General features: G+C 37.6%; 104 protein-coding genes and 2 pseudogenes (1 of these 106 running past the window's edge). 69 read left to right on the top strand and 37 right to left on the bottom strand.

Going from position 1 to position 115,343, the window contains the following annotated elements:
• Nucleotides 1-385: the 3' portion of a TIGR03545 family protein gene (locus tag H4J73_RS14315; protein ID WP_182177003.1), read on the top strand. 1,415 nt of this gene lie to the left of the window's left edge; 385 of the gene's 1,800 nt are visible here — the last part of the coding sequence; its start codon lies off the left edge, out of view; the stop codon is at nt 383-385.
• A 237-nt stretch (nt 386-622) separates the two neighbouring features.
• On the opposite strand, the gene flgN is transcribed toward H4J73_RS14315, so the two are convergent.
• From flgN to flgA, 3 genes are all read right to left on the bottom strand, one after another.
• Complete coding sequence (gene flgN / locus H4J73_RS14310; protein ID WP_182177002.1) at nt 623-1,051, bottom strand: flagellar export chaperone FlgN; 429 nt, start codon at nt 1,049-1,051, stop codon at nt 623-625.
• Between the two features lie 38 nt (nt 1,052-1,089).
• Nucleotides 1,090-1,404: a flagellar biosynthesis anti-sigma factor FlgM gene (flgM, locus tag H4J73_RS14305; RefSeq protein ID WP_182177001.1), complete on the bottom strand. Its 315-nt coding sequence runs from the start codon at nt 1,402-1,404 to the stop codon at nt 1,090-1,092.
• Between the two features lie 73 nt (nt 1,405-1,477).
• Nucleotides 1,478-2,170: a flagellar basal body P-ring formation chaperone FlgA gene (flgA, locus tag H4J73_RS14300; protein WP_182177000.1), complete on the bottom strand. Its 693-nt coding sequence runs from the start codon at nt 2,168-2,170 to the stop codon at nt 1,478-1,480.
• A gap of 183 nt (nt 2,171-2,353) precedes the next feature.
• Between flgA and H4J73_RS14295 the strand changes: the two genes are divergently transcribed.
• From H4J73_RS14295 to H4J73_RS14205, 21 genes and pseudogenes are all read left to right on the top strand, one after another.
• Nucleotides 2,354-3,301 (top strand): chemotaxis protein, encoded by a 948-nt coding sequence (locus H4J73_RS14295; protein ID WP_182176999.1) that lies wholly within the window; start codon nt 2,354-2,356, stop codon nt 3,299-3,301.
• Between the two features lie 71 nt (nt 3,302-3,372).
• Complete coding sequence (locus H4J73_RS14290) at nt 3,373-4,206, top strand: protein-glutamate O-methyltransferase CheR (protein ID WP_182176998.1); 834 nt, start codon at nt 3,373-3,375, stop codon at nt 4,204-4,206.
• 67 nt (nt 4,207-4,273) lie between these two features.
• The gene (flgB, locus tag H4J73_RS14285) at nt 4,274-4,675 is read left to right on the top strand and encodes a flagellar basal body rod protein FlgB (protein ID WP_182176997.1); all 402 of its coding nucleotides are present in this window, start codon (nt 4,274-4,276) and stop codon (nt 4,673-4,675) included.
• A 2-nt stretch (nt 4,676-4,677) separates the two neighbouring features.
• The gene (gene flgC, locus H4J73_RS14280; protein ID WP_182176996.1) at nt 4,678-5,097 is read left to right on the top strand and encodes a flagellar basal body rod protein FlgC; all 420 of its coding nucleotides are present in this window, start codon (nt 4,678-4,680) and stop codon (nt 5,095-5,097) included.
• A 21-nt stretch (nt 5,098-5,118) separates the two neighbouring features.
• Nucleotides 5,119-5,805 (top strand): flagellar hook assembly protein FlgD, encoded by a 687-nt coding sequence (locus H4J73_RS14275; protein ID WP_182176995.1) that lies wholly within the window; start codon nt 5,119-5,121, stop codon nt 5,803-5,805.
• A 91-nt stretch (nt 5,806-5,896) separates the two neighbouring features.
• Nucleotides 5,897-7,273 (top strand): flagellar hook protein FlgE, encoded by a 1,377-nt coding sequence (flgE, locus tag H4J73_RS14270; protein ID WP_182176994.1) that lies wholly within the window; start codon nt 5,897-5,899, stop codon nt 7,271-7,273.
• Nucleotides 7,274-7,575: 302 nt separating this feature from the next.
• Nucleotides 7,576-8,319 (top strand): flagellar basal-body rod protein FlgF, encoded by a 744-nt coding sequence (flgF, locus tag H4J73_RS14265; protein WP_182176993.1) that lies wholly within the window; start codon nt 7,576-7,578, stop codon nt 8,317-8,319.
• A gap of 28 nt (nt 8,320-8,347) precedes the next feature.
• A complete protein-coding gene (flgG, locus tag H4J73_RS14260) occupies nt 8,348-9,136 on the top strand; it encodes a flagellar basal-body rod protein FlgG (protein WP_182176992.1) in 789 nt (262 codons plus the stop codon).
• 17 nt (nt 9,137-9,153) lie between these two features.
• Nucleotides 9,154-9,837 carry a flagellar basal body L-ring protein FlgH gene (gene flgH, locus H4J73_RS14255; RefSeq protein WP_182176991.1) on the top strand — a complete coding sequence of 228 codons (684 nt, stop codon included), beginning with the start codon at nt 9,154-9,156 and terminating at the stop codon, nt 9,835-9,837.
• 35 nt (nt 9,838-9,872) lie between these two features.
• A complete protein-coding gene (locus H4J73_RS14250; protein WP_182176990.1) occupies nt 9,873-10,997 on the top strand; it encodes a flagellar basal body P-ring protein FlgI in 1,125 nt (374 codons plus the stop codon).
• A gap of 15 nt (nt 10,998-11,012) precedes the next feature.
• Nucleotides 11,013-12,125, top strand: coding sequence for a flagellar assembly peptidoglycan hydrolase FlgJ (flgJ, locus tag H4J73_RS14245; protein WP_182176989.1), 1,113 nt, complete (start codon nt 11,013-11,015; stop codon nt 12,123-12,125).
• Between the two features lie 238 nt (nt 12,126-12,363).
• Nucleotides 12,364-14,364 carry a flagellar hook-associated protein FlgK gene (gene flgK / locus H4J73_RS14240; RefSeq protein ID WP_182176988.1) on the top strand — a complete coding sequence of 667 codons (2,001 nt, stop codon included), beginning with the start codon at nt 12,364-12,366 and terminating at the stop codon, nt 14,362-14,364.
• Between the two features lie 12 nt (nt 14,365-14,376).
• A complete protein-coding gene (gene flgL / locus H4J73_RS14235) occupies nt 14,377-15,633 on the top strand; it encodes a flagellar hook-associated protein FlgL (protein WP_182176987.1) in 1,257 nt (418 codons plus the stop codon).
• A gap of 218 nt (nt 15,634-15,851) precedes the next feature.
• Nucleotides 15,852-16,262: pseudogene (locus H4J73_RS21030) on the top strand (flagellin); the annotation flags it as partial.
• Between the two features lie 219 nt (nt 16,263-16,481).
• Complete coding sequence (locus tag H4J73_RS21025; protein WP_404851830.1) at nt 16,482-17,294, top strand: flagellin; 813 nt, start codon at nt 16,482-16,484, stop codon at nt 17,292-17,294.
• Nucleotides 17,295-17,650: 356 nt separating this feature from the next.
• Nucleotides 17,651-18,013: pseudogene (locus tag H4J73_RS21020) on the top strand (flagellin); the annotation flags it as partial.
• Nucleotides 17,996-19,123 carry a flagellin gene (locus H4J73_RS14225; RefSeq protein WP_404851829.1) on the top strand — a complete coding sequence of 376 codons (1,128 nt, stop codon included), beginning with the start codon at nt 17,996-17,998 and terminating at the stop codon, nt 19,121-19,123. The pseudogene H4J73_RS21020 and the gene H4J73_RS14225, both read left to right, overlap by 18 nt.
• A 372-nt stretch (nt 19,124-19,495) precedes the next feature.
• Entirely contained in the window at nt 19,496-20,938 is a 1,443-nt protein-coding gene (locus tag H4J73_RS14220) for a flagellin (RefSeq protein ID WP_182176984.1), read from the top strand.
• Nucleotides 20,939-21,116: 178 nt separating this feature from the next.
• Complete coding sequence (locus H4J73_RS14215) at nt 21,117-21,512, top strand: flagellar protein FlaG (protein WP_182176983.1); 396 nt, start codon at nt 21,117-21,119, stop codon at nt 21,510-21,512.
• A gap of 29 nt (nt 21,513-21,541) precedes the next feature.
• Nucleotides 21,542-23,278, top strand: coding sequence for a flagellar filament capping protein FliD (fliD, locus tag H4J73_RS14210; RefSeq protein ID WP_182176982.1), 1,737 nt, complete (start codon nt 21,542-21,544; stop codon nt 23,276-23,278).
• Between the two features lie 266 nt (nt 23,279-23,544).
• Entirely contained in the window at nt 23,545-25,545 is a 2,001-nt protein-coding gene (locus H4J73_RS14205; RefSeq protein ID WP_182176981.1) for a motility associated factor glycosyltransferase family protein, read from the top strand.
• Nucleotides 25,546-25,707: 162 nt separating this feature from the next.
• On the opposite strand, the gene H4J73_RS14200 is transcribed toward H4J73_RS14205, so the two are convergent.
• The 18 genes from H4J73_RS14200 to H4J73_RS14115 form a co-directional block, all read right to left on the bottom strand.
• Nucleotides 25,708-26,241, bottom strand: a complete 534-nt coding sequence (locus tag H4J73_RS14200; protein WP_310649688.1) for a GNAT family protein — start codon at nt 26,239-26,241, stop codon at nt 25,708-25,710.
• A gap of 19 nt (nt 26,242-26,260) precedes the next feature.
• A complete protein-coding gene (locus tag H4J73_RS14195) occupies nt 26,261-26,932 on the bottom strand; it encodes a PIG-L deacetylase family protein (protein WP_182176980.1) in 672 nt (223 codons plus the stop codon).
• On the bottom strand, nt 26,929-27,642 hold the full coding sequence (locus tag H4J73_RS14190) for a WbqC family protein (RefSeq protein WP_182176979.1): 714 nt from the start codon (nt 27,640-27,642) through the stop codon (nt 26,929-26,931). Before H4J73_RS14190 ends, H4J73_RS14195 begins: the two co-directional genes overlap by 4 nt.
• Nucleotides 27,643-27,646: 4 nt before the next feature.
• Nucleotides 27,647-28,675 carry a DegT/DnrJ/EryC1/StrS family aminotransferase gene (locus H4J73_RS14185; RefSeq protein WP_182176978.1) on the bottom strand — a complete coding sequence of 343 codons (1,029 nt, stop codon included), beginning with the start codon at nt 28,673-28,675 and terminating at the stop codon, nt 27,647-27,649.
• A 3-nt stretch (nt 28,676-28,678) separates the two neighbouring features.
• The gene (locus H4J73_RS14180) at nt 28,679-29,152 is read right to left on the bottom strand and encodes a DapH/DapD/GlmU-related protein (RefSeq protein WP_182176977.1); all 474 of its coding nucleotides are present in this window, start codon (nt 29,150-29,152) and stop codon (nt 28,679-28,681) included.
• A gap of 9 nt (nt 29,153-29,161) precedes the next feature.
• Nucleotides 29,162-30,547: an NAD(P)-binding protein gene (locus tag H4J73_RS14175; RefSeq protein ID WP_182223643.1), complete on the bottom strand. Its 1,386-nt coding sequence runs from the start codon at nt 30,545-30,547 to the stop codon at nt 29,162-29,164.
• 24 nt (nt 30,548-30,571) lie between these two features.
• Nucleotides 30,572-31,630 (bottom strand): N-acetylneuraminate synthase family protein, encoded by a 1,059-nt coding sequence (locus tag H4J73_RS14170; RefSeq protein ID WP_182176975.1) that lies wholly within the window; start codon nt 31,628-31,630, stop codon nt 30,572-30,574.
• On the bottom strand, nt 31,630-32,352 hold the full coding sequence (locus H4J73_RS14165) for a bifunctional 2-polyprenyl-6-hydroxyphenol methylase/3-demethylubiquinol 3-O-methyltransferase UbiG (protein ID WP_182176974.1): 723 nt from the start codon (nt 32,350-32,352) through the stop codon (nt 31,630-31,632). Before H4J73_RS14165 ends, H4J73_RS14170 begins: the two co-directional genes overlap by 1 nt.
• Nucleotides 32,342-33,415, bottom strand: coding sequence for a UDP-2,4-diacetamido-2,4,6-trideoxy-beta-L-altropyranose hydrolase (gene pseG / locus H4J73_RS14160; protein ID WP_182176973.1), 1,074 nt, complete (start codon nt 33,413-33,415; stop codon nt 32,342-32,344). The genes H4J73_RS14165 and pseG overlap by 11 nt, the downstream gene beginning before the upstream one ends.
• Nucleotides 33,415-34,704, bottom strand: coding sequence for an aminotransferase class III-fold pyridoxal phosphate-dependent enzyme (locus H4J73_RS14155; protein WP_182223644.1), 1,290 nt, complete (start codon nt 34,702-34,704; stop codon nt 33,415-33,417). The genes pseG and H4J73_RS14155 overlap by 1 nt, the downstream gene beginning before the upstream one ends.
• Nucleotides 34,697-35,479, bottom strand: coding sequence for a cytidylyltransferase domain-containing protein (locus H4J73_RS14150; protein WP_182176971.1), 783 nt, complete (start codon nt 35,477-35,479; stop codon nt 34,697-34,699). Before H4J73_RS14150 ends, H4J73_RS14155 begins: the two co-directional genes overlap by 8 nt.
• A 2-nt stretch (nt 35,480-35,481) precedes the next feature.
• Nucleotides 35,482-36,372, bottom strand: coding sequence for an aldo/keto reductase (locus H4J73_RS14145; RefSeq protein WP_182176970.1), 891 nt, complete (start codon nt 36,370-36,372; stop codon nt 35,482-35,484).
• Nucleotides 36,369-37,520, bottom strand: a complete 1,152-nt coding sequence (gene pseC, locus H4J73_RS14140) for a UDP-4-amino-4,6-dideoxy-N-acetyl-beta-L-altrosamine transaminase (protein WP_182176969.1) — start codon at nt 37,518-37,520, stop codon at nt 36,369-36,371. Before pseC ends, H4J73_RS14145 begins: the two co-directional genes overlap by 4 nt.
• Nucleotides 37,517-38,518: a UDP-N-acetylglucosamine 4,6-dehydratase (inverting) gene (gene pseB, locus H4J73_RS14135; RefSeq protein WP_182176968.1), complete on the bottom strand. Its 1,002-nt coding sequence runs from the start codon at nt 38,516-38,518 to the stop codon at nt 37,517-37,519. The genes pseC and pseB overlap by 4 nt, the downstream gene beginning before the upstream one ends.
• A gap of 278 nt (nt 38,519-38,796) precedes the next feature.
• The gene (locus H4J73_RS14130; protein WP_182176967.1) at nt 38,797-39,135 is read right to left on the bottom strand and encodes a hypothetical protein; all 339 of its coding nucleotides are present in this window, start codon (nt 39,133-39,135) and stop codon (nt 38,797-38,799) included.
• Entirely contained in the window at nt 39,135-39,533 is a 399-nt protein-coding gene (fliS, locus tag H4J73_RS14125; RefSeq protein WP_182176966.1) for a flagellar export chaperone FliS, read from the bottom strand. The genes H4J73_RS14130 and fliS overlap by 1 nt, the downstream gene beginning before the upstream one ends.
• A gap of 41 nt (nt 39,534-39,574) precedes the next feature.
• A complete protein-coding gene (locus H4J73_RS14120; RefSeq protein ID WP_182176965.1) occupies nt 39,575-39,862 on the bottom strand; it encodes a hypothetical protein in 288 nt (95 codons plus the stop codon).
• 117 nt (nt 39,863-39,979) lie between these two features.
• Nucleotides 39,980-41,737, bottom strand: coding sequence for a flagellinolysin (locus H4J73_RS14115; RefSeq protein WP_182176964.1), 1,758 nt, complete (start codon nt 41,735-41,737; stop codon nt 39,980-39,982).
• A gap of 213 nt (nt 41,738-41,950) precedes the next feature.
• On the opposite strand from H4J73_RS14115, the gene H4J73_RS14110 reads away from it, so the two are divergent.
• The 33 genes from H4J73_RS14110 to H4J73_RS13950 all read left to right on the top strand — a co-directional run bounded on the left by H4J73_RS14110 (nt 41,951) and on the right by H4J73_RS13950 (nt 76,021).
• Nucleotides 41,951-43,423: a sigma-54 dependent transcriptional regulator gene (locus H4J73_RS14110; RefSeq protein ID WP_182223645.1), complete on the top strand. Its 1,473-nt coding sequence runs from the start codon at nt 41,951-41,953 to the stop codon at nt 43,421-43,423.
• 206 nt (nt 43,424-43,629) lie between these two features.
• Entirely contained in the window at nt 43,630-44,817 is a 1,188-nt protein-coding gene (locus H4J73_RS14105) for a PAS domain-containing sensor histidine kinase (RefSeq protein WP_182223646.1), read from the top strand.
• The gene (locus tag H4J73_RS14100) at nt 44,804-46,144 is read left to right on the top strand and encodes a sigma-54 dependent transcriptional regulator (protein WP_182176961.1); all 1,341 of its coding nucleotides are present in this window, start codon (nt 44,804-44,806) and stop codon (nt 46,142-46,144) included. The genes H4J73_RS14105 and H4J73_RS14100 overlap by 14 nt, the downstream gene beginning before the upstream one ends.
• Before the next feature lie 200 nt (nt 46,145-46,344).
• A complete protein-coding gene (fliE, locus tag H4J73_RS14095; protein ID WP_182176960.1) occupies nt 46,345-46,710 on the top strand; it encodes a flagellar hook-basal body complex protein FliE in 366 nt (121 codons plus the stop codon).
• A gap of 67 nt (nt 46,711-46,777) precedes the next feature.
• Nucleotides 46,778-48,499 carry a flagellar basal-body MS-ring/collar protein FliF gene (fliF, locus tag H4J73_RS14090; RefSeq protein WP_182176959.1) on the top strand — a complete coding sequence of 574 codons (1,722 nt, stop codon included), beginning with the start codon at nt 46,778-46,780 and terminating at the stop codon, nt 48,497-48,499.
• Nucleotides 48,492-49,541: a flagellar motor switch protein FliG gene (gene fliG / locus H4J73_RS14085; RefSeq protein WP_182176958.1), complete on the top strand. Its 1,050-nt coding sequence runs from the start codon at nt 48,492-48,494 to the stop codon at nt 49,539-49,541. Before fliF ends, fliG begins: the two co-directional genes overlap by 8 nt.
• A 140-nt stretch (nt 49,542-49,681) precedes the next feature.
• A complete protein-coding gene (fliH, locus tag H4J73_RS14080; protein ID WP_182176957.1) occupies nt 49,682-50,476 on the top strand; it encodes a flagellar assembly protein FliH in 795 nt (264 codons plus the stop codon).
• A gap of 30 nt (nt 50,477-50,506) precedes the next feature.
• Entirely contained in the window at nt 50,507-51,865 is a 1,359-nt protein-coding gene (gene fliI, locus H4J73_RS14075) for a flagellar protein export ATPase FliI (RefSeq protein ID WP_182176956.1), read from the top strand.
• A gap of 78 nt (nt 51,866-51,943) precedes the next feature.
• Nucleotides 51,944-52,390, top strand: coding sequence for a flagellar export protein FliJ (gene fliJ / locus H4J73_RS14070; RefSeq protein WP_182176955.1), 447 nt, complete (start codon nt 51,944-51,946; stop codon nt 52,388-52,390).
• Nucleotides 52,391-52,524: 134 nt separating this feature from the next.
• Nucleotides 52,525-54,528, top strand: a complete 2,004-nt coding sequence (locus H4J73_RS14065) for a flagellar hook-length control protein FliK (protein WP_182176954.1) — start codon at nt 52,525-52,527, stop codon at nt 54,526-54,528.
• 89 nt (nt 54,529-54,617) lie between these two features.
• The gene (gene fliL / locus H4J73_RS14060; RefSeq protein WP_182176953.1) at nt 54,618-55,175 is read left to right on the top strand and encodes a flagellar basal body-associated protein FliL; all 558 of its coding nucleotides are present in this window, start codon (nt 54,618-54,620) and stop codon (nt 55,173-55,175) included.
• A gap of 30 nt (nt 55,176-55,205) precedes the next feature.
• Nucleotides 55,206-56,276 (top strand): flagellar motor switch protein FliM, encoded by a 1,071-nt coding sequence (fliM, locus tag H4J73_RS14055; RefSeq protein ID WP_182176952.1) that lies wholly within the window; start codon nt 55,206-55,208, stop codon nt 56,274-56,276.
• Between the two features lie 51 nt (nt 56,277-56,327).
• Nucleotides 56,328-56,717 (top strand): flagellar motor switch protein FliN, encoded by a 390-nt coding sequence (gene fliN, locus H4J73_RS14050; RefSeq protein ID WP_182176951.1) that lies wholly within the window; start codon nt 56,328-56,330, stop codon nt 56,715-56,717.
• Nucleotides 56,718-56,722: 5 nt separating this feature from the next.
• Complete coding sequence (fliO, locus tag H4J73_RS14045; RefSeq protein WP_182176950.1) at nt 56,723-57,220, top strand: flagellar biosynthetic protein FliO; 498 nt, start codon at nt 56,723-56,725, stop codon at nt 57,218-57,220.
• 182 nt (nt 57,221-57,402) lie between these two features.
• On the top strand, nt 57,403-58,083 hold the full coding sequence (gene fliP, locus H4J73_RS14040; protein WP_259366621.1) for a flagellar type III secretion system pore protein FliP: 681 nt from the start codon (nt 57,403-57,405) through the stop codon (nt 58,081-58,083).
• Nucleotides 58,083-58,352 carry a flagellar biosynthesis protein FliQ gene (gene fliQ / locus H4J73_RS14035; RefSeq protein ID WP_182176948.1) on the top strand — a complete coding sequence of 90 codons (270 nt, stop codon included), beginning with the start codon at nt 58,083-58,085 and terminating at the stop codon, nt 58,350-58,352. Before fliP ends, fliQ begins: the two co-directional genes overlap by 1 nt.
• Nucleotides 58,352-59,134 carry a flagellar biosynthetic protein FliR gene (gene fliR, locus H4J73_RS14030; RefSeq protein ID WP_182176947.1) on the top strand — a complete coding sequence of 261 codons (783 nt, stop codon included), beginning with the start codon at nt 58,352-58,354 and terminating at the stop codon, nt 59,132-59,134. The genes fliQ and fliR overlap by 1 nt, the downstream gene beginning before the upstream one ends.
• Nucleotides 59,134-60,264, top strand: coding sequence for a flagellar biosynthesis protein FlhB (gene flhB, locus H4J73_RS14025; RefSeq protein ID WP_182176946.1), 1,131 nt, complete (start codon nt 59,134-59,136; stop codon nt 60,262-60,264). Before fliR ends, flhB begins: the two co-directional genes overlap by 1 nt.
• A gap of 128 nt (nt 60,265-60,392) precedes the next feature.
• A complete protein-coding gene (gene flhA, locus H4J73_RS14020) occupies nt 60,393-62,495 on the top strand; it encodes a flagellar biosynthesis protein FlhA (protein WP_182176945.1) in 2,103 nt (700 codons plus the stop codon).
• Nucleotides 62,496-62,582: 87 nt separating this feature from the next.
• Nucleotides 62,583-64,157, top strand: coding sequence for a flagellar biosynthesis protein FlhF (flhF, locus tag H4J73_RS14015; RefSeq protein ID WP_182177647.1), 1,575 nt, complete (start codon nt 62,583-62,585; stop codon nt 64,155-64,157).
• Between the two features lie 289 nt (nt 64,158-64,446).
• Nucleotides 64,447-65,289 carry a MinD/ParA family protein gene (locus H4J73_RS14010; protein ID WP_182176944.1) on the top strand — a complete coding sequence of 281 codons (843 nt, stop codon included), beginning with the start codon at nt 64,447-64,449 and terminating at the stop codon, nt 65,287-65,289.
• Nucleotides 65,290-65,362: 73 nt separating this feature from the next.
• On the top strand, nt 65,363-66,085 hold the full coding sequence (locus H4J73_RS14005; RefSeq protein ID WP_404851828.1) for an RNA polymerase sigma factor FliA: 723 nt from the start codon (nt 65,363-65,365) through the stop codon (nt 66,083-66,085).
• Between the two features lie 50 nt (nt 66,086-66,135).
• Nucleotides 66,136-66,519, top strand: a complete 384-nt coding sequence (gene cheY / locus H4J73_RS14000; RefSeq protein ID WP_070374617.1) for a chemotaxis response regulator CheY — start codon at nt 66,136-66,138, stop codon at nt 66,517-66,519.
• A 44-nt stretch (nt 66,520-66,563) separates the two neighbouring features.
• Nucleotides 66,564-67,307, top strand: a complete 744-nt coding sequence (locus tag H4J73_RS13995) for a protein phosphatase CheZ (RefSeq protein ID WP_182176942.1) — start codon at nt 66,564-66,566, stop codon at nt 67,305-67,307.
• 13 nt (nt 67,308-67,320) lie between these two features.
• Nucleotides 67,321-69,411 carry a chemotaxis protein CheA gene (locus H4J73_RS13990; protein ID WP_182176941.1) on the top strand — a complete coding sequence of 697 codons (2,091 nt, stop codon included), beginning with the start codon at nt 67,321-67,323 and terminating at the stop codon, nt 69,409-69,411.
• A 65-nt stretch (nt 69,412-69,476) separates the two neighbouring features.
• Nucleotides 69,477-70,637, top strand: a complete 1,161-nt coding sequence (locus H4J73_RS13985) for a chemotaxis response regulator protein-glutamate methylesterase (RefSeq protein WP_182176940.1) — start codon at nt 69,477-69,479, stop codon at nt 70,635-70,637.
• On the top strand, nt 70,630-71,376 hold the full coding sequence (locus tag H4J73_RS13980; protein WP_182176939.1) for a flagellar motor protein: 747 nt from the start codon (nt 70,630-70,632) through the stop codon (nt 71,374-71,376). The genes H4J73_RS13985 and H4J73_RS13980 overlap by 8 nt, the downstream gene beginning before the upstream one ends.
• Nucleotides 71,373-72,350 carry a flagellar motor protein MotB gene (locus tag H4J73_RS13975; protein WP_182176938.1) on the top strand — a complete coding sequence of 326 codons (978 nt, stop codon included), beginning with the start codon at nt 71,373-71,375 and terminating at the stop codon, nt 72,348-72,350. The genes H4J73_RS13980 and H4J73_RS13975 overlap by 4 nt, the downstream gene beginning before the upstream one ends.
• 26 nt (nt 72,351-72,376) lie before the next feature.
• Nucleotides 72,377-73,150 (top strand): ParA family protein, encoded by a 774-nt coding sequence (locus H4J73_RS13970; RefSeq protein WP_182176937.1) that lies wholly within the window; start codon nt 72,377-72,379, stop codon nt 73,148-73,150.
• A 7-nt stretch (nt 73,151-73,157) separates the two neighbouring features.
• A complete protein-coding gene (locus tag H4J73_RS13965; RefSeq protein ID WP_259366607.1) occupies nt 73,158-73,958 on the top strand; it encodes a chemotaxis protein CheW in 801 nt (266 codons plus the stop codon).
• A 91-nt stretch (nt 73,959-74,049) separates the two neighbouring features.
• Nucleotides 74,050-74,541, top strand: a complete 492-nt coding sequence (locus tag H4J73_RS13960; protein WP_182176936.1) for a chemotaxis protein CheW — start codon at nt 74,050-74,052, stop codon at nt 74,539-74,541.
• Nucleotides 74,542-74,628: 87 nt separating this feature from the next.
• Nucleotides 74,629-75,099 (top strand): DUF2802 domain-containing protein, encoded by a 471-nt coding sequence (locus H4J73_RS13955; RefSeq protein WP_182176935.1) that lies wholly within the window; start codon nt 74,629-74,631, stop codon nt 75,097-75,099.
• 112 nt (nt 75,100-75,211) lie between these two features.
• Nucleotides 75,212-76,021, top strand: coding sequence for a VacJ family lipoprotein (locus tag H4J73_RS13950; protein ID WP_310649653.1), 810 nt, complete (start codon nt 75,212-75,214; stop codon nt 76,019-76,021).
• A gap of 143 nt (nt 76,022-76,164) precedes the next feature.
• Here the strand turns inward: H4J73_RS13950 and H4J73_RS13945 are convergent, their stop codons facing one another.
• Nucleotides 76,165-76,470 carry a DUF6170 family protein gene (locus H4J73_RS13945; RefSeq protein WP_182176934.1) on the bottom strand — a complete coding sequence of 102 codons (306 nt, stop codon included), beginning with the start codon at nt 76,468-76,470 and terminating at the stop codon, nt 76,165-76,167.
• Between the two features lie 127 nt (nt 76,471-76,597).
• Between H4J73_RS13945 and ribE the strand changes: the two genes are divergently transcribed.
• From ribE to H4J73_RS13915, 6 genes are all read left to right on the top strand, one after another.
• On the top strand, nt 76,598-77,062 hold the full coding sequence (ribE, locus tag H4J73_RS13940; RefSeq protein WP_182176933.1) for a 6,7-dimethyl-8-ribityllumazine synthase: 465 nt from the start codon (nt 76,598-76,600) through the stop codon (nt 77,060-77,062).
• A 12-nt stretch (nt 77,063-77,074) separates the two neighbouring features.
• Nucleotides 77,075-77,491 carry a transcription antitermination factor NusB gene (nusB, locus tag H4J73_RS13935; protein ID WP_182176932.1) on the top strand — a complete coding sequence of 139 codons (417 nt, stop codon included), beginning with the start codon at nt 77,075-77,077 and terminating at the stop codon, nt 77,489-77,491.
• A gap of 39 nt (nt 77,492-77,530) precedes the next feature.
• Complete coding sequence (thiL, locus tag H4J73_RS13930; protein WP_182176931.1) at nt 77,531-78,508, top strand: thiamine-phosphate kinase; 978 nt, start codon at nt 77,531-77,533, stop codon at nt 78,506-78,508.
• A 15-nt stretch (nt 78,509-78,523) separates the two neighbouring features.
• The gene (locus H4J73_RS13925) at nt 78,524-78,991 is read left to right on the top strand and encodes a phosphatidylglycerophosphatase A (RefSeq protein WP_182176930.1); all 468 of its coding nucleotides are present in this window, start codon (nt 78,524-78,526) and stop codon (nt 78,989-78,991) included.
• A gap of 291 nt (nt 78,992-79,282) precedes the next feature.
• On the top strand, nt 79,283-80,605 hold the full coding sequence (fahA, locus tag H4J73_RS13920; protein WP_182176929.1) for a fumarylacetoacetase: 1,323 nt from the start codon (nt 79,283-79,285) through the stop codon (nt 80,603-80,605).
• Between the two features lie 659 nt (nt 80,606-81,264).
• On the top strand, nt 81,265-83,859 hold the full coding sequence (locus H4J73_RS13915) for a TonB-dependent siderophore receptor (protein ID WP_182176928.1): 2,595 nt from the start codon (nt 81,265-81,267) through the stop codon (nt 83,857-83,859).
• 46 nt (nt 83,860-83,905) lie between these two features.
• On the opposite strand, the gene H4J73_RS13910 is transcribed toward H4J73_RS13915, so the two are convergent.
• Nucleotides 83,906-85,177, bottom strand: coding sequence for a multifunctional CCA addition/repair protein (locus H4J73_RS13910; protein ID WP_182223647.1), 1,272 nt, complete (start codon nt 85,175-85,177; stop codon nt 83,906-83,908).
• Nucleotides 85,178-85,325: 148 nt separating this feature from the next.
• On the opposite strand from H4J73_RS13910, the gene H4J73_RS13905 reads away from it, so the two are divergent.
• Nucleotides 85,326-86,948, top strand: coding sequence for an AAA family ATPase (locus tag H4J73_RS13905; RefSeq protein WP_182176926.1), 1,623 nt, complete (start codon nt 85,326-85,328; stop codon nt 86,946-86,948).
• Nucleotides 86,949-87,016: 68 nt separating this feature from the next.
• Here H4J73_RS13905 and H4J73_RS13900 read toward each other — a convergent pair whose 3' ends face one another.
• The 5 genes from H4J73_RS13900 to leuA form a co-directional block, all read right to left on the bottom strand.
• A complete protein-coding gene (locus H4J73_RS13900; RefSeq protein ID WP_182223648.1) occupies nt 87,017-88,249 on the bottom strand; it encodes an HD-GYP domain-containing protein in 1,233 nt (410 codons plus the stop codon).
• A 165-nt stretch (nt 88,250-88,414) separates the two neighbouring features.
• A complete protein-coding gene (leuD, locus tag H4J73_RS13895; protein ID WP_182176924.1) occupies nt 88,415-89,011 on the bottom strand; it encodes a 3-isopropylmalate dehydratase small subunit in 597 nt (198 codons plus the stop codon).
• A complete protein-coding gene (leuC, locus tag H4J73_RS13890) occupies nt 89,011-90,447 on the bottom strand; it encodes a 3-isopropylmalate dehydratase large subunit (RefSeq protein WP_182176923.1) in 1,437 nt (478 codons plus the stop codon). The genes leuD and leuC overlap by 1 nt, the downstream gene beginning before the upstream one ends.
• 3 nt (nt 90,448-90,450) lie before the next feature.
• Nucleotides 90,451-91,584, bottom strand: coding sequence for a 3-isopropylmalate dehydrogenase (gene leuB / locus H4J73_RS13885; protein ID WP_182176922.1), 1,134 nt, complete (start codon nt 91,582-91,584; stop codon nt 90,451-90,453).
• 38 nt (nt 91,585-91,622) lie between these two features.
• A complete protein-coding gene (leuA, locus tag H4J73_RS13880; protein WP_182176921.1) occupies nt 91,623-93,188 on the bottom strand; it encodes a 2-isopropylmalate synthase in 1,566 nt (521 codons plus the stop codon).
• 961 nt (nt 93,189-94,149) lie between these two features.
• Here leuA and H4J73_RS13875 point away from each other — a divergent pair.
• Entirely contained in the window at nt 94,150-94,671 is a 522-nt protein-coding gene (locus H4J73_RS13875) for an RICIN domain-containing protein (protein WP_182176920.1), read from the top strand.
• Between the two features lie 364 nt (nt 94,672-95,035).
• Here H4J73_RS13875 and H4J73_RS13870 read toward each other — a convergent pair whose 3' ends face one another.
• Genes H4J73_RS13870 through H4J73_RS13855 form a run of 4 tightly spaced genes read right to left on the bottom strand, consistent with a single transcriptional unit; the run spans nt 95,036 to nt 98,686 of the window.
• A complete protein-coding gene (locus tag H4J73_RS13870; protein ID WP_182176919.1) occupies nt 95,036-96,067 on the bottom strand; it encodes a CDP-glycerol glycerophosphotransferase family protein in 1,032 nt (343 codons plus the stop codon).
• Nucleotides 96,068-96,084: 17 nt separating this feature from the next.
• Nucleotides 96,085-96,687, bottom strand: coding sequence for an SDR family oxidoreductase (locus H4J73_RS13865; protein WP_182176918.1), 603 nt, complete (start codon nt 96,685-96,687; stop codon nt 96,085-96,087).
• Nucleotides 96,687-97,133 carry an adenylyltransferase/cytidyltransferase family protein gene (locus H4J73_RS13860; protein WP_182176917.1) on the bottom strand — a complete coding sequence of 149 codons (447 nt, stop codon included), beginning with the start codon at nt 97,131-97,133 and terminating at the stop codon, nt 96,687-96,689. Before H4J73_RS13860 ends, H4J73_RS13865 begins: the two co-directional genes overlap by 1 nt.
• Nucleotides 97,134-97,174: 41 nt before the next feature.
• Complete coding sequence (locus tag H4J73_RS13855; protein ID WP_182223649.1) at nt 97,175-98,686, bottom strand: capsule assembly Wzi family protein; 1,512 nt, start codon at nt 98,684-98,686, stop codon at nt 97,175-97,177.
• A 165-nt stretch (nt 98,687-98,851) separates the two neighbouring features.
• On the opposite strand from H4J73_RS13855, the gene H4J73_RS13850 reads away from it, so the two are divergent.
• A complete protein-coding gene (locus H4J73_RS13850) occupies nt 98,852-99,892 on the top strand; it encodes a CDP-glycerol glycerophosphotransferase family protein (RefSeq protein WP_182176915.1) in 1,041 nt (346 codons plus the stop codon).
• Between the two features lie 150 nt (nt 99,893-100,042).
• Here the strand turns inward: H4J73_RS13850 and H4J73_RS13845 are convergent, their stop codons facing one another.
• On the bottom strand, nt 100,043-100,642 hold the full coding sequence (locus H4J73_RS13845) for a TIGR04211 family SH3 domain-containing protein (RefSeq protein ID WP_182176914.1): 600 nt from the start codon (nt 100,640-100,642) through the stop codon (nt 100,043-100,045).
• Between the two features lie 214 nt (nt 100,643-100,856).
• Between H4J73_RS13845 and H4J73_RS13840 the strand changes: the two genes are divergently transcribed.
• Complete coding sequence (locus H4J73_RS13840; RefSeq protein WP_182176913.1) at nt 100,857-102,353, top strand: CYTH domain-containing protein; 1,497 nt, start codon at nt 100,857-100,859, stop codon at nt 102,351-102,353.
• A gap of 79 nt (nt 102,354-102,432) precedes the next feature.
• A complete protein-coding gene (locus H4J73_RS13835; RefSeq protein ID WP_182223650.1) occupies nt 102,433-103,323 on the top strand; it encodes a L,D-transpeptidase family protein in 891 nt (296 codons plus the stop codon).
• A 940-nt stretch (nt 103,324-104,263) separates the two neighbouring features.
• Here H4J73_RS13835 and serA read toward each other — a convergent pair.
• The 4 genes from serA to H4J73_RS13815 form a co-directional block, all read right to left on the bottom strand.
• Nucleotides 104,264-105,493 (bottom strand): phosphoglycerate dehydrogenase, encoded by a 1,230-nt coding sequence (gene serA / locus H4J73_RS13830; RefSeq protein WP_182176911.1) that lies wholly within the window; start codon nt 105,491-105,493, stop codon nt 104,264-104,266.
• 108 nt (nt 105,494-105,601) lie between these two features.
• Nucleotides 105,602-106,258, bottom strand: a complete 657-nt coding sequence (rpiA, locus tag H4J73_RS13825) for a ribose-5-phosphate isomerase RpiA (protein ID WP_182176910.1) — start codon at nt 106,256-106,258, stop codon at nt 105,602-105,604.
• A 51-nt stretch (nt 106,259-106,309) separates the two neighbouring features.
• The gene (locus H4J73_RS13820) at nt 106,310-106,912 is read right to left on the bottom strand and encodes a 5-formyltetrahydrofolate cyclo-ligase (RefSeq protein WP_182223651.1); all 603 of its coding nucleotides are present in this window, start codon (nt 106,910-106,912) and stop codon (nt 106,310-106,312) included.
• A 124-nt stretch (nt 106,913-107,036) separates the two neighbouring features.
• A complete protein-coding gene (locus H4J73_RS13815; protein ID WP_182223652.1) occupies nt 107,037-108,608 on the bottom strand; it encodes a peptide MFS transporter in 1,572 nt (523 codons plus the stop codon).
• 462 nt (nt 108,609-109,070) lie between these two features.
• Between H4J73_RS13815 and H4J73_RS13810 the strand changes: the two genes are divergently transcribed.
• The 3 genes from H4J73_RS13810 to H4J73_RS13800 all read left to right on the top strand — a co-directional run bounded on the left by H4J73_RS13810 (nt 109,071) and on the right by H4J73_RS13800 (nt 114,230).
• Nucleotides 109,071-111,770, top strand: a complete 2,700-nt coding sequence (locus H4J73_RS13810; RefSeq protein ID WP_182223653.1) for an SLBB domain-containing protein — start codon at nt 109,071-109,073, stop codon at nt 111,768-111,770.
• A gap of 37 nt (nt 111,771-111,807) precedes the next feature.
• Nucleotides 111,808-113,088 (top strand): Vi polysaccharide biosynthesis UDP-N-acetylglucosamine C-6 dehydrogenase TviB, encoded by a 1,281-nt coding sequence (tviB, locus tag H4J73_RS13805; RefSeq protein WP_220460679.1) that lies wholly within the window; start codon nt 111,808-111,810, stop codon nt 113,086-113,088.
• Between the two features lie 116 nt (nt 113,089-113,204).
• Nucleotides 113,205-114,230, top strand: coding sequence for an NAD-dependent epimerase/dehydratase family protein (locus tag H4J73_RS13800; RefSeq protein ID WP_182223654.1), 1,026 nt, complete (start codon nt 113,205-113,207; stop codon nt 114,228-114,230).
• The last annotated feature ends 1,113 nt before the right edge of the window (nt 114,231-115,343 follow it).

Here is a 115,343-nt window from a genome sequence, read left to right as displayed (position 1 = left end):
TATTGACACAGTTCAGTCTTTAAAGACATTATCGTTAACGATTACAGCAAAAGGTAAAATGACGGCTCCTAAGCTGTCTATTTCATCGCCACTTGATAAACAGTTAAAAAATTCAATGGTGAAGCAGGTATCAAATAAACTGACGAGTTTTAAAACGGATGTTAAAGCAGGTTTGAATACTAAACTCAGTAAAGCGTTAGGAATGAGTAATGATGAAGCGCAGTCTTTAGTCGATGTTGAAGCACTGATTAGTCAGACTGATCAAGCTTTAGATAACCTGATTAATTCAGATGTTGTAAAAGCGAAAAAGAAAGAATTTGAAGACAAGCAAAAGAAAAAGCTCGAAGATAAAGTAAAGAAAAAACTAGGTAAGTTATTTGGTTAGACATTTAGTTCGCCCCTTTAAAAAGGGTCACGCGATATATGACTCGGTGTTATTGACTTGTTTTCCGTTCAAATGAACGGGACAGTAAATGAGAAAAATAGTTATAATAATGCACCTATAAAAAAGCCTCAGCTTATTGTTAAGTTGAGGCTTTTTATATTCAGAATGAATACGATGATGCAAGAGCTAGGGGGAATGGGCGATGGTATTAACGTTTACTTTATTAACCATTGTACATTAAGCTTTAATACCTAAACTGCTGAGACCACCACTTTTTTTGCCCTTACTATTGTAAGTCATTGATGAACGGTTGTGATTCTCAAGTAGGGAGTTTTTCATACGTTCAGCGGCAAGCGATGAGTGTTGTATTATCTGACCATTGATATGGTTTTTGTCTTTGCAACGGAGAAGAATAGCTTCAATTTCAGTAATTTCTTTATGATGAATACCTGATGCTATTTCATTTTTAACAAGTATGTTTTGAGCATTTTGCTCATCAAGCTTTTGTATGGCTTCAAGCAAAACTCTTTTCTGCTCAGTGACAAAAACTAAAGCTTCGGGGTCTTGTTGTTTTAATATTTCTTTTTCAACGCTGAGCAGATCTTCAAGCTGCTGTAGGTTAAGTAATTGTTGGGCAATTAATTGCTCTGCTGCTAACGCTGCCATCACTTATAAACTCCTGTGATTAGGTTAACAGCTTACTATTAACCTAGTTTAAATTCGAAATTTGCTATGCTGGCGGCAAGCTTTTCAGGATTAACTTTGTACTCACCATTGGCAATCGCTTTTTTCAGTTGATCAATTTTTTTCTGGTCTAATGCCGGTGCATCATTCGATTTCTTTTGTAATTCATTCAGTTGCTGAGCTTGTGGCGTTAAAGACACTGAATCTTTACCTGCAGATTTTCCTTGTTCACTGCTGGCTGCATTTTGTGTGGCTTGCTGTTTTACTTGTACTTGTTGATCAAGTTTTTGCTTTACCTGATTATTGTTTGACAAGTTATTGATATTTATAGCCATAATACTATCCTAATATAACGGGTTGATCTTCACTATCTTGTTATCGGCAAATAAGCTAATAACTTAACCATTATTATAAATTAATTACAACTTTGTTGATAGCGGACACCCGCCCTGTTACCGTTCGGCCACTGCTGTCGTTTTCAACCTGTATTTGTTCACCAAGCGCACCGTCTGTAAGAGCTATACCTGAAGTTTTTATCATTAACGTTCCTGATTTTGCAATAAGCGTGACATGGCTTCCTTTGCAAACAAAACAAATATTCTTTCTGGTTAGGATAGCACCTGCGGATATTTTTCTTTTGGCTCTCGTACCAATAACAATTTTGGTATCATCGAGGATCTCACCGCGGATCCTAAGTGTGTCACGATATTCAATGATTACATTTGATGCATCAACTCTACTTCCTTTGTTAATGATACTTTTTGCGACGACTATTGGAACAACTACTTGGATCCTTGCTGGAATAAAAAGATACCACGGTGTTGGATCATTGCAATTTATTTTGACATTTACGTTTCTACCATTATGATTTTCAGGTATATTTGCTTTTAGAGCAGATAAACAAGGTTTAATGGTAATTCTGGGATCTAGCGTAGAGACTGATACCGTCATTTTTCCTTGAGTCGGTAATGCAATATTATTTTTAATAAATTTTATGACAAAATTTTGAAGCTGTGCCCGGTTAATTGTTTGGCCAAAAGTTAAATTAGGCAAAAATGCTAATAATAGTGAAATAATGATAGAAATCTTTAATATGCTCATAAATTTGTCAACTATTTGCTAGGGAAATTAAAATACTCGTCTATGCTTAATTAATGTGTAAACTTAACAACAAGTAAAAAAGATGAATACGCACCAAACGTCAAAAAATTGAACGTCGACTATGTATATATAAGCACAATCAAGAAGTGTGCCTTTTTGTGAATTAAGTAAAATGAGGTTTGTATGGCAGGAATTTTAGACTCAGTAAATCAACGTACTCAGTTGGTTGGGCAGAATAGGCTTGAATTATTACTTTTTCGTTTAATAGGGTCACAACGCTTTGGCATTAATGTTTTCAAAGTACGCGAAGTCATGCCTTGTCCGCGTTTAACCTTGCTTCCTGGGCAAGATTCTTTCATTAAAGGTGTTGCACATATTCGTGGGCAAACCATTTCAGTGATTGATTTAAGTAAATCTACAGGTGGACCAGAAATAATTCCTGATGAAAACTCTTTTGTTATTATTGCTGAGTATAATCGTAGCGTACAAGGGTTTTTAGTTGGAGGCGTTGAGAGAATAGTCACGTTGAGCTGGAAAGATATTATGCCACCTCCAGAAGGTACTGGTAAGTCTAGTTATTTAACAGCGGTTACTGAAATAGATAAAAAAATGGTTTCTATTTTAGATGTAGAAAAAATTCTAAATGAAATTAGCCCCATTTCAACTGAATTAAGTGAAGATGTTGCTGATGCAACTGTTGGCGAAAGTCTCGGCGAACGTGTCATTATGATCGCTGATGATTCAACCGTTGCACGAAATCAAGTAAAACGTGCTCTAGAGCCTTTGGGCTTAAATATGCTATTAGCTAAAAATGGCCAAGATGCTTTGGACCAATTACTCGTTTTAGATGCTGAATGTAAGGTATCAATCACTGAAAAAGTGGCTCTGCTGATATCAGATATTGAAATGCCTGAAATGGATGGTTATACCTTAACTGCAGAAATTAAAAATAATGACCGGCTTAAAGCTATGCCTGTTATCTTACACACCTCATTAAGTGGTGTCTTCAACAATGCCATGGTTGCAAAAGTAGGTGCAGAAGACTTTATTCCAAAATTTCATCCTGATGAATTAGCCACAGCAGTAAAGAAATGGTTAAAGAAAGATGAAATAGCGAAAGATGTCAATTAACCCGTAATTTTCTTTAGCGTATTTTATACCCAATAAACTAGCACAATAATAATTTAAGGTGGAATATCGTAGTGTCAGACCGACAGCTTGATGATAGCAGCTATCATCAGTTTAGAGTTTTTCTCGAGAAACAATGTGGCATCGTGTTAGGTGAAAATAAACAATACCTAGTAAAAAGCCGTTTGGCGCCTTTAATGGCTAAATTTGATGTTGCCACATTGGGTGACTTAGTCACTCGTACTCTCAGCCCTGTGGAAAGACAGTTGCGTGCGGCAGTCATAGATGCGATGACAACAAATGAAACTTTGTGGTTTCGTGATGAGTACCCCTTTGAACTGTTGAAAAAGCGCTTACTCCCAGAATTTAAAAATCAAAGAACGCCCTTAAAAATATGGTCTGCTGCAAGTTCTTCGGGGCAAGAACCTTACTCTATTGCGATGGCGGTACAAGAATTTAAACAAAGTAATCCTGGCGCGTTTTCTGGTGGTGTTCAAATTATTGGCACTGATATCTCAAATACGATGCTAGAGCATTGTAAATATGGTCATTATGACAGTTTAGCTTTGTCACGTGGTTTATCTGCCGAACGCAAAAGAATTTTTTTTGAAGATGGCGATAAAGGCATGTCAAAAGTTAAAGATTCAATTAAAAAAATGGTGAGTTTTAGACAACTTAACCTATTAAATAGTTATAGTTTAATGGGTAAGTTTGATATCGTTTTTTGTCGTAACGTATTGATTTACTTTGCACCTGAAATAAAAAAACAAATAATTTCTCAGTTTGAAGGCGTATTAAACCCTAAAAAATACCTCTTTCTTGGTGCGTCAGAATCACTCTCAGGTTTGAACCAAAATTTTGATATGGTTCGTTGTAATCCTGGCATTATTTACCAGAAAAAGAATTAACCTTCCTCAAAGATTCTACATGGCATAAATATTGTATGGTTATCTTCATTGATTTGGAGGTAACACTATGGCTATCAGTTTTGAAAAAGCACTTGGCATTCACCCACAAGCACTTGCCGTTCGTGCTCAGCGTGCAGAAGTTATTGCGAGTAATATCGCAAATGCAGATACACCTGGCTATAAAGCCAGAGGTATGGACTTTAATACGGCCCTAGCTCAAGCCTCCAGTAAACAACAATCAGGTATGTCTCGAACCCATGAAAAACATCTTGATGTTCGCACTGAACTAAACAATGGCGTGCAGTTTAGAACACCTAATCAACCAGATACAGGTGACGGTAATACTGTAGATGCACAAGTGGAACGAAACTTGTATCTAGAAAACTCAATGCAGTATCAAGCCAGCATTCAATTTCTTAGTAGTAAGATAAAAGGCTTGAAAAAAGCTATTACCGGATCGGGGCAATAATTATGAGCTTATTTAACGTATTTACTATATCTGGCACGGGTATGAGCGCTCAATCTGTGCGCTTAAATACCACAGCAAGTAATATTGCTAATGCTGATAGTGTTAGCAGCAGTGTTGATCAAACTTATCGAGCACGGCACCCTGTTTTTGCCGCAGAGATGCAAAAAGCTGCCGCTGGACAAGATAGCTCAGGAGTGGGTGTTAAAGTTTTAGGTATCGTGGAAAGCAATAAACCTTTAACCGTTGAACATAATCCAGGGCACCCAATGGCAGATAAAGACGGTTATATCTATAAACCAAACGTGAATGTGATTGAAGAAATGACCAATATGATTTCGGCATCGCGTTCGTATCAAACAAATGTTCAGTTGGCTGAATCAGCAAAAAACATGCTGAATAAAACCTTGCAGCTTGGCAAGTAACAATTAAAGGTGGAATGAAAAATGGAAACAGTTAGTGGAAGTAAACCTTTAGATGGCATGCGCTGGCAAAAGGAAGAAATAACAAAGTCTGACAACAACAAGGGCATGTTAACGCAAGAAGATTTTTTCGCATTGTTAACAAAAGAGCTCTCGCATCAAGACCCGACTAAGCCTGTTGAAAATAATGAGATGATTTCTCAAATGACTGCATTTTCAACCACTGACGGCGTGGCAACATTAAATGACCAATTTACGTCATTTGCCGCATCAATGTCATCTAGTCAAGCATTGCAAGCTTCTTCATTAGTAGGGCGTAGCGTATTAGTTGATGATAATGTTTTTGGTATGGCTGAAGGTGACAGTGTTAAAGGAAAAATGGTCACTGATAAGCCGGCTAGCAATGTTAATATTTATGTTGAAAATAAAGCAGGTGAACTTATTCAAACCGTTCCTGTTGGCAGTGTTGCCGCAGGAGACTTTACCTTTAGTTGGGACGGTAAAATGGCCAACGGAGAGCCGGCTAAAGAAGGTGCCTATCGTTTTAGAATCGCAGGTTTAGTTGATGGGCAAGCATCAGAGTTGCAAGCGATGACTTACCGTAAAGTCGATAGTGTGACGTTGGCAGGAGCAGGTGGAAATATTTTATTAAATCTTAATGGTGGCAGTTCCATGGCACTAGCAGATGTGGTGGAAGTATCAGAAGGATAAATTGAGCAATTCAATTTACGCCACTGTTATTTCAAGAAAGAGTGAATACTCGAAATAATTAAGATAAACAGTTTTTATATGAGGTGCAATTATGTCATTTAATATAGCGTTGAGCGGATTAAACGCTGCTCAAAAAGATTTGGATGTTACATCAAATAACATCGCCAATGTAAATACCACGGGTTTTAAAGAGTCACGTGCTGAATTTGTTGATGTGTATGCATCGTCTCTGCTTGCTTCGGGTAAAACTAAGGTTGGTGACGGTGTTTTGACGGCAGATGTTGCTCAGCAATTTTCCCAAGGGAGCATTCAATTTACTAACAATGCTTTAGATTTAGCAATTACTGGTAATGGTTTTTATGCAACAGTGCCTGAGATTGACAGTTTAGAAACTTCTTACACACGTGCGGGGCAATTTAAACTTAACGACAGTAATTTTGTTGTTAACTCCGGGGGTGGGTACTTATTGGGTTTTCCTGTTAATGCAGATGGTTCTTCTTCATCGGTGAGTTTAAGTACTGCTGAACCTATTTTAATTCCAACCTCTTCCGGTGCTCCAACACCGAGTAGCAAAGTAGATATTCGTATGAACCTACCTGCAGGAGATTCCTATATTACAGGGGCCCCTGGTAATTTTGATCCAAAAGATTCAGGCACTTTTAATCATTCTACTTCAGTGACTACTTTTGATTCACTAGGTGATAGTCATATTATGACTTATTATTTTGTTAAAGATAATCCATCAACCAATCCAAACGAGTGGATGATGTTTGCTGGTGTTGATGGGGTACCCGTTAACATTGTTGACCCTGTCGGTGGCTCAACAAACCCAGTAGGTGGTACTGTCTCTGGTGGGTTATTTCCTGGTGGTGTTGTCGGTGCCCGTTTAGAGTTTTCTAGTTCAGGAGACTTTGTTAATCAAATACCAACGCCAGCCGAAGGCGGTATTGTAACCGAACCACTCGGTGGTATTATTTTATCAAATGGTGCCGAGGCTTCTCAAACTATTGAGGTTGATTTTAACCTAGATGTTTTAGGGCCAAACCCAAATGAACCAACACAGTTTGCTTCAAACTTCGAAGTTACTGCACTAGAGCAAGATGGTTTAGCGGTAGGGCGATTAACGGGCATAGATATTGGCACCGACGGATTAATTCGAGCAACCTATAGCAACGGTACTTCTGCGCCATTATCACGTATTTCGTTAGTCAATTTTGCTAATGAGCAGGGGTTAACACAAATTGGTAACTCTTCTTGGAAGGAGAGTATCAGTTCGGGTGAAGCACTCGCAGGTGAAGCAGGTTCAGGTACTTTTGGTACGATTAATTCTTCGGCATTAGAGCAATCGAATGTTAACTTAACCACAGAATTAATTGACTTGATTTCCGCCCAGCGAAATTTTCAAGCGAACTCTCGTGCACTTGAAGTTGATAACCAACTCAATCAAACCATTTTACAAATACGATAAATAAATATTTAACGTAATTTAATCCTCACATAAACATAAAAATAAAGAGATAAAACATAGCCAGTGTTTTGTCTCTTTTTATCTTCATGAGTGGGACTTCTCAGACTTCCTATCTTTCAATACACTAGTACATCTATGTATATTAAAGGCCTATGGCAGCTATTAGGTGTTGCATTAGTATATTGCCGCATGTCTATGGCAAATAACGACAATAGCGCTTATCTTTTATTTCCTCTTTGTTATATTTCTTCTGGCACTGTTATTGCATTTCTAACGATAAGATACAATTTCAGAGAACTGTTATGGATAAAATGCTTTATATCGCAATGAGCGGTGCAAAACAAAATATGCAATCGCTTGCAATAAATGCTAACAACCTTGCCAATGCTAAGACGACTGGCTTTAAGGCTGACTTAGCACAAGCGCGTTCCATGCAAGCTTTTGGGGAAGGGTTATCTTCTCGCGTGTTTGCCATGACAGAGAAACCAAGCCAAAACTTTGACAGTGGCGCTTTAATGCAAACTTCTCGTGATTTAGATCTCGCCATTCAAGGACCTGGTTGGTTTGCTGTTCAGGCTGAAGATGGCAGCGAAGGTTATACGCGAAATGGCCAGTTTCGCCTTAACGAACAGGGGGCTTTAGAAACCGCTGAAGGTGAGCTCGTTATGGGGAATACTGGACCGATATTCTTACCACTCCCAGTTAACAACATTAATATCAGCAAAGATGGCACTATTATGGTTCAGCCTGAAGGAGCGCCAAGTTCTGTACAAGAAGAAGTTGGTCGAATCAAAATGGTGAATCCAAGAGTACAAGAGTTAGCCAAAGGTAATGATGGGTTGTTTCGCCGTAAAGACGGGCAAGATGAAGAGGCAAACATCAATGTCAAGGTAGAAAGTGGCATGGTTGAATCAAGTAATGTAAACCCTATTGGGGAAATGACCGCGATGATTTCATTGCAGCGTCAGTTTGAAATGCAATTAAAGTTAATGAAAACGGCCGAAGAGATTGATGCCAGTTCTGCATCTTTATTACGCGCTTTTTAATTTCAATAAATAATTTTTTAGGTGATTTATGAACCCAGCACTATGGATAAGTAAAACAGGATTAGATGCGCAAACTAAAGACATTGCGGTAATTTCTAATAATTTAGCGAACGCCAGTACCATTGGCTTTAAAAAAAGTCGTGCGGTATTTGAAGATTTACTCTATCAAACGATTAATCAGCCAGGTGGACGTTCAGCTCAAGATACCGAAATGCCATCAGGCTTGATGCTTGGCGCAGGTACAAAAGTGGTCGCTACACAAAAGATTCATACCCAAGGTGATATGCAAACCACAGATAACGCTTTAGATTTAATGATCCAAGGTGAAGGTTTTTTTGAAGTACAGCTACCTGATGGTACATCATCTTATTCACGAAATGGTCAGTTTACCATGGATGAAGAAGGCAATATGGTAACGCCAGGTGCTGGCTATTTAATACAGCCGCAAATAACGATTCCACCAGATGCTTTAAGTATTATTGTCTCACAAGATGGTGAAGTTTCTGTGACCTTGCAAGGGCAGCCGGATCCTGCTGTCGTGGGTCAAATCAACACAGTTAATTTTGTCAATCCTACGGGCTTACAGCCGATAGGACAAAATTTATATATTCAAACCGCGGTGAGTGGTGCACCACAAGAAGGGGTACCTGGCTTAGAAGGTTTTGGCATGATAGTTCAAGGTGCACTTGAAACATCGAACGTCAATACAACAGAAGAACTCGTTAATTTGATTGAAAGCCAGCGTGTATATGAAATGAACTCAAAAGTTATTTCAGCTGTGGATCAAATGCTTAGTTATATTAATCAGCAGTTATAGCGCTTAAGGAACTTCTTATGAAAACACTCTTAGCATTACTTATTCTGTCTTTATCAATGACGGGCTGTGCCAGTATTGAACAGGCAAAAACATTACCTGATGATCCCGATTTTGCGCCAATTATGCCAGAAATGGAAGAAGCGTCAATTATTCCAACGGGTTCACTCTTTAAGGTTAATTATGTCAATAATATCTATTCTGACTCAAAAGCGCACCGTGTTGGAGACATTATTTCAGTTATTTTGAATGAAAGTACCCAAGCGCAAAAGAGCGCTAAAACAGAGTTGAAAAAAGAAAACGGTGCCAGCTTAGACCCTATTATTGGTTTAGGTGGTGGTGCAGTAAACTTTAAAAATGATGCGATACAATTTGGCTATAATCAAGATTCTAATTTTAAAGGTGATTCAAAATCTAATCAAGGCAATAGCTTAAGTGGTGATATTTCTGTTCATGTTTTGCGAGTTTTACCGAACGGTAATTTGATGATCCGTGGTGAAAAATGGATGAGCTTAAATAACGGTGATGAATTTATTCGTTTAACCGGTGTTATTCGCGCACAAGATATTAGCGCAGGTAATACCATCATCTCTAGTAAAATTGCTAATGCTCGCATCGAATATGCAGGCACAGGCACTTTTGCTGATGTACAAGAACAAGGTTGGTTATCGAGTTTCTTTACTAGCTCTTGGTGGCCACTGTAGCGTTAACTCAACGTAGACTTTCAATAGGTATTATTATGAAAAATCTTCCGACAAACATAAAAGTGACTTTATTAGTTGTATCACTTTTACTTAGCTCGATGAGCTATGCGCAACGAATCAAAGATTTAGCCGATGTTGCAGGTGTGCGCAGTAATCAGCTAATAGGGTACGGTTTAGTGGTTGGTTTACCTGGGACAGGTGAACAAAGTCCTTTTACAGAGCAAAGTTTTAAAACGATGTTAAGTAATTTTGGTATTACTATGCCAGCAAATTTAAAACCAAAGATTAAAAACGTTGCTGCGGTGGCTGTTCATGCCGAATTACCTGCGTTCACTAAACCTGGGCAAAGAATAGATATTACTGTTTCCTCTATGGGCAGTGCTCAAAGTTTGCGTGGCGGTACATTAATACAAACTATTTTGATGGGTATTGATGGAAATGCTTATGCGGTAGGTCAAGGTAGTTTAGTCGTTAGTGGCTTGGGTGCAGAAGGTTTAGATGGTTCAAAAGTTATTGTAAATACGCCAACAGTTGGTCGTATTCCAAATGGTGCTACGGTCGAACGAGAAGTTATTTCACCTTTTACTAACGGTGATTATATTACTTTTAATCTTCGAGATTCTGACTTTAGTAGTGCGAGAAGTCTAGAACGAGTCATTAATAGTGAATTCGCTAATATTAATGATCCGGCAACTTTTATTGCACGTGCTATAGATGCAACCTCAATTCAAGTGAACGCACCAAGAGATGCAAGCCAAAGAGTGAGTTTTTTGGCAGCATTAGAAAACCTAGAGTTTGAGCCTTCACGTCCAGCCGCAAAAGTTATTGTCAACTCAAGAACCGGCACTATCGTTATCGGTTCTGATGTGCGTTTGTTACCAGCAGCCATCACTCATGGTGGGATCACCGTTACGATTAATGAAACTCAAGATGTCTCCCAGCCTAATGCCTTTGCTGATGGTAATGCCGTTGCAACAAATCAATCGATAGTCAACGTTAACAAAGACGATAACAGAATGTTTGTTTTTAACCCCGGTGTAAGCTTAGATACCCTGGTTCGTGCTATTAACGAAATTGGCGCTGGCCCTGGTGATGTTATGGCAATATTAGAAGCCTTATCACAATCGGGTGCACTTCGAGGAGAATTGATCATTATTTAATGATCATTATCGCTTATGACTTCACCGACTCAATCTTCATTATCTTCATTTTCACCGCAAGCATCGGTGACAGCTAACTCGCAGAATTTCTTAGACATCAATGGCTTGAATTCTATTCGCCAGCAGTCTAAAGAAACTGATAAAGGCTCCAAAGATGCAGCATTGCAGACAGCTGCTAAGCAGTTTGAAGCGATTTTTATGCAAATGCTGATGAAAAGCATGCGTAAAGCGCAAGAGGTTTTAGAGTCGGATAGTCCATTTAATTCTGAAAGTACAAAATTCTACCGTGATATGCACGACCAACAAATGTCACTAGAGTTATCAAATAATGGCTCATTAGGTTTATCTGATTTAATTGTTCGCCAATTAGGGGGTGATACTGAAAGTTTTACCCCACAGTCTTTTTTACGCAGCGATACTCGCTTTAGTAAAAATAATGGCTTATTAACTGAAGATGTTAATCAAGGAAAATCTATTGTCGCAGAAGGGATCCTTATTTCTGCAAAAGATCGTCAAACTAATGACTCTGGCGATCATCAAGCTAACAACCAAAACACATTATTTAGTATGCCACAACGCGCCCCGTCATCATTAAATGGTACGAGTGTGTTAAATGATAAACCATCAGTTTATGAAACACTTGCACTACAAGAACCTCAGTATAAGCAACCGAAAGATTTTGTAACTGCATTGGTCAAAGACGCTAAACGTGTTGAAGAAAAGCTTAATGTACCTTTTGAAGTGGTTATTGCTCAGGCGGCATTAGAAACTGGCTGGGGACAAAAAATCATCAAAACTGAAAATGGTCAAAGTTCTAATAACCTATTTAACATCAAAGCAGATAAACGTTGGGATGGCGACAAAACCAATAAAGAAACACTTGAATTCGAACAAGGTGCAATGGTTAAAAAACGTGAACCGTTTAGAGTCTATGAAAGCATTGGTGACAGTGTTAATGACTATATTCACTTCCTTTCAAATAGCGACCGCTATAAAGACGCATTAGATAAAGCTAGCGATGAAAAAACCTTTTTAAACGGCTTGCAACAAGCAGGTTATGCCACTGATCCTAGTTATGCTAAAAAAATATTGAGTACATTAAATACAGTTAAGAAACTGCTTCAATAGTTTTTTTATTCTTAGTATTGATATCTGAGCTTCCAGTGAGAAGTTTCATGGATATAGGTATTACCTCCATTTACAATTTTTTTCTCTCATAATTCCTGACTTTATTTTTCTTGGCATTATTTATGCATACAAGTAGCTATTGGTCGTGTTAATTCACTTAGTTTTGACACTTTTTAGTTAATAATTTAAATGATATGCATGGACGTTTAGTCTTACTTATTGTTTAGGAGTTTATGTTATGGCTGTCAGTTTGTATCAAACAGGTGTAAGTGGTCTATTGGCTGCTCAGCAACACTTAGCGACGACGGGCCATAATATCTCCAATGTTAATACTGATGGTTACACTGTTCAGCGTGGTGAGCAAGCTGCTTCAATAGGAGATACAAGTGGACGGAATTATATAGGAACTGGAACGTATGTTTCTGACATTTCAAGAGTATTCAGTTCATTTACTTATAAAGAGCAAACAGTTACAGCAAACAACGCAAGTTATAGTAGCAAACTTAGTAGTCAGCTTAATGAACTTGATCAAACCATGAGTATTTATGGTGGCCAGGTTGAATCCTCTTTAGACAATTTTTACCGTTCATTACATAGTATTTCAGATAAACCAGAAGATACTTCTCTACGAAAAATGGCATTAGATCAAGCGCAAACAATAACAAATGATATTAAAAATCTACAAGGACGAATAACAGGAACTCAGAAGTTAATTAATAATGAGTTTTCTCAAATGGCTGACCGTATATCTATGCTTGCAGTAGACATTAGCAAAATTAATAGCAAAATATCTTCTAGTTACAGCGAGAATAATGTCGGGCAAAATAATGATTTATTAGACCAAAGAGAACGCTTGTTAAGCGAATTAAATGAACTAGTAAAAGTGGATACAGTAACAGACAAATCTGGTGTTATGACCGTAATGATAGGTAATGGTAAAACATTAGTAGCAGGAATTACGCCTTTATCAATGTATGTAACAGCTGGTGATCCTGATCCATCAGAAAATCAGTTAGCAATTAGTAATGGTAAAAGTACTTTATCATTAGAAGGGAGTTATTTAGGTGGACAATTAGGTGCTTTAGCTGACTTTAGAGGCACTCATCTAAAAAGAGCTTCATCTGAAATTGATCTTCTTGCTGTGGGAATTAGCCAAACAATAAACCAGTCACAATCTGAAGGGTTAGATTTAAACCAGCTTCAGGGTACTGATATTTTTTCTGATATTAATAGTGGAGCTCTGCCAACAGAACGTGTTTTAGCACACTCGGCTAATAATGTTAGTAACCCGACTCCATTGATTGCTCAAGTAACTATTACTGACGTTTCTCAATTATCTACAGATGAATATGAAGTCATCTATGATGGTGCTAATTACAATTTAAACAACCTAACGACGGGGGCATCTAATACTTTGGGTGTAATAGGTGCAGGGCCATTTACTTTACCGGGATTAGGTTTTCAGTTTGAAGAAAATTCGGGAACACCACAAGCAAATGATCGTTTTTTAGTTCGCCCACTACAAAATAGTGCCGAAAGAATGAATATTGAATTGAAAGATCCTCAATCAATTGCGGCAAGCAGCCCTATAGATGTTACGGCTAATGATAATAATGTGAGTTCAGGCTCTGTAACTATTTCAAAAGTTACTGATCCGATTGCAGCTCGTACACAAGTTATGGCTACATTTCCATCATTAACGGTTGATGTTTATGAAGATAATCTTTCACCAGGAATATTCCAATATAGAGTATTTGATACATCCAGCCCACCACCTGCTGCTCCTTTAGCTTCAGGTTCATACCTTACTGGTGGTACTGCTACTGTTGCACTGTCTGGTTATGAAATTGAAATTACAGGAAAACTCTCGGGTTTAGGGACTGATGCCAGAGAAAAATTTGTTATTGGTGATGCTTTTGGTGTTGGCAATGGTAACAATATGTTGGATATGGCAGGAACACAAAATTCCAGCGTTTTAAATGATACACAGACGTTTTCTCAATTTCTGACAAGTAGTGTTTCTGTTGTCGGCTCGGAAGCTGCATCATTAGAAAGTCAATTGGAAACGGACGTCGCCATGGCTAACCAAGCAATTAGTCGGCATCAGTCTATTTCAGGTGTAAACCTCGATGAAGAAGCAGCGAACATGTTGAAATATCAAAAGGCATATCAAGCTTCAGCGAAAGTCATCAGTATTGCTAACACTCTATTTGACACTATTTTGTCATCACTTCGTTAGAAGGTATTAATTATGAGAATTTCTACTTCACAGTTTTATCAAATTAGCGCCAACAGCATGAGTAAAATGCAGTCTGACTTACAAGATCAGGTTAAATATTTGTCTGCAGGCAAACAAGTTCTAACCGCTAAAGATGCGCCAATACAAAATATATCGTTAGGTGGCATTAAAGAAGAGTTACGTTCAATTGAACGTTTTGAAACGAATATTACGCAGGCGGTAAATCATAACAACCGACAGGAAGTTTCGTTGTCCAATACCCAAGACGTATTGATGCAAGTTCAAGACATTTTTATTCAGGCTAATAATGGTGCATATGATGATGAGAATTTGAAATCTTTGTCTGCGCAGCTTAAATCAAACCTAGAACAATTAGTAGATATAGCCAACACAAAAAACGAAACCGGAGAATATATCTTCTCGGGGTTTCAAGTCGATCAACGTCCTTTTAGTGCTGGACCTGATAATCAGGTTACCTATTTAGGTGATAATAAAATCGCTGAATTGCAAATTTCTACAAATATTCGGGTGACTAAAAATACACCTGGCGATGATATATTCATGAACATTGATAATAGTGTTGGAGACTTTATTCCCAGTGCTATTCAAAACCTGACACCACCTGCGGACCCTGATCCAGAAGAACCTTATATTTACGTTGAAAGTGCTAAAATTGTTGATCGACAAGCTTATAACGCGGCAGCAATGACACCCAACTTAACCTTTGATTTTACAGATACAGATGCTGACGGTGTGGTTGACGACGTTACTATAACCGATGGTGCAGCCGTGGTATCTCACGGGCCAGTTCCCTTTATTGCAGGGCAAACGATTGCCTTCAATGGTATGGAAGTTGAGTTAGACGGCAACCCGTTGCCGGGGGATCAGTTTTCGCTCACACCACAAGAAAAAGTAAGTGTGTTTGATACGTTAAAGTCAGCTATTGATTGGATTGATAACTCTATTGAAGGTACTGATGATCCAAAACAACTTCAAGTTGATTATAAGTACTTACTAACACAACTTGATGGTGCTTTTGGTCACATAACAAGTAAAAGAGCTGAAGTGGGTATAACTCTAAATAAGATTGACGTACAGCGTAATGTCGCCCTGGACTTAAGTGTGATGCTGCAATCATCTAGAGGGAAAATAGAAGATTTAGATTTTGCTAGTGCAGTGTCTTTATTTGAACAGCAAAAAATGTCACTACAGGCAACACAGCAAACATTTAAACAAATTGAAGGGTTAAGTTTATTTAATTACATTTAACTGATTTTGGCATAGCTATTGCTTATCTAAACGTAAGGATGAGTTATCGACAGAATAATGTCCACTAGACTGTCGGGATAAGTTAATAATCACTTAAGAAGTAGATGATGAAAATTTATGGGTTAATTAACTCTCTAGAGTACAACCCTCTGTTAGTAAAACAGAAGCTTGAAATATATAAGCTTCTAATAGCATTTTAAATAATTAGGAGCACTATTATGGCTTTATCAGTAGTAACAAATACCGCGTCATTAAACGCACAACGGAACTTAAGTAAATCAGGTGAAGGTTTAGCAACATCAATGCAACGCTTATCATCAGGTATGCGTATCAATAGCTCGAAAGATGATGCAGCAGGTATGCAAATTGCTAATCGCCTGACCTCACAGATTAACGGCTTAGGTGTTGCGCAGCGTAATGCTAACGATGGCATTTCAATGGCGCAAACGGCTGAAGGTGCAATGCAAGAATCTTCTGCTATTTTACAACGTATGCGTGACTTATCTTTACAATCAGCGAATGGCTCAAATGGTTCAGAAGATAGAGCTGCCCTGCAGAAAGAAATGGGTGCATTGCAGCAAGAATTAACACGTATCGCTGAAACAACTAAATTTGGCGCAACGAGTTTATTGGATGGTACTTTTGGTACTAAGCAATTCCAAGTAGGCGCTAATGCTAATGAAACGATTAATGTCTCTTTGGGTAATACATCAGCTGATGCGATTGGCGCTCATGAAATTAAAGGTCCTGGCGCAGTTGCATCTCTTGGTTTAGGTGACGTACAAACTACTTCGCTAGATAATAACCATAATACAACGGCAGATACATTAAATATAAATGGTTCAACAATGGCTGTGGGTGCGGGATCTGGTGCAGCGACCATTGCTGATACTATCAATGGTTTAGGTAATGGCGTTAATGCTGAAGCAAAGCTAGAAACAAATATTTCTGGTATCTCAGCTGCAAGTACTGCAGTGATAAACATAGATAAAGGTGCTGCTACCAATGATTCTTACGATTTAGGCACTTATGGTGGAGATTCAGCTCGTTTAGCTGAAGATATGCAGGCTGATGGTTATGATGCGATCTATGATTCCTCCACTGATACCATAACATTTAAAGCAACGGATGTTGATGGTATGGATGTTACTGGGACAGACGGAAGTGGGTTTTCGGTTGGTGGAACTTCAGTTACTACAACGGCTAACCCTATCAGTGTTTCTTCAGAGCTTAATTTATCATCTGCGAATAAAATTGGTATTTCAGGCTCTACTGCTAATGAAATTTTTGGTAAAGGTGGTACAGTAGCTGTTCAATCAACGGGTGGCTCTAGTGGCTTGTCTAGCGTTGAGTCAATTGATATTTCAGGTGTCGATTCCGCTGGTGCTCAATCAGCGCTTAAAACTATTGATGCGGCATTAGCTCAAATTGATTCTAGTCGTGCTGATTTAGGTGCGGTGCAAAATCGTTTTAGTCATACCATTAGTAATTTAGCGAATGTTGCAGAAAATGTAACAGCCTCTCGAAGCCGTATTCAAGATACTGATTTTGCTTCTGAAACTGCCCAAATGACTAAAAACCAAATATTACAGCAAGCTGGAACGACTATTTTATCGCAAGCTAATCAAATACCACAAGCGGCTACCAGTTTACTCGGTTAAGCTAAAAGCTAATGTTATTAATAATATAAAGTATTATGAGAATAAAGGAGGCCAAATGGCCTCCTTTTTTATTGGCTTTTATTTATGAGTACTAATTTTAGCTAGGCTAGGGAAGTTATTGACGGTTTTTAATTCAAACTGAAATTTGAAATAGAATAATAATGTCAATTTAATGGCTATAAAGTAAGCAATAATGTTTGTCGTTATGTATGCACAGTATATCGTTTTTTTTTATTTTAAGTCGTTGTTATTTAAGGCTTAAGATTTATTGGCCTACTTTGTGCTAACTGTATAAGTATGAAAGAAGCTAACGAGTTGTAACGAGCTTCTATGTGTAAAAATATTAGGAGAACATTATGGCCTTATCAGTTATAACGAATACGGCATCATTAAATGCGCAAAGAAACTTGTCTAAATCGGGAGAGGGCTTAGCAACATCCATGCAGCGCCTATCATCGGGTATGCGTATTAATAGTGCAAAAGATGATGCAGCAGGTATGCAGATTGCGAACAGATTAACTTCGCAAGTCAATGGGCTTGCGGTTGCTCAGCGTAATGCTAATGATGGTATATCGATGGCGCAAACGGCAGAAGGTGCAATGCAAGAGTCATCAAGTATTTTACAGCGGATGCGAGATCTGTCTTTGCAATCAGCAAATGGCTCAAATAGTGCTGACGACAGGTCAGCATTACAGAAAGAGATGGGGGCTTTGCAGCAAGAGCTTACCCGTATTTCAGAAACAACAAAGTTTGGCTCAACCAGCTTGCTTGATGGAAGTTTTGGTACAAAACAATTCCAAGTGGGGGCGAATGCTAACGAAACGATTAATGTCACATTAGGTAATATGGCTGCCGACAGTATCGGAGCACACCAAATCAGGGGTGGAGGCACTACAGGTACACCCGCTACTAATATTGGTGATGTTGAGGCGGCACTATTACCTGCAAATATGGGAACAACAGGTGATACTTGGAGTATAAATGGTACCTCAGTCACCTATGCGGGTGGCGATGGTGCCTCAAGTATAGCCAAAAAAATCACTGATGCTTCAACGGGTGTAAACGCCCAAGCCGTGTTAAAAACACGTATTCAAGGTCTTTCAACGGCAGACGCAGGTACATTTAATATTTTTAAGGAGGGTAGCATAGAGGACACCTTTCAGTTAGCTTCGTATGGCGGAGATATGGAGCGTTTAACCGAAGACTTACAAGCTGCTGGGTATAACGCTGTATTTGATGGAACCCTAAACGGTGGGCTTGGCGCTATTGATGTTGTTGCGACGGATATTGACGGTTTTGAAGTTACGGCTTCAGCAGTGGGTTCTATTGAAATGGGACCTGCTGGAAGTATGCTTACTTCGGGTGCAGGCCCCCTTTCTCATTCAGCCGAATTACAATTATCGTCATCAGACAAAATTGGCATCTCAGGTGCTACGGTAAATCAAATACTAGGCCAAGGTTTTGGTGGCAATAACATCACTGCTACGGGTGGTTCAAGTGCTTTGAACTCAGTTGAATTTATCGATATTTCAGGTGTTACTTCTGAAAACTCTCAGTCGGCTGTTGAGGTGATTGATGCGGCCTTGGCGCAAATTGATTCTAACCGGGCAGCGCTGGGTGCGGTACAAAATAGGTTTAGCCATACCATTAGCAACTTGGCGAATGTACAAGAGAATGTTTCAGCATCTCGAAGTCGAATTCAAGATACGGACTTTGCTAAAGAAACTGCTGTTATGACCAAAAACCAGATATTACAACAAGCTGGCACAAGTATTTTGTCGCAAGCGAATCAAATACCACAATCGGCAATTAGCTTGTTGGGTGGTTAACTTCAACTTTTACTATAGTACGCCTCTAAGTTTTATACAAAACCAAGCATTTAACGTGCTTGGTTTTTTTATACAAATTAAAACTTAAATATATGAAATATAAAACACTTGAGCTGAAATAATGATGTTTTATACTACATTGTTTTTAAATGGAAAATACACTAACGAACGACTGATGCAATTTTATTTTAGGGTTTACATTATTTTTTTTATTTATTTTGACAAAAAAAACTAAAGTTAATTTATAGGCTGCCGTTAACTTATGTAGAATGGAGCTGTATTGATTGATTTATTGGTAACCTTACCGACAAGTCAACGGCTTCTGGTTCATATAACTAACTAAATATTACATTTTGTAATCAGGAGTTTATCATGGCTTTATCAGTAATCACGAATACAGCGTCATTAAACGCACAACGTAACTTAAGTAAATCAGGTGAAGGTTTAGCAACGTCAATGCAACGTTTATCATCAGGTATGCGTATTAACAGCGCAAAAGATGACGCAGCTGGCATGCAAATTTCTAATCGTTTAACCTCTCAGGTTAATGGTTTAGGTGTTGCTCAGCGTAACGCTAACGATGGTATTTCAATGGCGCAAACGGCTGAAGGTGCAATGCAAGAATCTTCGGCGATATTACAACGTATGCGTGATTTGTCTTTACAATCAGCTAACGGTTCTAATGGTGCTGATGACCGAGCAGCACTTCAAAAAGAAGTGGGCGCTCTACAGCAAGAATTAACACGTATTGCTGAAACTACACAATTTGGCTCAACTAAACTACTTGATGGTGATTTTGGTACTAAACAATTTCAAATTGGTGCAAATGCTAATGAAACAATCAATGTGACATTGGGCGATGTTTCTGCTGATGCGATTGGCGCTCATGAAATTAAAGGTCCTGGTGCAGTTGCATCTCTTGGTTTAGGTGACGTACAAACGGTTTCGTTAGATAATAACCATAATACAACCGCAGATACGATAAATCTAAATGGTTCAACGATGGCTGTGGGTGCGGGCACTGGCGCAGCGACCATTGCTGATACTATCAATGGTTTAGGTAATGGTGTTAATGCCGAAGCAAAGTTAGAAACAAGTATTTCTGGTATCAACGCCGCAAGTACTGCAGTGATAAACATAGATAAAGGTGCTGCTACCAATGATTCTTACGATTTAGGCACTTATGGCGGAGACTCAGCCCGTTTAGCTGAAGACATGCAAGCCGATGGTTATGATGCTGTCTATGATTCCGCCACTGATACCATAACATTTAAAGCAACGGATGTTGATGGTATGGATGTTACTGGGACAGACGGAAGTGGGTTTTCGGTTGGTGGAACTACAGTTGGTACAACGGCTAACCCTATTAGTGTTTCTTCAGAGCTTAATTTGTCATCTGCGAATAAAATCGGTCTTTCAGGCTCTACTGCTAATGAACTTTTTGGTAAAGGTGGTACAGTAGCTATTCAATCAACGGGTGGTTCTAGTGCCTTAAGTAGCGTTGAGTCAATTGATATTTCAGGTGTAAATTCTGATGGAGCTCAGTCAGCACTTAAAACTATTGATGCGGCATTAGCTCAAATTGATTCTAGTCGAGCTGATTTAGGTGCGGTGCAAAATCGTTTTGGCCATACCATTAGTAATTTAGCTAACGTTCAGCAAAATGTATCAGATTCACGTAGCCGAATTCAAGATACTGATTTTGCTTCTGAAACCGCACAAATGACTAAGAATCAAATACTACAGCAAGCAGGTACGTCAATTTTGGCTCAGTCTAACCAGTTACCACAAGCGGCATTAAGCCTTATTGGTTAGTCGTTAATAGTTTTTAGGTTCAGGTTTAACCTAATCGAAGAAAAAGGAAGGAGCCCAATACTCCTTCCTTTTGTGCTTTTAAAATTAAAAGCACCGTTCATTGAACATGCTCTAATACAATGTTTTTTGCAAGATACTTGTAGCAGAGTATAACTAGATTTAAAGTGGGAGATATACAATGACTGCCATTCCAAATAGTACAGACATAGATTTATCTGGTTTAAAATCAGAGATGAAACATGATGTTAATTCATTCGTTAAAGTGGATGAAACCAAAAAAGATGAAATTGTAAAAGATGAACGAGTAAGTCAACAAGAAAGTGAAGATATAACGTATAGTAAACCTTTAAACAGTAAACAACTGGAAAAAGTGGCGCAGCAATTGCAGGATTTTGTTGGTGAATTAAATCGAAATTTAGAGTTTTCGGTAGACAAGGACTCGGGTCGCGACGTTATTAAAGTATTTGATAAGGGCACAGGTGACTTGATTAAGCAATTTCCTTCTGAAGAAGTACTTACGTTAGTGTCTAAACTGTCTGAAATGGTTGGCGGCTTTGTTAACACAAAAGTTTAAGTTAACACGTTAAAATAAGGATAATAATTATGGCGAGCATATCATTCACAGGAATAGGTTCTGGCCTTCAAGTCAGTGAAATAGTCGAAGCCATAGTTAATGCTGAAAAAGTTCCTTATGAATCGCGCGCAGCGCGTAAACAAGGTGCTTATACGACTGATATTTCTGCTGTAGGTGCCTTGAAGTCTTCACTGGAAGATGTCACAGCAGCCTTAGATAGTTTAGGAAATGTTGATGAATACCAGAAGCGTGCAATTACAGGGAGAGATGATTTTGTAAGTCTTTCTTCTGATAAAGAAGCTGAGGTAGGTAATTATTCAGTTAAAGTTGAAGCGTTAGCCACTCACCATAAATTACTGTCTTCAGCTATTGGCGCTGAAGAGGCTGTAGGAGAAGGTACTCTTTCGATAGCTTCGGGGGATAATGCCTTTGATATTGCGGTATCAGATACCGCCACGTTAAGTGAAATTCGTGATGCGATAAATGACAGTACTGATAATTCTACGGTTAGCGCGACTATTATTACTGACGATTCAGGCCAACATTTAGTGTTAAATAGCAAAAGTACAGGGTTAGATAATGCTATTACCGTTAATGTAGATGATACGGGTGATGTCAATAATAGTGACACTGCTGGTTTATCACGCTTAGCTTCCGACGCTACGAATAAATTAACCTCTGTAAATGGCTTTACTTCAACTGACACAACCGGATCTGGCACATTATCCTTTACCTCTAACGGTAATAGTTTTGATGTTACTGTTGGTGGTGCTGATACATTAGAAGACATCATGGGGGCAATTAATGATAACGGCGCAAACAGTTCAGTTAAAGCAAGTATATTCACCGATAACACAGGTGACCATCTGGTCTTTAGTAGCAGAGAATCGGGAAGTACTCATGCTATTACTGTAACCGCCGTAGATGATGATGGCGATAATAATGATACTGCTGGTATTTCACAGTTTGCTTCTGTGAACCAAACTGCCACTGCCAATATTCAAAATATGTCAGAAGTTGATGCGGCCACTGATGCTAAAATTACGATTGATGGAACTATTGTTGTTACGAATAGTACGAATGTTTTTGATTCAGTTATAGATGGTATTACTATTACGGCAAAAAAAGTCCAAGACGTTGATGACGATATCAGTAAGATTACGGTTTCTGAAGATAATAAAAATGTTGCTGCAGGTGTTGAGAGTTTTATCGGAAAATTTAATGCTTTGGTGGATATCAGTAATCAATTAGGTAAATCAGGTGAAGACGGGGCAGGAGCCTTAGCGGGAGATTCATTACTGCGTGGCGTTATGACAAAAATACGTAGTCAATTTAATCGAGAGTTTAGCGCAGGTGATGATACATTTACACTGTCACAACTTGGTATTCGTACTGAGCGCAATGGGCATTTAAGTTTAGATACTGAACAATTAAACAACCATATAGAAGAAAACCCCGATGCAGTACAAAGTTTCTTTATTGGTGGCGATGATGGTAAAACGGGTTTTGTTGCGAGTTTGAAAGAGTTCGTGGGGTTTTATACTGATTCAGACGGTTTAATTCAAAAGCGTATCGATGGAAAAGAGTCTCAAATTACTCGATTAAATTCTGATTTGGTAAGCTTTGGTGAGAAGATGGATTCTTTAGAGGCAAGGTTATTTGCTCAATATAATGCGATGGATTTGTTGGTTTCACAGTTAAATTCAACAAGTTCATATTTAACTTCCCAACTAGACAATATGCCTGGTGTTGTTAAAAAGTCTTAATCATACTATAAAATTATTACTTTAATCTGGTTGTTATAATACGGGTTAAAATAGTTAGTCATAAATTATTTATTTTATGCAGCCTCCTCTGCGGTTATCAATAAGACACCCCAATTTAAAACTTGAATTTAAAGCCCGAATTTAAGCTCAAACGATTAATTTTATATTTTTTTATAGATTTTGGCTTGAATTTTGCTTGGTTTCTCCCATATAACCGTGTGAAAATAGATATAATTAATATATCAGCCGATAAGCTGGAGCAATCAATGGAAGACCAATTAGTTACAATTCAAAAAATGTTACTTCATACAACGTTACTTGCAAATCTTAATGCCCTAAAGGTATATATACCCGAAGTTTACGAAGAATTTAAAGATTATCAAATAGAAGGTTCTGGAGTTGCAATCGATGAAACAGGGAGTGCCAATTTTTTCAATAATGATAGATTTGTTTACGATAACCCAATAAATTTTGCAAAGCAGCAAGTTGAACTATTTATTAAACACCCTACGATGATTACTTATGCTTTAGATCATCAAGAAGATGAGAATGTGGTGTTTAAACACGCGGCAGTCTTAAAACAAATTATGCAAAAACGGCAAACTGATGTTAAGGATACAATTAAACGGCCAATAGATGACGATTGTATTGATTTTATTTGTATGATTGGTGCTGGCTTGGGGTATCAAATAGACGAATTATTCAAACAAAAGTCAGTTGTCAATTTTCTGTTGTGTGAGCCATCAAAAGATGCTTTTTTCGCGATGCTTCATTGTATTGAACTTAAGCCTATCATTGAAAAGTGTATAGGCTTAGGAGGGCGGTTTTCTGTTCGTATTGGAGGAAGTGCAGCGGGTATTGTAAATGCGGTTTCAAACATGCTTCATCAACAGGGACATTTCAATTTAAGCCGTTTTTTCCTATATCGCCACTATACGAGTGAAATGACTGATGCAACACTTAAGCTTTTTTATGAAATTGGTCATCGCTGGGGGGCTGGTTGGGGCTTTATGGAAGATGAAATTATTAGTATTACACACACATTAACTAATATTCAGTCTGGTTTTAAAATGTGTAAACAGACAAAAAGTATAGATAATCCTATTGCTGAAAAGCCAGTATTTATTGTTGCTAATGGACCTTCTTTAGATTCAAGCGTTGAGTATTTACAAAAAAATGCAGACAATATTATTATTGTTAGTTGCGGAACGGCCTTAAAAGCACTATTAACATATAATATTAAGCCAGATATTCATGTAGAAATGGAAAGAACAGCAGCATTACTTCCTTTTATTGAAGTGATAGAAAAACAACAAGAAACTCGTGATATTAAACTGAGAGATATTCAAATTATTGCTTTTAACACTGTGTATCCTGAGTTACTAAAGCGCTTCAAAAATCCATTGTTACTGACTAAACTTTCTGATGCTGGTGGTAAACTTATTCAACAATATGACAAACTTGATATGTATGCAGCACCTGAATATAGTAACCCAACGGTGAGTAATACTGCGTTAGCGATTATAACCTCTTTAGGTTTCAAAGAGATTTATTTTATTGGGGTCGATTTAGGGTATAAAAGTCAGACACATCATCATTCTAAAGAAAGTATCTATTATGATGAAGGTTTTACACCTGTTGCTGAACATAATGATGATATGAAAGTTGAAGGTAATTTTTCTGAAAGCGTATTTACCACTTCTATTTTTGATAGCTCTAGAGGAAACATGGAACTGCTCCTTGAAAGTCATCGTATTGCTAATGTTTACAACTGTTCTGATGGAGCAAAGATTCAGTATACAACACCAATGCTTTTAGACGATATTCCATCATTTGATGATTTTGATACTAAAAGCTTATCTTTAGATGAATTATTAGCTAATGCTTTTGATAATCGACAGTTTAACGCAAAAAAACTAGATAAAGCGATTAAACAATCCTTTAAAGAAGTTAAAGTTATTTTAGAGCAGTTAATTGGGTTTACTTCGATGGATATCTCTACCAGAGAAGAGTTATCACAGCAATTTACGCTACAAAATACTTTGCTGATGAAATTAAAGTTTAACAAAAATTATCAAATGAGTTATTGGTTAATACAAGGAACTTTTAGATACTTTCAAGCGTACATCATGACAAATTGTTATTATTATGATGACCTAGAACAGCGAAAAGAGTTTATTAATTTTTGCTTAAATAAATTTAGAAAGCATCTCAATAGTCTTTATAAAGAGTTTTTAACTTCATATAATAAACCATCTAAAATCTAACATAAAAAAATCATAAACAATATGAGATGGCATATTGTTTACATTTACTCATGGGAAATCTTGTTTTTGTGCATTTATTGCACTAACAAGTGTACTGAAATACATTATAGTAATCCCGTTAAAACCTGTTTGTTGAGATAGTTATACCGGGGTGAATTAACTTTAAGGCTCACTTTTAAATAAGCATACTTGGATCAGATCACAGGATTTTCCGTGCAACACAAAGTGATCTTTAAATATCCCATCGTGTTTATAACCCGCACTTAGAAAAGCTTTTGTACTACCAATGTTAGGTTGATAAGCGCGAGCAGATAATTTTCTTAGTTGCAAAGTATTAAAAGCATAATCGCTAACTAATTGTATCGCTTGCTTAGCGTAACCTTTACCCCATACAGTTTTATCACCAATAAATAAACTGATATACCCAACACCATGATGTTTATTAATCCCCCCTATTTTAATATTACCAATATGGCCATTGAGATGGCTTCTAATAGTGAATAAGTGATCACTATGATTTGCTAAAATATCTTCTACAAAACATGTTACTGATGACAGGGTTTGTTGCTGAAAACGCGTTTCTAAATATTGGTTTACTTGAGGATCATTTAACCAGTTTACATAAGTTGAATTAACGTCATTTAGACTAATATACTGTAAGAATACATCACCGTTATGTTTGTTTTTTAATTGCACAATTTTTTCCTCTAAGATGCTAAGAGATTAATATTCTTTCAATATAAAATGCTTCTGCCTTTTCAAAGCCATTTGTCGCTCCCCGCAGTGTTCCTAGTGCTTCAATACAGGGTAAACTACGACTGTGAGGGAAATCCCTTAATTCTTGAGCATAACATTGTAATGCTTGTTGTTTTTTTTCCCAGAAATGAGATGAATTGACAAAGTATTGTGGGTTAAATGTAGGAGTACTCGGTGAACTCCATTCTGTACTCGATAGCACTTCGAAAGACAAAATAGTGTGAACTGTTGAGTTACGTTGAGGACGACATGCTGTCATTACAGCTGAATGAGTGAGTTGATGGTCAATGTTTAAATCATATGCGTAATGAGTGTAAATAGTATCAGGATTTCGGTGCTCAATGACCGACTCAACAGCTTTAACAAGTTGAATGAGCGGTACGGTATCCATGCTGTTATCTGGAAAATCAAAAAAATGCAAATTGGTAACACCGAGTATTTTCATAGCCTTTTGAGCGGCTAAATGGCGTTCTTTACAAGCGGAATTAGTACTATTAGAGCGAGAAGAAACACCATCTGTCATAAACATTACATTAACGGTATCGCCATTAGCGGTATGCCTAGCAATAGTGGCTCCCATTCCTAATGTTTCATCATCACTATGGGCAACGACGATAAGTATGTTTTTCATGGTGAGTTCCTTAATATTTTCAAACTTTTATCGCCATGGTGCAGTAAAAGATCGAGCAAAGATAAATGTGAACTAAATTCTGCTTTAAATTGTTGATAATGTGGGTGTTTGTAGTCTTGATATTCAACACTAACATTAGCTTGAACAAATGTATTTAGATTTAAATAATTACGACCAAGTGTGCCAGAAATATAATGGTCAGCGTCATATTTCTGGCAAATCTCTAACACCAGATCAGACTTTGTTCGTTGCCAATTAACCTCGCTACTGAAACTTATAGTGGTGTTAATACCTAAAGCTTTAACAAAAAAGCGTAACTGTGCTTTTAATAAATCGTTTAATTTCAGCCAAGGTTGTTGATAAAAGAATGCAAGTTCATCATGATATTTTTCAAAGAAAGGTGCTTTTTTATAGCTAAAATAAATACTTTGCCAATGTTTTTTTTGCCATTTTTTTTGTTCACTTATAGTTAGGTTATTAATGGCTAATTGGCCAAATCCACCTGAAGTTTTTATTGGCACTGTTAATATTAAAGATCCATTAGACGTTTGTATTTTATTACGATTGATCATGGCGTTTTTTTCGAATTGTACATGATCTAGTACTACGTGATGATCGCTATTGGATATACGTTCAAAATATCCCAACCAAGGTAAATAGGCCGGTTGGTTAATCGATATTATTTTTTTTGCTTTAATGGTGAGACTCATCTAATTATCTTAAAAATTTTTGACATAACATCGCTATTTCCTCTGCTTCTCGCAAAGTAAGCGTCGGATATATTGGTAAAGAAACTGTATTGTTTGCGAGTTTAATCGCATTTTGGGTTGCAGCCAATAGTTCCCAATCTTCAATCGGAACAATAGCACTAATATTATGCTCAGCGAGATGCGCAATTAAAGCCTTGGCTTTCGGTGTAATAAGTACAGCACGATAACGTACAGAAATAAATTCTTCTCCACTATTAATACTCCCATTAAGCAAAGGTAAATTTGCTCGTTGATATAGTTGATAAATTAGAGCTCTTTTGTCAATAAATAATGGTAATTTTCTTAATTGAACACGACCTATTGCAGCTTGTATTTCAGTTAATGGAAAATTGAAGTGCTCTTGACCATCTGCATTTGTATCAAAAGCTAAATAATTTCTAATGGCATCAATGTAGTCTTTGTTTTTACTAACGACCATGCCACCTTGACCACCACTGGTTATTAACTTTGTTGCATAAAATGATAGCACTCCAATATCAGCAATAGTACCTAAAGCCTTGCCATTAATACTTGCTCCTAATGCTTGTGCAATATCTTCAATAATATGCCCTGAAAAATTAGGGAGTTCGCTTGTTTGTCCAAATATATAGGGATAAATTAACGTATCTGCTTGGCTTTTTGCTAATGCTATTGGGCAAATAATAGTCGTATTTTCTTTCGTATCAAGAATGTCGCATTCTGCTTTGGCAAGCTTAGTCGCCTGTTTTAGAGAGTGACAAACATAGGATGGGATTGCTACTTTTTTACTATTTAATGCGGTTAATGCTAAAAAAAGTGCGGCAGAACCTGTCGATACGGCCACAGCATGACCATGCGGTAAGCCAATAAAATCACATATTTCATTTTCAAAGTGAAAAATATTTTTTGATGATACTAACTGGTTAGATAGCACAATATTTTCGGTCACCTTCACTTCTTCCTGCCCTAAAGAGGGTCTGTTATGTGGGATCATATTTTGTGAGTCGACTATCATCGTTTATCTGTGTAATTCATTTGTAATCAGAATTTTTTTACAAGCATCAAAGTAATGTCCTGCTTTTACCACCATAGGGTTTCCTATTACCAGTGAATATGGGGGGATCTCTCCACTTTCAACAATTGTTCCCGCGGCAACAACACTATGATGTCCAATTTTAGCACCACCTTTTATGACTGAATGTGAGCCAATGAAAACATTATGCTCAATGATAATATCTTTACGTACAACACAATCACTAATTCCTAAAGTCAATTTATGGGAGTCTGCCGAATTAATAGCTACAAAGGAGGCAATATCACAATTTTCACCAATACTTACGTTGCAACCAGTCGCATTAACTTCTGACATACCACCAATGTAAACATTTATACCTATTTGTGGATTGCCATTAATCCACACCAAAGGATGAAACTTATTTTTTTTAAAATGCGTTAACTTTTCAAAAAGGGATCTAAAAATATTTATATGCATTGCAACTCTTTAATTTTGGCAGTTATAGGTATTGAAAACTTCTACTAACACGTCAGCCATAAAAAAATTATTGGCTGACGCTTTCCCAAGTAATTGAATATTTTCAATGTTTTCATTGACACAGTTTTTTTGCCGAGATAATTCATTAACAAAATCATTGGTAAATGCAGGAAAACCATCATTGGTTATCACCGTGGATCGGTAAAGTGTATTTGTTGAAAGGGTAATAATACCCATGGTTTTCAATTCAGCTAAAATATTGTTTTCCATTTGTAATATTTCACTATTAGTAATGTCATTATTTAACTTATCATTTGATAGTACTTCGACAGTACAGCGGTTAGGGCCATTGATTTCACCTGCTTCTGCAATATTTGAATATAATGTTATTCTAAAGCTTTTCATGTTTGGATCATTACAATAGACATGAAAGTTATGGGTATCAAATGGCTGATCAAAAACAAAATTATGTAAAATTACACGACTAAAACTCGGCTTGTATTTAGATGTAAAGTCTAATCCAGCAAGTTTTATTAGAGGAAAGAGCGGTGCTGTCCAAATAAGATTTTCGACCTCTATTCTTGGATATTCATGGTTTGAAAGGGTTAAGGTATTTATTTTATTTTTGTTATAACAAATACTATTTATTTTAGTATTTAGTAAAAATTTAACATTAAGAGCGGTCGCTTTTTCAACTAAATCGTCTACCCATAAACCGATACCTTTACCATGCTTAGGATAGTAATTATTGAGTGATGAAACACCTTCATTATAGCTTTCAAAACCTAATATATTATCTAACAGAGGCGTTTTTTTTAACGTTTTCATCATTTGAGCTGGACCTATGATTAAACGATTGTAGCCAAATAGTTGTAAAGCTGAAGGATGAATATCCTCTAGTTCTTTATTTATTAATTTTTTCATTAAGGGCTTAAATAACTTTTCGGTAAAAGTTTCACCATACATATCGTAACAATATTCTTGTAAGTTATTGGCCTGCTTTGCTTTTTTATGATCTGCTGATAGCAGTTGATAGGTTGCTTTTTCTAATACACTTTCTGGTAGCGCACGAGCATACAGAAGTTGTGACATTTTATGATAATAACCATTCACCACATTTCCTGACTTGAGAATAGGTAATGTTGACCAATTGTTAGACGGCATTGTTGGCATTAAAATTTCATCAAGTTCTTTAATGCCTGTTTCACCTAAAATATGGGTACCATAGTCAAACTCATATCCTTGAGAAGATTTTATGGATTTTAATAATCCTCCACATTTATCTTCTGTCTCAATTAAACAAACAGAATCATCCGGGTTCTGCTTTTTAATTAAAATGCTCGCCAGCAAGCCTGCTATTCCTCCGCCAACTATTGTATGTTTAAATTTTTTCATTACTATTCCCGTAATTAATTGAATTTATGAGTCGATAAAGTCACCAAAATTTATTTTAGTACCTTGTTTAATTACTTTGTTTGCTGAAAAACCCACTACTTTATCCCATAGAATTGGTGGTAAACCATCGCCAGGTCTACGTAGTCCGATGTTTTTATCTGTTAGCTTATCGTTAGGGTTTATATCAGTAATAGCAACAATACTTCTTCTTGCTAAGGTGCGCATAGATAGCTCCTGCTCAGTAGCTCTAATAACTGCGCTGCCTTTCATCACATAGGCTTGATGAATAGAGTCACGCCACTGCTTTAACGATATAGGGTTTTCTGAAAACCAATGATCAGGCCCCTGTAAGTTATGATCTAAAGTAAAATGTTTTTCAAATAATGCGGCACCATACGTAACAGCTAAAGAAGAAGCCAAAGCCCCTTGAGAATGATCCGAGAACCCAAGTACTAACATAGGGAAGGCTGCTTTTAATGTACGTAACTTCTCTAAATTAATATCTTCAGGTGGTGTTGGATACTGAGAAGTACATAGGCACAAAATTATCGGAGCTCCCTCAAAAGCACCTACGGCTTCAAGGGCGATAAATACATCAGATAAATCAGCCATGCCACAGGATAAAATCATTGGTAAATTGGCTTTTTTATATGATTTCAATAAGGGGATATTATTAAAATCATCAGAGCCTACTTTAATTACATCGATTCCTATATCAAGTAATAATTCGAGATCACTAGGGTTTTGTGGTGTTGATAAAAACATTATATTTTGTTTATCGCAATACGCTTTTACTTGTCGCCATTCATCAACCGTAAACTCCATTCTCTTAAACATATCTAACATTGGCTCAGTGATTTGTTTACCTTGAGAGTTATAGGTAAACATCTGCTGAGGATCACCACAAAATTGTTCAGCTTTAAACGTTTGAAATTTAACCGCATTCACCCCTGATTCTACAGCAACATCAATCATTTTAAAGGCAGTTGTCAGATCTCCATTATGATTAATTCCGGCTTCAGCAATAATAAATGGCTGGTTATTCTCTGAAATTACATGCTCACCAATAATAACTGAATTCATTATTTCACCAAGTAAAAGTCAAACATATGGGTAGACTGGAATAAATTAGGATTGTTTTTTGTTTGCTGGCATTGTTTAAAGCCGACAGAATGTGCAATTGTTTTTAGTTGGCTAAAGTCAATCCAAAAGCGATTGGTTAATTCTTCTTCAATTGCATGTTTTATGCGTTCTTCTGGCCAGTCTAATGTTTGATATGAGGCGATGTGTTTATCTCTACGTGATAGATCAGTTGTTTGAGTAACGAAAATCCGACCATTAGCGGCGGTAACATTAAATAAGTTTTTTAAAATAATTTCAATTTCATCATAAGTATCAAAATACTGTAATGCTCCCCCCAGTAATATTTTGTGATATAAAATATTTGATTCTTTTGTTTGGACTAAAGTTAATAAATTATCAACATAAGGATGAACATTATCAAATATTTTGCAATCTATTTTCGCACGTTTAATTGCTTCTTCAGAATAATCAAATAAATGTACTTCTTGCACCAATGGCGAAAAATACATAGATAAATAACCACAACCGCCGGCAGCATCAAGCAGTACAGTACTTTTATTAACACCATCTAATCCATTGATTATATCTGTAATATATGAAAAGTAATCACTTATGCTATCGCTGCTTCTTCCCATTGTGGCAAAAGGGTTATTAAGTTGTGTTGTTTCGTTCCAACGATGTCGCCATAATTCACTACGTTTACATGTATCACTATCTATCATTATCTTCTCCAATTGCTGATGCTAATAACTTTGCTGCTCTTATTGCTCCTTGGCCATCACATAATCTTAAAGCCTGTTGTGATAACATCGAACATTGTGTTACATGGGTAATTATTGATAATTTTTTTAAAAAACCATCACTATCTAATGTAGTTTCTTCACCTAAGTATACGTTTTTCATTGTTTTAGTTACTAGCTCTATATTTCTATGTTGATTTGAGCATGTTTTTATCAAAGCACAAGGTATGCCAAGGCTAAATGCTTCCCACATTATATTTCCTGCTGCGGTAATAATTACCTGTTGCTGTGCCATAGCAAGCGCTATGCTTTTAGAATCTATGATGAAGTTTATCCGTGAGTTATCATACTTTTTAATCATTGGTGGTATATGCTTATTAGCCGATGTACTTAAAACATTAATATGGACATTTAAGGGAAGTGATATTAGCCAACTTAACAATTTTTCTGTCGTATTTAAAGGATCTGTTGCGCCGATAGCTAGCATTAAATTAGTTGTCAAAACAGGATGTTTTTTAATTTCGTTTGGTTTGCATTGATTTTGTGGTTTATGCTGAAACTCTTCGCGAAGTAGCGCATACTTAGGGCCTAGCAGTAGTGTTGTTGTACTTGATATTGAAGAATACTCTTGTTCGTAATAACACGAAGCATCCCATATGAAATCTACATTATTCCAAATTCTACCTGAATCATTTAGTACCATTAAACGCTCAGCATTTTGTTTTATTATAGTCATCCAAAGCGTTTCAATCTGGTAATGATCAATGATGATCAAACTCACAGTTAAATTATATTTTCCCATCTGTATTAGCCATTGCTGGGCGTTTTCTTTTTGGTTACTTCCATCTAGCCTCTGATGTTTAGACAACATTATATGCTGATGGGGACTTACTTTTAGTCTTTTTTCAATTTGCTCCTCATCTGTCTCTAGCAAAAAAACACAATCTAAGCCCTCATTAAATAGTGCATTCGCTAATGATAAACAGCGATAAAAATGACCAAACCCGATAGTGGCGTTTGCATCACATCGAAAACAAATGGTCATTACCGCACCTTAAATACAGGTTTAGTCACCACACCATGAAAGTGTTGAGTGAAGTTTCCTTCAGCATTAATTCTTACAGCCTTGGGGATTATGTCATCATAGGCGTTGAGTAGTGTTTGGATATGCTCTTTCTGATGCGCATAAGAAATATTATGTGCGTTACCAACGAGAATACCACGAGCATGCATCTCTTGTTGTATATAAGACGAAAGCTCTTGCTCGGTAACCGCTTGTGTTTGAGCCACCAATAAAAATGGCCATGCTTTATGACCTGATACGGAAAATAACGCTTGAGCATTATGCTTTGTAATTATGGTGTTAAGTCCGTTAATTAACAAATCACCCATGGCATGTGTATGAGCTAATACATCAGAGGCTTTAAATTTATTGATAGTCGCTTTAGCCGCTGCTAACGATAAGGTTTCACCACCAAAAGTACCTGAATAGAAGATATCTTCCATTAGCATCATTAACTCTTTTTTACCTGCGATAACTGATAAAGGAAAGCCATTGGCGATACCTTTACCAAAAGTAGATATATCAGGTGTAACATCAAATAAGTGTTGAGCGCCATTTAAGTGAAACCTAAAGCCTGTGATAATTTCATCAAAGATTAATACAGCGTTATGTTTAGCTGCTAATGCTTTTACTTGCTGTAAAAAATTATTTTTAGGGAAGAACACATTCATTGGTTCTAAAATAATGGCGGCAATTTTTCCGCTATTATTGTTAAGCACTTTCTCAAGGGAAGATATATCATTGTAATTAAACTTATGAGTTAGAGATTTTACACACTCAGGAACGCCTAAGCTGCGTGTGGTTGATCCAATATACCAATCTTGCCAACCATGGTAGCCGCATACAGCAATATGCTCTTGACCCGTATAAGCGCGAGCTATTCTGATAGCAGCAGAGGTAACGTCACTGCCATTCTTTCCAAAACGAACCATTTCAGCACTTGGAATTAACTCAATAATTTGTTCCGCAACTTCCATTTCAAGTAGGTGAGGCAATGAAAATGTCACCCCTGATTTGATTTGCTCAATAACTGCAGTATCAACATCTACATCACAATAGCCAAGCGAGATAGATAATAAGCCATTTACAAAATCAATATATTGATTGTCATCGGCATCCCAGACTAAGCAGCCAGAGCCATGTTTAATAAACAATGGTGAAACCCCCAACGGATAGACTAATTTACTTTTACTAAAAGTTTGTGAACCTAAAGGAATACTTTGCTCTGCACGGTTAAGTAATTGTTCTGATACAGTAAATTTTTTATTCATATCCGAGTTCCTCGTCCTTCATAAGGGACTTTATTAAACCTTCATTACGAATGAATTGTTGGTTTATTTTTGTTAATTCTGGCTGTTGTTGTAGCAACTCAAATATATCAGTTAAGGTAAAGTTTGTTTTTTTTTGATAGAGTGATTGGTATATTTTATTAATTAAATCAAAGTCTTCAGGTTCATCTACAGTCCAGCGATAATAAGATAGATCGGGGGTGTGGCGATAGTTTATCCGTTTAAATGAGTCTGGATTATTATGAATAAAAGATGTTACATGCTCACGCTCAGAAGGCTTTTTAGCGAGAAAATTAGATTTTTTTAAGGCTTCAAAGCTAAATACTTCTACATCTAAACCATCGGGTAAGGTAGCGGGTTCACAATTTGAGCAGTAATCGACCTGGCTTAATAAAAATAAACGTATGACCCGATCAACAATATGACTATCTATTAAAGGACAATCGCCTGTTATTCTGACGATATTCTTAACCTTACCATCAGAATTATTAGTTAAAGCAGCTTGATAATATCTCTCTAATACGTCATCTAAAGAGCCTCTAAAACAGCTAATATCTAACTGCTTGCATAGTGCTGCGATTGGATTGTCACTGGTTAGTGTACTAGTGGCGACAATGAGTTTATGAGGCGTTTTAACTTTCGCAAGTCTTGCTAATTGATGACTCAGCATTGGCTTACCTAGAATAGGGAGTAATACCTTATTAGGTAGTCTTGATGATGAGGTTCTTGCTTGTACTATAATTAAGGTGTCTGTCATTTTTATTTTTGTGGCCAATAGCTCGGATTTATAAAATTTATTCGTTGATCTACCAACTTAGAAAGTTCGTCTGTGTTGATAGCTAATACTTTTGCATGCTGATATGCCAAAACTAATTCGTTCAGTTCTTGACAATTACATACACCAATAATTAACTTATCAATAATATGACTATAGTCATGCGACTCTTGTGCCACTATTGCTAATGCTAAAGTTAGCTTTGAGCAATTTAAATGCTTAGCAAGTAGAGTAAATGCGGCTAATTTACTTTCGAAAGGATGAAAGTATTGAGGTAATTCTTGTTTATTAAAAAAAATCAAACCTTGTAAAAATAACGAACGGGCATGGAGTTTGATTTTTTTCTCTTGGCATAAGTTTATAATATCCGGTGCTAAAAATCGTTGATCAAAGATATTAATAGGTACTTGAGCAAAATCAATAGGAAAATGCTGAGCTATATTATGCAACTCTGTTGGGTTATATAATGAAGCACCAATTTTCTTAATTAGCTTTTGTTTTTTTAATACGTCCAATTGTTGAAAAAATTGTTTTCTTTTAGGATGTATTATTAAGTCATCTGCTTGATGTAATAACAAACCATAAAGTTGCTGCTGTTGCAGTTTTCGAAAACTTTGATCAAAATAATCTAAAAGGGATTCTTGTTCAGGCGCTAAAGGTGGTATTTTAGTGATAACGTTAAAGTTCGAATTAGGTATTAATTGCCCTAACACTTGTTCGCTATCCCCGTACATTGCAGCACAGTCAAGTGTTGAAATACCTACAGAAAAAGCCTGATCTAGTATTTCTTTTATTTCTGTCTTTGATACTTTTCCTTGGCGGTTACTAATACCATAATCTAAGCCAAACTGTGCGGTGCCAAGAGCTAACTTCATAAAAAGCTTATTATTGTATTTATAATGTATTGTTGATCACCATTAGAAAGCTCAGGATATAAAGGTAAGGTTATTGCACGTTGATAATAGCTTTCTGCATTAGGGTAATCGCCAACACAGAAGCCTAATTTTTGGTAATAGGGCTGGGTATGAATAGGAATATAATGAACATGAGCAAGAATATTACACTCTCGTAGTTTAGTTATAATTTCTTTATGTCGAGTGGCATTCTCACCTGCTAACAAAACAATATATAAATGATAGGCTGAATAGCAATTATCTGTAGGTATTAATGGCGTTAATTCACATTTTTCAAAAGCAATATCATAACGTTTTGCAATCTCATTACGCTTACTCACAAAATTGTTTAGCTGGGATAATTGGCTTGTACCAAGTGCAGCTTGTATGTCTGTTAATCGATAATTAAACCCTAATGCTATTTGCTGATAATACCAAGGCCCATCACTTTCTCCAATCATATTACTTTCGACTGAAGTAATACCATGGCTTCTATATAAACGTAGTTTTTCAATTAATTCAGGAGAATTTGTTACAGCCATCCCCCCTTCCGCACTGGTAATTATCTTTACCGGGTGAAAACTAAAGACGGTTATATCTGAAAACTGACAATTTCCTACAGGAGCATTAAAATAATATGAACCAATGGCATGCGAAGCATCCTCAATAATTGCGAAGTTATATTTATTAGCTAATTCCTTAACTGCTTTCATATCACAAGGTTGCCCAGCCAAATGAACAAAGATAACAACTTTAGGCAATGTGTTAGTCAATTTAGCATTGATAAGTTTATCGGTTAACGCTTTGACAGATAAATTACCTGAAGCTAAGTCGATATCAACAAAATCAATACTTGCTCCACAATAAAGGGCACAGTTTGCCGATGCAACAAAAGATATGGGAGTGGTCCAAACAATATCCCCTACGCCCACTTCTAAAGCTAAGCAAGATATATGTAATGCAGAGGTCGCACTATTTACTGCACAGGCAAAGTCAACTTGGCAATGGTCTGCTATATTTTTTTCGAATAAGGGCACTTGAGGCCCTTGCGTTAAAAAATCGGATGTAAGAACATTAATAACGCTATCAATATCTTCCTGACTTATTTTTTGTTTGCCGTAAGGGATCATTTTTCAGCCATCGTATTAAAACTTATAAGCTCTTTTACCGTAAGAAAGTGTTTATTGTTTTTGGAGTTATACTCGAAACCTGGCTCAACACTATGACCACTTTCATTTAGTGCATTATGGGTAAAGTCATTACTTCTGCTAGAGAATATAATACTAGGCGCAATAACGAAGTGATCATCATATTCATAAGTTTGATAACAATTATCTGAGGGACACATTATTTCATGTAATTTCTCGCCGGGTCGAATTCCTACTATTTTTATAGGTAGATTAGGCGCCATTGCTTTAGCCAAATCAATAATTCGCATTGACGGTATCTTAGGAATGAAAATTTCACCACCCAACATACGTTGAAAGTTTTTTAAAACAAAGTCGACACCGCCTTGCAAAGAAATCCAAAAACGAGTCATTTCTGCATGAGTAATGGGTAAACTTGTTGTGCCATCGTCAAGCAGTTTTTTAAAAAATGGCACTACGGAACCACGAGAGCCAACAACATTACCGTAACGTACTACTGAAAATAATGTTTTATAACCGCCACTCATATTATTTGCAGCAACAAAAAGTTTGTCTGATGCTAATTTTGTGGCGCCGTATAAATTAATAGGGTTTGCGGCCTTGTCTGTTGAAAGAGCGATAACTTTCTCAACATTATTCGCTAAAGCAGCATTAATGACATTTTCTGCACCATTAATATTGGTTTTAATACATTCCATCGGGTTGTATTCTGCAGCAGGTACTTGTTTTAACGCAGCAGCATGAATGACGAGGTCAATTCCATTCATCGCTTGAATTAAGCGTTCTTTATCTCTGACATCACCAATAAAATAGCGCATACAGGGGGCATCATAAATTTGTTGCATGTCAAATTGTTTTAGCTCGTCTCTTGAGTAAATGACAATTCGTTTGGGGTTATATTGTTCAAGAAGGGTTTTTACATAGAGCTTTCCAAAAGAGCCCGTCCCGCCGGTAATTAGAATGCTTTTATTATCGAACATCTTTATTTGCCTTTATTTTTGTCGATAGAATAATATCGAAATTAATAAAATAAATCATTTAATATCATACATGTTTTACAATACTACCGTGTATTTCTATTTATCTTTAACAAATCATCCTATTTATTATAAATTCGCATTAATAGCTGCTCGTTTTCGCGCACTATGCAAACTGATTTTTTGGATAGTCGTAATCGTACAAATAGTTTAATTATGGCAACGTTTTTAACGTTAATAGATCTTATTTTAAAAGCATTCAATAAGTTAGATAATAGGGTTTAATATTTTTGATAGGCATTAGCCTTTTTTTTACCTTTCTTTAAGCTTATAAGTTTTTCAGAAAAAGACTGTTTTATTTTTTGACACTTCGTGTTTAATGACTCATCGAGCGTAATGATCTGATTGACGTGAAAGAGGTGAATTTGTATTTGTTCTTTTGAATATTGATCAAATAATTGTTTAAGCAATATTTCACGTTCATTTTTAAGATTTATAAGTTGTTCATTTATTTCATCTTGAGCTAGTTCTTTTGTATTATCAAGCTCATCAAGCCTCACTAATAATTGTTGTGACTTGATGATAATATTCTTAATGACACTTTCTATCGACGGTGTCACTAAAAACTAACCTTACCTTGTTCTTCAAGAGGAATAGCATCCCAACCGGACTTTATAGGAATAATAATTAATGCAATATCATTGAGTAAATCTATATCATTATTGGTGTTTGCTTCAAAAAGTTTTTCAGAGCAAAAATTATATAAAGAAGATAAATTTGTTGATATTTCTCCTCCCTTTTCATGATCTAAGGAACCTTCTAATACACCTACAATAGCAATAGCATTAGATATTTGGATGCCTTTTTTTGCATAATCTTTTTGAGATATAGCACCTTTAGCGGTTGCGATGTTATCTAATAATTTTTGAAATAATAAAGCCACTAGCCGATAAGGAGAGGCTTCTCCTGCATTACTTAGTTCTGTTTGTTTATATTTTTTTAATGATATATGAGGCATTATTTACTCCAAAATTTAACACTTACCTGATGTTGCTATATTTATTTTAGTTTAATTGTATTATTTATAACAACAGAAAACCCTTCATTTTGCGCTTTCTTAAATGCTTCTATTAATGTCGAATGTTGTATACCTTCAATATTATCAATAAGACCATTATCTGTTATTTCAATATTATCCCAACCTCGGTTAACTAAGTATTGTTCAATATCACTAAGCTGTTCTTCTAAATTATCATTTTTTAAAAACATATTGAAAGCATGCACATTACCTAACACATGTTCATTACTGCCAGACACACATTCAGCACTACCGTTTAATATTAACATTTATCTACCCTATTATTTAAAAGTACTTAAGTTCTATTTTATAGAAGCATTCATAAATCGTGCCATTTTTTTGATGGGAAATTGACAGATATATTCATTTACTTGATAAAGAGCGCGCTAACTAAGCAACTGTAACATTAGTTCAGGGGTAGCCTTACTTTGACTTAGCATTGATGTAATAGCTTGCTGCTTTATTTGCTGAGAAACTAATGTTGCAGTTTCTATTGCATAGTCAGTATCTTGTATTCGTGAACGACTAGCCGTTACGTTTGCTTGTATATTATTCAAATTACTTATCGTGTGTTCAAGTCTGTTTATAGAAGCGCCAAGATGTGAACGTTGATTATCAACAAATTGCAATGCGGTATCTATTGTTGTGGTTGCAAGTTGAGAGTCCTCTTTTAAGTCCACCCCATTTAAACCAAGATTATCACTGGAGAAACCCGCAACAATCATATTTATCGTTTGGTTTGCATCAGCGCCTATTTGAAATGACGTCGTTTTACCGCTAATGGTAACTGAGTTGTTATAATCTTCTAAAGCAACTTCATTAAAGCTTGTAGGGTCCCAGTTAGTACCAGAACCAAAATCAGTGTTGGTTGTGTTATCGTCACCATTGACAAAATAGCTGTCAAAATTGGATGTCGTTTTTGCACTGCTAGCACCAACAATAGTTTCTTCTCGACTTATGCCTCCAGCAGCATCGAGACCACCAAATGCGCCATTGTCGGCGTTAGAGGTATCAATGTTAGCGGTTACAAAGTCTTCAAAGGTAGTGCCTGCCATTAATGTCGATTGTAAAGCTGCATTGCTGGCGAAAGTGCCTTGTGCAGCAAGTGCTGAATCGAAAGAGTTACCACCGGATAAACTGGTCATGATATTTTTAATGCCCGCTTCACCAATTTGGTCCTCTAAATAACGCATTGTGATATAACCGCCAGAATAAACCCCCGCGATTTGGATACCTGTTGATGGGGTAGAGCCCGGTATTGCAGCAAAAATGGAATTTGTTTCGTTTCTCAAGTTGGTTAAGCCATAACTAGCAATGTCTGAAGCAACTCTATCATCAGCTCCACTGACCGCTTCGGCGGTGCCTTCGGAAAACCAAATGGGCACAGAACTTAAATCCATTTGATTTGCCATTACCGCGTGCGTCATTTCATGGAGTAAGGTCGACTTCAAGTCTTTGACCTTCGCTGAGTCTAAAGTAGAAAAATCATCTAAATCTATGGTCATTACCAATTCAGTGCCGTTACCGGGACCGAGAAATGAAACTGATGCAAGTTTTCCTCCAGCACCATCAACGTTTTCAAGATCAATTTTCATTTTTGCGCCATCACCAGATAAACCTAAGACGCTTTGGATTATGTTTTCAGACTCTGCTAAAACGCCACTTTGCAAGACATTTAAAATGTTTCTTTCGGCTTCATTGGCGCCGCCTAATCCTTTTCGCTCAACTTGATCAAAAACTTTATTACCACCAAAGGTCGTCGTTTTATTTATTCTGTCTAATTCTTGTTTTAGCTGTTCACTTTCTTTGTTTAATGCACTTTTATCATCAGGGGATAATATACCATTGCCTGCTTGTAATGAAAGATCACGCATTCTAAATAATATATTAGTAACTTCTTCTAATGCACCTTCAGTCGTTTGTGCAAGAGATACTCCATCGTTGGCATTACGCTGAGCAACAGAAAGTCCGTTAACTTGTGAAGTCAGTCTATTAGATATTTGTAGGCCAGCAGCGTCATCTTTTGCTGAATTAATACGCATACCCGAAGACAAACGAGCGTAAGTAACAGATAATTTATTAGAGTTATCTGTCATTTGGCGCTGTAAAAATAAGCTTGTGCTGTTGGTAATTATACTATTCATTTCAAACCATACTCAACGTGTAAATTACTCTTATTAAAATAGTTATCGGTTGCATTGAACATTTCTTTAATTTATTTCATCTTATTTATAATTAAGATGATTTATATACTTTAGTCAAAGTAATGGCACAAGGTGTCAATTTTTTGTTGCTTATTTAGTATATCGCGCTAAAATCTGTTTATTAGTTAATAAAAATATTGGTTTATCAAGATTATGCAGGGTCAAAAACATGTGCTTGTCGTGGATAACGACATTGCCAGGCGCGATCAAATAGCCACCGTATTATCATTTGTAGGCGAACATTTTTATGTTTGCCCTGAAGAAGATATTAATCAGTATTTTAACGAATCTGATCATATTCTTACCGTTATTTTATGCGGTAAGGTCAGTGAGCTGCTTGTTGAATTTGTTAACAAGCATCCCGCAACCCCCTTTATTTTACATGATGTGCTTGATGCTAGTTTACTTAATAAAGCGGTAAATGTACTAGGCAGTTTGGCTGTACCATTGAATTATGCTCAACTTACTGAGCAAGTACATCACTGCCATCAATACCATAACCAATTACCTTCAAAAAGAAACCACAATGGTCCTAATCTGTTATTTCGATCTTTGGTCGGTACCAGCGAGCCTATGCTACAAGTTAGATTTTTAATTGAGCAAGTGGCAAGTACTCAAGCCAGTGTGTTGGTCTTAGGAGAATCCGGAACGGGTAAAGAAGTTGTTGCACGTAATATTCATAATTTGTCTGATCGTGCAAAAGGACCTTTTGTACCGGTTAATTGTGGGGCTATTCCTGGTGAATTACTCGAAAGTGAGTTATTTGGCCATGAAAAAGGGGCATTTACAGGGGCTATTTCTACGCGCAAAGGCCGTTTTGAAATGGCAGAAGGTGGTACCTTATTTCTTGATGAAATCGGAGATATGCCACAACCCATGCAAGTAAAGCTTCTGCGTGTGCTACAAGAGCGTACTTTTGAACGCGTAGGTGGTGCAAAAAGTATTAAAACTAACGTCCGTATCATTGCCGCGACGCACCAACACTTAGAAGAGATGATCACCGCAGGAACCTTTCGTGAAGATCTGTTTTATCGTCTGAATGTTTTTCCTATTGAAACACCGGCACTACGTGATAGAAAAGAAGATATTCCTTTGCTGATTAAAGAACTTATTGCTCGTTTTGAAGCAGAGCAAGGACAAAGTGTTCGTTTTACTGAGCAAGCGATTGAATCGTTAAAACTACATGCTTGGGCGGGTAATGTTCGTGAACTATCAAACTTGATTGAGCGTATGATTATTATGTTTGGTGAGCAGGTTGTCAATGTCAATGAATTACCTGCAAAATATCGTCATATTGATGTTGAAGAGTATCAACCGGCATATCCTGATGAGTTGCAAGAACGTGATGCGATAAATGAGCTATTTGCTGGTTTTGATTACGATGATGACGAAGAAGACATCACGAATTTTGATGATGAACTCAAAGGTGAATCTGTCGTTGATGTGCTACCCAATGAGGGTTTAAATTTAAAAGAGTACTTAGCAGATTTAGAAGTTTCGATGATAAACCAAGCGCTTGATAAAAATGATTGGGTGGTTGCTCGCTCTGCAGAATTACTTGGGATGCGCAGAACCACGTTAGTTGAAAAAATGCGAAAGTATAGTTTACAAAAGCATACCAGCTAATCGTTTTTTGTGCGCTTTTATCTTTACGTAGAATGACACTTAGCGACTACTTCGTTGAGTGTTTTTTGTTAGTAGACGGTAAAGCCAAATCTTTGACAACGTTTTTTGTACGTAAAATGACTTCTAACCTCATGTAAATTAATACAAAGCCTCTTTGGCATAGTTAATGCTTTATTCAGTTAGTATTTTAAAATTGAGTAAAGTATATGACCGTTGCAGTTTCACATTCATTAGCATCTTCAACCTTATCTTCATCCCTTAATTGTGTGGAAGATAGTTTATTTCATCAAGCTAAGTTTGCTTTTACTCAGCAGCCTTTTTCTGCAAGTGATACTTTAGAAAGTGAAGCATACCGTGGTGAGCTTTCCTTACTTCGTCAAAAATCAAAGCAACTTGAACAAATTATCGATGTTATGCCTACGGGGATGATAATGCTTGATGGTGATGGCATTGTGATTAAAACCAATAAAATTGCTAGCCTGTTGCTTGACGAACCTATTTTGGGTCAAGCGTGGTTTGATGTGATTAAACGCTCTTTTAAACCACGTGCAGACGATTGGCATGAAGTGTCATTAAAAGATGGTCGGCGAGTTAAGCTAGAAATTACCGCCTTGGGTGACCAACCAGGGCAGCTAATTATGATCACCGACCTCACGGAAACACGTTTATTACAAGACAAACTTAGCCATATGCAACGTTTATCTTCATTAGGTCACTTGGTTTCAAAACTTGCTCATCAAATTCGCACCCCACTTTCTGCCGCAATGTTATATGGCGCAAATTTAAAAAATAAAAAACTTTCTCCAGACGATCGCGGTAGTTTTCAAGAAAAATTAATGGCGCGTTTGCACGACTTAGAACAACAAGTAAACGACATGTTGCTCTTTTCCAAAAGTGGCAAGCAGAAAGTTGTTGAACCGCTCTCTATTAATAAATTGATTACATATTCAGTTAACAGTGTTGAAGCCTTAATTTTGCAGGCTAAAGCGAAAGTAAATATCAAACTTTGTGATGATGATTGCCAAATCTTGGGTAATAAGCGCGCTTTGAGCGGGGCAATTGAAAACTTAATTCATAATAGTTTGCAAGTGATCAAACAAGGAGCAGAAATTACACTTACGACTTTCTGCCAAAATGAATATGCCTACATTAGTGTACAAGACAATGGGCAAGGTATTGATAAAGAACTTGCCAGTAAAATTTTTGAACCTTTTTATACATCAAGAGCGCAAGGTACAGGTTTAGGTTTAGCGGTTGTTAAATCAGTTGCAAAGGCGCATCAAGGTGATGTGCGTTTAGTGAGTAAGCCAGGAGAGGGTGCACACTTTTGTATTCACTTGCCTATTTTAGAAACAAACCATGTTAATGGGGAGAACACTAATGGATCAGAGTAAAATATTAGTGGTTGAAGATGATGCGGGACTACGCGAAGCACTCATTGATACCTTGAAATTATCAGGTTATCAGTGTATTGAAGCTGATTCAGGTGAAGTGGCTTTACTTATTCTCAAAGAACAAAGTGTTGATCTTGTGGTGAGTGACGTACAAATGGGTGGGATGTCAGGTTTAACTTTACTTAACAGTATCAAGAGAAAATGGCCAAATTTACCCGTGCTCATTATGACAGCATACGGCACGATTCATGATGCAGTACAAGCGATGCGTGATGGCGCTTGTAATTATATGGCGAAACCTTTTGCTCCTGAAGTTTTGTTAAACATGGTTAATCAATATGTGCCATTAAACGTGACGAAACGTCATGAGCCCGTGGTGGCTGATGCACGCAGCATTGAATTATTAGTGTTGGCTAAAAAAGTGGCGACTACAGATGCTTCCGTTATGGTGCTTGGCCCAAGCGGTTCAGGTAAAGAAGTACTCGCGCAATATGTTCATTATAATTCAAACCGAAGTGACAAGCCTTTTGTTGCTATAAATTGTGCCGCAATTCCTGAGAATATGCTTGAAGCGACTTTATTTGGTTATGAAAAAGGGGCTTTTACCGGCGCCATTCAAGCATGCCCAGGTAAGTTTGAACAAGCGCAGGGTGGTACTATCTTATTAGATGAAATCACTGAAATGGATCTTGGCTTACAAGCAAAAATTTTACGGGTGTTGCAAGAGCGAGAAGTTGAACGTTTAGGGGGGCGTAAAACGATTAAGCTTGATGTTCGTATTATAGCAACCAGTAACCGTGATTTACATGCTGCGGTTAAAGACGGAATATTTCGTGAAGATTTATATTACCGTTTAAATGTTTTTCCATTAACGTGGTTACCATTGAAAAAACGTAGAGATGATATTGTACCTTTAGCTAAGCATTTAATTACCCAAGCATCGGTTGCTAATGGTCTTGTTATCCCAGAACTTACTGCTTCAGCTAGAAATAAACTGGCCAGTTATGATTGGCCGGGTAATGTCCGAGAATTAGACAATGTTATTCAAAGAGCTATTATTTTACACAGTGACCATCTTATTGATGCGGGTGATCTATTAATTGAAAATTTTGATAGTGAAATTGTTACTGAGATACCGTTAGAAAATAATAATGAAGATAAACTAGGCAATGAACTAAAACTACAAGAGCATCAAATTATTCTTGATACGCTGACCGCCTGTCAAGGTAGCCGAAAAGATGTTGCTGAACGATTAGGGATCAGCCCAAGAACACTGCGTTATAAAATAGCCAGAATGCGTGATTCAGGTATTCAAATACCCGCATAAAATAACGACAACGGTTAAAAATTCCCTTATAAACCCAACTTTTTTATTAAAATGTTGGGTTTACTGCTATCAGCCCCTTTAAATAACCACTTCTTCCATAATTATAATACTGGCACCATGCTTGCAATATCTGGTTATATCGTGAACTAAGCCGTTATTTTTAGGGTTAGTAGCAAAAAATTGACACAGGTGAGTAGACCATGAATATCGATACCAATTCTTTATATGCACAAATGCAAAGTATGTCGCTTGGAAACTCATCAGCACAAGGTGTCTCATTTGAAAAAATGGGTAATGACCTCGCAATGGGAGATAACGCTTCTCCGGTTGTCAATAAATCTGCAAGTAGCTTTGGCGATATGCTTAAAGATGCTGTGAATAATGTTAATGATATTCAAAAAGATTCAGGTGCTAAGCGTACTGCTTTTGAAATGGGCGACAGAAGCGTTACCCTCGCTGATACCATGGTTGCTTCTGCTAAGGCGGGTATTGCCTTTGACGCTACCGTACAAGTACGTAATAAGTTTGTAGAAGCATACAAAGAAATAATGAATATGCCTGTTTAATGAGTCTTTTGTATTAAAAAAACAGACCTATTTCATCATAAAAATTAAGTGGTAGTGGAGAGAGTAAGTGGCTGATACTGATAATAACTCAATGATTGCTGCAGACGGTGGCACGGGGCTAATGGCAAGCGACGGTTCCGAAAACATGGCTGATGAACAAAAGTCAGGCTTTGCCTCTGCAATGGGTAATGTTGATTTGTTACGCCAAATTACCTTAATTATGGCGCTGGCAATATGTTTAGCCATTGCTGTCTTTGTTATTATGTGGGCAAATCAAGCGGAATACCGATTTCTTGCTAAGCAGCCGACTGAGCAACTAATCAAAACAATGGATTTTCTCGACGCAAACCAAGTGGAATACCGTCAAGAAAATAACACTATTTCAGTACCCAGTGATCAATATCAAGACATCAAAATTTTATTAGCGCGAGAAGGTTTATCAGATGAGCCCTCAGCAGGTAGTGAAATTATTATGCAAGATATGGGCTTTGGTGTTAGTCAGCGACTTGAAACAGAACGCCTTAAGTTTTCTCGTGAACAACAACTTGCTCGGACCATTGAAGAATTACAAGCTATTTCTAGAGCAAAAGTATTATTGGCGATACCGCGGGAAAATATTTTTGCAAAACGCACCCGAAGCGCATCGGGTACCGTTGTCTTAACGCTACGCAAAGGTCGTTTATTATCAGAAGAAGAAGTTGATTCTGTTGTCGATATTATTGCTTCTGCGGTCCAGGGTATGGAACCCAATAGAGTAACCGTTACAGATCAAAATGGGCGCTTACTTAATTCAGGCTCACAAACTTCAGTCTCTTCTCGTTCACGCAAAGAATTTGAAATGGAGAAAAAAAGAGAGAATGAGTACTTAAACAAAATTGACAGTATATTAATTCCAGTTGTTGGATTAGGAAATTACACTGCCCAAGTTAATGTCACTATGGACTTCACCTCAAGTGAAGAAATGCAGCGTCGTTATAATTCCGATTTACCTGCACTGCGCAGTGAGATGAAAATTGAAGACAACACTATTGGTGGTTTATTAGGGGGAATTCCTGGTGCGCTGAGTAATCAACCACCACTTGATTCAAATATTCCAGAGAACGCCAACGGGGGGGCGCAACAAAAATCAATGCCTGGCCGCAGACATAGCGAATCAACCAAAAACTATGAGCTCGACGAAGCAATAAGCCATACTAAACAACAAGCAGGTGTTGTTCGCCGAATCAGTGTTTCTGTCGCACTTGATTATTTATCAGTGCCAGGAGCAGAAGGTGCGACTACACAATCGCCAAGAAGTGTGGAAGAAATGTCAAACATTCGCCGCTTATTACAAGGCAGTATTGGCTTTAACTTACAACGTGGTGATGTTTTAGAGGTGGTTACTTTACCCTTTTCTCGTGAAATTATTGAGCCAGCGCCAAAAGTACCTTTTTATGAAAATACCACCATATTGAAGTTTTTCAAATTAGGTATGGGCGCACTGGTTATTATTGTATTGATATTAGTTGTTGTTAAACCTATGCTCAAACGTCTAATTAATCCAGACCAAACTCCTGACGACTACGGTGATAAATCACTTGATAGTCATATTGATTTGGGTGATGAAACCATGGATATGCTAACATCAGAGTTTGATGCAGCGGCAGTAGGGTTTGCTCCTGATGGGAGTTTACAATTACCAGACCTACATCGTGATGAAGATATACTAAAAGCTGTTCGAGCGCTTGTTGCTAACGAGCCTGAACTTTCCTCTCAAGTAGTTAAAAGTTGGTTGAACGAAGATGAGTGATGAAATGCAAGAGCTAAGCGCTGCACCTAAAGGGTTTGACGTTGACAAACTTGATGGCGCAGAGAAAGCTGCGATATTATTACTCAGTTTATCTGAAGAAGATGCCGCGCAAATATTAAAACATTTAGAACCTAAACAGGTTCAACAAGTGGGCATGGTCATGGCCGCGATGGAAGACTTCACGCAAGAGAAAATTACCGCTGTTCATAAACTTTTTATTCATGAAATACAAAACTTTAGTACAATTGGTTTCCAAAGTGAAGAGTTCGTTCGAAAAGCGTTAACAGCGGCATTAGGTGAAGACAAAGCCGGTAATTTAATTGATCAAATTGTTATGGGTGGCGGTGCAAAAGGTTTAGACTCGTTGAAGTGGATGGACTCAAAACAAGTAGCGAACATTATTCGTAACGAACATCCTCAAATTCAAACTATTGTACTTTCCTATTTAGACCCTGATCAATCGGCTGAAATTATGAGCCAGTTCGCTGAAAAAGTACGTCTTGATTTAATGATGCGTATCGCCAACCTTGAAGAAGTTCAGCCTGCAGCACTGCAAGAACTTAATGAAATTATGGAAAAACAATTTGCCGGTCAAGCGGGCGCACAAGCCGCTAAAATGGGTGGCTTGAAAGCAGCTGCCGATATTATGAACTTTCTTGATACCAATGTTGAAGGTCTATTGATGGACTCTATTCGCGAGCACGATGAAGAAATGAGCCAACAAATACAAGACTTAATGTTTGTCTTTGAAAATCTCGCTGATGTTGACGACCGTGGTATCCAAGCAATATTGCGTGAAGTGCAGCAAGATGCCCTAATGAAAGCAATTAAAGGAGCTGATGATGCTCTGAAAGAAAAAATTATGGCAAATATGTCGAAACGTGCTGCTGAGATGCTTGTCGATGATCTTGAAGCCATGGGACCTGTTCGTATTAGTGAAGTTGAAGCTGCACAAAAAGAAATATTGTCTGTGGCTAGACGTTTATCTGACGCGGGAGAGATTATGCTAGGGGGAGCTGGTGGCGGTGATGAGTTCCTTTAACTCGATGATGCCCCCGTTTTCAAATGACTTGTGCTAAATAGCGCCATCGAATAACGTTACTCATGTAAATATTTAGCGCCTGAAGCCACTTCAGGATCTCCTATATGTAGATCGTTTAATAAAGACTGTTATAACATATTATGAAAATATTAAATAAAACCAACGCTGATATTATTAAGCACGATCTTGAACAAGAAACTGATGTATGGTCGTTGCCTACCGTAGAACCTGAAAATAAAGTTAAAGATGAAACCACTAATGCTATGGGTAAGAAAACCGCTTGGCGTTTCGAACCCCCTGAAGATATAGTTGAAGAGGAAATAGCGCCGTTAACGGCAGAAGATATTGAAAACATTCGCCAAGCGGCATTTGACGAAGGTTTTAGTCAAGGTAAAGAAGAAGGTTTTGCTAAAGGTCATGAGGAAGGAAAGGTGTCGGGCCACGAAGAAGGTGTGGTACTCGGGCATAAAGAAGGGGTTGAAACAGGCTTGGCAGAGGGGGAAAAAAGTATAGAAGAACAATCTGCAGCATGGCAGTCGCTCACTGAACAGCTGCATAAGCCGTTACTCGATGTAGAAAAAAATGTCGAACAACAACTTCTTCACCTTGTTGTGCAACTTACCGAAGCTGTTACCCTACAAGAAGCTAAAACAAATCCTGATATCATAATAGGCGCAATTTCTGCAGGCATAAAAGCTTTACCTAGCCAAGAAGCACAAACACAAATTTTATTGCATCCAGATGATATTAAACGTGTTGAAAAGCAGTTTGGTGCAGATCATGTTCAAGAGCAAGGTTGGCGCTTGCTTGCTGCACCACAGCTTGTTCCTGGTAGTTGTCAAATTGAAAACAGTACTTCCAACGTAGATTTGAGTGTTAAATCACGGATGAAAGAAGTATTGGACTCATTTTTGCAAGATGCATTACATCAGTAATTTCTTGTATAAAAGAGTCAAAATACCGCTATGGTTAATACCTTTCGCCTAAATGAAAGACTAAAAAACTGTCAAGAGTTTGTCCATCCGCATAAAGTTTCTGTCGCGGGGCGCTTAGTAAGGGTTGTGGGTTTAACCTTAGAAGCTGTTGGGGTTAAAGCCGCAGTAGGAAGCCAATGTCTGGTCGAGACCGCACAAGGCGATTTAATCGCCGAGATTGTCGGATTTTCTAAAGACATCACTTATTTAATGCCAGAACAAAGCTTACAAGGCGTTTTACCTGGCGCGCGCGTTGTGCCGCTAGCGACGAAAGCTCGCTTACCTTTTTCAATGGATTTGCTTGGCCGAGTCGTTGATGGTGTAGGTAAACCCTTAGACGGTAAAGGTCCAATCAAAAACTCGGGTCATTACCAAATAAATAATAAACCCATTAACCCTTTATCGAGACGGGCAATTACCAAACCTCTAGACGTTGGTGTACGTGCTATTAATAGCTTTTTAACCGTAGGTGTGGGTCAGCGTATGGGGCTGTTCGCTGGCTCAGGTGTTGGTAAAAGTGTTTTGCTAGGAATGATGACACGTGGCACAACTGCTGATGTAATTGTGGTGGGATTAATTGGTGAACGTGGCCGAGAAGTTAAAGAATTTATTGAAGAAATTTTAGATGAAGAAGGACGCGCACGATCAGTTGTTGTTGCTGCGCCTGCAGATAATTCGCCATTAATGCGTCTAAAAGGTTGTGAAACAGCGGTACAAATTGCTGAGTATTTTCGAGATCAAGGCTTAAATGTTTTATTATTGGTCGACTCGCTGACACGTTATGCACAAGCGCAACGAGAAATAGCACTCGCTGTGGGCGAGCCTCCAGCAACCAAAGGTTATCCGCCTTCAGTATTTTCAAAGTTACCACAACTGGTAGAACGAGCGGGTAATGGTGGTGAAGGTCAGGGATCAATAACCGCATTTTTTACGGTATTAACAGAAGGTGATGATCTACAAGACCCTATTGCAGATGCTTCTCGGGCAATTTTAGATGGACATATTGTTTTATCTCGTGCTTTAGCTGATGCAGGTCACTATCCTGCGGTTGATATCGAAGGTTCTATTAGTCGTGTAATGCCAATGGTGACCAGTGAAGAGCATCAGCAACTCGCTCGACAATTAAAACAAGTTTATTCCCTATACCAGCAAAACAAAGATTTGATTGCTATTGGCGCTTATAGCCGTGGCAATGATCCTCGTATTGATCAGTCAATTGACTTAATGCCAGTGATCAAATTTTTCTTACAACAAAAAATGTTGGAAGTTATTCCTTATGATCAAAGCTTAACGCAACTCCAAGAAATATTTTCTGCAGCGCAAGCACACGCACAAACAGCGCAGGGATAATAAAATATTCCTGCATCGTGTTGTTAAAGAAAGTGTAGTAACGCTACTTGGCCATTCACTATTACAAAGGGGTAACTTATGCCATTAAAGCAACTGGATACCTTACATCGTTATGAACAAGACAAAGAAAAAAAAGCAGCGCAAGCACTACAAACGGCTGAATTTGAATATCAGCAGAATATTGAACGGTTAAACAGTGTTAGCGAGTATCGACTTGAGTATATGAAACGGTTAAATGAACGTTCAATGGTCGGTATCGATAGCGCAACATTTAGCCATTTTCATGCCTTTATTGCCAAGCTAGACAACGCAGCTCAGCAAGTAGATATTGCCATCACGCAAAGCAAGGCAATAGTCGAACAGAGCAAGCAACAGTGGTTTGCTCAGCGACAAAAAATTCAAGCAGTGGAATTGCTTCGTGATAAAAAAAGACAAGCACTGGCCATTATTGCAAATAAACAAGAACAAAAAATGTTTGATGAAATTGCTACTCAACAATTTGTGCGACAAAAAATGCAGAGATAAAGCTATTTCTAAAGATTACAATATTCTTTGGAACAATACTTGCTTACTTATGTGTTAGAAAAAATTAGCCATAAAAAATGCTATAACTCTTTTAAATATAGCTCAAACTTACCGTTTAAATGAAAAGGTTTACTATGCCGCAAGTTAATACATTAGCCATAGATATAGCGCCAAGTAAGGACTTTAGTTCTGTTCAGTCAAGAGTAACAGGCTCGTCAAAAAATCCAAATAAAGATTTTGCGCAAATGGTGGATCAACATTATCAAAACCAACAAAGCGGCAAGAAACAAGAAATAAGTGGCAACAAAGCGAAAGTTGATGCAGAAAGTAACCCCGTAAATAAAGGTGTTCCGTCGAAAGATAAAGAGTTAGGTACGGCATCTGATGAAGAAATCAACACTGAAACTCATAAGAGTCAATCAGCAGAACAGTTGCCTAGTGATGATCAAGATATCAATGAAAGAAAAGATCAGCTAGAAAATGCTCAAAAAGAAGATCCTGAGCAGAAAAGTACAATAGTCGTAAACGTTAATAACGAATCGACGACCTCTAAAAATACAGAAAGTACTACCGAGCAACTGATGTCGTTCTTGTCTGCTTCTCAAAAAATATTATCCGATGGTGAAAATACGGTTACGCCAAAAACTAATGAAAAATTATCAACCCTAGAAAGTGCTGGGAAGCAGCAAGACAAAACTGAATTAGAAGTGCTTTTAAAGCAAGTACTTGGTGGAAATGATAAAATAAAAACAGGTGAAATTGAAGACAATTCAGTAAAACCTACCCCCGATAAAAACGTAGCTGAGCAATTAAAAATGCAGGTAGCTAGCAAAAACGCGGCATTGATAAATAAAACTGACGCTCAAATCCCACCCGTTGTTGATGCGGGTAAAGTGATTAAAAATGAAAGTAAGTTAGACATTGCTGTAGTCGAGGGGAAAACAGGAAATGAGCAAGTTTCATCAATGAAATTCACTGATCTTAAAACCCTGCTGTCAACCCAAACTGACGTTAACAATGTGACAAAGCAGCAAATGTCAGCAAGTGATCTTGAAGCCCTTGCGGTTGGTGAAGAAAATACAGCGATTGAAGGTGAATTAGAAAAAGTCAATACAGCGTTTTTAGGTAGTCAAGATAAAGTGACAACGCATGATAAAACCCCACAAAGTAATGCGAAAAATCATACCTCGTTAACAAAAGAGGGAGCCGAGACGGCATTACCCATAACGGTTAAAAACGAAAACTTGGTGGGTGAAATTGATGCTAACAATATCAATACAGATAAAGTCGCTTTTGCTGGAGTGAGCGTTCCTGGCGAAAAACAAGCTCAAGAAAGTAACCAGAATCAAAGTCGAGTGATCAATCAAGCAACCCACAAAGTACTTGAGGCACAAAACTCAAGTGCTGGCGAACAATCTCAAGAGCAGTCGTCAGAGCAACAAAACAAGAAAATGGCACAAAGTTTATCTAACACTGAAAAATTGGTCAATAATGAAGTATCAGTTAAAGAAAAACCATTTAATGAGATTTTTGATAAAAAACAAATGAATATCAGTATTGAAAATGCGCTTAACAGAGATATTCTTCAAGTTAATGAAGCGACAAAATCAGCAGCTTTTACTGAAGAGATGATCACCAAACTGAGCAGTGAAAATGTTCAATCTACGGCTCAATCGGTCACGAATGCAAAGCAAGCGACTTCATTATACAATGAAACTTTATCAGTATACCGTAAAGATTTTGCGGGCGCGTTGAAAGATAAAGTTATGGTAATGATGAACCAGAAACTTCAACAAATTGAAATTCGTCTTGATCCTCAAGAACTAGGTAATGTTAACGTTAAAATTAATATGCAAAATGAGCAGGCTGTTGTTAACTTTACGGTGCAAAACCAGCAGGCAAAAGAAGCTTTTGATCAAAACTTAGGTCGATTAAAAGAGATGCTTGCTGAAAGTGGTGTTGATGTTGGCGATGCCAATGTCGAGCAACAAAGCAAACAACAAAATGAAGATGAACTTGGCGGTGGTGATCAAGGTGGTGAGGGCGATGTTACTGGTAATGAATTATCAGCGTTAAGTGATACGCAAACACTAAATTTGGTTAAAGGTTCATCAACTGGCGTAGATTACTACGCTTAAATGAGAAAACTCATTGGCTAGCTGGCGATTCAACGATATAGTTGATTAAACATAAACCTAACATTTAAATAGATATTAAAGGCTCGATGATGGCTGAAGAAAAAGGCGAAGGTAAAGAGTTAGAATTAGACAGTAAAGGCAAAAGCAAAAAGATGATCATTATCATTGCTGCTGTTGTGATATTGGCTAGTGTAGGCGGTGGCGTTTATTTCTTTATGGGAGGAGACGATCCTGTTTCTCAAGATCAACTTGACGCTGAACTTGATGGCAACAGTGGCGATGACAGTGCTGAAGGCGAAGCAAAAGAAGATGTTGCGCCAAGTACAGGTTCAGCATTATATGTGCCAATGCCAAGACCGTTCCGTTTTAACGTACCGGGTGCTTCTCGTGATCGCTTCGTTGAAATAAGAGTGCAGTTATTAGTAAGAGGCTCTGACAATGAAGAAGTAGCTAAGAAACATGTGCCCTTAATCGAAAGTACCTTGCTGGCGGTTTTTTCTCAGTCAAATGCTGATGATTTAGCAACCAGTGCAGGAAAAATATCATTAAAACAAAAATCTTTAGTTGAAGTTCATAAAATTATGAAAGATGTTGAAGGTAGTAATGTGGTTGAAAAAGTATTATTTACCGGTTTTGTAATGCAGTAAGACAATGCATTTAACTAAAGAGACTATTCAGTGAGTGATTTATTATCTCAAGACGAAATTGATGCGCTATTACATGGTGTTGACGACGTCGAAGAAGAGGAAGTATCAGAAGACTTTGCCAAAGAAGAGGGCAGCACCTCTGACTATGACTTTTCATCACAAGATCGCATTGTGCGTGGCCGAATGCCAACACTGGAAATGGTCAACGAACGTTTTGCTCGTCATATGCGTATTAGTTTATTTAATATGATGCGCCGTACAGCTGAAGTATCTATTAATGGTATTCAGATGATCAAATTTGGCGAATATGTTCATACGCTATTTGTGCCAACAAGTTTGAATATGGTTCGCTTTAGGCCACTAAAAGGTACCGCATTAATTACCATGGAAGCGCGATTAGTTTTTATTCTTGTCGATAACTTTTTTGGTGGTGATGGACGTTACCACGCGAAAATTGAAGGGCGTGAATTTACGCCAACCGAACGACGTATTATTCAAATGCTGTTAAAGTTGATTTTTGAAGATTACAAAGAAGCATGGTCTCCCGTCATGGACGTATCTTTTGAGTATCTAGACTCTGAAGTCAATCCGTCAATGGCGAATATTGTCAGTCCAACCGAAGTTGTGGTGATCAGTTCCTTTCACATTGAACTTGATGGTGGCGGTGGTGACTTTCATATTGCTTTACCTTATTCAATGCTTGAGCCTATTCGTGAGTTACTTGATGCGGGTGTACAAAGTGATAAAGAAGACACGGACATGCGTTGGTCAAAAGCACTTCGTGATGAAATCATGGATGTACCTGTTGAGCTATCCACTAAATTTATCTCTGTAGATCTTTCTTTACAGAAAATTATGGATTTAGAGAAGGGTGATATAATTCCTATTGAGATGCCAGAACATATTACGGTGTTAATTGAAGGTTTACCGTCATTTAGAGCTAAATTAGGACGTAGTCGTGACAATGTTGCGATTAAGATCTCTGAAAAAATTAAACGTCCAGAGTCAGTAAAAAATGAATTAACCATATTAACCAAAGGGGGTAAGCGCTTAGATAGTGATGCAGAGTTACACCTTTTAGAAGATGATTTTGATTATTAATAATTTTATTAAAGCAAAAGTAGATAATAAAGTAAATTTGAGGCCAATGGCATGAGTGATAAAGATGACGATTTAGGTATGTGGGACGAGGCGATGGATGAACAAGCCGAAGCTGCAGCCAAAGCCGAAACAGTTGAATTAGAAGAACTTGAAGAAGATGCACCGATCACGGGTGAAGAAAAGCGCAAACTTGACGCAATTTTAGATATTCCTGTGACTATTTCTATGGAAGTAGGACGCAGCCACATCAGTATTCGCAATTTATTACAGTTAAATCAAGGCTCCGTTGTAGAACTTGACAGGGTCGCTGGTGAATCGCTTGATGTTTTAGTTAACGGTACGTTAATAGCACATGGTGAAGTTGTTGTGGTGAACGATAAGTTTGGTATTCGACTAACGGATGTTATTAGCCAAATTGAACGTATTAAAAAGTTGAAGTAAAGCTTATGCGCTTATTGCTTTTTATTTTCTTAATTTTTATTACTTTTCAAAACAGTGCTGAAGAAACTTTAGTCGCGCCAACGGTTGCTGAAAAAAACGCTGGCACTGATTTGAATCAGAGAAAACCCGACACGGTGGAAGTAGGTCGACATGTTATGGGTAACCTTGATGCTGGCAGTATGATACTTTCTTTACTTGCGGTGTTATTAATGATTGTTGTCGTTGCGTGGATATTAAAAAAATTTCAAGTAGGTGGCAGGTCCGTCGTTAATGGTCTTAAAGTTGTGACGAGCCTAAATTTAGGCACTAAAGAACGATTAATTGTGGTACAAGTGGGTAAAAAACAATTATTATTGGGTATTACCGCCCAGCAAATTAATCTGCTTGAAACTTTAGCTGAACCTATTGAAATTAAAAGTGTTGTGCCAATAGAGCTTAGCCAAAAATTATCACAGTTTAGCCGTAACTCTATAGATAAAGCCAAGAGTGAAAAATTCTCATGACAGCTCCTTCGTTAACTAAAGTGTCTAAAAAAACAGAATATCCAGCTAAAAGCAGGGTAAAAAGAAATGCTATTGAAAATTTACTCACCAGTTTATTTTCGGTTAAAGGTTTTATTTTCCTATTTCTACTGTTAGTTGTTTTTTTTGCGAGCCAAACGGTATTAGCCGCTGATGACTTAGGTATGTCGGCATTAAAGCTGACCACTAACCCCGACGGTTCACAAGAATATACGGTAACCCTGCAAATATTAATGTTTATGACCGCATTAGGCTTTATTCCTGCTGCGATTATTATGATGACTTCTTTTACGCGTATTGTCGTGATCATGGCCATTTTAAGACAAGCCATAGGGTTACAACAAACACCCTCTAATCAGGTGGTTATAGGCTTAACGTTGTTCATGACTATGTTCATTATGACGCCTGTGTATAATGAAATAAATCAACGTGCGATTGAACCTTATTTAGCCGATAAAATGACATCTGTTCAAGCGATGGAAAGTGCCAAAATACCCTTGCGCGCTTTTATGCTTGAACAAACCAGAATTAAAGACTTGGAAACGTTAGCAAATATGGCAGGAATTGTTGCGGTTAATCAACCCACTGATTTACCCATGACGGTGATTATCCCCGCTTTTATTATTAGCGAGTTAAAAACGGCCTTTCAAATAGGTTTCATGTTATTCATTCCTTTTTTGATTATCGATTTAGTAGTTGCTAGTATTTTGATGGCAATGGGTATGATGATGTTATCGCCAATGATCGTCTCATTACCCTTTAAATTGATGCTGTTTGTATTGGTTGATGGCTGGAATTTAGTGATAGGTACCATTGCTACCAGTTACGGAATGGGGAGTGGCTGATGAATCCAGAAGTCTTTGTTGACATACTCAGTGATGCACTTTTTTTAGTTATTGTACTGGTCTCAGCTATTATCATTCCTGGTTTATGTGTGGGTTTAATTGTCGCAGTATTCCAAGCCGCCACGTCAATAAATGAACAAACATTAAGCTTTTTGCCTCGCCTTATTGTGACGCTTTTAGCGCTTATTTTTGGAGGACATTGGCTAGTACAAAAATTAATGGATTTCACTATCCGGCTGATTTCAAGTATTCCCAGTGTGGTGAACTAGTGGAGTTCACTGAGTCAGTTGTTATGCAATATATCGCTGACTTTATTTTACCTTTTTCGCGTATTTCTGCGCTTATAATGTCAATGATAGGCTTTGGTTCCAAAGTCATACCTGGAAAAGTTAAAGTGTTTTTGTGTATGACATTAACGATTGCTATTATGCCAGCCATTCCACCAACACAAGTCGATAGTCTTCTTTCTTTTCAAACCACTTTGCTTATTTTTGAACAAATGGTTATTGGTATTGCACTCGGTCTTGTAACGGTAATGGTCCTTAATACTTTTACGCTTGCCGGACAAATTATTGCGATGCAAACGGGCTTAGGTTTTGCTTCTCTCGTTGATCCTGTGAGTGGTATGAATGTCCCTGCGGTTGGCCAATTTTTCCTAATTTTATCAACCCTTATGTTTTGGGCAATGGATGGGCACTTAGCTTATTTACACTTTATTGTGGCGAGTTTCGACACGTTGCCAATAGGGGAATATAAATTTACTCCCGATAAGTTTAAAGAAGTGGTTGAATGGGGCGAGTGGATGTTTGCTACAGCGTTATCATTAGCGTTAGCCCCTTTAACCGCAATGTTATTAATTAATTTTTCCTTTGGCGTAATGACACGTGCTGCGCCACAATTAAATATTTTTGCAATAGGTTTTCCTGTCACTATGTGTGCAGGATTACTTATTATGTGGTTAACGATGGGCAACTTTTTTACGCATTATGAATTGCAATGGAAACGTGCACTTGATTTTAGTTGTTACCTCATTGATTGTAAGGCGAACTAATGGCTGATGCAGGTAGCGGTGAAAAAACAGAAGAACCTACAGAAAAAAAACTTGCTGACGCCAGAAAAAAAGGTCAAATAGCGCGTTCTAAAGATTTAGGGACTATGTTTGTCTTGGTTGGCAGTGCTGTTGCTATCATGCTTGTTGGTGGAATGTTAACGGAAAGCTTAGCAGGCATCATGAAGCGTTCATTTAGTTTGAGTCGCGCTGAAGTGATGGACTTTCATGCGTTGTATAATGTGCTTAGAGGCTCAGTAGGAAGTTTAGTTGCCCCGATGTTATGGATATTTTCGATCATTGTCGTTGCCGCTTTTATTGGTAATACCATGCTAGGGGGCATGAGTTTTTCTACCGAAGCTATGGCGCCAAAAGCCAGTAAAATGTCGCCATTAGCAGGCCTTAAACGTATGTTTGGTATTAAAGCGCTCGTTGAATTAGTTAAATCACTGATGAAATTCTTTGTCGTTTTTATTGTTGCTTATTTATTATTGAGTAGCTTATTCGAAGAAATACTTGGCCTGAGTTTAGAACTTATACCGTTGAGCTTAGAGCATTCGGTAACTTTATTGCAGTGGATGTTTCTAGCACTTGCTTTATCGGTTGGTATTATTGCCGCTATTGATGCGCCTTACCAAACCTGGGACCACACCCGTCAATTAAAAATGACTAAGCAAGAAATTAAAGATGAAATGAAAAATTCAGAAGGTAGCCCTGAGATAAAAGGGCGTATTCGTCGCACTCAGTATGAAATGTCGCAGCGAAGAATGATGCAAGAAGTCCCAGATTCTGATGTCGTTATCACGAACCCTACGCATTATGCTGTTGCCTTGAAATATGATGTCGCTCAAGGTGGAGCACCGATGTTGGTGGCAAAAGGTATCGACGAAATGGCGATGCACATTCGCACCATAGCGAAAGAGAATAATGTTGAAATTATTGTGTCTCCGGCATTAGCCCGTTCTTTATATTATTGTGCGGATGCTAATCAAGACATTCCAGAAGAACTTTTTGCTGCGGTCGCCCAAGTATTAGCTTTTATATTTCAACTTAACGAACACAAAAAAGGTAAGGCTAAAAAACCAACACCTATTGCAAAGAATCTCCCTATTCCCGATGATTTTAAATATTAATTAACTTAATTATTAATGGTTTAAAAATCTTTTGATGGTTTATTATCCAATCCAACCACTTTTAATCGATTGTTGGTCTGCTTATTGCTATTTCATAGTATGCGTCAAAAATATATCATAAGAGTAATATGCAGTTAATTACTTCATTTAACAAATTTAAAAAAAATAAAATAAACTTATTTTCTGGTTTAGGTACGCCACTATTAATTATGGCGGCACTGGGTATGGTTATTTTGCCCATGCCTTCATTTTTACTCGATATACTCTTTTCTTTTAATATTGCCTTATCTTTGGTGGTATTACTGATCACTGTTTATACCTTAAAACCCCTTGAGTTTGGCTCCTTTCCTGCGGTGTTACTGATAGCGACCATTTTACGGTTAGCACTAAATGTCGCCAGTACTCGAATTGTATTGCTCGAAGGACATAAAGGCCCTGATGCGGCAGGTAAAGTTATTGAAGCCTTTGGCTCAGTAGTTATTGGTGGAAACTATGCCGTAGGTTTAGTCGTTTTTGTTATCCTGATTATTATTAACTTTGTTGTTGTAACCAAAGGTGCTGGGCGAATTGCTGAAGTCACAGCTCGTTTTACGCTTGACGCTATGCCAGGAAAGCAAATGGCAATAGATGCTGATTTAAATGCGGGTTTTATTACTGCGGACCAAGCAAGAGATCGTCGCATTGAAGTGACCAGTGAAGCAGACTTTTATGGTTCAATGGATGGTGCAAGTAAGTTTGTAAAAGGTGATGCGGTTGCAGGAATATTAATATTATTGATTAATATTATTGGCGGACTGGTCATCGGTATGGTCCAACATGACTTAAGTTTTGACAGTGCCGTTGAAATATATACGCTGTTAACGATAGGTGATGGTCTGGTTGCTCAGATACCAGGTTTACTTTTATCCGTAGGTACGGCCATTGTTGTTACACGACAAAATACCTCACAAGACATGGGCGAGCAGGTCAGTAGTCAATTAGGTCAAGAACGTTCGTTGTATATTGCTGCTGCGGTTATGTTTGTTATGGGGATTATTCCTGGCATGCCTCATTTTTCCTTTTTATTATTTGCTTTCATGGTGGGAGGAACAGCCTTCTTTAGTGGAAAATATAAAGTAGCAAAAGAAAAAGAGTTAGCTGATAAATCAGAGGCTGCAGAGGTTGAAACTCAACAACAAGAAGCCGAAGTTAAAGATTTAGGTTGGGATGACGTCAACCACGTTGACATTATCGGTTTGGAAATCGGTTATCGCTTGATACCACTGGTAGATAAATCTCAAGGTGGAGAGTTACTTAATCGCATAAAAGGGGTACGTAAGAAGCTTTCTCAAGAGTTTGGCTTTTTGGTTCCAGCTGTACATATTCGTGATAATCTCGATTTAGACCCTAATGTTTATCAAATATCATTGATGGGTGTCACTATTGGTGAAGCTGAAATTCGTCATGATCATGAGTTAGCGATTAATCCAGGACAAGTTTTTGGAAAATTAGATGGCGTGGCTACTATCGATCCAGCCTTTGGATTAGAGGCTGTATGGATTAAAAATGCACAGCGAGAACATGCGCAATCATTGGGTTACACTGTGGTTGATGCTTCCACCGTTCTTGCGACCCATTTAAGTCAAATCCTCACAAACAATGCTTCACAGCTACTTGGCCATGAAGAAGTACAAAACCTGCTTGATATGCTTGGTAAAAGTTATCCTAAATTAATTGAAGGGTTTATCCCTGATGTTTTAACACTTGGCACACTGGTAAAAGTCTTGCAAAACTTGATGAATGAAGGTGTAGCGGTTCGCGACATGCGCAGCATTATTCAGACGCTTGTTGAATATGGGCCTAAGTCTCAAGACCCAGAAATACTGACTGCTGCGGTACGTATAACCTTGCGTAAATTCATTGTACAAGAGTTGGTAGGTCCGGTTACTGAAGTACCTGTCATAACATTGTCGCCAGAATTGGAACAGATGTTGCATCAGTCTATGCAGATGGCTGGAGACGATGGCGCAGGCATTGAACCAGGTTTAGCAGAACGGTTACAAAAATCTTTAACTGAAGGGGCTCAACAACAAGAAATGGCGGGAGATACGCCAATATTGTTAACCTCAGGGATTTTACGAGCAGTACTTGCTAAATTTGTTAAATATACTATCCCTAGCTTACGCGTAATTTCTTACCAAGAAATTCCTGACGATAAGCAGATAAAGATAGTCAGCGCTATTGGTCAATAATTACGATATCGGTAATGAACAGCAGAGAATATTGGCCGTTAAATGAATATGTCATTAACAGCGATTGCAGTTGATAAGGGGTTAGTTTTGAAAATTAAACGTTTTGTAGCAAAAGATATGAGAAGTGCTCTAACACAAATCAAAGAAGAGCTAGGCGCTGACGCTGTGATCATGTCAAATAAACGTGTACCTGAAGGTGTTGAATTAATGGCTGCGGTTGATAACAACGTTGAAATTAATGTGACCAAGCCAACCGCTCCAGCGATACATACCTCTGAAAATAGATCTAAGGCTAAAGCAAGTAATAGCTCAGCCCGTGCAATTGACAATGATGTTGTTAACCTTAGTCAAAATAATCCAATGACGAATGCTTCTGTTCAAAATAATAGAGGTGGTGAAGAAGGTGTAATTCCCTCCGATAGCTTAGCGGCATTACTCAATCGTCAAGTGCAACGAGCTCCAGCACTTAATGGCCAGGGTATTAATCAAGTTCAGCATGATAAAATCTCACAAGCAGCGGCAAAGTTAACTCAAAATAATACAAGCAACTCTGGGCAATCAACAACGCCAGTTCCATCAAGCAATATAGAGCAACAATTTAAAAGTTTTACTGATCGCTTAGAACAAAGTAGTCAAGAGCCAGGTAACGAGCAAACAGCAAGACAATATCAGCAACCTGCTATTGAGGAGCTGTCTAGCGCTTCAGAAATGAATTTGCCGCCTGCACAAAATGTAAATAACGAAGACTTAGAAAAAATGAAACATGAAATGTCTTCTATTCGTGAATTATTAGAACATCAAATTTCTGGTTTGATGTGGCAGGACATGGCGCAAAAGGATCCTGCTCGCGCTATGCTGGTAAACCGACTAATGTCATTGGGGATGAATGAAGAAGTTTCAGACCAAATTGCCGGTTATATCCCCGCACAAAAGAATGATCAGGATACTTGGCAATTAGCTAAAAAGTTTATCAGCCAACAAATAAATACCACAAACAATGACATTATTCATCGTGGTGGTGTCGTTTCTTTAGTTGGACCCACTGGCGTGGGTAAAACCACAACAGTAGCTAAATTAGCGGCCCGATTTGCACAAATTCATGGTGCAGACCAAGTTGCGATGATTTCAACCGACAACTACAGAATCGCTGGGTTTGAGCAATTAGCAACATATGGGCGCATTATTGGCTGCGAAGTAAAACTTGCTAGTGACGCAAAAACGTTAGATACCCTGTTACAACAATATTCTAAAAAGAAACTGATACTTATTGATACCGCAGGTATGGGGCAACGTGACATGCGTTTAGCGAAACACTTAACAACGTTAGTTTCAAATGCACGGGTAAGGATTCGTAATTACTTAGTGTTAGCGGCCAATACACAGCAGCGTGTGATGCAAGAGAATGTAGATCGCTTTAAAAAAGTACCACTGGCTGGCTGTATTTATACTAAACTGGATGAAAGTCTTAGCATAGGTGAAATTATTTCTACCTCTATTCAAAATGGCTTAGCAATAGGTTACCTTACTGATGGACAAAGAGTTCCAGAAGATATTAAAGTTGCAAATGCTGAAAAACTCGTTACGCTAGCAGATAAAATGTCAGCGAAAAATCAAGTCAATAAACCAATAAATTGGCGAACAGCACCTATGGTATCAAGTTGATTAGAAACGGGTTCATTTTTAATGCCTAAAACGAATAACACTTAAGTATTACAATTGCTCAGTAGAACAATGACAGACAACTTTTATGCTAGGTACTTATCTATTTGTCCTCATAAAAAAGTTGAGCGCATATTTAATCAAATGTGCAACACGGTAAATACCGCTGTATTCCCATAACTTGTTATAATATGTGAATTTTAATCCTATAAAAATATGCAGGTTATGTGATTATAGGGTTATACTAAATTTAGTTGATGGATTTTCGTAAGAAAGTAGAGAAATACGATAAATGAATGATCAAGCAAGTGGCTTAAGAAAAATGAAAAGTTCCGAACCAGTAAAAGTCATCGCAGTCTCTGGAGGTAAAGGCGGAGTAGGTAAAACTAACGTCTCACTCAATACCGCTATCGCACTAGGACAATTAGGACAACGCGTTTTAGTTTTAGATGCCGATTTAGGTTTAGCTAACGTTGATGTCATGCTCGGTTTACGAGTAAAGCGCAATTTATCACATGTACTTTCTGGTGAATGCGAATTAGACGATATTATCATTGAAGGCCCTGCGGGTATTAATGTTATCCCTGCTACGTCGGGTACACAGTCAATGGTTGATCTAACGCCCTCAGAGCATGCGGGTTTGATTCGTGCCTTTAGTGACATGAACACTAAGTTTGATGTACTCATTGTCGATACCGCCGCAGGTATTTCAGATATGGTACTGAGCTTTTGTCGCGCTTCACAAGATGTGATGCTAGTGGTTTGTGATGAACCTACTTCTATAACTGATTGCTACGCTTTAATGAAACTATTAAGTCGTGACCATGGTGTATTCAAATTTAAAGTTGTTGCTAATATGGTGCGAACTCCAAAAGAAGGCCAGCAACTGTTTGGCAAGCTATCAAAAGTAACCGATCGATTTTTAGACGTTGCACTCGAGTTGGTTGCGGTAATCCCATTTGATGAGAACATAAGAAAATCTGTTAGAAAACAAAAAGCAATTGTTGAAGCTTATCCTCAGTCACCTGCTGCCGTTGCTTTTAAATCTTTAGCAGCTAATTTAATTAAGTGGCCAATGCCTAAACAAGCATCTGGTCATTTAGAGTTTTTTATTGAGCAGTTGTTAGAAAATTAGTAACAATGAGCAAAAAGATAAGAGTACTTTATTTGAAAGTGCTTAATTTTCACATGATTTTAGCGAGTGAGCGATAGTGGTAAAACCAAATGCTTACAGTATTCAAACTGATAAATCTGCAATAATTGCGCAGCACACAGTTTTAGTGAAACGAATCGCTTATCACCTATTAGCAAGATTGCCTGCTAGCGTGCAGGTTGATGATCTTATCCAATCAGGTATGATTGGTTTGCTTGAAGCTTCAAATAATTTTGATCACAGTAAAGGAGCAAGTTTTGAAACCTTTGCTGGCATTCGTATTCGTGGTGCTATGCTTGATGAAATACGCCGTGGAGACTGGACTCCTCGTTCAGTTCATAAGAATAGTCGCATGGTCAGCGAAGCGATAAAAAAGCTAGAAGCCGATCTAGGAAGAGATGTTACGGATATTGAAGTTGCTGAAAAACTTGATATTTCGTTAAATGACTACCATCATATTCTTAGTGAAGTTAGTACAGGTAAAATAATCGGTATAGAAGATCTTGGTGTTGGTGAGGATTCTTTAACGAATATGGAAGATGTTAGTAATAACGATCCCTATGATAATTTTGAAAAAATAGTTTTTAAAAAATCGCTTTCGGCATGCATTTCCACTTTACCCGAACGCGAAGCTCTAGTACTGTCACTATATTATGATGAAGAATTAAATCTACGTGAAATTGGTCAAGTGCTTGATGTAAGTGAGTCACGTGTTAGTCAAATTCATAGCCAAGCGATGCATAGGTTAAAAGGACGTATGCAATCCTGGCAAAGTTAAGTAGAATATACATACAATTAAATTTTAAAATGTTCTCACCGGAGGGTGCCTTGGATAAAAATATGAAAGTTCTTGTTGTTGATGATTTTTCAACCATGAGACGTATAGTGAAAAATTTGTTGCGCGATTTAGGCTTCACTAACATTTCAGAAGCAGATGATGGTAGCACTGCTTTACCCATGTTAAAAGAAGGCTCTTTTGACTTTGTTGTAACTGATTGGAATATGCCTGGTATGCAAGGAATTGATTTACTCAAAGCCATTCGTGCTGATGCTAAGTTATCTCATATTCCTGTCTTGCTCATTACTGCTGAAGCAAAAAAAGAACAAATTGTTATGGCAGCTCAAGCAGGTGTTAATGGTTATATTGTTAAGCCATTCACAGCAGCAACGCTAAACGCTAAGTTAGATAAAATATTTGAACGTTTAGGTTAATTCTTTAGCTCGTTCATTAATTAGTCTATAGGTGAGGTTGTTGCATGAGTGTGAATACTAATGTGCATGTTTCTTTGGAAGAAGCAAAACTGTTGGTCGAATATTTAGAAAGTGGCCAACAAGATAAGGCAGATGAGTTAATTGCAGAAATTCAAAACCCAATTCATTCAGAGTTGTTTGCTGAAATAGGCAAATTAACGCGTCAATTACATGATTCATTAAATAATTTTCAATTAGATTCTCGGTTGAATGATTTAGCGACAGCAGATATTCCCGATGCTAAAGAACGTTTAAACTACGTTATTGCCCGCACGGAAGAAGCCGCTAATAAAACCATGGATGCTGTAGAATCTATCTTCCCAGTTGTTGATACGATACAACAGCAGATAAAGGCAGTTAATCCGTTATGGCAAAAACTCATGCATAACAAGTTGGGGTTAGCTGAATTTAAAAGCTTGTGTATTGATATAGATTTATTGTTAAAAACGACAGATAAAGAATCAGTTCGCATGCATGATTTAATGACTGATGTTTTAATGGCACAAGATTTTCAAGATTTAACCGGACAAGTTATTCGTAAAGTTATTGATCTAGTACGTGAAGTAGAAGATAGCTTAATTGGTATGCTGACCGCTTTTGGTATTACAACAGAAAATGACTTAGAGCGAAGTAAACCCAAAGTAGGTGATAACTTAGTTGAAGGCCCTATCGTTAACTCAGCGCAACGTGATGATGTTGTCGCTGATCAAGATGATGTTGATGACCTTTTATCAAGTTTAGGATTTTAATAGGAGTTGCTGGATGTCATTTGAGCAAGATGAAGAGATTCTTCAGGATTTTTTAATTGAAGCCGGAGAAATACTTGAAACACTTTCGGAACAACTTGTAGAACTTGAAAACGACCCTGATAATGCTGAATTATTAAACGCTATATTCAGAGGTTTTCACACTGTAAAAGGTGGTGCAGGCTTTTTAGCGTTACATAACTTAGTTGATGTTTGTCATGGCGCAGAAAATATTTTCGATCTGCTACGTACAAACCAGCGTAGTGTTAGTGCAAGCCTAATGGACGTTATTTTACAAGCACTTGATGTTGTAAATGAAATGTTTGTGCAAGTTCAAAATGGTGAAAAACTTGATAAAGCTGATGCAACGTTACTTGCTGAGTTGCATCGACTAAGCCAACCTGAAGGCAAAGAACAAGCGCCTGAACCTGTTCAATCTGTTGTTGAAACTGAAATTTCTTCCACGGGTGATGAGATGTCAGAGGATGAATTTGAGCGTCTTCTCGATGAGCTTCATGGTAGCGGATCGGCTTCAACACCAGCACCCGCAGAAAAAGCGACAATAGCTTCTTCTGACAGTAATGATATTTCAGATGACGAATTTGAATCCCTACTCGATGAATTGCATGGTCAAGGTGCATTTTCATCTGAACTTGTGACTAACAATACCGGTAAGGCACCCTCATCAAATAGTGCGTCGTCTGATGAAATAAGCGACGATGATTTCGAAGCTTTGTTAGACGAATTGCATGGTCAAGGCCAAGCGCCAAAATTATCTAGGCCAGCAGCAACGAGTTCCCCCAAGCCAGCACCTGTTGCTCAAATTCAAACCCCTAAGCCAACACCGGTTACGGCTGTTGCTAAGCCAGTAGTAAAAGCACCTGTTCCAGAAAAAGCACCTGCTAAAGCAATGCAAGGTGAAACAACGGTTAGGGTTGATACAAAACGTCTTGATCAAATCATGAATATGGTAGGTGAGCTAGTATTAGTCAGAAATCGCTTAACAAGTTTAGGATTGACCAAAGATGATGAAGACTTAACAAAAGCTGTTTCTAATCTTGATGCTGTGACAACAGATTTGCAGGGTGCGGTGATGAAAACCCGTATGCAGCCAATCAAAAAAGTTTTTGGACGATTCCCTCGTGTTGTTCGAGATTTAGCACGAAGTTTAGATAAAGATATTAAATTAGTGCTAGTAGGTGAAGAAACCGATCTAGATAAAAACTTAGTTGAGGCATTGGCTGATCCCTTAGTGCATTTAGTGCGAAATTCAGTTGATCATGGTATTGAATTACCTGACAAACGTGAAGCTATGGGTAAACCTAGAGAAGGTGTTGTTGTTCTTTCTGCCTCTCAAGAAGGTGACCATATATTATTAACCATCAAAGATGATGGTGCCGGCATGAATGCCGAAAAGTTAAAAGAAATAGCTATAGAACGCGGTGTTCTTGATACTGATGCTGCTTCTAGAATGACAGATAAAGAAGCTTTTAGTTTGATTTTTGCCCCAGGTTTCTCTACTAAAACAGAAATCTCTGAAGTTTCAGGCCGTGGTGTTGGTATGGACGTAGTAAAAACCAAGATCACCCAATTAAATGGTACAGTAAGTATAGATTCTGAAATGGGCGTAGGTACTGTACTCGAGATTAAAGTCCCGCTAACCCTAGCCATTTTACCGACACTCATGGTTATTGTTGGAAAGCAGACTTTCGCTTTACCACTTGCTGGTGTGAATGAAATATTTCATCTTGATTTAACTACTACCAACGTCGTTGACGGGCAATTAACCATCATCGTTCGTAAGAAAGCTATTCCATTATTCTATTTAGATAAATGGTTAGTACGCGACTTTGTTGATAAGCCTAGAGAAAAAGGTCATGTGGTTATCGTTCAATTGGGCAATCAACAAATAGGTTTTGTTGTTGATAGTTTAATTGGTCAGGAAGAGGTTGTTATTAAGCCACTTGACCGTCTATTACATGGTACCCCAGGTATGGCTGGTGCAACAATCACCAGTGACGGTGGAATAGCGTTAATTATAGATGTTGCTAATATGCTTAAGTTCTATGCAAAAAAAGCTGTTGTTAATAAAAAATTACACTCTTAGCACATAATAAAACCTTATTGAGTTTTGATAAGGCTTTTAAATTTATAAAACAAAAGAGAGAATAAATGCCCTATAAGGTGTTGGTTGTTGATGACTCGAGTTTTTTTAGACGTCGAGTTACGGATATTTTAAATAAAGATCCGAACCTTACCGTTATTGATGTTGCTGTAAATGGTATAGATGCTGTTGAAAAAGCAGTGTCTTTAAGACCAGATGTGATCACAATGGATATAGAAATGCCATTGCTTAATGGTATTGAAGCGGTGAAACAGATAATGGCAAAAGCGCCAACATCAATATTAATGTTCTCATCGCTGACACATCAAGGTGCTAATGCTACGTTAGAAGCTCTTGATGCTGGAGCCCTTGATTTTCTGCCGAAAAAATTCAGTGAAATAGCTAAAACATCAGATGACGCGGGTAGTCTGCTTCGTCAGCGCGTTGTTGAGTTAGCAAAAATGAACGGTTCGCTAAAAAGAAAACTGGCAATTAAAGCACAACCTTCACGTGTAACCTTGTCTTCTTCTGTGGATAAACCCATAAGTAAATTTGAGATTCAGCCCAGAAATACACTTCGTACAACAAAAGTGGAACCCACTCATAGCGAAAAAATTCGCAACCAGACCGTTAAAAGAAGTTCTGGAAAAAAATACCAATTACTGGCTATAGGGACATCGACAGGTGGGCCCATAGCTCTGCAAAAAATATTAACGCAATTACCGCAAAACTTTCCACTACCTATTATTTTAATACAGCACATGCCTGCTGCTTTTACTTTCGCTTTTGCCAACCGACTAAATACATTATGCAGTATTAACGTAAAGGAAGCAGAGGACGGGGATATTTTAAAACCTGGTTGTGCTTATCTTGCGCCCGGTGGCCGTCAAATGATTATTGATGGTACGGCTACATTGGCAAAATTAAAAATTATAGACGACAATTCAGAGAAAATAGCCTTTAAGCCAAGTGTTGATATAAGTTTTGGTTCAGCAGCCAAAGTTTTTAGTGGCTCAGTACTTGGTGTGATTTTAACAGGTATGGGCTCTGATGGTAGGGAAGGCGCTCGAATGTTAAAAGGCAAAGGTGCAACAATATGGGCTCAAGACGAAGCTTCATGTGTTGTTTATGGAATGCCACAAGCTGTGAAGGTTGCCGGTATTTCAGTTTTATCCTTAGCATTAGAAGATATCAGCCAAAGTATTATCAAGGAAGTTGATCATGGATAAACTAACAATAGCAGGACTTTTTGTTGCAATTACTGCTATATATTTAGGCTTTATCCTTGATGGTGGTTCTCTTGCCGCATTATTTGAATTACCTGCGTTTATTATCGTTTTTGGCGGAACGCTTGGCGCTGTAATGTTACAGTCATCATCTGCTCAATTTTTTCATGCATTGTCTTTGTTGAAGTGGATATTTTATCCACCAAAATATGACATTAATCAAGGTATCGAGTCCATAGTTGCTTGGTCTGAAAAAGCGCGAGAATCTGGTTATTTATCTCTTGAAAATGTTGCAGAGGAAGAACAAGACTTCTACACAAACAAAGCACTTAACTTATTAGTTGATGGTATTGAAGTTGATAACTTACGTGTTTCATTAGAATTAGATTTAGATTTATATCGGGAACATAACTTACGCTCTGCTCATGTTTTTGAGTCTATGGGCGGTTATAGTCCTACGATTGGTATCTTAGGTGCGGTGTTAGGTTTAATTCATGCGATGAGCAATCTAACGGTTCCAACACTATTAGGCCAAGGTATTGCAACGGCTTTTATTGCCACAATCTATGGTGTTGGTTTTGCCAATTTGATTTACCTACCCGTTGCAAATAAAATAAAGGCGATTATCCATCAACAAACTATGTACCGAGAAATGATTGCTGAAGGTCTTATTTCTATTGCATTAGCTGAAAATCCACATGCCATTGAAAATAAGTTGTCAGCCTTTCGGTTAGAGCAATGAACCACTTAAGGAAGCGTCGGCATTTTGTCGAACATGATAATGTCGATCGTTGGCTTGTTTCGTATGCTGATTATATGACATTACTTTTTGCGCTATTTGTCGTTTTATATGCAATGGCAATGGTTGATGAAGAGCCCTTTGAAACGGCGACAGAGTCGATAGGCAAAGTTTTTCAGGCGAAAGTATTCTTACCTAAGAACCGTGGTCATGGCGATGATATCCTTGATGTTAATACTTCAAAAACGAATAAACGCTTATACGGTAATGGTATTTTAGATGTTGCCGGACCTGAACTCGTTAATGGTGAAATTACGCTTTCAAATGTTTCTGACAGCGAAGTTGGCACTAATTTAACCTCACTAGAAAAAGAATTGCATACAGCACTATACGATTTAATAGAGTCGGGCTTTGCGCAATTACAAATTGATGGTGATTGGTTAGAAATAGAATTAAACAGCAACATGCTTTTCCCTAGTGGTTCATCATCAGCAACAAACAATGCGACTACGGTATTGGCTGTTATTTATGATGTTATTGGTTCATCAAGCAATTTTATTCGTGTGAGAGGCTATACTGATAATCAACCGATAAATACTGAAATATTTTCATCGAATTGGGAATTGTCAGTTTCTAGGGCGACAGCTATTTTAAGAGTACTCGAAGACCTTACCCTTGACCCTGCTCGTATGGCAATTGAAGGTTATGGACAATATTATCCACGTGAAGATAATAAAACTGCCAAAGGTCGATCACAAAATCGACGCGTTGTTATAGCTATATCAAAGTATGGGTTAGAAAAGTCAAATTTACTTGCTACACCCACGATCAGTGTTCAAGATGTTGAAGCAATAAAACAGATAGATAGTGCGAATGACGAGGAAAACGAAATTCGTATTATACGACTAGATAACGGTGGTATTCGCATTACTACGCGAGAAAATGATAAGTCATCTTCTCAGCAGAACAACAATTAGCGTAACAAAATAAGTAGGATACAAACTTGGTAGTATGGACCGTAGCAAATCAAAAAGGTGGTGTTGGTAAAACCACAACAACAATATCCTTAGGCGGCTTATTAGCTGAGCAAGGTTATAAAGTTTTGCTTGTAGACACCGATCCACATGCTTCTTTGAGCTATTATTTTGGCATTGAATCTGAAGATCTTGAATTAAGTGTTTATGACTTATTTGTTCAAGTGTCAACTAAAGAACAAATAATGCAAAGTTTATGCCCAACAAAATATGAGAATATCGATATACTCCCAGCAACAATGGGGTTAGCGACGCTAGATCGCTCTTTGGGCAATAAAGGTGGAATGGGGTTGGTTTTGAAAAAAGCCATGATAAAAATAGCCAGTGAATATGATTATGTTTTGATTGACTGTCCACCTATTTTAGGTGTACTTATGGTGAATGCTTTAGCCGCTTCACAGCGCATCATTGTTCCGGTACAAACTGAATTCTTGGCCTTGAAAGGTTTAGACCGTATGATGAAAACAATGGACATTATGCAGGTAGAACAAGATAAACCATTTAAATACACTATAGTACCAACGATGTTTGATAAACGTACTAAGGCTTCATTGCTGACGTACAGAAAACTACAAGAGTTATACGATGACAGTGTTTGGGCAGGTGTGATACCTGTTGATACTAATTTTAGAAATGCGAGCTATTCGCTACAGATTCCTTCAGATTATGCACCTTTAACACGTGGTGTTAGTGCTTATAAAAAATTATTAAGCAGTTTATTAGAACTGCAAAAATTAGGTTAATCGTCCCATGGCAAAATCACTCGCTGCAAGTAAAAAACTTATGCAGAATTATTTATCAGAATTGTTGACAGAAGAGCAACAAGAATCTGAAGTGCCAGTTACGCCAGTAAAAGAAAAACTACATCAACCGTTAGAAAAGCTTCTCCAAAAAATTGATATTACTGAACATATTGCTGACCCATCAGATGAACCTATCCATACGGTTAAGAGTACAGTAAGTCATGAAATACCAAAAGTAGCACCGCCATTTGCTAAAGTAAAAATCAAAGAAAAAGTTAATGAGCAACTGATTGTTGATCAGCCACTCAAAACAAGAAAAAGTGCGCAGCCTTTAATTGTTAAGCAAACTAAAAATTATCGTAAAGGCAGTTTTCAAGCGATGTTCTTCAATGTTGCGGGTTTAACTATAGCCGTACCTTTAATTGAGTTAGGTGGAATACATAATGAAGAAAAAACAACAAGTTTGATGGGTAAACCTGAATGGTTTACGGGTGTAATGCTACACCGCGATGAAAAAATAAATGTTGTAAATACAGCTTTATGGGTAATGCCAGAAAAATGTGACGAAACATTGAGAAATTCGTTAAACTATCAATATATTGTCATGCTTGGTAATAGTAATTGGGGATTATCGGCTGAAACCTTAGTAGACACGGTGACGTTAGAGCAAGAAGATGTAAAATGGTTAGATGTACCGAACAAGCGACCTTGGTTAGCGGGGTTAGTCAAAGAACGTATGTGTGTACTGCTTGATGTAGAGTCTTTAATTAACTTACTTGACGCAGGCGCAAATATTAACCAAGATTAATGGCTAGATCTCAAGATAGTATTATACTATGGGCACTAGACGAATAATCAAACAGATTGATTTTCAATAAGATATTTAAGAGGCAGGCTGTATGGCTGATGATAGACGTAATACAAATGAAAACGTAGACAACGATAAAGTGTTGCAATGGGTAACCTTTAAACTTGATAATGAAACCTACGGTATTAATGTGATGCAAGTGCAAGAAGTTTTACGTTATAGTGAAATTGCACCGGTGCCTGGAGCGCCTACATATGTATTAGGTATCATTAATCTGCGAGGTAATGTTGTTACTGTTATTGATACAAGACAACGCTTTGGTCTTAAACCTGCTGATATTTCTGATAATACACGTATTGTCATTATTGAAGCTGAGAAACAAGTCATTGGTATTCTAGTAGACAGTGTTGCTGAAGTGGTTTATTTAAAGAATTCAGAGATTGATGATGCACCTAATGTAGGTAATGATGACAGTGCACGATTCATTCAGGGTGTTTCAAACAGAGAAGGTGAACTACTCATTTTAGTTGATTTAAATCAGCTACTATCTGACGACGAATGGGATGAGCTTAAACAGTTTTAACCATCTATAAAACTGTTGGATGGGTCTCTAAAAATAAAGCCTGACTAATTCAGGCTTTATTTAGTTGTAATTGTTCAAGAAGACTTTATGTTTATTCTTTCTCCACTTATTATTTTATCTATCTGTTTTGTGCTTTTTATAGTGCTTAGTGTGTTTATTTATCGTCAAAAATCTCATTTTTATCGAATAAATAAGATGCTAAAAACACAAGTTGAAACGCAAAAATTATTTATTAATGAGTTACAATCTGCTCAAAAAACAGTAAAAAAGCAGTTTGTTGATATCAAAGATAATCTTAAAAATTATTATTTAGAAAACGAGCAGGTTAGTAAGCAACTCGAACACCGTATAAAAAAACTTCAACAAGAGAGTGCACTACAAAAAAACTTATTAGAACAGCTCCAAAATCAACAACCCCAAGATAAACTTTACTCCCGTGCCTTTAAACTTGTTGAGCTAGGTGCTGACATTGAAGAAGTTGTGCGTGAATGTGATATCCCACTTGCTGAAGCTGAAATGTTAATATCTGTCCACAGAAATAAAACATCGCCTTCTTAAACCAATCATTTTATGGTTTCACCGCGGATAAATAGTTAAAGCTTTTATGTTGCATTGTATTTTTGCGTGGTAAACTGCGACATTATTTTTTACTCAATATCAAGGACGCTAAGTGAAAGTAGCCGCTATATTTTCTTATTGGATCAATAACCCAACAAAAAAAATTGTTATCATTTTACTGGCTTTAGTTATTTCTGCCTGTTCATCAACACCTGCTGAAAATAGTGCTGGTGTTTCAGATCCTAAAGATCCATTAGAATTGATTAACCGACCATTTTGGACTTTTACCTGGGATTATGCAGACAAATATGTGCTTAAACCGACAGCCCAAGCGTATGTTGAATATATGCCAACAGACTTTAGGTCCGGGATACATAATGTTGCCTTAAACCTTAATGAGCCATCAACGGTTATAAATAACCTGCTGCAAGGCAAGTTTAGTGAAGCGGGTAAAAGTACGGGGCGTTTTATCCTTAACTCTACTATCGGCATATTTGGATTTTTTGACCCAGCAAGTGACCTTGATTGGATCCGAGCACAAGAAGAGTTTGGTGAAGTCTTAGGCTCCTACGGTGTAGGAGATGGACCTTATATTGTTATACCGGCTCTTGGGCCAAGCTCAGTTCGTGAAGAAGTGGGTGACTATGTTGATAAATACTACTGGCCGTTAGCTATTATTGATTTTTGGCCAAACTTACTTCGCCAAGCCGTACTCGGGCTTGAACAACGAGCTGCGCTTACTGATCAAGAACAACTTATTAATGAATCTATTGATTCGTACGAATTTGTTAAAAATGCTTATTTTCAAAATATGGAATTTAAGGTTTATGATGGCAACCCACCCATTGTGATCAATGAGGAAAGTGAAGACGAAATTGATGCGTTTTTAGACGAACTTGATGCGATGGCCGATATTGAGTAGACAACATTTACCGGTGTATCTAAATAAAGTGAAGTTTGGCATTGGCTAAGCTTCACTGGTTTGGGTAAAACAGTATTGGGACTGCAATATAAGCATGGATAGAGTTAACGCTAGCAAGGTGGATAAAACGCTAAATAATTAACTTAAGCTAATTTATTATATAGCTTTATTGCATCACTGAGATGCTTACGTGTAAAGAGTAATGATATTGGGCGAAGTAAAATAAAATAAACCCCTAAAACGCCAAACAACGATACCACAAATAATATCCCATCTAACTGTGCCAAAAAGAGAAAGGGAGGCACTAACATAAATAATTTTAAAAGGTTTAAAACAAATTTCTCAGGAGCCGTCAATTTATGTGCCGCCAGGGTTAAAATTTGCTGGCGTTGCTGCAGAGAATAGCTTTCGAGTTCAGGGATTTTGTTTGTTGAAAATATAAAAGCCATGGGTATCGTATATTTAATGAATAATAGCAGCATTCTACAGTATTTTTGCTAATAATTAAGCAAACAAGTACCGAATTGTCTCTGGGTTTGGTAGAATTGCCGCAAATTTTTTGTGAGTGAATTATAAATGAATGTCATTGAAGCTAATTTTGACGCAGCAGGTAAAAAGTTTGCCATTGTTGTTTCTCGTTTTAACAGTTTTGTAGTTGAAAGTTTATTAGAGGGTGCTGTTGATGCACTCAAACGCCACGGTAACGTTGCAGATAACGATATTACGATTGTTCGTGTTCCCGGCGCATATGAATTACCCGTAGCAGCGAAACGTATAGCAAGTAAAGGGCAATTCGATGGTATTATTGCTATTGGCGCTGTTATTCGTGGTGGAACTCCACACTTTGATTTTGTTGCTGGGGAATGTAACAAAGGCTTAGCGCAAGTTTCAATGGAATATACTATTCCTGTTGCCTTTGGTGTTATTACGACCGATACCGTAGAACAAGCGATAGATCGTGCCGGACTTAAAGCAGGTAATAAGGGCGCAGAAGCGGCTTTAAGTGCTTTAGAAATGGTTAATATTTTAGATAAGATATAAGCGGGTACTTTTGTGAAACCATCTCCTAGAAGGAAAGCTCGTGAGTTAGCGGTTCAAGCTATTTACTCATGGCAGCTTAGCCAAAACTCAGTGACTGATATCGAAGTTAATTTCTTAACTGATAACAGTGCACGCCGTTTTGATATTCCATATTTTCAACAATTATTACATGGTGTAACCAAATCAGTTGGTTCTATCGATGAAGCTATTTCTCCCCATGTTGACCGTCCTTTAAACGATGTCGACCCCGTAGAAAAAGCAATATTACGTGTTGCTATTTATGAATTGAAAGACTGTAAAGATGTGCCATACCGAGTCGTTATTAATGAAGCCATCGAATTAGCAAAATCTTTTGCTGCTGACGATAGTCATAAATTCGTCAATGGCGTGCTTGATAAAGCGGTTAAACTCATTCGTCCAGAAGAATAATTTATTCTTTTATTTGAGAAGCAAAGGATTGGCTGTTCTATGAAAGAATTTGAACTTATTCGTCGCTATTTTACTGAACAAGTAGTAAAGCGTAAAGATGTTCATTTAGGTATTGGTGACGATTGTGCATTAGTTACCCCTGGTGAACGCCAGCATATTGCTGTAACAACAGATACATTAGTTGCAGGTGTTCATTTTCCTTTGAATACATCCGCTCGTGCTATTGGTCATAAATCAATCGCCGTTAATTTATCTGATCTTGCCGCTATGGGTGCAGAGCCAAGTTGGGTGTCTTTAGCCTTAACGCTTCCAGAAATTGATGAAAATTGGATGAGTGAATTTTGTAAAGGTGTTTTTGACCTTTGTGAATTTTATAATGTACAACTCATTGGTGGTGATACCACACAAGGGCCGCTGAGTATTACGGTTACAGCCCAAGGACAAATTCCTTTTGAACAGCATATTTCTCGGTCGGGTGCTAAAGCCGGTGAATGGTTATACGTAACCGGTGAAATAGGCGGCGCGGCGCTCGCATTACAACATATTCAAGGTAAAGTGAAAGTAGCGGCTAAATACCAAGATGAAATACAAAAGCGTTTAGATTTCCCAAAAGCGCAGGTCTTAGCAGGGCAAGCATTACGTAAGTACGCGACATCTGCTATCGATTTATCTGATGGATTAATAGCCGACCTCAGTCATATTTGTAAAGCTTCCGGTGTGGGGGCTAATATTGTCCTCGATGCTTTACCTATTCCTTTGGCATTAAGTGAAACGGTCGGTATTAATAATGCTTATAATATCGCTTTAGAAGGTGGTGATGATTACGAGCTATTATTTAGCGTTACTGAAGATAACCGTGTAGGTATGGAAACCGCATTAGCTAATACTGGTCATAAAATTACTTGTATAGGCCAACTGAATGGCTCAGGAAAAATCATCACAACTTTAAATAAAAAAACGATTAATATTAATGTACAGAGTTTTCAACATTTCTCTGACACTCCCTCTAACAAGTAACTTAAGATAGCATTGATGAACAAGTCTACTGAGAATTTTCGTCTAGCAAACCCAATCCATTTCCTTGCTTTAGGTTTTGGTAGTGGTTTATTACCTAAAGCGCCAGGCACTTATGGTACCCTTGCTGCGATCCCTCTGTATTTACTGTTAGCACCGACATCAATGAGTACTTACTTAGCTATTGTTATTATCATGAGTGTTGCAGGTATATATATTTGTGGCAAAGCTGCAAAAGATGCAGGTGTGCACGATCATGGCGCGATTGTTTGGGATGAAATTGTTGGTTTTTTAATTACTATGTTTATGGTGCCTCTGTCATGGCAAAGTATCGTTGTTGGCTTTATCTTGTTTCGAGTTTTTGATATTTTTAAACCTTGGCCTATTTCCTATATCGATAAGAATTTACATGGTGGTTTAGGTATTATGGTAGACGACATTATTGCAGGTTTGGCTGCATTATTTTGTATGCATCTCATTTTTTAACGAACAATATACATTGTTATTTTTCTATCGCTCATTCATTACTTCTACCTACAAATTATATCAAAGCCTTTATTTTAGGTAATATCTTAGACTGTAAACTTTTTGGTGCAACAATTTGTTGACAGCTTAACTGTCAACAAAATAACTCAATGTTATCATTAATTCCAATTGCTGTACTCGCTGGTATAATATCGTAATATTATATCGTTATCTTCTATACTTACTTGTATTTTAAAGCGTATTTTGACGTTTTATCAAGCCAAGCCTTAAATTTCAGGAGTTGTTCAATCAATGTCTACTAAGCACTTATTAAATGAAACCCATAATCCAGCCCTAGCGAGCTGGCTCGTTACTGCTAACAAAGCAGATACCGACTTTCCTATTCAGAACTTACCTTTTGCTGTTTTCAAACGTGCAAATAGCGAAGAGTCATTTCGTGGTGGTGTTGCTATTGGCGATCAAGTTATTGACTTAACGGCTCTGGGTCATGTTAATGTTTTTGATGGCCTTGCCCAAGATGCTGTCAAAGCTTGTAGTGCACCGCAGTTAAATGATTATATGGCGATGGGCAAAGCAACGTGGAGTGCTTTACGCTTAGCGCTTTCAAATGCTTTAAAAGCGGGCTCTGCTTTACAAGAAAAAATAGCGGGCTGTTTAATTGCTCAAGCTGATGTTGAATATGCATTGCCTTGTAATATTGGCGACTACACTGATTTTTATACCTCTATTCATCATGCAACGTCTGTGGGTTTGAAATTTCGTCCAGACAATCCATTATTACCTAACTATAAATGGGTACCTATTGGCTATCATGGTCGTTCATCTTCAATTGACGTTTCAGGTCGTGATTTTAAACGCCCTTGCGGACAAACAAAAGCGCCAACAGCAACTGAACCATCATTTGGGCCTTGTAAACGTCTTGATTACGAATTAGAAGTGGGTATTTTTATAGGAAAAGGTAATGCCCTCGGTGATGCCATTTCTATTGATAATGCTGAAGACCATGTTTTTGGCTTATGTTTATTTAATGATTGGTCTGCTCGCGATATTCAAGGATGGGAATACCAACCTTTAGGGCCATTTTTGTCAAAGAACTTTGCTTCAACGGTATCTCCTTGGATTGTAACAACAGAAGCTCTGGCTCCATATCGTTCATCGTGGACTCGGGTTGAGTCAGATCCTCAACCTATGCCATACCTAGAATCAGAAAAAAACCGTGCAATAGGTTCATTTGATATTCAGTTACAAGCATTGCTTGAAACACAAAACATGCGTGAGAAAAGTGAAGAAGCAGTAGAGATGTCACAATCTAATTTTAAAGACTCTTACTGGACAGTTGCACAAATGGTTGCTCATCATACGGTTAACGGTTGTAATCTTCGTGCCGGCGATATGTTTGGTAGCGGAACACAGTCTGGACCCAATCCAGAAGAAGCCGGTTCAATGTTAGAGCTTTCAAATGCGGGTGCTGACCCTATTACCTTACCTAACGGTGAAAAGCGTACTTTTCTTGAAGATGGCGACAACGTAATAATGAAAGGTTGGTGTAAAAAAGATGGTGCAGCGCGCATCGGTTTTGGCGCAGTATCCGCAGTAATATTACCTGCCAATTAATTTTAAATATTACTATTGAAGGCGCTGACTATTTATAGCCAGCGCCTTTTTATTTATAGGGCTAAATTTCAACATTTTTATCCACTTTATACCCTCAATCTTAATTTGATTCATTTTGTTTCTGCGACATTAAGTCTCTTCCTACCACCTTACTTGTATATAAAAATACGAGTGAAATTCTAGTAAATAAGCGATGGAAGGCTAAAAATAAGCGATGAACTGCGTTGTATATTGTATCCGTTGTAATTTTACTGTTAACTTTTAGTTCTTTAAGTGTGATTTGGCACACTAAAACAATCTTTCTGAAAAGTATTTTTATGTTATTTTAGAATAAGTAATACTTTTTAATTCCATTATGGAATTAATATTTACGAACGATTTCGGACATAATTTTTTGCTTGCTAAGCCTACAGTTACCAGCATATATAGCGTTTATGATTAAAAGTTATTTATGAATAACTAGACTTTATTTCGTAATAACGTCTAGTTTAACGGATAACCTTCATATTCTTTCTCTTGGCAATTTATTACCCTCTTGTAAACACTTTTTGGCTGTTTTATAAAGTAAGGGCTAGACTCTATATTGAACACACAAATTATCTAGCTAAAAATATAATAAGTATAAATATAAAATAAACATAAATCTGGAAGGAAGTAACATGTCTACTAAATTATTTCGTACAGCAACGTTAACGTTAGCCGTAAGTATTGCATTAGGTACCGCCCCCACATATGCAGAAGAAAGCAGTTCAAAAGTCAAAGTAAAAGATGTTGAAAGAATCGCCGTTGTTGGATCTCGTTCTGCTCCTCGTTCTGTTGCTGATTCACCTGTACCTATTGATATTATTGGTGCTGACGATTTAGAAAAGTTGGGTTCAACTGATATGCTCGACCAACTGGTTGGAGCTGTTCCTTCTTTCAACGTACATGCTAACCCTATCAGTGATGCAGCCACATTAGTACGTCCAGTAAATTTACGTGGACTCTCTTCAGACAGTACGCTGGTTCTATTAAATGGTAAACGTCGACATCGTGCTTCCGTAATCGCTTTTCAAGGTGGCGGTATTAATGATGGTGCGCAAGGTCCAGATATTTCTGTTATTCCTAGTATTGCTTTGAAACAAGTTGAAGTTTTACGTGACGGTGCAGCGGCGCAATATGGTTCTGATGCTATTGCAGGTGTGATGAACTTTGTCTTAAAAGATGCTGCCGAAGGTGGTAGCTTTTCTGTTAAGCATGGTGAGTATTACGAAGGTGACGGCGGCACAACAACATACGCAGGTAACGTGGGTATGCCGTTAACTAAAAATGGGTTCGCTAATTTAAGCTTCCAATATAAAAATGCTGATGCCACCAGCCGAAGTAACCAAGTTGCTAATGCAGCTACAATTTCAGCTGCAGGTAATACGTTTATTGCCGAAGAAGCTCAAGTTTGGGGCTCTCCAGAAATTAATGATGATTTATCACTTTTTGGTAATATCGGTCTTGATTTAGATAATGATAAAAAATTCTATATGTTTGGTAACTACTCTGAACGTGATGTACAAGGCGGGTTTTATTGGAGAAATCCACATAATCGCTCCAGCATTTATTCGAATGATAAAGGTAAAACTTTACTTGTAGGTGACTTAGATGGTGTCGATTCAGGTATTACATGTCCTACAATTGCCATTGGTTCAAATGTTTTAAATCAAGCTGATTATCAGTCTATTGCTGATAATAGTACACCTTTAGGTAAAAATTGTTTTGCAGTTAACGAGACATATCCAGGGGGTTACACGCCAAATTTTGGTGGTAATGTGGTCGATACATCACTAACTGTTGGCGTTGAAGGTGAAATTAATGGTGGAATGTTAGACGAAGTTTTCTTTGATATTAGCGGCTCAGTTGGACGAAACAAATCAAGCTTTAGTATTGTAAATACCATTAACTCATCAATGGGACCTGAATCGCCAAAGGACTTTGATTTAGGTAATTATACGCAGCTAGAAAAAACTTTTAATTTAGACTTATCTAAGGGCGTTGATGTCGGCCTTGATAACCCAATGAATGTTGCGGGTGGTCTAGAATGGCGTGAAGAAACCTTTGAAATCGGCGCGGGTGACCAATACTCTTTCCTTGCTGGACCATTAATTGATCAAGGTTTTAATCTAGGCTCTCATGGCTTTCCTGGTTTTCAACCTTCTCAAGCGGGTGTTTTCTCTAGACGCAGCGTTGCTGCATATGTAGATGTAGAGGCATACATTACCGACGATTTCTTAGTGGGGGCAGCATTACGTTATGAAGATTTCTCATCATTTGGCGATACGTTAAATTATAAACTGACGGCTCAGTATGCAATCAATGACGAATTATCAGTACGTGGTTCTGTGAGTACCGGTTTTAGAGCTCCTACGGTTGGTCAGGCTAATGTAAGTAACGTTTCTACAGCACTAGAAGATGGTGAGTTAACAGATTCAGCCTTATTACCACCAACAAGTGAATTTTCAAAATTGTTTGGCGGTAAAGAGTTAGAGCCAGAAGAATCACAAAGTTATGCCTTTGGTGCTGTTTATCAAAATGGCGATTTATTCTTCACAGCTGATTATTACCATATTGAAGTTGATGATCGCATCACACAATCTGATCGCACAAAATTAGATGATGCTGATTATGCTAAATTAGAAGCATTAAATGTAGCTAACCCTCGTTCTGTCGGTACAGTAAGTTTCTTCGCTAACGATTTTGATACAACCACTCAAGGTGTTGATGTCGTTGCAAGCTACGGTATGGAGTTATTTGAAGGAAGTACTAAGTTTAGTTTAGCTTACAACTGGAATGAAACAGATGTTACAAATAGTTCTGCGATTACTGGTGCTTTTAAAGTTAAACGTTTAGAGGAGGGTCTACCAAAACATAGAGGCTCGTTCACTGTCTCTCAAAGCTGGGACGATATAAGCGTATATGTACGTGCTAATTACTTTGGTGAATATCATGCGGTACACGTTGATTACGACCTAGCAGCTCAAGATGCAGACGCTGCAGTAACGGTTGATGCAGAAATGAGTTACTTTATTAATGACTCATTTACAATATCAGTGGGTGCGCAGAACATTCTTGACCAAGATGCTGAGGAATTAGATTTTGAAGAGTCGTCTCGCAGTCATCCTGACGGATTTACACCTAACAGCAACTGGGGCGGTAAGTACTATGAAACGTCTCCATTTGGCTTTAACGGTGGCTTCTACTACGCAAAATTAACGTATAACTTCTAATTGAGTTAGAAATAGCGGTTAGCTTTTAATCGCTTCACTTGTAAAGTCAGCTAATTTTAGCTGACTTTTTTATTACCTCAATAACCTCGATACGTTTCTTATTAATGGCTGCTTTAATATCTACTCCCTTTATACCCTGCTCAATAAACTCTTTTGCTGTTATGGCTAACGCCGCTTGAAAAGCGCTTTTTAAATAGTCTACTTGTGGGTAAGGTTTTTCTTCGTTGTGTAATCTCCCACGAAAATTAGCCGTACATGCGGTCAAAAAATCAGAGAATTCTTCAGGCTTTCGCCATACATCTAAACTATTGAATAATTTAACAATGGTGCTGGCTTTTAAGTCGAATGCTTTATGACAGTGTGAGTGAAACTCACAAACTTTACGGGCTAATATTTTGTGATCTTTAGGCACTTTTAATTGCTCACATATTTTTTCAACCAGTGCTAAACCACACTTTTCATGGCCTTGGTGACGTGGCCAGTTTTCCTTTAAGGTTAATGATTTACCTAAATCATGACAAAGGGCGGCGAAGCGAATAGACGTTTTAGTGGAAAGCTTAACAGCTTGTTGCAGTACCATCATGGTATGTAAGCCTGAACAAATTTCGGGGTGCCACTCATCTGGATCAGGAATACCCCAAAGCGAATTAAGCTCAGGCCATATTTTGGCTAATGCACCACATTCACGTAACACTTGAAAAAAAATTTCAGGATGGCTCTCAGTCAAGCTTCGTTGCATTTCTTGCCAAATGCGTTCGCCTGATAGGCTAGCTAATTCACCACCGTGACTTATTTCAGTCATCAACTGTAACGTTTCCTCAGCAATGGTAAAGCCGTAATGATGATAACGAGCAGTGAACCGGGCGACACGTAACACTCGAAGTGGGTCTTCAATAAAGGCCAATGAAACATGGCGTAATACGCGGTTTTTTAAATCTACTTGACCATTGTATGGGTCGATTATCGTGGCGCTTTCAGCGTTATCATTAAAAGGCATGGCCATTGCATTAATGGTAAGGTCTCGACGGCGTAAATCTTCTTCAAGGGTAACAGCGATACTAGCATCACAAATAAACCCAGTGTAGCCATGACCTTGCTTACGCTCAGTTCTTGCTAAAGCATATTCTTCTTTCGTTGTTGGGTGAAGAAAAACAGGAAAATCTTTACCTACTTGAGTAAAGCCTAATGCTAACATTTGCTCAATGGTTGTTCCTACTACAACATAGTCATGATCATAAATCTTATGTCCTAAAAGTTTGTCGCGAACGGCGCCACCGACTAAATAGCGATTAAGCGCTTCAAGTTTATTGTTGAACATCATTACTCTTTGTTTATTAAGTATTATTTATCTGCGAGAAAGCTTAGCATGTTTTTACAAATTATTTACCTGCTAGTTTTGACTTATGAGAGACTACAAGGTAGTTTCTATGGCAGTTTACTCAATTTAAAAATGACTTAAATCTATTATGTATAAAGGTTACTTTGGCTTAAAAGAAAGCCCTTTTTCAATCGCCCCTAATCCTCGTTTTTTGTTTATGAGTGAACGCCACAAAGAAGCATTGGCACATTTAAGTTATGGTTTGGGTGAAACCGGAGGTTTTGCGTTATTAACGGGCGAGGTTGGCACGGGTAAAACAACGATCAGTCGCCGTTTAATGGAGCAATTGCCAGAAAATACGCAAGCAGCTTTTATACTTAACCCAACATTATCAAGCCAAGAGTTACTTGCCACTGTTTGTGACGAACTAAAAATACGCTATCGAAAAACAGGAGCAACGTTAAAAACACTCACCGATAAAATATATGAAAAATTAAATAAGAATCATCAAGCTAATCTAAATACATTACTGATTATTGATGAAGCACAGCACTTAGCCCCAGAAGTGTTAGAACAGTTACGTTTGTTAACAAATTTAGAAACAGATACAAAAAAATTACTGCAGGTTATTTTGATTGGTCAGCCTGAATTAAAACAGCTATTACAACGTCGCGACTTACGACAATTAGCGCAACGAATTACCGCTCGTTATCATTTGTTACCGTTAACTAAAAGTGAAGTTGGCCAATATATTCAACATCGCTTGTCAGTTGCACAATGTGAACGTATGTTATTTGAACGCGCTGCAGTCGCAGAAATTCATCGTATTTCACAAGGGATCCCTCGCATCATTAATTTGTTATGTGAACGATCACTTACCAATGCTTATTGCAGTAATAATGCCTTAGTCACAAAAAAAATTGTTTTACAATCAGCCCAAGAAGCGTTGGGTGATGAATATGAAGCTAAAAAATGGTGGCAACATCTTGCAGTAAAATCATTAGCAGCAAGTGTTATCTTGGTCTTAATTATTAGTAGCTCTTACTTATTAGGGCAACTTTACGGTAATAATGTCAGTAATCAAACCGCGAGTAATATTTCTAAAAAAACCATTAATCACGTCGATACAGTATCGAATAACCCGGTGAAAATTACCGTTGATAACGAGAATAAAAAATTAACAAACAAAAACAAAGTTAACATTGTTGAAAAGCCATTTTTAGCTGCCAACGCAGGAAAAAATATAGCGGTTGCAATAAAAAATGATGGTGATAAAAAAACCGTATTGGCATCGGACACAGTAAATACCGCGAATACGCGCAAAGGGATAAAAGAAACACCAACTAGTGCTTTACTTGTTGAACCTAGGCTAAGTGAAAATAAGCCAACAGAAAAAGTTAAGCAAAAGCTTTCGGTTAATGCTGCTGACGGCATTTCTGACGCGCTACTGGCACGTTTTAAAAGTGCTATCGATGATACTGAACGGGAGTTAACAATTGAAAATAAGCGCAGTATAACAGTAAAGTCAGAGGTCGATGTTCCTACCTTATCAAATATGCCTGCTTGGGTGCAAAGTGACCTTCCTCCGTTAAGCTTTGAACAGCATATCTATACCAGTGACGGAGAAAGCTGGGTAAAAGTCAATGGCAGAGATCGCTATGAAGGAGACACTATTTCAAATGAATTGGTGTTAAACTATATTTATGCGCAGAAAGTTATTTTAACGTTTAAAGGTGAACAGTTTAGCTTACCTGCACTATCAAGTTGGTAAGCTAATGTTTAGTCAGAATTTAGATTATTTAGCATTATATTATAAACACATTTTGTAAATAGCTAAGTTTAATCAATAAATGCGGTTTTGAAAAAACCTAATAAATTAAGGTTGAATTCTTCAGGGCGAATACAACAATCTATTTGATCTTTGTATTTAGACTCACTTAAGTTTATTTCTTGAATAGGGATCGCTTGTTTCATCCGTATATTATAAAAAACGCGTACATAAGGGTGTAATGGTTTTTGCTTATTTAGACGACTGATTAACCCTAATTTACCACTGTTAAGTTTTACTAACGTCCCTACGGGATAAACCCCCATACATTGAATGAAATTTTCAACTAATTCCTCATCGTAGTATTCTGGGGCTTCTGCAATGAGTGTTTTAAAGGCATTAATGGGATGGATACTTTTTTTATAAGGTCGTTCAGAAGTCATAGCGTCGTAACTGTCGATAATAGCAATCATTCTACCGTATTTTGATATTTCATCTCCCTTAAGTTTATTCGGATAACCTGAACCATCTAAGCGCTCATGATGCTCTCGTATCATGTTAATGGCCATATAAGAAATACTGGGGCTGCTCTCTAGAATTTTTAAGCCAAGTGCAACATGGCTGCGAATAATATTCTGTTCTTTGTCGGTTAAAGGATTACGTTTATTTAAAATATCGTTAGGTAATAATACTTTACCTATATCGTGTAAAAAGGCGCCAAGGGCGAGTTCTTGGATCAAGCGTTTATCAAAGCCCAAATGCTTAGCAAATACCGACATCAAAATTGAAACATTTAGCGAGTGTTCAATGAGGTAAGAGTCTTTCGTTTGAAGACGAGACATACAAGAGAGTGCGTCTTGGTTACGAAAAATAGAATCAACCATTGCATTGGTGCTTTCTTCAACCTCTGATACTTTGATTGTCTTTTTTTGTTTTATTTGCGAAAGAATTTTTTCTTGCAGTAATTTTGCATTTTTATAAAGGTTACTCGCTTTTTTCATTTCACTGTCGAGCGAACGCTCAACTTTTTCAGATGATTTCGTTTTTGTAGAAATAGGACCTTTAGTTTTTATTTCGGCAAAAACTTTTTCAACATTAACTGTTTGTTTTTGTTTTTCGGGAACAATAACGAGATGGGTAATGTTTGCTTTACGTAATTGCGTAATACTCTCAGCACAGGAAATATAACCTTCAGATTTTATATTAAGATTTTTGTTATCAGATAACGATTTTACATACATGCCGGGGTTGAGTTGATCGATAGAAATGGTTTGAGTCGTTTCACTCGTTGTTGATTTTAACATATTGGTTGTTGGTTAGTTGAAGAGCTATAGTTGATAATAGCTTATTAATAGTGAACATTTTAGGTAAGTTTTAGTAAATATTATAATTGGATAGAGTAGAAAAGAAAACTTCATCAATAAATTTTTGTTAATTATTGACGAAGCTTTAGGATTATTGAGCTTTGATTACTGCCATGCAGGCATTTTTGCTTCGAAAGCTTCTATCTTCTCTAGCTTATTTAATGTCCAACCAACACTGTCTATGCCTTGCTCCAAGCAATATTGATGAAATTTATCTAAACTAAAAGTGAAACGTAGTTCACCACAGTGAATTTTGTTATTGACTAAATCTACCGTTAATTCGATGTTTTCTTTCGCTGTTTTATTAAACAAAGTTTCAATTTCTTCATCGCTGAGTTTTATGGGTAGTAAGCCAATATTGATACAGTTACCATAAAAAATATCGGCAAAACTCGGTGATATAATAACTTTGAAACCATACTCTTCTAATGCCCATGGCGCATGCTCTCGACTTGAGCCACAGCCAAAGTTTTCACGGGTAAGTAAAATACTAGCACCTTGGTATTTTGGCTTGTTCAAAATGAATTCAGGGTTTTTTTCGTGACCTGACACATCTAAATAACGCCAGTCGTGAAATAAGTGTGGAGCAAAGCCTATCCGCTCTGTTTTTTGTAAAAACTGTTTTGGAATGATCTGATCGGTATCTACGTTTGCTGCATCTAACGGAACAACTAAGCCAGTATGTGATGTAAATTTTTCCATTATGATATTCCTTGTGAATTCAAGTCAACAAAATGACCGGTAATTGCAGATGCAGCGGCAAGCTCAGGGCTAACTAAGTGTGTTCGACTGCCACGGCCTTGTCTCCCTTCAAAATTACGGTTGCTGGTTGAGGCACAGCGATCGCCTGCTTCAAGAACGTCATCGTTCATACCTAAGCACATAGAGCAACCAGGTAGACGCCATTCAAAACCTGCGTTACTAAATACTTTGTCTAAGCCTTCAGCTTCTGCTTGTTCTTTTACGCGATAAGAGCCCGGAACAACGATAGCGTCAACATTAACCGATACTGATTTTCCTTGTGCTTGGTATGTTGCAACAACGCTTGCTGCGGCACGTAAATCTTCAATACGAGAATTAGTGCATGAACCTATAAAGACTTTATTAATGGTAATATCGGTAATTTTAGTCCCCGCAGTTAAGCCCATATACTTTAATGCGGCGGCGCAAGAGTCTTTTTCTACTTGTTCGGTAAAGTCATCGGGCGATGGCACTACGCTGTCAACCGAGGTGACTTGTCCCGGTGTGGTTCCCCAGGTTATTTGCGCTTTAATATCTTCGGCTTTTAGCGTTAATACTGTGTCAAACTTAGCGCCTTTATCGGTTTTAAAGTTTTTCCAGTCACTTAGCGCTTCAAGCCATACGTCACCTTTTGGCGCATATTCTTTACCTTCTAAATAGTCGAAGGTGGTTTTATCGGGAGCGATTAAGCCCGCTTTCGCGCCAAATTCAATGCTCATGTTACAAACGGTCATGCGCTCTTCCATGCTCAGCGCTTCGATAGCACTACCGCAATATTCAACAACATAACCGGTAGCGCCAGCACTGCCAGTCTTGCCAATAATAGCTAAAATGATATCTTTCGCACTAATGCCTGAGCCTACTTGGCCATTAACTTCAATTCTCATAGTTTTAGCTTTAGTTTGACGTAAGGTTTGCGTCGCAAAAACATGTTCAACTTCTGAAGTACCAATGCCAAAGGCTAATGCACCAAATGCGCCATGTGTTGCGGTATGTGAATCACCACAAACGATTGTTGTGCCCGGTAAGGTTAAGCCAAGCTCAGGCCCTATTACATGCACAATACCTTGGTTCTTATGACCCATGCCAAATAACTCAATACCGAACTCTTTACAGTTTTTCTCTAAGGTTCTTAATTGGTTTGCTGCGCCTTCACCCGCGGCATCAATTTCTATAGAACGGGTAGAAATGTTGTGGTCCATGGTGGCAATTGTGCGCTCAGGATGTCGAACAGGGCGGTTATGAAACTTTAAATTAGCAAATGCTTGTGGTGAAGTAACCTCATGAATCAAATGGCGGTCAACATAAAGTAACGGTGTTTCACCGGCTTTTTCTTCAACAACATGCTGTTGCCATAATTTTTCATATAATGTGGTGGCTGAATTTTCAACACTCATCAGTTATGCCTCTGTTATTTTTTGATTAGCACTATCTTGTGCACTACTTTGTCGCGCAATAATTTGTTGGCAAATATAATCACCCATTTCAGCGGTATTCTTAGCCTGGTGTCTTTGCTCTGTGGGCAGTAAATCAGCGGTTAGCATGCCATTGTCTAATGCGCTTGCTACGGCATCTTCAATCGCCTGTGCTGCTGCACTTTCATTTAAGCTATAACGTAGCATGAGTGCTGCTGATAAAATTTGCGCAATAGGGTTAGCAATACCTTTTCCGGCAATGTCAGGCGCACTGCCACCTGCGGGTTCATACATACCAAAACCGTCGCTATTTAAGCTAGCAGAAGGTAATAAGCCCATAGAACCGGTGATCATTGCGCAAATATCAGAAAGAATATCACCAAATAAGTTAGGGCATAATAAAACATCAAATTGATTTGGGTCACGGACCAGTTGCATGGCAGCGTTATCCACATATAAATGCTCTAAAGTTACGTCTGGGTATTCAACGGCAATTTCTTCAACCACTTGGCGCCATAACTGACTGGTGGCTAAAACATTAGCCTTATCAACAGAGGTTACCTTAGCGTTACGTTTTTGTGCGGCTTGAAACGCCAAATGAGCAATGCGTTTAATTTCACGGCGTGAGTAGAACATCGAGTCAAAGCCAGTTTCTTCTTCCCCTTCACCGCGGCGGCCTTTCGGTTCACCGAAGTAAATATCGCCTGTTAACTCGCGAATAACCAGTATATCAAAGCCTTGTTCTGAAATATCACTGCGCAATGTTGATAGCGAAGACAAAGCGGGTTGTAAGGTCGCGGGTCGCATATTACAGAACAAATCAAAACGGCTACGTAAGCCTAATAATGCACAGCGTTCAGGTTGCTGCGAAGGGGGTAAGTTTGCCCATTTTGGACCACCAACAGAGCCAAATAAAATCGCATCAGCTTGTTCACAACCTTTCATGGTAATATCAGGAAGGGCATTGCCGTGAATATCAATGGCAGCACCACCAACATCATAATCTTGTGTTAATATTTCAATACCAAATGCTTTTGCAACGGTAGTTAACACTTTTTTAGCTTCAACCATGACCTCTGGTCCGATGCCATCTCCGGCTAATATTGCTATGTTCGACATGTCTTTTATACCTTTAGTCAATCTTATTATTGGTGTATTTATAACGAAGCTTGTACTTCATTTTTTAGTTCGCTTTTCATTTCATTGATAGTGATCGCACGATGAATATTATTGAGTGCGTGGATCAAGGCTTTTGCTGAGGCGTCAATAACATCGGTGGCTAAACCATAGCCGTGAAACTTTCGGCCTTGCCAAGCAACCACTAAGTCAGCTTTACCTAAACCGTCTTCACCTTCACCTTTGTTTGATATTTTGTAATCAGCGACCTCAAAGTCAATATCAACGGCTTTTTTAATGGCACGATATAGAGAGTCAACGGGGCCATTACCGGTTTCAGAAACAATATGGCTCTCTTTACCTGCGACTAACTTAATACTTGACGTTGAAAACTCTCCACCGCCACATTGCACGTTTAATGTTTCTAAATGATAGAATTCTTGTTCTTCACCCTGTTGTTGAATATTAAAGTGCAACGCTTCTAAGTCATCATCAAAGACTTGACCTTTTTTATCGGCTAACGCTAAAAAATCACTGTATAACTCTTCTAAATCAAACTCCGTCTCGGTATAACCTAAACTTGCCATGCGGTGCTTAATAACGTGGCGACCACTGCGAGATGTTAAGTTTAATTTTGTTTTACTGATGCCGACACTTTCTGGGGTCATAATTTCATAGGTATTGCTGGCTTTTAACATGCCATCTTGGTGTATACCTGACGAGTGACTAAAAGCGTTACCGCCAACAATCGCTTTGTTTAACTGCACGGGCATATTACATAACTGGCTGACTAACTTTGAGGTGCGAGCAATTTCTTGATGGTTGATATTAGTGTGTACATTTAAGAAGTCTTGGCGGGTTTTCATTATCATCGCGACTTCTTCTAATGAACAGTTGCCGGCGCGTTCACCGATACCGTTTATAGTACATTCGATTTGCCTTGCCCCGGCTTGTACTGCAGACATTGAGTTAGCAACCGCCAAACCTAAATCGTTATGGCAATGCACCGAAATTACCGCTTGGTCAATATTTGGCACACGATTAAATAATTGGGTAATAATACCGCCAAATTCATTGGGTAGGGTATAGCCCACCGTATCAGGAATATTGATGGTTGTTGCACCGGCTTTTATCGCGTTTTCAACCATACGGCATAAATTGTCGATAGGGGTGCGGCCAGCATCCTCACAAGAAAACTCGACATCGTCAGTGAATTTTCGGGCAAATTTAATGGCATGTATCGCCATTGCTTCAACATCGGCAAAATCTTTTTTTAATTTTTGTTGAACATGAACATCTGATGTAGAAATAAATGTATGAATACGAAATTGGTCTGCTACCTTTAATGCATCTGCACAAGCTTGAATATCTCCTTCAACAGCTCGAGCTAGGGCACAGACACGGGAGTTTTTAATTGTTCGAGCAATCTGTTGAACAGATTTAAAGTCGCCCGGAGAAGAAACGGGAAAGCCAACTTCCATAATATCAACACCTAACCGTTCTATGGCTAGTGCAATTTGCAACTTTTCATGTACTGAAAGGCTTGCATTTAATGCCTGCTCTCCATCACGTAAAGTGGTATCAAAAATAATTACGTTGCTGTCCATGTTTTATTCCTTAATATTTGTTTGTACTGAAAATTCGCTTCTTACCTCAAATACAGGCATAAAAAAACCCGCGGTAATGTGCGCGGGTTTTAATGTTTATCTTTAATTTACAACAATAAAAAACCTATCCGCGCACCGTTAATGCGAGGAGGAGGTTAATGCGAATAGCATTTGTGATGTTAAAAATTATTGTCATTATATTAATCTTATTTGGTTGGTTTAGCTCGAAAGAGCAAACAGTCATCTATTAATAGCGTATTTACTCAAATATTGTCAATTAATTATTAATATTTAAAAAGAATAATGGTGAACATAATTAATATAAGGTGGTTAAGGGAGCCTATCTGAATAGAGTTAAATCATCGACCATTCTTTTGATTTTATAAGGTGCTTTGTCACTAATTATGTGTTGTTTGAACTTAGCCATTCACTGTATGCATTGATTTTATCTTATCCGATATATCGTAGTAAGAGAAAACCTAGTTTTTTTTACTATTACTTGTGGTAACTCTTTGACATTTTTACTCATCTAGCGTCGATATCAATGATGGCAAGGCGTGCTATATCTAATTTCTTTTTATGCAAAGGTTAACCCTAGCAATCGCATCTGTTTAGGTATATCTAATTTAAATTTTCAATACCTCTTCGTTTTGATCTCAATAAAGTAAACACTCGTGTCAAAATGAGGATGTAGGTATGTTTTTGTTTTTTAATAGTTCAAGGTGAAATTAAGTTACTGAATCAGAAAGTTTCAAAAGTAGTGCTTAAAGTCGAGCATTAAGGTGTTCTGAACAGGATTTCTGTAAAGTTTGCAGTTGTAATAAACTTTGGATTATTACCTATTAACCTTCTATTTACAGGCCGGTAACATTCTGGTAATTTATGCGTGAATTTGAATGTCTATAAGATGTAGGCATATATTAACAAGGAATAATGGAATATGTTAAAAAAAGTAATACAAATGGTTGTAATATTCAGCTGTTTATCATTGTCAAACATTGTATCCGCAGCAGAAACTTTTACGCTAACAAATGCTCAAAAAGGTATGTGTTTAGATGCAAAAGGTTATTCTGCCCAAAAAAGAACCAGTGTACAGTTATATCACTGTGATGGTTACGACGATCAAAGATGGTACTTTGCTAATGAATTTGGCCAGCCGGTATCTTTATCACAAGCAAGACTAGGTTATTACAATATAAGAAATGTAAAGTCAAATTTGTGTCTAGATGCAAAAGGCCATACAGGTAGTAAAGATGATAGTGTCATAATCTATACCTGTGAACCACCTAGCTATCGTAGTGAAGATCAAACTTGGAAATTGGAAGCTTGGCCTGGAAATGCAGGAAATGTTCTTAACGGTGCAAAGAATAGGTGTTTAGATGTTGGAGGTACATCAGCGGGAGCAGGTGCAAATGTACAATTATGGACATGTGAAGGCTACGAAGATCAATTTTGGACTGTGACAGATATAGAATATAACTAATTTAAAGAATTTTATACTTTAAGTAAACCCCGCGAATAAGTGGGGTTTACTGTATATAGAAATTTTTAGTTTATTAACCTATTTTTTTAAAAGAATAAAAAAATATCAGCTAATAAATAAAAATTGAGATAGTAAATCTCTATTCACTAGCACCATATTATAACATCGTTTACATAACCAAATTTGAATGTTTGTTAAAATTTAATATCTGCACATGATTTTTCAAAGTTCATGCCTCAACTTTTATCGATAAGTATTTGATAAATCTATTGTCTATGTAAGATATCATATCTTTGTAAATATCTTGTCGCTTAATTAAAAAAATAAAAATTATTTTAGTAATACCATAATTAATATAAGGCGTTTACAATTTCCAGTAATTTAGCTTTTTTCGCTGTTTTAAATTTCTTATAATATTTAGTGGTAATGGTTTTTGTGATTGCTTACCGTTTGACTGTATATCTTCAACAGCCTCTAATATGCGTAATGATGACTTACCATCACAATAAGGGTGTAACTCTGCTGCATATTTATTTATAGCCGTTAAAAGTACTTTAGGAGGAGATAATGCAATTTGCAGTGCCTTTGGCAATTCTTCTGCTTCAGTAATGTTAATTAAATAGTTGCCGGGTTGACTATTATTTAACGATATTACGGGTTTGCCTAATAGAGCAAACTCACCAATAACAGATGAAGTGTCTGATACCATGATATCAGCAGACTGCAGTAAGCTATTTATATTTGCAGACTCTATTATTTTTAAGTTGTCTGATGTAAATTGTGAATAAAGCGTAATCCATTTTTTATCCATTTTAGGATGAAACTTTACAAGCCAATTATATTTGTTCTCATTCACTAAAGCCGTGATCTGCTCAAACAAATAAGGTGCAGACGTTAAAGAAGGTGAAAAAGTAGGAGCAAAAAGGATCGTTGGCTTTTTGTCGTTGAAATATTGTTCTTTAGGGGTATTGAATAAATTATCTAATTTAGGCCAACCCGTTTCCTTTACATCAAAAAACTGGTGTTTTTTTGCTAACTCCTGAAATCGAACTGTTGTAGCTATACCATGAGTGCAATAAAGATCAAAACAATCTCTAATAACGAAATGGCCTTTTTTCTTCCATTCTAAACCATGGAATACTTGTACTTTAATTCCTGGAATAAACCTTGGTATCACATTTCCTGGAATAAAAGAGGCAACAGGGTCAAATTTTATAACATCATCAACAGTGTTAAGGACAACTTCTTCGGCATGAAAGTTATTTAATTCAACCTCGTCACCAGCTACAAACCAAGCGACTATACTCCCTTGCTTTATAATTTCTTGCTGCAAAGGCCGCAAGATTTCAAAGGAGTAATTTTGTGAAATATAGAATAAGTACTTATTTTTTTTCATAGACATAAACTAATAATCTAGCTGGGATTTAAGATAAATTCACCTTTACGCACAAACAAAATATCACCTGATGTGTATTTTTCATTCATTATATCAATCACATGCTTTGAAAGATCTTCGCATGCTAAAACATTGTCGTTTGGTAAATCAAATTTATCTCTGAATTTTGTCATTATTGCTCCCGGGCACAAACAATATGAATTAAAGCCATCTTTTGCTAAACATTTAGAAAGGGTGACAACACCTGCTTTTGAAGCACAATAAGATGACCAATCAGGGTAAGCATTAAATGCAGCGGTTGATGAAATATTAATGATCACAGTGTCAGAGTTTTTGGTTAATGCTGCTTTAGCGGTGAGATAAGTGCCAATTAAATTGACTTGTATATCATTAATCCAAAGATGAGTATCGCTTTCTAAAATTCTCTTCGGATGGATTGTGCCAGCATTATTTATAACAATGTCAAATGAGTTTTTTTGGAAATAATTATTGATGCTTAATTCGTTACTTATATCCATTTCACTTCTACTTGGCGTAGAAATATTATATTCATTTTTGAATTGCTGATAAAAGCTTTGTGCCCAGTCACCCGCACCACCGGTAATTAAAATAGACTTCATTATACTTTCACATCTGGATTAGGATGTTTATCAGAATTGGTAATTAATTCTTTATATTGTTCAGCTATTTGGACTTTTAAATTTGAGCTACTGACACCTGAGCCGTAAGGGAAGTAAAAAACTTTAACACCAAGTTCTCTAAGGTAGTCATATTTTCCTTTCCAATCATCACCAATAACGAATATATCAATATTAAGATCTTTTACTCTTTCTGTATGCTCTAATGACCGTTGTGGAATAACAACATCAGGGTATTTCAATGCACTGACGATTGCTAAACGTTCATCAAAAGGTATTGCTGGAGGGTTTTTATAGCTGCATACTAATTCATCAGTACTCACACCTACAATTAATGTACCGCCTAAACCTGCTCCATATTCAATCATTTTTAAGTGGTTGCGATGGAATAAATCGAAAGTACCAGATACGTAAACAACAGAACTCATATTATAAACCTACCTTATTAAAATTATTATCTCGCATCATACTACAGATTATATTCAACCATAAAAGAGGCATTAAAGTCTGTTTCATTACTTATATCATCATCAAAAGTAGAATGGCTTATATCTGTAGCTAGCGTCAAACGCCAGTTTTTATAATCATGTTGGATGCTGCTTGATATCATCCACACTTGTTCTGCAATACTGGTTACCGTATTTCCGATAATAGGATTATCAGGAGCTTTGTCCTGATTATCATAATTTAAATCTAAATAACGTATTTTGGCTGTGAGTCTAGTATCTATACCTAGCTGAGAAATAGTACCAAACACGTAAGTTTTTGAATCGTTTTCATAAGTGCTACCAATCGAACGACCATTATAACGCATGCCTGTTGCATAACTAGAGTGTTCATAATAGCAATCTCCAATATTATCTCTTTCTCCACAATCAGCTAAACTGTCAGCCACCTCAATAAAAACGGTACTTGGTTTACCAAAAAGAGCCAGATGGGCGTCAAAGCCGACTTGGGGTTGTGCTTTGGTAAAATATTTTAGTGTACCTTCACTACCGTCTTCGGCAAACTTTTGTCCGTAAAAACTCACAGGAATAGTCAACAACTTGAAACTGTAGCGGAAATCGTAACCGGCTTGTTGATTTGCTGGATTTGGTGTGTTTTCATCACAAACTACACCATCAATACCACAGTTAGATTTGCCAAGAAGAATATCCCCAAAAATTGAAAGGTTGTGAGAGCGGCCATCTCCTCCCCATTGCGCTAATCGAGTAATACCTAGCTCTAAATTTTTAAAAGGTTTTAGGTTTAATCTGAATCCCCACAGTAAAGTATTTTTGACTACGCGGTCGTCATCCATTTTTCCCATAAAACTAGTAACTGTCCATGGAATATCAAATTCAGTAAATGGAATAATAAAGGGTTCTGCTGATTTACGTGAAATAGCGAGTGCAGTAATTGGACGGGCATTATTGGTTAAACTTAAGCTAGTATCCCACGTTGGACCATACCAGCGTTCTTGTCGACCTAATGAAACTACCCAATTACCTACAAATGCCGCAATATAGCTTCCATCTAAACGTTTTTTATCACCATCAATAGGGTGATAAGTATAACTTGGTGCAAACTTAGCTGCGAAATTTTCGAACATAGAGCTTGAGTGAATGCTGATACTATTCTTATCGCTTACATAGTCTCCAAAAGTGGTGAATCGTTTATTTTCGAATCCAACCTTTGCTTTAACACGTGTTTGATTTTTTTTGGCTAGCTTAAATTGGTGCATAATATAATAATAAGCACTTTGTTGACTGGAGTTTAAGTTTTTTGGATTAATGCTTTTAATGTCGCGAATAATATCGTGCCACATTAATGGGTAAGTTGTTACAGGGGTAATAATATGGCCAGTATCAGCTAGTAACTGAATGTTAGCTTTTAAGTAAATGTCAGAAGTGTCTATCCAAGGCTCTGCTAGAGAATATGTGCTTAAAGATATGCCTAGTGCTAATGTTAGCGCAGCAAAAATGGTTTTAGAGAATAACATTTTAGGAAAAATCCATTAAATAGTTTTACAGTTTCATCTTATTTGATAAAGGAAATTGTATAATAACGCAAAAAATCAAATTATACGTGTTTTCATCACTGTTATATATAGGTAAAATGGTGATAATTAACAGGTCTTTATTTTATTAGGTAAGTTGAAGGTTTCATGTCTGCAAAACGTTATTTGTTTTATATTTCTCAAAATTACGCTTACGCTATTTTACGACCTTTGCAAAGTGCTATTTTAGCGAGAGGCGATCAAGTCGCTTGGTTTATAGAGGGAAAAGAAGTTAACGCTGACCTACTAAGCGTTGATGAATATCGATTAACATCCATTGATGAAATAAAAAGCTATAACCCAGTGGCTATTTTTTATCCTGCAAACATAGCTGCTACTTTTTTACCAGGTATTAATGTTGCTATCTTTCATGGTTTTGATGCGGGTAAAGTTGATAAAAAAGGCAATAATGATCATTTTAAAATTAGAAATTGCTTTGATCTTTATTGTACTCAAGGTCCAAGCACCACAGAGGCTTTTTTAGCTTTATCTAAGCAACATAAACATTTTAAAGTCATTGAAACTGGGTGGTGTGCGCTAGACCGTTTATATTTAAAAGATGAAAGTCAGAAAGTAAATAAGCCGACGATTCTTTTATGCTCAACTTTCTCAAAAAAACTTTCTTGTGCTCCTCACTTATTTGACACAGTAAAAAGGCTCAGTCAGACAGGTAAATGGAATTGGCTCGTACAGTTCCATCCTAAAATGCCAATCGAAACTGTTAATCAATATAAATCAATTCAAAATGATCATTTATCTTTTGTTGAAGACGATAATGTGATTCCACTATTACAAAAAGCGGATGTTATGGTTTGTGATACATCGTCGGTGTTAATTATGTTTTTATTATTAGGTAAACCTGTGGTGACCTATAATAATATAGCGCCTGAAAATTATTTGTTAGATATAGACAATGTTGAATTATTAGAGCAAACCATTGAAACAGCATTACAAAAACCGACTCAATTAATGGAGCATATTAAACATTTCATTAAAATGACTCATCCATACAATGACGGTAGCTCTTCAGTTAGAGTCTTAAATGCCGTTGATGAAGTATTATCTGGTACATTACCGTTAGATAAAAAACCAATAGATTTTTTTAGACAATTTAAAATGCGTAAAAAACTAAACTATTGGCAATGGTAATCCCCGCCCTCTAAATCGGTGTCACTACCTTAAGTCATAGATAAAGTGATAAAACGCGGCACTGAATTTTTCGTACAAAAAAGCCACTTTAACATCAGAAAATATAATCGATGATAAAATGGCTTTTTGAGTGGAAAGTGGAGTAGAGCGTTACTTCCAATTATCCATAGAGCCTTTGCGACGAGCGGCAAGTCTTGGCAGAATTAAGCCTAAAAGTAGGCCAATAACTAATACAATAGCACCATTAAAAAACCATTCTTTTTTGATATTAGTATCTTGATCTTTTAATTTTGAACGCGTAACCATCAAGGTTTTATTTAATTGACTTATTTCGTTGTTAAGCTGAGCTTTTTCACTGCTAAGGTTTTCAATGGTATCTTTAGCTTGAGCAAGTTCTTCAGACATGCTGTCTGTATTACTCGTCGTATTTGCGAGTCTTTCGTTAAGCTCGGCAATAACAAAGCGTAAACCTGGCTTTAATGATATGTATTTACTTTCAACCCAGACATTGCGGTTTTTATCATCAACAATTTCTGTGTAATCATTTTCATACTGGCCCGTTACCTTTACTTCTGTACCTGAATTTATACTGCCTAAAATGCGATAATTATTACCAGCGCCTGAATGCATATAAATAAATAAGTCGTCTGAAATATATCCAGAGTCAAGATTAGAGGCGGCGTCTTCTGCAAGAAGTGAGAAAGATAAACTAAGGGCTAAGCCAACCAATAAAGCTTTTATTATTTTCATGAAACTACCATTAACGTTTAGAGAATTATTAATAGCAAAATACTAGGGCTTTGGAGGATTGATAGCAAGTTAAGTTTACGAACATTAAGGTTTTTTTGGTAAAAAAGGTTTTATTATCGATATTTTTGGATCAAAGCAATGTTCGCTACTTGTTTTCATATGTTGCTGTTGTAAACTCTGAATGTTGACATGTCGAAAAACTGATTGGAAGAATATGGTTACCGAAATTGAGCTCAAGTATTTTGTAACGAGTGATAATACCCCAAAAAAGATTACCGAGCTATTTAGCGAGCAACAGCTTTCATTTAAGTGCGTAACAAAGCAATTATCAAATTGTTACTACGATACAGCTAATTTAGATTTTCGCCATCATGATATGGGACTTAGAATTAGAGGCTGTGATGGCCAATTAGAGCAAACCATAAAAACTGCGGGTGTGGTGATTGCAGGCTTGCATCAACGACCCGAGTATAATATTGACATCAGTCATAATTTCCCTGAACTGGCTTTATTCCCTGCCAATATTTGGTCGCCTAATCAAAAAGTAGCACAACTGCAAGAATCGTTGATACCGCTTTTTTCAACAGACTTTACCCGAATTATTTGGTTAGTCACTTTATTATCAGGTTCGGTGATAGAAGTGGCCTTTGATCAAGGTGATATTAGTAGTGATGGCAGAAGTGAAAAAATTTGTGAGCTTGAATTAGAGCTAGTGAATGGCACAACATCAGATCTACTTTTTCTTGCAAAACTTCTATTTTCAGTCGTATCAGTAAGACCCAGTAGCCAAAGCAAGGCAGCGCGGGGGTATCGGTTATGGAAAAATACTAAGCCAAACTATGAAAAGCCCATCACTGATGCTTTGCCCATTGACCGTAGCTTATCTATTTTAAATGCATTTTCTACAGGCATTAATCATTGTTTGACGCATTTACATGACCATATTGAACATTATATAACAGCGCCAAGTTTAGTAGAGTTAGAAAAAGTCACTGAAACCTTAGCGTTAATTCGTCATGGTTTTTGGCTTTTTGCTGACTATCTTCCTGAGGGTTCAGTAAAAATTCGTGATGAGTTAAGTTATTTTGTTCATTTACTTTCGTGGGTTGATAACGCCGTTAATTTACAAGAACTCACGAATAAAACGGGTAACTATCGACGTAAGCTAAATTACAGTGAGCAACTAGTAGAACAATTAAGAATGGAGAAACGCCGTCTTCCTACCAGTGATGATGTCATTGAGCTACTTCATGGTATGCGTTTTAATACGCTGCAAGCTAATTTGCTGGCAATGCTTTTAACTGAGCCATCTGAACTTAATGACGCGTTATTACCTTTTGCAAAGCAAAGCTTAACGAAAAGTATGTCAGTCTTATTTGCCAATAGCATAAACAAAGAGTCACTCTCTAGAGAAGAATACTTGTCGCAAGCAAAGTTATTGAATCGCAGTTTATTAACGGGAACTTGGTTTGGTTTATTGTTCGATGAAGATGAACGTAAGGAATATCGAACGCCTTGGTTGGATATTCAACAAGGGATCAGTGAATTACAAACCTTGTGGATTATTCACCAGCAGCTACAAACGTTAGATGAGAAACCCAAAAAACTCGTCTCATGGCAAGGAAGTAAAGTTGAAGGGTTGTTGATAGCGTTAGACAGCTCCAGAAAAATAGCACTAACGATGAAATCTTATTGGTTAGATGAATCGTAATCGTTTTATTGTAATATCGTAAGTGTTGTATAGATTTTCATAACATGTTGTTGAAGATAATAAGTAGGGTGATAATTTCATGAAGTGGGTTGTTAATTTCGGGATGTTGTTAAGTAGTTTCATAACATTTGTAAGTTGGGGGAGTGTTTATAATCTACCTTCTTCTGATTCCCGGTTGATCGGAGAGCAAGTGATTCACAAAGCAATAAAGGGCGATTACTTTCAAGCGTTAGCTGAAAACTATAATGTTGGCTTTTTCGCATTACTCGCCGCTAACCCTAATGTAGATCCTTTTTTACTTGAACCAGGCAGTGACATCGTCATTCCAAAACAAATGCTTCTACCCTTTGGTAAACGTGAAGGTATTGTGATCAATCTTGCTGAAATGCGGTTGTATTATTACCCTAAGGGAGAAAAATTAGTCTATGTATTTCCTGTTGGTATTGGCCGAGAAGGGCTCGAAACACCCCATTTAACCAGTACTATTGGTGAAAAACGTAAAGACCCTACTTGGCGACCAACACAAGAAATGCGCGCTCGTTACTTTGCAGAGCATGGTAAAGAAATGGTCAAAGAAGTTCCGGCAGGGCCCAATAACCCGTTCGGTAAATATGCACTACGTATTGGCACCAGTGAGTATTTACTTCACGGTACCAATAAACGTTTTGGCATTGGTATGCGTGCAAGTTCTGGCTGTATTCGCCTGTATGACAATGATATTGAATGGTTATATAACAATATTCCTATTGGCACCCTTATTCGTATATTAGAGCAGCCAATTAAAATGTCTTATGAACACGATGGAAAGAAAATAGAACTTCATAGTCCGTTAACCCCTGAGGGGGGGGGAGAAGTTAAATTAGTGATGACAAAAGCAGTAAAACATTTTATAGGTAATAATGTTCAAATGTTAAAAAAAGTGAGTTTACTACTAGCTAATCCAGAAGGTGTCGTCGTTTCATTAAATTGAGCTAAAGAGATATTGTCAATGAGCATAAATCAACTCCATTAGTATGAACCCAAGCTCCATCAGAATGAACTAAAACGCCGTAAGTATGAAGCCCAATTCCGTCATCCTGAACTTGTTTCAGGATCTCGTCTTTAAAAACTCAAAGAGCAGATACTGAAATAAATTCAGCATGACAGGAATGATACTGAAATAAATTCAGCATGACAGGAATGATACTGAAATAAATTCAGCATGACGGGAATGATACTGAAATAAATTCAGCGTGACAGGAATGATACTGAAATAAATTCAGCATGACGGGAATGATACTGAAATAAATTCAGCATGACAGGAATGATACTGGAATAAATTCAGCATGACGGACATGGATACCGAAATAAATTTAGCATGACGGACATGGATACTGAAATAAATTCAGTATGTACTCAAACGCTGTGAGTATGAAGCCCAATTCCGTCATCCTGAACTTGTTTCAGGATCTCGTCCTTAAAAACTCAAAGAGCAGATATTGAAATAAATTCAGCGTGACGGGAATGATACTGAAATAAATTCAGCATGACGGTAATGATACTGAAATAAATTCAGTATGACAGGAATGATACTGAAATAAATTCAGCATGTACCCAAATACCGTGAGTATGAAGTCCAATTCCGTCATCCTGAACTTGTTTCAGGATCTCTTTCTTAACAACGAGAATGATACTGAAATAAATTCAGCATGACGGGAATGATACTGAAATAAACTCACTATGACGAGAATGGATAATTACAAAAGATCTGAGGTTTTTGAATTCAGTATGACAACAAGTTCGTTCCTTTGGGTATTATTGGGGCTGTAATAGGTTCTGTTATGCGGTCAAATGACGGATCGTTAATATGGAAATAAAAAAACGAGACTCATTAAGTCTCGTTGCTGTTTTTATATTATATTCTCTGCATACTAATGAAGAATACGTGCGCGAATTGTGCCGTCAATCTGCTTTAATTCACGTAATGCAAGCACACTATCTTGCGCTTCAATATCAATAACCACATAACCAATTTTATCATCTGTTTGCAAGTACTGAGCAGCAATATTAATATTGTGTTTTGCAAAGGCTTGGTTAATCTGGGTTAAGACACCCGGTTGGTTACGATGAATATGTAATAAACGACTCGTACCCGTATGCTCTGGCAAAGAAACTTCTGGGAAGTTAACCGCTGAAAGTGTTGAACCGTTGTCAGAATACTTAGCCAGTTTACTCGCTACTTCTAAGCCAATATTTGACTGAGCTTCTTTAGTACTACCACCAATGTGCGGTGTTAAAATAACATTGTCAAATTCGCGTAAGGGTGAAATAAACTCTTCATCATTACCTTTGGGTTCAACAGGGAAAACATCGATTGCTGCGCCCGCGACTTTTTTACTTTTAAGCGCTTGTGCTAGAGCATCAATATCAACGACGGTGCCACGAGAAGCATTGATAAAAATAACACCGTCTTTCATGATTGCAAATTCTTTTGCTGCCATCATGTTTTGTGTTTGAACCGTTTCAGGTACGTGTAAACTAACTACATCAGCTTCTTGTAATAAAGCTTTTAAACTCGGTGCTTGGCTCGCATTACCTAAGGTAAGTTTAGTTTCGATATCATAAAAGCGAACACGCATACCCAAGGTTTCAGCTAAAATACCTAACTGTGTACCAATATGTCCGTAACCTATAATACCCAACGTTTTTCCGCGAGCTTCTACAGAGCCTGCCGCAGATTTATGCCAGACACCACGATGTGCTTTAGCACTTTTTTCAGGAATACCACGTAATAATAATAAAGTTTCACCTAATACTAGTTCGGCAACCGAGCGGGTATTTGAAAACGGGGCATTAAATACCGGAATACCGCGCTTTTGAGCCGCTTTAATGTCAACTTGGTTCGTACCAATACAGAAACAACCAATAGCGGCGAGTTTCTTGGCATGGCTTAAAACATGATCGGTTAACTGAGTGCGTGAGCGAATACCAATAAAGTGGACATTAGCAATTTTTTTGATTAAATCTTCTTCAGCAAGCGATGTACTTATACATTCAATATTGCTGTAGCCTTTCATTTTTAACTCTTCAATAGCGCTAGGGTGAACGCCTTCAAGTAATAAAATTTTAATTTTTTCTTTTGCTAATGAATTATTGCTCATTGGTCTAATATCTCATGTAGGACTATAGTGGTCATTGCCTTAACCATCTATAAAGCATTTAGATGGCTAGATTTCTAAATTAGCATATAGTGTATAAACTCTAAAGATTTATTTTATGAGTTTTGCGCCATCTTTAGTGCCTAAAATTAAAACATCAGCGCCACGTAGTGCAAACAAACCATTAGTAACAACCCCTACAATGGCATTAATATCGTTTTCAAGTTTCTTAGGATCAAGTATCTCTAAGTTATGTACATCGAGAATTACACAACCGTTATCGGTAATTACGCCCTGACGGTAAACGGGATCGCCACCTAACTTAACTAATTCACGAGCCACATAGCTTCGTGCCATCGGAATAACCTCTACCGGTAGTGGAAATTTCCCTAGCACTTTTACTTGCTTACTTTCATCGGCAATACAGACAAATGTTTTTGCTACGGCCGCGACAATTTTCTCTCGAGTTAGTGCAGCACCACCACCTTTTATCATCGACAGATATTCAGTAATTTCATCGGCGCCATCAACATAAACATCAATGCTACCCACATCGTTCAATTCAAACACTTCGATACCATGAGCTTTCAACTTCTGAGTCGACACTTCAGAGCTAGAAACTGCACCTTCAATGTCGTCTTTGATTGTTGCTAGGGCGTCAATAAAGTGATTAACAGTAGACCCCGTGCCAACGCCAACAATGGTATCGTTTTTAATAAATTCAAGTGCTTTAAGGGCTGCTGCCTTCTTCATTTCATCTTGTGTCATGTGAATCCTAATTAGCGAGGAGAAATTAGGTAGAAGTATATCAGCAGATGATTAAATGTCGAAGTGATAGCTGGTTGTAGGGGTGATAATTTTAAGTAGGGGAATATCCCAAGTTTCACTGGGAATGTTATCAACTTTTTGACAGTCATGCGCTAAGCCAATAGGTAACGGTTTAGTCTGTTGGTTTTGCTTATATTGTGCATACCAAGTAGCAAGGGTTCTGTCATAAAACCCTCCGCCCATGCCCAGTCTATTGCCGTATCGGTCGAAGGCGACTAATGGCGTAAAAATTATATCCAAGTTCGCAACCGTTATTATATGTCGCACATCAAGTTTAGGTTCTAAAATACCATATTTATTTTTGATAAGAGCAGACGTTTCAGTATAGTGTAAAAAAAGTAAATTCCCTTGACTAAAGGGGTGTATTACGGGTAAATAAACAGCGATGTTACTTTCCCAGCACCAGTTAATAAAAGGCTGAGTATTTAACTCGCCATCATTGGCTAAATAAATAGCGATGTGTTTAACGCCTTTAACTACTTTTTCTTTAATGAGTCTTTTCGATAATAAAAGTGATTGTTCTGCTTGCTGGTCAGCGTTTAATAAACTGCGTTGATAGCGAATTTCTTGGCGAAGCACATCTCTTGTTTTCATGATATTTAACCCCTTATGAAATAAGTCTAACGACAACAAGTAAGTTACAGTAAAAATCAGCTATAAAAAAGCCAACAATAAATGTTGGCTTTTCAAAATCACTTTAACGATGACTAACAGTTAATTAAGCGTTAGTCGTTGCCGTTGAACCATTTGCGTTAGTTGTAGATGCTTCTGAATCATCAGGTAAGTTTTCCCAAAATCTAGATTTGAAACCAACCAGTAAAATAATGATACCAATACCAATACTGAATAAGCTCACTTGGAGATAAAGTGAAGGAATTTGTGCAACGTTATTTGGATCATAGTTACCCGCTAACAAACCAGAAATAATATTACCAATTGAATAGGTTAATACAAAAACACCCATCATTTGTCCAGCGAAACGCTTAGGGGATAATTTACTTACGGCACTTAATGCTACAGGGCTCAAGCAAAGCTCACCAACGGTGTGCAAGAAGTAAGTGGCGACTAACCAATAAGGCGCTACTTTCATTCCTGATGCCGCATACTGCGCAGCAAAAAACATCACGATAAAACCACTGGCCATAATGATTAAACCAAAAGCACACTTTATACCGTAAGAAGGGCTGACCATTCTTTTACCTAAGTTAATCCATAGAGCAGCAAAAAAAGGTGAGAGTAAAACGATAAAAAACGAGTTGGTCATTTGGAACCAACCCGTAGGTATTTCAAATGATCCCACTATACGGTCAGTATAATCACGTGCAAATAAGTTGAGTGAAGAACCCGCTTGTTCAAAGCCAGACCAAAAACAAGCTGAGGCAATACAAATAAGTAATAACGCCCAAAGCTTTTTCTTCTCATTCGGTGTAATTGAGCTACCAAAATAAATAACCGCATAATAAATAACAAATATCAAAGAAAATGCTACGGCAACATACTGGGCAACGGTGACAGGTTTAATGGTTAATATGCCCTGAAATACAGCAAAAGTTACCAGAGCAATAACTGCTAGAACGACGCCAATCACTGTCCAGCTTGTTTTTTGTGCTTTAACTGATAACGGGTATACAGGCTTTTCTCCTATACCGTTAAGCTTAGGGGTAGTCATTTTGTATTGAATTAAACCTAATGCCATACCTATAGCCGCGGCGCCAAACGCCCAATGCCAACCGACATTTTCCATTAAGTAGCCACAAACTGCATAGCCAATAACTGAACCTAAATTGATGCCCATATAATAAATGGCATAGCCACTGTCACGACGAACATCTTCATCTGAGTATAATTGACCCACCATAGCGCCAATATTCGGTTTTAATAAACCCGTACCTAAAATGACGACGATTAAACCAATAAAAAAGGTGGTGTCATTCGGAATAGCTAAGATAATATGGCCAATCATAATAATAATTGCGCCGTACCAAACTGCTTTTTGACCACCAATTAATCGGTCAGCTATCCAACCGCCAGGTAAGCCCATAAAATAAACACTACCGGTATATAAACCATAGATAGCAGCAGCAGAAGCAACGGTTAAACCTAAACCACCTTCTTGTAAGGTGGCGGTCATAAATAAGACCAGTAGCATACGCATACCGTAATAACTCATGCGCTCCCACATTTCTGTGACAAACAGCGTTTGTAGTCCTGCCGGATGACCGAAAAAAGAACCCTCACCAGGTGTCCCTATAACTAAATTTTCTAGACCTGTATCATCAGGTGTACTCATAAAAAAATCCTCTAGATAAGTGTAAATTACAGTTAAATATTTTTATTTTAATTCGCTAAAAACAGGTTGAAATATTGAAAAAAGTTCTTTGCGCTGTAATTATTGGCAAATTTATTTGCAAAAGTCAGCGTGTGTTATACCTGTGCTTGCCATGAAAGGCAATAGTTCAGCACTGAGATTTGATTAAGCAGATGTAATGTTTTAGTTACCATTGTTTACTTCTGGCAAACAAAATAACCTATTAATAGGCAAGCTAATACAGAATGCGTTTACTTTTTAAAGGAGAAAAAGTTACTTTATTCAAGAGGTCGTTGCTGATAAACTCCAAAGGTTAATTTTTGCAGCTTATTTATAAGGCAATATATTAATTTATTGCCTTTAACTTATTTTATCTGCTTGTTTTACGTTTTAGAATTTTTAGCTAACTTTTTATCTTGAATTTATAGGAAATTTATTGCGCCAATGATGAATATTATTCGCTATGTTATAGCAGCCTCTTTACTTTTTACGCTCTCTTTTAATTTATATGCACAGCAGGTGTCTGCTCAGCAAATAGAACAATTTAAAAAACTACCTAAATCTCAGCAACAAGTGTTAGCTAAAAGTATGGGGGTTAACCTCAGTGCTATCGAAGCACAATTAGCCGGAAAAAACACTCAACAAGGACCGGTAAATACCCCTATTATTCCACGCGCTTTAAACGGCGATAATACGAACAATCAAAATGAAAATGAATCAGATGAGCAAAAGAACGCAGAAAATCTGTTCAAAAAGCTTCCCCGTTTCGGTTTAGAGGTTTTTGCAAATGCCCCTTCTACTTTTTCGCCAGTAATGGATATTGCTATTCCTGAAGGTTATATCTTAGGTACGGGGGATTCAGTCTCTGTACAAGTGTTTGGCAAAGAAAACCGCGAAATGAACTTAACGGTCAGTCGTGAAGGCGAGTTGGTTTTCCCTACTTTTGGACCAATAAAAGTGGCAGGACTCACTTTTTCAGAGCTAAAAAAATTCGTTGTTAATAAAGTAAAACAAAAGATTATTGGCGTTGATGTTGTGGTAAGTCTTACCGAACTGCGTTCAATGCGTGTTTTAGTCATGGGCGCTGCTTATAAACCAGGCCCATATACTCTTAGTTCTTTGTCTTCAGTAACTCATGCCATTTTTGCTGCGGGTGGTATAAGTGATATTGGTTCATTAAGGAACATCGAAGTTAAGCGTGGCGGTAAACTTATTCAAAAAGTAGATCTATATGAACTACTGATTGAAGGTGATTCATCAAGTGATATTTTATTACAATCAGGTGATGTTGTTTTAATTCCTGCTCAAGGACCAAGTGCATCGATATTTGGTGAAGTGCGTCGTCCTGCTATTTATGAATTAGCTGAAAAAGATAATTTTGATTCTGTTATTGCCATGGCTGGTGGCTTATTGCCTTCTGCCTACCCTAAGTCAGCGACTGTAGAAAGATATAATAGCAGTAACTTGCGAAGCATCATCAATATCGACCTATCAAATAAAAATGAAAGTGCAAAAGCCGTTGAGCCAGGTGACTATATTCGCATTTTGAAAAGCTCAGACATGTATGGTCAATCAATTACCCTCATTGGCGCGGTAGCCAGGCCTGGGAAATATCAGTGGCATAAACAGCAGCAATTATCTGATGTTATCCGTAATGCAGACTCTTACTTACTGCCCTACGCCGACCTAAATTACGGCATTATTGTTAGAGAGATAGATAGCGCACGCAATATTGAAATATTACAGTTTAACTTAGCCGAAGTTTTTGCTGATAACAATTCTATAAATAATATTCAGCTAAATACCAATGATAAAATTATTGTTTTTTCAAGTGCGATTACCTTATCAGATGAGCAATTTTTATTAGATGAACTTGCTTATACACAAGAAGAGCTCTTGGCGAAAGAAAGAAATTTAGTCATTAAAAGTGATAAACGGAAAAAGTTCTGGAATAAGTATGGCAAAGATAGTCTTGTGGCGAACAGTGCTAATGAAGAGGTTCAACAATCTATTAACGACATTAGTGGCGGCGTAACGAAAAATATTGTCAATGTTCGTGAAATGGCTTTGTTTTCTCGTCAACGTTTACTGGTGCCTATTGTCAATAAACTACGCCAACAAGCTGGCGCTGGCACACCTATTCAGTTGGTTGAAGTTGACGGAGAAGTTAAATTTCCTGGTGTTTATCCACTCGGGAAATATTCACGTGTTAATGACTTAATTAGAGCGGCTGGCGGCGTTAAAGAATCAGCTTACTTATCGCGAGCTGAATTAACGCGTAACGAAATGGATGGTATGAGTGCTGTAAAGATATCAAAAAACATTCAACTTGCTAACGCACTTCAACAAGTCGATGAAGACAACATTATACTAAAAAGTAAAGACCGTTTAAATGTACATCGAATTCCTGCATGGAGCGAGAACAATGTTATCGAGTTACGAGGTGAAGTACTTTTTCCGGGTAAATATACCGTTCGCCGTGGCGATAAATTGTCTAGTGTTATTAAGAAAGCGGGCGGTTTAACATCGTTCGCTGACCCCAATGGCTCAGTGTTTTCACGGGTGAAATTAAAACAACTAGAGAAACAAAACTTAATCAAAGTGAGTGCAGACTTACGTATAGAAATGGCAACGAAGTCATTGTCAAGCAATAGTGCGGTTACCTCTTACACCGAAATACAATCGCTTCTTGCTGATTTAACTAAAGTAGAACCCGTAGGGCGTTTGGTCATTAACTTACCACGGGTTATTGCGAGTAATGATTATGATGTTGCTGTTGAAGGGGGCGATATTCTCTACATTCCAACGATGAAAGACTCTGTTAATGTTATGGGACAGGTACAAGTTAATAGTTCTCATATGTTTGACTCATCACGAAGCGTTGAACAATATATTGCACAAAGCGGTGGCTTGAAAAAGCGCGCTGACGATGAAAGAATTTACATTATTTCGTCAAACGGCAGTATCAGAATGCTCCAAGAAAGTAATTGGTTTGCGGGTACTAGCGACTCCGCTTTAAAACCAGGAGATTCTATTGTAGTGCCACTCGATTCTGAGTACATGAATAGCTTAACGCTCTGGACAACGGCAACCACCATTATGTACAACACCGCAGTAGCAGTTGCTGCGATCAGTGGACTTTAAACGCTTTTTATAAAAATTCAAAATGGAATGAATAAAGATGATCAACGATTTAAGTGAAGTAAAATTAGCCATAATTGGTTTAGGCTATGTAGGTTTACCTTTAGCGGTAGAGTTTGGTAAAAAATACCCAACCTTAGGTTTTGATATTAACCAATCTAGAATTGCAGAACTACAAAGTGGTACAGACCGTACACTAGAAGTGAGTGATGAAGAGCTTGCCCATACTAAAGCGTTATCTTACTCATGCACCGTTGATGATTTAAAAACGTGCAATGTATACATTGTTACGGTGCCCACACCGATTGATAAGCACAAACGACCTGATTTAACCCCGTTAATTAAAGCCAGCGAAATGCTGGGTAAAGTCATTAACAAAGGCGATATTGTTATTTATGAATCGACGGTTTACCCTGGCGCTACAGAAGAATCGTGTATTCCTGTTGTAGAACAGTTTTCAGGCTTAACGTTCAATACCGATTTTTTTGCGGGTTACTCACCTGAACGAATCAACCCAGGCGATAAAGAACATCGCGTTATTAATATTTTAAAAGTAACTTCAGGTTCAACACCCGAAATTGCCGAGTTTGTTGACCAACTCTACCGCTCTATTATTATTGCCGGCACACACAAAGCCAGTTCGATAAAAGTGGCAGAAGCGGCTAAAGTGATTGAAAACACCCAGCGTGATGTCAATATTGCATTGATTAATGAATTATCAATCATTTTTAACAAACTAGGTATCGACACATTAGAAGTACTAGAAGCAGCAGGTACAAAATGGAACTTTCTACCCTTCCGTCCGGGGCTAGTCGGTGGTCATTGTATTGGTGTTGACCCTTATTATTTAACCCATAAAGCACAATCGGTGGGTTATCACCCTGAAATGATTTTAGCTGGTCGTCGCTTAAACGATGGTATGGGGGCCTATGTGGTTTCTCAACTGGTTAAAAAAATGCTGAAAAACCGTATTCAAGTTGAGGGGGCCAATGTATTAGTAATGGGTTTAACATTTAAAGAAAACTGCCCTGATTTACGTAATACTAAAATTGTTGATATTGTTAGCGAGCTAAAAGAATATAATATAAATGTCGATATTACTGACCCTTGGTGTTCAAGTGAAGCTGCAGAACATGAATATGGCTTGTCGCTAAACCAAACACCAAAAGCAGATACTTATGACGCGATAGTTTTAGCGGTATCTCATGACCAGTTTAAAAAACTGGGAGCTGAAAATATCCGCAAGTTGGGTAAGAAGAATCATGTTCTTTATGATTTGAAATATTTACTCCCCAAAGATAGTGTCGATATGCGTTTGTAGCGTTAGTTATCTTTTAAGTAAGCATCCCTCATGTGAAATAGATATAATGATCCTGAACTTGTTTCAGGATCTCAAAACAAATAATAAACAAATAAGTAAATAGGTAAAGGAAACTAATGTCTCGTTTTAGCGAAGTTAAAATTCAACTCGAACAAACACCCAAAAAATGGCTTGTCACTGGCGTTGCTGGTTTTATTGGTTCAAACATTCTTGAAACATTACTAAAGCTTGGTCAAACAGTCGTGGGTTTAGATAACTTTGCAACGGGCCACCAGCATAACTTAGACGAAGTTCAGTCTCAGGTTTCAGCAGAGCAATGGGTAAAGTTTACCTTTATCAAAGGCGATATTCGTAATTTCGATGACTGTCAAAAAGCAGTTTCAGGTGTTGATTACATACTTCATCAAGCAGCTTTAGGTTCAGTACCTCGCTCAATTGCAGACCCAATATTAACGAACGCTGCTAATATTACCGGTTTTGTTAATATGTTAACCGCAGCAAAAGAAGAGCAAGTCAGTACTTTTGTTTATGCCGCTTCAAGTTCTACTTACGGTGATCATCCTGCATTACCTAAAGTAGAAGAAAATATAGGCAAGCCATTATCACCTTACGCCGTAACAAAGTATGTAAACGAGCTATATGCTGACGTGTTCAACAAAACCTATGGTTTGAATGCAACCGGTTTACGTTACTTTAATGTATTCGGTAAACGTCAAGACCCCGACGGAGCATACGCAGCAGTGATCCCAAAATGGACAGCCGCGATGATCGACAACCAAGACTTATATATCAATGGTGATGGTGAAACGAGCCGTGATTTTTGTTTTGTTGAAAATGCGGTACAAGCAAATATATTAGCGGCTACAGCAGATGATGCCGGTAAGAACCAAGTTTATAATGTGGCTTTAGGCGATAGAACAAGCTTGAATACTTTATTCGATAGCTTAAAAGTCGCATTAAAAGCAAATGGCGTAAATTATGATAAATCAGCAATTTATCAAGATTTCAGGGCAGGGGATGTTTTACATTCTCAAGCGGATATTTCTAAAGCTAAAAATTTATTAGGTTTTGAACCTGAGTTTAAAATTCAACAAGGTATTGATAAAGCGATGCCTTGGTATATTAATTTTATGACAAAATAGATAAGTAAAGTCCGATTTTATCGGACTTTACATTGTTGAATGCAAAGCTCAAACATAAACCCGTTTGGCCAATACGCACAGGCACTTCGCCATAGTGGCAGCGTAACCCGTAATACTGATTGTGCACCCGTCATCCTGACACCAACACCGTCAACCAGACTCCACTACTGTCATCCTGAACATAAAACCGTCATCCTGAACTTGTTTCAGGATCTGTACTTACCTACAACCCCCAGATACTGAAATAAATTCAGCATGACGACAAAAGGGCAGGAAAATACCGTGACTCTGAACAAAAACTATAATCATGAAGCCAACACCATCATCAAGAACTCTGACCATCATTAAGAACTCTGACCATCATTAAGAACTCTGCACCATTAACAAGTTAGCGATTACCCACCATCGTAGCCGCGCATCCCCGTCATCCTGATTGTGTACCCGTCATCCTGAACTTGTTTCAGGATCTGTACTTACCTACAAACCCCAGATACTGAAATAAATTCAGCATGACGACAAAAGGGCAGGAAAATACCGTGACTCTGAACAAAAACCATAATCATGAAGCCAACACCATCATCAAGAACTCTGCACCATTAACAAGTTAGCGATTACCCACCATCGTAGCCGAGCAACCCCGTCATCCTGATTGTGTACCCGTCATCCTGAACTTGTTTCAGGATCTGTACTTACCTACAAACCCCAGATACTGAAATAAATTCAGCACGACGACAAAAGGGCAGGAAAATACCGTGACTCTGAACAAAAACCATAATCATGAAGCCAACACCATCATCAAGAAGCCAACACCATCATCAAGAACTCTGCACCATTAACAAGTTTGCGATTACCCACCATCGTAGCCGCGCATCCCCGTCATCCTGATTGTGTACCCGTCATCCTGAACTTGTTTCAGGATCTGTACTTACCTACAACCCCCAGATACTGAAATAAATTCAGCACGACGACAAAAGGGCAGGAAAATACCGTGACTCTGAACAAAAACTATAATCATGAAGCCAACACCATCATCAAGAAGCCAACACCATCATTAAGAACTCTGACCATCATTAAGAACTCTGACCATCATTAAGAACTCTGCACCATTAACAA

The sequence above is a fragment of the Colwellia sp. MB3u-41 genome, assembly GCF_014076845.1.
GTDB lineage: Bacteria > Pseudomonadota > Gammaproteobacteria > Enterobacterales > Alteromonadaceae > Colwellia_A.
The sequence above is the reverse complement of the archived record's forward strand: the minus strand, read 5'-3'. Positions and strand labels throughout refer to the sequence as shown.

What these genes read in the sequence shown, in the direction of transcription:
- H4J73_RS13855 (WP_182223649.1), bottom strand. Translation starts at nt 98,686, where the DNA reads ATGTTATTCTCTAAAACCATTTTTGCTGCGCTAACATTAGCACTAGGC.
- flgK (WP_182176988.1), top strand. Translation starts at nt 12,364, where the DNA reads ATGGCTGTCAGTTTGTATCAAACAGGTGTAAGTGGTCTATTGGCTGCT.
- H4J73_RS13910 (WP_182223647.1), bottom strand. Translation starts at nt 85,177, where the DNA reads ATGTTCAACAATAAACTTGAAGCGCTTAATCGCTATTTAGTCGGTGGC.
- fliO (WP_182176950.1), top strand. Translation starts at nt 56,723, where the DNA reads ATGCGCTTATTGCTTTTTATTTTCTTAATTTTTATTACTTTTCAAAAC.
- H4J73_RS13860 (WP_182176917.1), bottom strand. Translation starts at nt 97,133, where the DNA reads ATGAGTTCTGTTGTTTACGTATCTGGTACTTTCGATTTATTCCATCGC.
- flhA (WP_182176945.1), top strand. Translation starts at nt 60,393, where the DNA reads ATGCAGTTAATTACTTCATTTAACAAATTTAAAAAAAATAAAATAAAC.
- tviB (WP_220460679.1), top strand. Translation starts at nt 111,808, where the DNA reads ATGATCAACGATTTAAGTGAAGTAAAATTAGCCATAATTGGTTTAGGC.
- leuD (WP_182176924.1), bottom strand. Translation starts at nt 89,011, where the DNA reads ATGGAAAAATTTACATCACATACTGGCTTAGTTGTTCCGTTAGATGCA.
- flgF (WP_182176993.1), top strand. Translation starts at nt 7,576, where the DNA reads ATGGATAAAATGCTTTATATCGCAATGAGCGGTGCAAAACAAAATATG.
- H4J73_RS14105 (WP_182223646.1), top strand. Translation starts at nt 43,630, where the DNA reads ATGACCGTTGCAGTTTCACATTCATTAGCATCTTCAACCTTATCTTCA.
- H4J73_RS13985 (WP_182176940.1), top strand. Translation starts at nt 69,477, where the DNA reads ATGCCCTATAAGGTGTTGGTTGTTGATGACTCGAGTTTTTTTAGACGT.
- fliP (WP_259366621.1), top strand. Translation starts at nt 57,403, where the DNA reads ATGTCGGCATTAAAGCTGACCACTAACCCCGACGGTTCACAAGAATAT.
- ribE (WP_182176933.1), top strand. Translation starts at nt 76,598, where the DNA reads ATGAATGTCATTGAAGCTAATTTTGACGCAGCAGGTAAAAAGTTTGCC.
- leuB (WP_182176922.1), bottom strand. Translation starts at nt 91,584, where the DNA reads ATGTCGAACATAGCAATATTAGCCGGAGATGGCATCGGACCAGAGGTC.
- H4J73_RS13965 (WP_259366607.1), top strand. Translation starts at nt 73,158, where the DNA reads ATGGCAAAATCACTCGCTGCAAGTAAAAAACTTATGCAGAATTATTTA.
- H4J73_RS13800 (WP_182223654.1), top strand. Translation starts at nt 113,205, where the DNA reads ATGTCTCGTTTTAGCGAAGTTAAAATTCAACTCGAACAAACACCCAAA.
- flgN (WP_182177002.1), bottom strand. Translation starts at nt 1,051, where the DNA reads ATGGCAGCGTTAGCAGCAGAGCAATTAATTGCCCAACAATTACTTAAC.
- H4J73_RS13815 (WP_182223652.1), bottom strand. Translation starts at nt 108,608, where the DNA reads ATGAGTACACCTGATGATACAGGTCTAGAAAATTTAGTTATAGGGACA.
- H4J73_RS14165 (WP_182176974.1), bottom strand. Translation starts at nt 32,352, where the DNA reads ATGATAGATAGTGATACATGTAAACGTAGTGAATTATGGCGACATCGT.
- fliD (WP_182176982.1), top strand. Translation starts at nt 21,542, where the DNA reads ATGGCGAGCATATCATTCACAGGAATAGGTTCTGGCCTTCAAGTCAGT.
- flgE (WP_182176994.1), top strand. Translation starts at nt 5,897, where the DNA reads ATGTCATTTAATATAGCGTTGAGCGGATTAAACGCTGCTCAAAAAGAT.
- fliJ (WP_182176955.1), top strand. Translation starts at nt 51,944, where the DNA reads ATGCCATTAAAGCAACTGGATACCTTACATCGTTATGAACAAGACAAA.
- H4J73_RS14250 (WP_182176990.1), top strand. Translation starts at nt 9,873, where the DNA reads ATGAAAAATCTTCCGACAAACATAAAAGTGACTTTATTAGTTGTATCA.
- H4J73_RS14145 (WP_182176970.1), bottom strand. Translation starts at nt 36,372, where the DNA reads ATGAAGTTAGCTCTTGGCACCGCACAGTTTGGCTTAGATTATGGTATT.
- flgJ (WP_182176989.1), top strand. Translation starts at nt 11,013, where the DNA reads ATGACTTCACCGACTCAATCTTCATTATCTTCATTTTCACCGCAAGCA.
- H4J73_RS13925 (WP_182176930.1), top strand. Translation starts at nt 78,524, where the DNA reads ATGAACAAGTCTACTGAGAATTTTCGTCTAGCAAACCCAATCCATTTC.
- H4J73_RS13990 (WP_182176941.1), top strand. Translation starts at nt 67,321, where the DNA reads ATGTCATTTGAGCAAGATGAAGAGATTCTTCAGGATTTTTTAATTGAA.
- H4J73_RS13945 (WP_182176934.1), bottom strand. Translation starts at nt 76,470, where the DNA reads ATGGCTTTTATATTTTCAACAAACAAAATCCCTGAACTCGAAAGCTAT.
- fliL (WP_182176953.1), top strand. Translation starts at nt 54,618, where the DNA reads ATGGCTGAAGAAAAAGGCGAAGGTAAAGAGTTAGAATTAGACAGTAAA.
- H4J73_RS14295 (WP_182176999.1), top strand. Translation starts at nt 2,354, where the DNA reads ATGGCAGGAATTTTAGACTCAGTAAATCAACGTACTCAGTTGGTTGGG.
- H4J73_RS14010 (WP_182176944.1), top strand. Translation starts at nt 64,447, where the DNA reads ATGAATGATCAAGCAAGTGGCTTAAGAAAAATGAAAAGTTCCGAACCA.
- fliS (WP_182176966.1), bottom strand. Translation starts at nt 39,533, where the DNA reads ATGCCTCATATATCATTAAAAAAATATAAACAAACAGAACTAAGTAAT.
- H4J73_RS14215 (WP_182176983.1), top strand. Translation starts at nt 21,117, where the DNA reads ATGACTGCCATTCCAAATAGTACAGACATAGATTTATCTGGTTTAAAA.
- H4J73_RS14150 (WP_182176971.1), bottom strand. Translation starts at nt 35,479, where the DNA reads ATGACAGACACCTTAATTATAGTACAAGCAAGAACCTCATCATCAAGA.
- H4J73_RS13875 (WP_182176920.1), top strand. Translation starts at nt 94,150, where the DNA reads ATGGTTGTAATATTCAGCTGTTTATCATTGTCAAACATTGTATCCGCA.
- serA (WP_182176911.1), bottom strand. Translation starts at nt 105,493, where the DNA reads ATGAGCAATAATTCATTAGCAAAAGAAAAAATTAAAATTTTATTACTT.
- H4J73_RS14205 (WP_182176981.1), top strand. Translation starts at nt 23,545, where the DNA reads ATGGAAGACCAATTAGTTACAATTCAAAAAATGTTACTTCATACAACG.
- H4J73_RS13915 (WP_182176928.1), top strand. Translation starts at nt 81,265, where the DNA reads ATGTCTACTAAATTATTTCGTACAGCAACGTTAACGTTAGCCGTAAGT.
- flgA (WP_182177000.1), bottom strand. Translation starts at nt 2,170, where the DNA reads ATGAGCATATTAAAGATTTCTATCATTATTTCACTATTATTAGCATTT.
- H4J73_RS13975 (WP_182176938.1), top strand. Translation starts at nt 71,373, where the DNA reads ATGAACCACTTAAGGAAGCGTCGGCATTTTGTCGAACATGATAATGTC.
- fliE (WP_182176960.1), top strand. Translation starts at nt 46,345, where the DNA reads ATGAATATCGATACCAATTCTTTATATGCACAAATGCAAAGTATGTCG.
- fahA (WP_182176929.1), top strand. Translation starts at nt 79,283, where the DNA reads ATGTCTACTAAGCACTTATTAAATGAAACCCATAATCCAGCCCTAGCG.
- fliN (WP_182176951.1), top strand. Translation starts at nt 56,328, where the DNA reads ATGAGTGATAAAGATGACGATTTAGGTATGTGGGACGAGGCGATGGAT.
- leuA (WP_182176921.1), bottom strand. Translation starts at nt 93,188, where the DNA reads ATGGACAGCAACGTAATTATTTTTGATACCACTTTACGTGATGGAGAG.
- H4J73_RS13850 (WP_182176915.1), top strand. Translation starts at nt 98,852, where the DNA reads ATGTCTGCAAAACGTTATTTGTTTTATATTTCTCAAAATTACGCTTAC.
- pseC (WP_182176969.1), bottom strand. Translation starts at nt 37,520, where the DNA reads ATGATCCCTTACGGCAAACAAAAAATAAGTCAGGAAGATATTGATAGC.
- fliQ (WP_182176948.1), top strand. Translation starts at nt 58,083, where the DNA reads ATGAATCCAGAAGTCTTTGTTGACATACTCAGTGATGCACTTTTTTTA.
- H4J73_RS14110 (WP_182223645.1), top strand. Translation starts at nt 41,951, where the DNA reads ATGCAGGGTCAAAAACATGTGCTTGTCGTGGATAACGACATTGCCAGG.
- H4J73_RS13865 (WP_182176918.1), bottom strand. Translation starts at nt 96,687, where the DNA reads ATGAAGTCTATTTTAATTACCGGTGGTGCGGGTGACTGGGCACAAAGC.
- H4J73_RS14225 (WP_404851829.1), top strand. Translation starts at nt 17,996, where the DNA reads ATGGGGGCTTTGCAGCAAGAGCTTACCCGTATTTCAGAAACAACAAAG.
- H4J73_RS14180 (WP_182176977.1), bottom strand. Translation starts at nt 29,152, where the DNA reads ATGCATATAAATATTTTTAGATCCCTTTTTGAAAAGTTAACGCATTTT.
- H4J73_RS14170 (WP_182176975.1), bottom strand. Translation starts at nt 31,630, where the DNA reads ATGAATTCAGTTATTATTGGTGAGCATGTAATTTCAGAGAATAACCAG.
- H4J73_RS14220 (WP_182176984.1), top strand. Translation starts at nt 19,496, where the DNA reads ATGGCTTTATCAGTAATCACGAATACAGCGTCATTAAACGCACAACGT.
- H4J73_RS14190 (WP_182176979.1), bottom strand. Translation starts at nt 27,642, where the DNA reads ATGAGTCTCACCATTAAAGCAAAAAAAATAATATCGATTAACCAACCG.
- H4J73_RS21025 (WP_404851830.1), top strand. Translation starts at nt 16,482, where the DNA reads ATGGCTGTGGGTGCGGGATCTGGTGCAGCGACCATTGCTGATACTATC.
- flgC (WP_182176996.1), top strand. Translation starts at nt 4,678, where the DNA reads ATGAGCTTATTTAACGTATTTACTATATCTGGCACGGGTATGAGCGCT.
- H4J73_RS13835 (WP_182223650.1), top strand. Translation starts at nt 102,433, where the DNA reads ATGAAGTGGGTTGTTAATTTCGGGATGTTGTTAAGTAGTTTCATAACA.
- H4J73_RS13845 (WP_182176914.1), bottom strand. Translation starts at nt 100,642, where the DNA reads ATGAAAATAATAAAAGCTTTATTGGTTGGCTTAGCCCTTAGTTTATCT.
- H4J73_RS14100 (WP_182176961.1), top strand. Translation starts at nt 44,804, where the DNA reads ATGGATCAGAGTAAAATATTAGTGGTTGAAGATGATGCGGGACTACGC.
- H4J73_RS14275 (WP_182176995.1), top strand. Translation starts at nt 5,119, where the DNA reads ATGGAAACAGTTAGTGGAAGTAAACCTTTAGATGGCATGCGCTGGCAA.
- flgM (WP_182177001.1), bottom strand. Translation starts at nt 1,404, where the DNA reads ATGGCTATAAATATCAATAACTTGTCAAACAATAATCAGGTAAAGCAA.
- H4J73_RS14120 (WP_182176965.1), bottom strand. Translation starts at nt 39,862, where the DNA reads ATGTTAATATTAAACGGTAGTGCTGAATGTGTGTCTGGCAGTAATGAA.
- flgB (WP_182176997.1), top strand. Translation starts at nt 4,274, where the DNA reads ATGGCTATCAGTTTTGAAAAAGCACTTGGCATTCACCCACAAGCACTT.
- thiL (WP_182176931.1), top strand. Translation starts at nt 77,531, where the DNA reads ATGAAAGAATTTGAACTTATTCGTCGCTATTTTACTGAACAAGTAGTA.
- H4J73_RS13840 (WP_182176913.1), top strand. Translation starts at nt 100,857, where the DNA reads ATGGTTACCGAAATTGAGCTCAAGTATTTTGTAACGAGTGATAATACC.
- fliH (WP_182176957.1), top strand. Translation starts at nt 49,682, where the DNA reads ATGAAAATATTAAATAAAACCAACGCTGATATTATTAAGCACGATCTT.
- pseB (WP_182176968.1), bottom strand. Translation starts at nt 38,518, where the DNA reads ATGTTCGATAATAAAAGCATTCTAATTACCGGCGGGACGGGCTCTTTT.
- H4J73_RS13870 (WP_182176919.1), bottom strand. Translation starts at nt 96,067, where the DNA reads ATGAAAAAAAATAAGTACTTATTCTATATTTCACAAAATTACTCCTTT.
- H4J73_RS14155 (WP_182223644.1), bottom strand. Translation starts at nt 34,704, where the DNA reads ATGAATAAAAAATTTACTGTATCAGAACAATTACTTAACCGTGCAGAG.
- H4J73_RS13905 (WP_182176926.1), top strand. Translation starts at nt 85,326, where the DNA reads ATGTATAAAGGTTACTTTGGCTTAAAAGAAAGCCCTTTTTCAATCGCC.
- leuC (WP_182176923.1), bottom strand. Translation starts at nt 90,447, where the DNA reads ATGAGTGTTGAAAATTCAGCCACCACATTATATGAAAAATTATGGCAA.
- fliI (WP_182176956.1), top strand. Translation starts at nt 50,507, where the DNA reads ATGGTTAATACCTTTCGCCTAAATGAAAGACTAAAAAACTGTCAAGAG.
- pseG (WP_182176973.1), bottom strand. Translation starts at nt 33,415, where the DNA reads ATGACCATTTGTTTTCGATGTGATGCAAACGCCACTATCGGGTTTGGT.
- rpiA (WP_182176910.1), bottom strand. Translation starts at nt 106,258, where the DNA reads ATGACACAAGATGAAATGAAGAAGGCAGCAGCCCTTAAAGCACTTGAA.
- flgH (WP_182176991.1), top strand. Translation starts at nt 9,154, where the DNA reads ATGAAAACACTCTTAGCATTACTTATTCTGTCTTTATCAATGACGGGC.
- H4J73_RS14195 (WP_182176980.1), bottom strand. Translation starts at nt 26,932, where the DNA reads ATGAAAAACATACTTATCGTCGTTGCCCATAGTGATGATGAAACATTA.
- H4J73_RS14065 (WP_182176954.1), top strand. Translation starts at nt 52,525, where the DNA reads ATGCCGCAAGTTAATACATTAGCCATAGATATAGCGCCAAGTAAGGAC.
- H4J73_RS13810 (WP_182223653.1), top strand. Translation starts at nt 109,071, where the DNA reads ATGATGAATATTATTCGCTATGTTATAGCAGCCTCTTTACTTTTTACG.
- H4J73_RS13980 (WP_182176939.1), top strand. Translation starts at nt 70,630, where the DNA reads ATGGATAAACTAACAATAGCAGGACTTTTTGTTGCAATTACTGCTATA.
- H4J73_RS13995 (WP_182176942.1), top strand. Translation starts at nt 66,564, where the DNA reads ATGAGTGTGAATACTAATGTGCATGTTTCTTTGGAAGAAGCAAAACTG.
- fliG (WP_182176958.1), top strand. Translation starts at nt 48,492, where the DNA reads ATGAGTGATGAAATGCAAGAGCTAAGCGCTGCACCTAAAGGGTTTGAC.
- flhB (WP_182176946.1), top strand. Translation starts at nt 59,134, where the DNA reads ATGGCTGATGCAGGTAGCGGTGAAAAAACAGAAGAACCTACAGAAAAA.
- H4J73_RS13900 (WP_182223648.1), bottom strand. Translation starts at nt 88,249, where the DNA reads ATGTTAAAATCAACAACGAGTGAAACGACTCAAACCATTTCTATCGAT.
- H4J73_RS13820 (WP_182223651.1), bottom strand. Translation starts at nt 106,912, where the DNA reads ATGAAAACAAGAGATGTGCTTCGCCAAGAAATTCGCTATCAACGCAGT.
- flgG (WP_182176992.1), top strand. Translation starts at nt 8,348, where the DNA reads ATGAACCCAGCACTATGGATAAGTAAAACAGGATTAGATGCGCAAACT.
- H4J73_RS14175 (WP_182223643.1), bottom strand. Translation starts at nt 30,547, where the DNA reads ATGAAAAAATTTAAACATACAATAGTTGGCGGAGGAATAGCAGGCTTG.
- flgL (WP_182176987.1), top strand. Translation starts at nt 14,377, where the DNA reads ATGAGAATTTCTACTTCACAGTTTTATCAAATTAGCGCCAACAGCATG.
- H4J73_RS13960 (WP_182176936.1), top strand. Translation starts at nt 74,050, where the DNA reads ATGGCTGATGATAGACGTAATACAAATGAAAACGTAGACAACGATAAA.
- H4J73_RS13955 (WP_182176935.1), top strand. Translation starts at nt 74,629, where the DNA reads ATGTTTATTCTTTCTCCACTTATTATTTTATCTATCTGTTTTGTGCTT.
- H4J73_RS14115 (WP_182176964.1), bottom strand. Translation starts at nt 41,737, where the DNA reads ATGAATAGTATAATTACCAACAGCACAAGCTTATTTTTACAGCGCCAA.
- H4J73_RS14185 (WP_182176978.1), bottom strand. Translation starts at nt 28,675, where the DNA reads ATGATAGTCGACTCACAAAATATGATCCCACATAACAGACCCTCTTTA.